This is a genomic window from Halomonas sp. FeN2 (assembly GCF_020595105.1).
Classification (GTDB): domain Bacteria; phylum Pseudomonadota; class Gammaproteobacteria; order Pseudomonadales; family Halomonadaceae; genus Vreelandella; species Vreelandella neptunia.
In genome coordinates this window covers 4545342-4660684 of record NZ_CP074200.1, presented here as the reverse complement: position 1 = coordinate 4660684, position 115343 = coordinate 4545342, and the positions used below count along the sequence as shown (strand labels likewise).

At 54.2% G+C, this 115343-nt stretch carries 119 protein-coding genes, 2 tRNA genes, 1 other RNA gene and 5 pseudogenes (1 of these 127 only partly in view); 62 read left to right on the top strand and 65 right to left on the bottom strand.

Annotated features, from left to right (window positions below; genetic code table 11):
• Nucleotides 1-32, bottom strand: partial view of a ComF family protein gene (locus KF947_RS21490; RefSeq protein WP_227405070.1) — the start only. It extends 673 nt beyond the left edge of the window; the window shows 32 of its 705 coding nt (coding positions 1-32); the start codon lies at nt 30-32; its stop codon lies beyond the left edge, outside the window.
• Between the two features lie 83 nt (nt 33-115).
• On the opposite strand from KF947_RS21490, the gene KF947_RS21485 reads away from it, so the two are divergent.
• Both KF947_RS21485 and KF947_RS21480 read left to right on the top strand, forming a co-directional pair.
• Nucleotides 116-200 (top strand) — tRNA-Leu (locus KF947_RS21485).
• A 177-nt stretch (nt 201-377) separates the two neighbouring features.
• The gene (locus KF947_RS21480; RefSeq protein ID WP_227405069.1) at nt 378-1262 is read left to right on the top strand and encodes an endonuclease; all 885 of its coding nucleotides are present in this window, start codon (nt 378-380) and stop codon (nt 1260-1262) included.
• Nucleotides 1263-1272: 10 nt separating this feature from the next.
• Here the strand turns inward: KF947_RS21480 and KF947_RS21475 are convergent, their stop codons facing one another.
• Nucleotides 1273-1929 carry an SOS response-associated peptidase gene (locus tag KF947_RS21475; RefSeq protein WP_227405068.1) on the bottom strand — a complete coding sequence of 219 codons (657 nt, stop codon included), beginning with the start codon at nt 1927-1929 and terminating at the stop codon, nt 1273-1275.
• Nucleotides 1930-2058: 129 nt separating this feature from the next.
• On the opposite strand from KF947_RS21475, the gene KF947_RS21470 reads away from it, so the two are divergent.
• The 4 genes from KF947_RS21470 to KF947_RS21455 are packed head-to-tail and all read left to right on the top strand — an operon-like array spanning nt 2059 to nt 4578.
• Nucleotides 2059-2289, top strand: coding sequence for a DUF1654 domain-containing protein (locus KF947_RS21470; protein WP_227405067.1), 231 nt, complete (start codon nt 2059-2061; stop codon nt 2287-2289).
• Complete coding sequence (locus KF947_RS21465) at nt 2286-2735, top strand: LexA family protein (RefSeq protein WP_227405066.1); 450 nt, start codon at nt 2286-2288, stop codon at nt 2733-2735. Before KF947_RS21470 ends, KF947_RS21465 begins: the two co-directional genes overlap by 4 nt.
• A complete protein-coding gene (locus KF947_RS21460; RefSeq protein ID WP_227405065.1) occupies nt 2732-4006 on the top strand; it encodes a Y-family DNA polymerase in 1275 nt (424 codons plus the stop codon). Before KF947_RS21465 ends, KF947_RS21460 begins: the two co-directional genes overlap by 4 nt.
• Nucleotides 4007-4008: 2 nt before the next feature.
• On the top strand, nt 4009-4578 hold the full coding sequence (locus KF947_RS21455; protein WP_227405064.1) for a hypothetical protein: 570 nt from the start codon (nt 4009-4011) through the stop codon (nt 4576-4578).
• A gap of 222 nt (nt 4579-4800) precedes the next feature.
• Here KF947_RS21455 and KF947_RS21450 read toward each other — a convergent pair whose 3' ends face one another.
• The 28 genes from KF947_RS21450 to KF947_RS21315 form a co-directional block, all read right to left on the bottom strand.
• Entirely contained in the window at nt 4801-5082 is a 282-nt protein-coding gene (locus KF947_RS21450) for a hypothetical protein (RefSeq protein WP_227405063.1), read from the bottom strand.
• Nucleotides 5082-7268, bottom strand: coding sequence for a hypothetical protein (locus tag KF947_RS21445; RefSeq protein WP_227405062.1), 2187 nt, complete (start codon nt 7266-7268; stop codon nt 5082-5084). Before KF947_RS21445 ends, KF947_RS21450 begins: the two co-directional genes overlap by 1 nt.
• A gap of 8 nt (nt 7269-7276) precedes the next feature.
• Nucleotides 7277-8110: a hypothetical protein gene (locus KF947_RS21440; protein ID WP_227405061.1), complete on the bottom strand. Its 834-nt coding sequence runs from the start codon at nt 8108-8110 to the stop codon at nt 7277-7279.
• Nucleotides 8107-9486: a hypothetical protein gene (locus tag KF947_RS21435; RefSeq protein WP_227405060.1), complete on the bottom strand. Its 1380-nt coding sequence runs from the start codon at nt 9484-9486 to the stop codon at nt 8107-8109. The genes KF947_RS21440 and KF947_RS21435 overlap by 4 nt, the downstream gene beginning before the upstream one ends.
• The gene (locus KF947_RS21430; protein WP_227405059.1) at nt 9483-14660 is read right to left on the bottom strand and encodes a hypothetical protein; all 5178 of its coding nucleotides are present in this window, start codon (nt 14658-14660) and stop codon (nt 9483-9485) included. The genes KF947_RS21435 and KF947_RS21430 overlap by 4 nt, the downstream gene beginning before the upstream one ends.
• Before the next feature lie 69 nt (nt 14661-14729).
• Nucleotides 14730-15341 (bottom strand): hypothetical protein, encoded by a 612-nt coding sequence (locus tag KF947_RS21425; protein WP_227405058.1) that lies wholly within the window; start codon nt 15339-15341, stop codon nt 14730-14732.
• A 66-nt stretch (nt 15342-15407) separates the two neighbouring features.
• Nucleotides 15408-15845: a DUF1799 domain-containing protein gene (locus tag KF947_RS21420; RefSeq protein ID WP_227405057.1), complete on the bottom strand. Its 438-nt coding sequence runs from the start codon at nt 15843-15845 to the stop codon at nt 15408-15410.
• Nucleotides 15846-15907: 62 nt separating this feature from the next.
• The gene (locus KF947_RS21415; RefSeq protein ID WP_227405056.1) at nt 15908-16246 is read right to left on the bottom strand and encodes a hypothetical protein; all 339 of its coding nucleotides are present in this window, start codon (nt 16244-16246) and stop codon (nt 15908-15910) included.
• 54 nt (nt 16247-16300) lie between these two features.
• Nucleotides 16301-17272 (bottom strand): phage tail tube protein, encoded by a 972-nt coding sequence (locus KF947_RS21410; protein ID WP_227405055.1) that lies wholly within the window; start codon nt 17270-17272, stop codon nt 16301-16303.
• Entirely contained in the window at nt 17265-17423 is a 159-nt protein-coding gene (locus KF947_RS21405; protein ID WP_227405054.1) for a hypothetical protein, read from the bottom strand. Before KF947_RS21405 ends, KF947_RS21410 begins: the two co-directional genes overlap by 8 nt.
• Nucleotides 17424-17478: 55 nt before the next feature.
• The gene (locus KF947_RS21400) at nt 17479-18210 is read right to left on the bottom strand and encodes a hypothetical protein (RefSeq protein ID WP_227405053.1); all 732 of its coding nucleotides are present in this window, start codon (nt 18208-18210) and stop codon (nt 17479-17481) included.
• The gene (locus tag KF947_RS21395) at nt 18207-18749 is read right to left on the bottom strand and encodes an HK97 gp10 family phage protein (protein WP_227405052.1); all 543 of its coding nucleotides are present in this window, start codon (nt 18747-18749) and stop codon (nt 18207-18209) included. Before KF947_RS21395 ends, KF947_RS21400 begins: the two co-directional genes overlap by 4 nt.
• On the bottom strand, nt 18736-19071 hold the full coding sequence (locus KF947_RS21390) for a phage head closure protein (protein ID WP_227405051.1): 336 nt from the start codon (nt 19069-19071) through the stop codon (nt 18736-18738). Before KF947_RS21390 ends, KF947_RS21395 begins: the two co-directional genes overlap by 14 nt.
• Nucleotides 19068-19598, bottom strand: coding sequence for a head-tail connector protein (locus KF947_RS21385; protein WP_227405050.1), 531 nt, complete (start codon nt 19596-19598; stop codon nt 19068-19070). The genes KF947_RS21390 and KF947_RS21385 overlap by 4 nt, the downstream gene beginning before the upstream one ends.
• On the bottom strand, nt 19595-20068 hold the full coding sequence (locus KF947_RS21380) for a hypothetical protein (protein ID WP_227405049.1): 474 nt from the start codon (nt 20066-20068) through the stop codon (nt 19595-19597). The genes KF947_RS21385 and KF947_RS21380 overlap by 4 nt, the downstream gene beginning before the upstream one ends.
• A 52-nt stretch (nt 20069-20120) precedes the next feature.
• Nucleotides 20121-21368, bottom strand: coding sequence for a phage major capsid protein (locus tag KF947_RS21375; protein WP_227405048.1), 1248 nt, complete (start codon nt 21366-21368; stop codon nt 20121-20123).
• 65 nt (nt 21369-21433) lie between these two features.
• Complete coding sequence (locus KF947_RS21370; RefSeq protein WP_227405047.1) at nt 21434-22144, bottom strand: head maturation protease, ClpP-related; 711 nt, start codon at nt 22142-22144, stop codon at nt 21434-21436.
• Entirely contained in the window at nt 22131-23408 is a 1278-nt protein-coding gene (locus KF947_RS21365) for a phage portal protein (RefSeq protein WP_227405046.1), read from the bottom strand. Before KF947_RS21365 ends, KF947_RS21370 begins: the two co-directional genes overlap by 14 nt.
• An 11-nt stretch (nt 23409-23419) precedes the next feature.
• Complete coding sequence (locus KF947_RS21360; RefSeq protein WP_227405045.1) at nt 23420-25141, bottom strand: terminase large subunit; 1722 nt, start codon at nt 25139-25141, stop codon at nt 23420-23422.
• Nucleotides 25104-25619, bottom strand: coding sequence for a phage terminase small subunit P27 family (locus KF947_RS21355; RefSeq protein WP_227405044.1), 516 nt, complete (start codon nt 25617-25619; stop codon nt 25104-25106). Before KF947_RS21355 ends, KF947_RS21360 begins: the two co-directional genes overlap by 38 nt.
• Nucleotides 25620-25835: 216 nt before the next feature.
• Nucleotides 25836-26156, bottom strand: a complete 321-nt coding sequence (locus tag KF947_RS21350) for an HNH endonuclease (protein ID WP_227405043.1) — start codon at nt 26154-26156, stop codon at nt 25836-25838.
• The gene (locus tag KF947_RS21345; RefSeq protein ID WP_227405042.1) at nt 26153-26332 is read right to left on the bottom strand and encodes a hypothetical protein; all 180 of its coding nucleotides are present in this window, start codon (nt 26330-26332) and stop codon (nt 26153-26155) included. The genes KF947_RS21350 and KF947_RS21345 overlap by 4 nt, the downstream gene beginning before the upstream one ends.
• Complete coding sequence (locus tag KF947_RS21340) at nt 26292-26723, bottom strand: hypothetical protein (RefSeq protein WP_227405041.1); 432 nt, start codon at nt 26721-26723, stop codon at nt 26292-26294. The genes KF947_RS21345 and KF947_RS21340 overlap by 41 nt, the downstream gene beginning before the upstream one ends.
• Complete coding sequence (locus KF947_RS21335) at nt 26720-27043, bottom strand: phage holin, lambda family (RefSeq protein WP_227405040.1); 324 nt, start codon at nt 27041-27043, stop codon at nt 26720-26722. Before KF947_RS21335 ends, KF947_RS21340 begins: the two co-directional genes overlap by 4 nt.
• A gap of 30 nt (nt 27044-27073) precedes the next feature.
• Entirely contained in the window at nt 27074-27652 is a 579-nt protein-coding gene (locus tag KF947_RS21330; RefSeq protein WP_227405039.1) for an N-acetylmuramoyl-L-alanine amidase, read from the bottom strand.
• A 253-nt stretch (nt 27653-27905) separates the two neighbouring features.
• Nucleotides 27906-28283: a hypothetical protein gene (locus KF947_RS21325; protein ID WP_227405038.1), complete on the bottom strand. Its 378-nt coding sequence runs from the start codon at nt 28281-28283 to the stop codon at nt 27906-27908.
• Nucleotides 28284-28521: 238 nt separating this feature from the next.
• Nucleotides 28522-29988 carry a primase-helicase family protein gene (locus KF947_RS21320; protein WP_227405037.1) on the bottom strand — a complete coding sequence of 489 codons (1467 nt, stop codon included), beginning with the start codon at nt 29986-29988 and terminating at the stop codon, nt 28522-28524.
• Nucleotides 29988-31022, bottom strand: coding sequence for a PriCT-2 domain-containing protein (locus tag KF947_RS21315; protein WP_227405036.1), 1035 nt, complete (start codon nt 31020-31022; stop codon nt 29988-29990). The genes KF947_RS21320 and KF947_RS21315 overlap by 1 nt, the downstream gene beginning before the upstream one ends.
• Before the next feature lie 247 nt (nt 31023-31269).
• Between KF947_RS21315 and KF947_RS21310 the strand changes: the two genes are divergently transcribed.
• On the top strand, nt 31270-31764 hold the full coding sequence (locus KF947_RS21310) for a hypothetical protein (protein WP_227405035.1): 495 nt from the start codon (nt 31270-31272) through the stop codon (nt 31762-31764).
• A 239-nt stretch (nt 31765-32003) separates the two neighbouring features.
• Here KF947_RS21310 and KF947_RS21305 read toward each other — a convergent pair whose 3' ends face one another.
• From KF947_RS21305 to KF947_RS21295, 3 genes are all read right to left on the bottom strand, one after another.
• Nucleotides 32004-32207: a TraR/DksA family transcriptional regulator gene (locus KF947_RS21305; RefSeq protein WP_227405034.1), complete on the bottom strand. Its 204-nt coding sequence runs from the start codon at nt 32205-32207 to the stop codon at nt 32004-32006.
• A complete protein-coding gene (locus tag KF947_RS21300; RefSeq protein WP_227405033.1) occupies nt 32200-32709 on the bottom strand; it encodes a phage regulatory CII family protein in 510 nt (169 codons plus the stop codon). Before KF947_RS21300 ends, KF947_RS21305 begins: the two co-directional genes overlap by 8 nt.
• A gap of 201 nt (nt 32710-32910) precedes the next feature.
• On the bottom strand, nt 32911-33162 hold the full coding sequence (locus KF947_RS21295) for a hypothetical protein (protein ID WP_227405032.1): 252 nt from the start codon (nt 33160-33162) through the stop codon (nt 32911-32913).
• 89 nt (nt 33163-33251) lie between these two features.
• Here KF947_RS21295 and KF947_RS21290 point away from each other — a divergent pair, with 89 nt between their 5' ends.
• The 16 genes from KF947_RS21290 (at nt 33252) to KF947_RS21215 (ending at nt 44261) form a co-directional block, all read left to right on the top strand.
• On the top strand, nt 33252-33884 hold the full coding sequence (locus KF947_RS21290; protein WP_227405031.1) for a LexA family protein: 633 nt from the start codon (nt 33252-33254) through the stop codon (nt 33882-33884).
• 9 nt (nt 33885-33893) lie between these two features.
• Nucleotides 33894-34901: a DUF4062 domain-containing protein gene (locus KF947_RS21285; RefSeq protein WP_227405030.1), complete on the top strand. Its 1008-nt coding sequence runs from the start codon at nt 33894-33896 to the stop codon at nt 34899-34901.
• Nucleotides 34902-34979: 78 nt separating this feature from the next.
• On the top strand, nt 34980-35171 hold the full coding sequence (locus KF947_RS21280) for a hypothetical protein (protein WP_227405029.1): 192 nt from the start codon (nt 34980-34982) through the stop codon (nt 35169-35171).
• A complete protein-coding gene (locus KF947_RS21275) occupies nt 35168-35497 on the top strand; it encodes a hypothetical protein (protein WP_227405028.1) in 330 nt (109 codons plus the stop codon). Before KF947_RS21280 ends, KF947_RS21275 begins: the two co-directional genes overlap by 4 nt.
• Nucleotides 35494-35814, top strand: a complete 321-nt coding sequence (locus KF947_RS21270; RefSeq protein WP_227405027.1) for a phage antirepressor KilAC domain-containing protein — start codon at nt 35494-35496, stop codon at nt 35812-35814. Before KF947_RS21275 ends, KF947_RS21270 begins: the two co-directional genes overlap by 4 nt.
• A complete protein-coding gene (locus tag KF947_RS21265; RefSeq protein ID WP_227405026.1) occupies nt 35807-36205 on the top strand; it encodes a pyocin activator PrtN family protein in 399 nt (132 codons plus the stop codon). Before KF947_RS21270 ends, KF947_RS21265 begins: the two co-directional genes overlap by 8 nt.
• 38 nt (nt 36206-36243) lie before the next feature.
• A complete protein-coding gene (locus KF947_RS21260) occupies nt 36244-36603 on the top strand; it encodes a hypothetical protein (RefSeq protein ID WP_227405025.1) in 360 nt (119 codons plus the stop codon).
• Nucleotides 36604-36661: 58 nt separating this feature from the next.
• Nucleotides 36662-37465, top strand: a complete 804-nt coding sequence (locus tag KF947_RS21255; RefSeq protein ID WP_227405024.1) for a DUF2303 family protein — start codon at nt 36662-36664, stop codon at nt 37463-37465.
• A gap of 70 nt (nt 37466-37535) precedes the next feature.
• Nucleotides 37536-38180, top strand: a complete 645-nt coding sequence (locus tag KF947_RS21250; RefSeq protein ID WP_227405023.1) for a hypothetical protein — start codon at nt 37536-37538, stop codon at nt 38178-38180.
• Complete coding sequence (locus tag KF947_RS21245; RefSeq protein WP_227405022.1) at nt 38177-38419, top strand: hypothetical protein; 243 nt, start codon at nt 38177-38179, stop codon at nt 38417-38419. Before KF947_RS21250 ends, KF947_RS21245 begins: the two co-directional genes overlap by 4 nt.
• A complete protein-coding gene (locus KF947_RS21240; RefSeq protein WP_227405021.1) occupies nt 38416-38907 on the top strand; it encodes a hypothetical protein in 492 nt (163 codons plus the stop codon). Before KF947_RS21245 ends, KF947_RS21240 begins: the two co-directional genes overlap by 4 nt.
• Nucleotides 38904-39164, top strand: coding sequence for a hypothetical protein (locus KF947_RS21235; protein ID WP_227405020.1), 261 nt, complete (start codon nt 38904-38906; stop codon nt 39162-39164). Before KF947_RS21240 ends, KF947_RS21235 begins: the two co-directional genes overlap by 4 nt.
• Nucleotides 39161-40783, top strand: coding sequence for a DNA cytosine methyltransferase (locus KF947_RS21230; RefSeq protein ID WP_227405019.1), 1623 nt, complete (start codon nt 39161-39163; stop codon nt 40781-40783). Before KF947_RS21235 ends, KF947_RS21230 begins: the two co-directional genes overlap by 4 nt.
• Before the next feature lie 245 nt (nt 40784-41028).
• Entirely contained in the window at nt 41029-42186 is a 1158-nt protein-coding gene (locus tag KF947_RS21225; protein WP_227405018.1) for a site-specific integrase, read from the top strand.
• A 392-nt stretch (nt 42187-42578) separates the two neighbouring features.
• Complete coding sequence (locus KF947_RS21220) at nt 42579-43223, top strand: hypothetical protein (RefSeq protein WP_227405017.1); 645 nt, start codon at nt 42579-42581, stop codon at nt 43221-43223.
• A 51-nt stretch (nt 43224-43274) separates the two neighbouring features.
• Nucleotides 43275-44261, top strand: a complete 987-nt coding sequence (locus KF947_RS21215; protein WP_227405016.1) for a hypothetical protein — start codon at nt 43275-43277, stop codon at nt 44259-44261.
• 110 nt (nt 44262-44371) lie between these two features.
• Here the strand turns inward: KF947_RS21215 and KF947_RS21210 are convergent, their stop codons facing one another.
• On the bottom strand, nt 44372-45133 hold the full coding sequence (locus KF947_RS21210) for an SDR family oxidoreductase (RefSeq protein WP_227405015.1): 762 nt from the start codon (nt 45131-45133) through the stop codon (nt 44372-44374).
• A 181-nt stretch (nt 45134-45314) separates the two neighbouring features.
• Here KF947_RS21210 and KF947_RS21205 point away from each other — a divergent pair, with 181 nt between their 5' ends.
• From KF947_RS21205 to KF947_RS21190, 4 genes are all read left to right on the top strand, one after another.
• Nucleotides 45315-45800, top strand: coding sequence for an FxsA family protein (locus KF947_RS21205; RefSeq protein WP_133730649.1), 486 nt, complete (start codon nt 45315-45317; stop codon nt 45798-45800).
• A gap of 234 nt (nt 45801-46034) precedes the next feature.
• Nucleotides 46035-46328: a co-chaperone GroES gene (locus tag KF947_RS21200; protein ID WP_022523671.1), complete on the top strand. Its 294-nt coding sequence runs from the start codon at nt 46035-46037 to the stop codon at nt 46326-46328.
• Between the two features lie 82 nt (nt 46329-46410).
• On the top strand, nt 46411-48054 hold the full coding sequence (gene groL, locus KF947_RS21195; protein WP_133730648.1) for a chaperonin GroEL: 1644 nt from the start codon (nt 46411-46413) through the stop codon (nt 48052-48054).
• A gap of 195 nt (nt 48055-48249) precedes the next feature.
• On the top strand, nt 48250-48984 hold the full coding sequence (locus KF947_RS21190; protein ID WP_227405014.1) for an RNA methyltransferase: 735 nt from the start codon (nt 48250-48252) through the stop codon (nt 48982-48984).
• 64 nt (nt 48985-49048) lie between these two features.
• Here KF947_RS21190 and KF947_RS21185 read toward each other — a convergent pair whose 3' ends face one another.
• Entirely contained in the window at nt 49049-50398 is a 1350-nt protein-coding gene (locus KF947_RS21185) for a Na+/H+ antiporter family protein (protein WP_133730646.1), read from the bottom strand.
• Nucleotides 50399-50604: 206 nt separating this feature from the next.
• On the opposite strand from KF947_RS21185, the pseudogene KF947_RS21180 reads away from it, so the two are divergent.
• From KF947_RS21180 to mntR, 7 genes and pseudogenes are all read left to right on the top strand, one after another.
• Nucleotides 50605-52002: pseudogene (locus KF947_RS21180) on the top strand (GntP family permease).
• A gap of 59 nt (nt 52003-52061) precedes the next feature.
• On the top strand, nt 52062-53270 hold the full coding sequence (locus tag KF947_RS21175) for an MFS transporter (protein WP_133730644.1): 1209 nt from the start codon (nt 52062-52064) through the stop codon (nt 53268-53270).
• On the top strand, nt 53267-53392 hold the full coding sequence (locus tag KF947_RS22165) for a hypothetical protein (RefSeq protein WP_264478618.1): 126 nt from the start codon (nt 53267-53269) through the stop codon (nt 53390-53392). Before KF947_RS21175 ends, KF947_RS22165 begins: the two co-directional genes overlap by 4 nt.
• A 26-nt stretch (nt 53393-53418) precedes the next feature.
• Nucleotides 53419-53868, top strand: coding sequence for a potassium channel family protein (locus KF947_RS21170; protein ID WP_133730643.1), 450 nt, complete (start codon nt 53419-53421; stop codon nt 53866-53868).
• 31 nt (nt 53869-53899) lie between these two features.
• A pseudogene (locus KF947_RS21165) lies at nt 53900-54907 on the top strand (cation:proton antiporter); the annotation flags it as partial.
• A 141-nt stretch (nt 54908-55048) separates the two neighbouring features.
• Nucleotides 55049-55441: an NAD-binding protein gene (locus KF947_RS22290; RefSeq protein WP_413614133.1), complete on the top strand. Its 393-nt coding sequence runs from the start codon at nt 55049-55051 to the stop codon at nt 55439-55441.
• 265 nt (nt 55442-55706) lie between these two features.
• Nucleotides 55707-56186: a manganese-binding transcriptional regulator MntR gene (gene mntR, locus KF947_RS21160; protein WP_133730641.1), complete on the top strand. Its 480-nt coding sequence runs from the start codon at nt 55707-55709 to the stop codon at nt 56184-56186.
• A 12-nt stretch (nt 56187-56198) separates the two neighbouring features.
• On the opposite strand, the gene KF947_RS21155 is transcribed toward mntR, so the two are convergent.
• The 6 genes from KF947_RS21155 to KF947_RS21135 form a co-directional block, all read right to left on the bottom strand.
• On the bottom strand, nt 56199-56408 hold the full coding sequence (locus KF947_RS21155; RefSeq protein ID WP_227406334.1) for an RES family NAD+ phosphorylase: 210 nt from the start codon (nt 56406-56408) through the stop codon (nt 56199-56201).
• On the bottom strand, nt 56374-56538 hold the full coding sequence (locus tag KF947_RS22285) for a hypothetical protein (RefSeq protein WP_338072934.1): 165 nt from the start codon (nt 56536-56538) through the stop codon (nt 56374-56376). The genes KF947_RS21155 and KF947_RS22285 overlap by 35 nt, the downstream gene beginning before the upstream one ends.
• Before the next feature lie 178 nt (nt 56539-56716).
• Nucleotides 56717-57475 carry a DUF3750 domain-containing protein gene (locus KF947_RS21150; RefSeq protein ID WP_227405013.1) on the bottom strand — a complete coding sequence of 253 codons (759 nt, stop codon included), beginning with the start codon at nt 57473-57475 and terminating at the stop codon, nt 56717-56719.
• A 148-nt stretch (nt 57476-57623) separates the two neighbouring features.
• Nucleotides 57624-57720: signal recognition particle sRNA small type (gene ffs, locus KF947_RS21145), an RNA gene on the bottom strand.
• A gap of 52 nt (nt 57721-57772) precedes the next feature.
• Nucleotides 57773-57849: transfer RNA gene (locus tag KF947_RS21140), tRNA-Met, on the bottom strand.
• Between the two features lie 87 nt (nt 57850-57936).
• On the bottom strand, nt 57937-58875 hold the full coding sequence (locus KF947_RS21135) for a choline ABC transporter substrate-binding protein (protein WP_227405012.1): 939 nt from the start codon (nt 58873-58875) through the stop codon (nt 57937-57939).
• A gap of 229 nt (nt 58876-59104) precedes the next feature.
• Here KF947_RS21135 and betI point away from each other — a divergent pair, with 229 nt between their 5' ends.
• From betI to KF947_RS21080, 11 genes are all read left to right on the top strand, one after another.
• The gene (betI, locus tag KF947_RS21130) at nt 59105-59725 is read left to right on the top strand and encodes a transcriptional regulator BetI (RefSeq protein WP_208862642.1); all 621 of its coding nucleotides are present in this window, start codon (nt 59105-59107) and stop codon (nt 59723-59725) included.
• A 28-nt stretch (nt 59726-59753) separates the two neighbouring features.
• Nucleotides 59754-61223 (top strand): betaine-aldehyde dehydrogenase, encoded by a 1470-nt coding sequence (betB, locus tag KF947_RS21125; RefSeq protein ID WP_227405011.1) that lies wholly within the window; start codon nt 59754-59756, stop codon nt 61221-61223.
• A gap of 212 nt (nt 61224-61435) precedes the next feature.
• The gene (betA, locus tag KF947_RS21120) at nt 61436-63109 is read left to right on the top strand and encodes a choline dehydrogenase (RefSeq protein WP_227405010.1); all 1674 of its coding nucleotides are present in this window, start codon (nt 61436-61438) and stop codon (nt 63107-63109) included.
• Between the two features lie 218 nt (nt 63110-63327).
• Entirely contained in the window at nt 63328-65814 is a 2487-nt protein-coding gene (locus KF947_RS21115; RefSeq protein WP_227405009.1) for an acyl-CoA dehydrogenase, read from the top strand.
• A gap of 236 nt (nt 65815-66050) precedes the next feature.
• Nucleotides 66051-67148: an ABC transporter ATP-binding protein gene (locus tag KF947_RS21110; RefSeq protein ID WP_227405008.1), complete on the top strand. Its 1098-nt coding sequence runs from the start codon at nt 66051-66053 to the stop codon at nt 67146-67148.
• On the top strand, nt 67141-68241 hold the full coding sequence (locus KF947_RS21105) for an ABC transporter ATP-binding protein (RefSeq protein WP_227405007.1): 1101 nt from the start codon (nt 67141-67143) through the stop codon (nt 68239-68241). The genes KF947_RS21110 and KF947_RS21105 overlap by 8 nt, the downstream gene beginning before the upstream one ends.
• The gene (locus KF947_RS21100) at nt 68234-69121 is read left to right on the top strand and encodes a carbohydrate ABC transporter permease (RefSeq protein ID WP_133730633.1); all 888 of its coding nucleotides are present in this window, start codon (nt 68234-68236) and stop codon (nt 69119-69121) included. Before KF947_RS21105 ends, KF947_RS21100 begins: the two co-directional genes overlap by 8 nt.
• A 1-nt stretch (nt 69122) precedes the next feature.
• A complete protein-coding gene (locus KF947_RS21095) occupies nt 69123-70019 on the top strand; it encodes a carbohydrate ABC transporter permease (protein ID WP_133730632.1) in 897 nt (298 codons plus the stop codon).
• 12 nt (nt 70020-70031) lie between these two features.
• Entirely contained in the window at nt 70032-70304 is a 273-nt protein-coding gene (locus tag KF947_RS21090) for a DUF2160 domain-containing protein (protein ID WP_133730631.1), read from the top strand.
• Nucleotides 70305-70412: 108 nt separating this feature from the next.
• On the top strand, nt 70413-72179 hold the full coding sequence (locus KF947_RS21085) for an ABC transporter substrate-binding protein (RefSeq protein ID WP_133730630.1): 1767 nt from the start codon (nt 70413-70415) through the stop codon (nt 72177-72179).
• Nucleotides 72180-72302: 123 nt separating this feature from the next.
• Complete coding sequence (locus KF947_RS21080; RefSeq protein WP_133730629.1) at nt 72303-73946, top strand: glycerol-3-phosphate dehydrogenase/oxidase; 1644 nt, start codon at nt 72303-72305, stop codon at nt 73944-73946.
• Nucleotides 73947-74046: 100 nt separating this feature from the next.
• On the opposite strand, the gene glpK is transcribed toward KF947_RS21080, so the two are convergent.
• The 8 genes and pseudogenes from glpK to KF947_RS22265 form a co-directional block, all read right to left on the bottom strand.
• The gene (glpK, locus tag KF947_RS21075) at nt 74047-75531 is read right to left on the bottom strand and encodes a glycerol kinase GlpK (protein WP_133730628.1); all 1485 of its coding nucleotides are present in this window, start codon (nt 75529-75531) and stop codon (nt 74047-74049) included.
• A 110-nt stretch (nt 75532-75641) separates the two neighbouring features.
• Entirely contained in the window at nt 75642-76400 is a 759-nt protein-coding gene (locus KF947_RS21070; RefSeq protein WP_133730627.1) for a DeoR/GlpR family transcriptional regulator, read from the bottom strand.
• A 123-nt stretch (nt 76401-76523) separates the two neighbouring features.
• Nucleotides 76524-78482 carry an SLC13 family permease gene (locus tag KF947_RS21065; protein WP_133730626.1) on the bottom strand — a complete coding sequence of 653 codons (1959 nt, stop codon included), beginning with the start codon at nt 78480-78482 and terminating at the stop codon, nt 76524-76526.
• Between the two features lie 927 nt (nt 78483-79409).
• The gene (locus KF947_RS21060; RefSeq protein ID WP_133730625.1) at nt 79410-80075 is read right to left on the bottom strand and encodes a TetR/AcrR family transcriptional regulator; all 666 of its coding nucleotides are present in this window, start codon (nt 80073-80075) and stop codon (nt 79410-79412) included.
• A gap of 54 nt (nt 80076-80129) precedes the next feature.
• Nucleotides 80130-80315, bottom strand: a pseudogene (locus KF947_RS22280) (integrase core domain-containing protein); the annotation flags it as partial.
• A gap of 139 nt (nt 80316-80454) precedes the next feature.
• A complete protein-coding gene (locus KF947_RS22275; protein ID WP_413614116.1) occupies nt 80455-80607 on the bottom strand; it encodes a hypothetical protein in 153 nt (50 codons plus the stop codon).
• Between the two features lie 108 nt (nt 80608-80715).
• Nucleotides 80716-80940, bottom strand: coding sequence for a hypothetical protein (locus tag KF947_RS22270; protein WP_413614115.1), 225 nt, complete (start codon nt 80938-80940; stop codon nt 80716-80718).
• A pseudogene (locus KF947_RS22265) lies at nt 80934-81185 on the bottom strand (transposase); the annotation flags it as partial. The gene KF947_RS22270 and the pseudogene KF947_RS22265, both read right to left, overlap by 7 nt.
• Nucleotides 81186-81539: 354 nt before the next feature.
• On the opposite strand from KF947_RS22265, the gene KF947_RS21050 reads away from it, so the two are divergent.
• The 4 genes and pseudogenes from KF947_RS21050 to KF947_RS22260 all read left to right on the top strand — a co-directional run bounded on the left by KF947_RS21050 (nt 81540) and on the right by KF947_RS22260 (nt 84519).
• The gene (locus KF947_RS21050; protein WP_133730624.1) at nt 81540-82247 is read left to right on the top strand and encodes a type 1 glutamine amidotransferase; all 708 of its coding nucleotides are present in this window, start codon (nt 81540-81542) and stop codon (nt 82245-82247) included.
• Between the two features lie 135 nt (nt 82248-82382).
• The gene (locus tag KF947_RS21045; protein WP_227405006.1) at nt 82383-83843 is read left to right on the top strand and encodes an alanine/glycine:cation symporter family protein; all 1461 of its coding nucleotides are present in this window, start codon (nt 82383-82385) and stop codon (nt 83841-83843) included.
• 133 nt (nt 83844-83976) lie between these two features.
• Nucleotides 83977-84357 (top strand): annotated as a pseudogene (locus tag KF947_RS21040) (Tn3 family transposase); the annotation flags it as partial.
• A gap of 54 nt (nt 84358-84411) precedes the next feature.
• Entirely contained in the window at nt 84412-84519 is a 108-nt protein-coding gene (locus tag KF947_RS22260) for a Tn3 family transposase (RefSeq protein ID WP_133730622.1), read from the top strand.
• A 108-nt stretch (nt 84520-84627) separates the two neighbouring features.
• On the opposite strand, the gene KF947_RS21030 is transcribed toward KF947_RS22260, so the two are convergent.
• Nucleotides 84628-85605, bottom strand: coding sequence for an NADPH:quinone reductase (locus KF947_RS21030; protein ID WP_227405005.1), 978 nt, complete (start codon nt 85603-85605; stop codon nt 84628-84630).
• A gap of 226 nt (nt 85606-85831) precedes the next feature.
• On the opposite strand from KF947_RS21030, the gene KF947_RS21025 reads away from it, so the two are divergent.
• The 3 genes from KF947_RS21025 (at nt 85832) to KF947_RS21015 (ending at nt 89000) form a co-directional block, all read left to right on the top strand.
• Nucleotides 85832-86587 carry a glycerophosphodiester phosphodiesterase family protein gene (locus KF947_RS21025; RefSeq protein WP_227405004.1) on the top strand — a complete coding sequence of 252 codons (756 nt, stop codon included), beginning with the start codon at nt 85832-85834 and terminating at the stop codon, nt 86585-86587.
• 43 nt (nt 86588-86630) lie between these two features.
• A complete protein-coding gene (gene nfo / locus KF947_RS21020) occupies nt 86631-87473 on the top strand; it encodes a deoxyribonuclease IV (RefSeq protein WP_227405003.1) in 843 nt (280 codons plus the stop codon).
• A gap of 111 nt (nt 87474-87584) precedes the next feature.
• Nucleotides 87585-89000 (top strand): amidase, encoded by a 1416-nt coding sequence (locus KF947_RS21015; RefSeq protein ID WP_227405002.1) that lies wholly within the window; start codon nt 87585-87587, stop codon nt 88998-89000.
• 69 nt (nt 89001-89069) lie between these two features.
• Here KF947_RS21015 and KF947_RS21010 read toward each other — a convergent pair whose 3' ends face one another.
• Nucleotides 89070-89504: a hypothetical protein gene (locus tag KF947_RS21010; RefSeq protein WP_088701638.1), complete on the bottom strand. Its 435-nt coding sequence runs from the start codon at nt 89502-89504 to the stop codon at nt 89070-89072.
• Nucleotides 89505-89758: 254 nt separating this feature from the next.
• On the opposite strand from KF947_RS21010, the gene KF947_RS21005 reads away from it, so the two are divergent.
• The 6 genes from KF947_RS21005 (at nt 89759) to KF947_RS20980 (ending at nt 96707) form a co-directional block, all read left to right on the top strand.
• A complete protein-coding gene (locus tag KF947_RS21005; protein WP_227405001.1) occupies nt 89759-91480 on the top strand; it encodes a proline--tRNA ligase in 1722 nt (573 codons plus the stop codon).
• Nucleotides 91461-92057, top strand: a complete 597-nt coding sequence (locus tag KF947_RS21000; RefSeq protein WP_413614114.1) for a transglycosylase SLT domain-containing protein — start codon at nt 91461-91463, stop codon at nt 92055-92057. Before KF947_RS21005 ends, KF947_RS21000 begins: the two co-directional genes overlap by 20 nt.
• 175 nt (nt 92058-92232) lie before the next feature.
• Nucleotides 92233-92922, top strand: coding sequence for a carboxypeptidase regulatory-like domain-containing protein (locus tag KF947_RS20995; protein ID WP_133730616.1), 690 nt, complete (start codon nt 92233-92235; stop codon nt 92920-92922).
• 50 nt (nt 92923-92972) lie between these two features.
• Nucleotides 92973-95342: an EAL domain-containing protein gene (locus KF947_RS20990; protein WP_223288851.1), complete on the top strand. Its 2370-nt coding sequence runs from the start codon at nt 92973-92975 to the stop codon at nt 95340-95342.
• Nucleotides 95339-96229, top strand: coding sequence for a DUF3034 family protein (locus KF947_RS20985; RefSeq protein WP_227405000.1), 891 nt, complete (start codon nt 95339-95341; stop codon nt 96227-96229). Before KF947_RS20990 ends, KF947_RS20985 begins: the two co-directional genes overlap by 4 nt.
• 10 nt (nt 96230-96239) lie before the next feature.
• Entirely contained in the window at nt 96240-96707 is a 468-nt protein-coding gene (locus KF947_RS20980) for a group I truncated hemoglobin (RefSeq protein WP_133730614.1), read from the top strand.
• On the opposite strand, the gene KF947_RS20975 is transcribed toward KF947_RS20980, so the two are convergent.
• The 4 genes from KF947_RS20975 to KF947_RS20960 form a co-directional block, all read right to left on the bottom strand.
• Nucleotides 96691-97803 carry a sensor domain-containing diguanylate cyclase gene (locus KF947_RS20975; RefSeq protein ID WP_133730613.1) on the bottom strand — a complete coding sequence of 371 codons (1113 nt, stop codon included), beginning with the start codon at nt 97801-97803 and terminating at the stop codon, nt 96691-96693. The genes KF947_RS20980 and KF947_RS20975 overlap by 17 nt on opposite strands.
• Nucleotides 97804-97835: 32 nt before the next feature.
• Entirely contained in the window at nt 97836-98336 is a 501-nt protein-coding gene (locus KF947_RS20970) for a hypothetical protein (protein WP_227404999.1), read from the bottom strand.
• A 203-nt stretch (nt 98337-98539) separates the two neighbouring features.
• On the bottom strand, nt 98540-98695 hold the full coding sequence (gene ccoM, locus KF947_RS20965) for a cytochrome c oxidase subunit CcoM (protein WP_166650326.1): 156 nt from the start codon (nt 98693-98695) through the stop codon (nt 98540-98542).
• A gap of 272 nt (nt 98696-98967) precedes the next feature.
• On the bottom strand, nt 98968-99486 hold the full coding sequence (locus KF947_RS20960; RefSeq protein WP_133730612.1) for an FKBP-type peptidyl-prolyl cis-trans isomerase: 519 nt from the start codon (nt 99484-99486) through the stop codon (nt 98968-98970).
• Nucleotides 99487-99626: 140 nt separating this feature from the next.
• Here KF947_RS20960 and KF947_RS20955 point away from each other — a divergent pair, with 140 nt between their 5' ends.
• On the top strand, nt 99627-100988 hold the full coding sequence (locus KF947_RS20955) for an AmpG family muropeptide MFS transporter (RefSeq protein WP_133730611.1): 1362 nt from the start codon (nt 99627-99629) through the stop codon (nt 100986-100988).
• Nucleotides 100989-101023: 35 nt separating this feature from the next.
• Here the strand turns inward: KF947_RS20955 and KF947_RS20950 are convergent, their stop codons facing one another.
• The gene (locus KF947_RS20950) at nt 101024-102841 is read right to left on the bottom strand and encodes an SEC-C domain-containing protein (RefSeq protein ID WP_227406332.1); all 1818 of its coding nucleotides are present in this window, start codon (nt 102839-102841) and stop codon (nt 101024-101026) included.
• A gap of 144 nt (nt 102842-102985) precedes the next feature.
• Between KF947_RS20950 and KF947_RS20945 the strand changes: the two genes are divergently transcribed.
• The gene (locus tag KF947_RS20945; RefSeq protein ID WP_133730610.1) at nt 102986-103579 is read left to right on the top strand and encodes a GNAT family N-acetyltransferase; all 594 of its coding nucleotides are present in this window, start codon (nt 102986-102988) and stop codon (nt 103577-103579) included.
• Between the two features lie 12 nt (nt 103580-103591).
• Here KF947_RS20945 and KF947_RS20940 read toward each other — a convergent pair whose 3' ends face one another.
• On the bottom strand, nt 103592-104830 hold the full coding sequence (locus KF947_RS20940) for an ABC1 kinase family protein (protein WP_133730609.1): 1239 nt from the start codon (nt 104828-104830) through the stop codon (nt 103592-103594).
• Between the two features lie 189 nt (nt 104831-105019).
• Between KF947_RS20940 and KF947_RS20935 the strand changes: the two genes are divergently transcribed.
• Complete coding sequence (locus KF947_RS20935; protein ID WP_227404998.1) at nt 105020-106945, top strand: DNA topoisomerase III; 1926 nt, start codon at nt 105020-105022, stop codon at nt 106943-106945.
• A gap of 105 nt (nt 106946-107050) precedes the next feature.
• Here the strand turns inward: KF947_RS20935 and KF947_RS20930 are convergent, their stop codons facing one another.
• Both KF947_RS20930 and KF947_RS20925 read right to left on the bottom strand, forming a co-directional pair.
• Nucleotides 107051-107566 carry an MgtC/SapB family protein gene (locus KF947_RS20930; RefSeq protein ID WP_133730607.1) on the bottom strand — a complete coding sequence of 172 codons (516 nt, stop codon included), beginning with the start codon at nt 107564-107566 and terminating at the stop codon, nt 107051-107053.
• 164 nt (nt 107567-107730) lie between these two features.
• Nucleotides 107731-108636 (bottom strand): LysR substrate-binding domain-containing protein, encoded by a 906-nt coding sequence (locus tag KF947_RS20925; RefSeq protein ID WP_133730606.1) that lies wholly within the window; start codon nt 108634-108636, stop codon nt 107731-107733.
• 119 nt (nt 108637-108755) lie between these two features.
• Here KF947_RS20925 and KF947_RS20920 point away from each other — a divergent pair, with 119 nt between their 5' ends.
• Complete coding sequence (locus KF947_RS20920) at nt 108756-109457, top strand: FMN-dependent NADH-azoreductase (RefSeq protein ID WP_133730605.1); 702 nt, start codon at nt 108756-108758, stop codon at nt 109455-109457.
• 68 nt (nt 109458-109525) lie between these two features.
• On the opposite strand, the gene KF947_RS20915 is transcribed toward KF947_RS20920, so the two are convergent.
• The 6 genes from KF947_RS20915 to KF947_RS20890 all read right to left on the bottom strand — a co-directional run bounded on the left by KF947_RS20915 (nt 109526) and on the right by KF947_RS20890 (nt 114802).
• Nucleotides 109526-110161: a LysE family translocator gene (locus tag KF947_RS20915; protein ID WP_133730604.1), complete on the bottom strand. Its 636-nt coding sequence runs from the start codon at nt 110159-110161 to the stop codon at nt 109526-109528.
• A gap of 19 nt (nt 110162-110180) precedes the next feature.
• Nucleotides 110181-110729 (bottom strand): GrpB family protein, encoded by a 549-nt coding sequence (locus KF947_RS20910; protein ID WP_133730603.1) that lies wholly within the window; start codon nt 110727-110729, stop codon nt 110181-110183.
• Between the two features lie 32 nt (nt 110730-110761).
• A complete protein-coding gene (locus tag KF947_RS20905; RefSeq protein WP_227404996.1) occupies nt 110762-112741 on the bottom strand; it encodes a M48 family metallopeptidase in 1980 nt (659 codons plus the stop codon).
• 18 nt (nt 112742-112759) lie between these two features.
• Nucleotides 112760-113356, bottom strand: coding sequence for a LemA family protein (locus KF947_RS20900; RefSeq protein WP_208862648.1), 597 nt, complete (start codon nt 113354-113356; stop codon nt 112760-112762).
• A gap of 115 nt (nt 113357-113471) precedes the next feature.
• On the bottom strand, nt 113472-114170 hold the full coding sequence (locus KF947_RS20895; protein WP_227404995.1) for a DUF3592 domain-containing protein: 699 nt from the start codon (nt 114168-114170) through the stop codon (nt 113472-113474).
• A 164-nt stretch (nt 114171-114334) separates the two neighbouring features.
• On the bottom strand, nt 114335-114802 hold the full coding sequence (locus tag KF947_RS20890; protein WP_227404994.1) for a DUF2071 domain-containing protein: 468 nt from the start codon (nt 114800-114802) through the stop codon (nt 114335-114337).
• Between the last annotated feature and the right edge of the window lie 541 nt (nt 114803-115343).

Sequence of the window (115343 nt, the reverse complement as noted above, 5' to 3'; positions counted from 1 at the left end):
CCTCCCCACTGTAGCCATCCCTTTAATGCCATGCCGTCTCCTGACTGATGTATAGATTAATATCAAATTATTGATTGACTTCTATCACAAAGTTGATAATATACGCCTCGTCTTAGCGGATGTGGTGGAATTGGTAGACACGCTAGATTTAGGTTCTAGTGCCGTAAGGTGTGGGAGTTCGAGTCTCCCCATCCGCACCAATTACTTGTTAGTTTTCAAGCAGTTAGTTTTATCCCCTTCTCTTGTTTAATCACCATATAGCCAGTTTTGGGCATAGTATGGTCAGCTTTTTAGTCAGTTTTACCCCTCCTCAATCTTGATCCGCAGCCTCATAACGATGAACGTCTAGCACGTATTATCAATTGAGCGCCTTCCTTATGAAGCTTTTCCTATTGCTTTTCTTTTTGTCATTTTTTATTGGCAATTCCTCTTTATTATTCGCAGCACCACCCACCTCCTTTAGCTCAGCCAAGCGCATTGCAGAGCAGCAGGTCTATCACGACCAATCTGAGTCGTTCTACTGCGGATGTACGTTTGATTTTGATGCGGGCCCTAATCTTGAAAGCTGTGGCTATGAGGTTCGCAAACAGCCTGTACGAGCCAATCGCATAGAGTGGGAGCATGTGATGCCCGCTTATGACATCGGGCGGCAGAGACAGTGCTGGGCTGACGGTGGCCGTGATAACTGTCGGCGCACAGATCCAGTGTTCCGATCAGCCGAAGCCGATCTTCATAATCTTGTACCAGCAGTCGGAGAGGTAAACGGCGACCGATCCAATATGCGGTTTGGAATGGTCAATTCACCCCTTCATGGATACGGTGCATGTGACGTCTCGGTATCGTTTGAAGAGCGCACTTTCCAACCACCTCCCAATCGTCGCGGCGATATTGCCCGCACGTACTGGTACATGCGTGACACTTATGGCATCTCAATTAGTCGCCAGCAACAGCAACTGTTTGAAGCTTGGAATCGTATGGATGCGATCGATGATTGGGAGCGTGAACGCAACCGCCGCATTGCTTCTATTCAAGGTTCGGGTAACGCGCATATAGCGGCCATAAGCGAGAGCAATGAAATCATCACTCAGACATCGGTACCGATATTTGAGCCCACTTTCTCAGAGGGCTTTAATTGCGATGAGCGAAAAACGTGCGGTCAGATGAGCTCTTGCGATGAAGCTCTTTATCACTTGCAGCAGTGCGGAAACGGCCGGTTAGACGGTGATAGTGATGGTGTGCCGTGCGAGTCAATCTGCCGATGATTCGATAACATTAAGCCGGATTAATCAGCTCCTCCCCCTGCCCTTCCGCCGGTTTGTTGACCGCAGTACTCACAGCCCAATGTTCAATTAACCCAGCATCAATGTGATGAACCAGGCTACGAATAGTCTCCCGATCCGTCACGTCAGGTGCTAACCAGTGCTTGAGACTGTCGTCATCCAGTATCAACGGCATTCGATCATGCACCTCTGCAGCACTACCCCGCCCGGGTTCAGTGACGATCGCACAGCCCATGCTGCCATCTTCACGCTCAGCGAATATGCCGGCGAAGAACAGCGGCTCTCGATCGACGCGGCAAATGTAATGCGGCTGTTTAGGTTTTGAGTTCTTGATCCATTCGTACCAGCCATCAGCGGGGATCAAACACCGATGCTTAGCAAAGGCATTTTTGAAGTAAGCATTGGTGGCCACCGTTTCTACCCGGGCATTGATCGGTTGATTGCCGTTGCCTTTCGCCCACTTCGGGCGGTAACCCCACCACATCTCATCAAATATAGGTGCTTCGTCCTCTGCACCCTGACGCACAGCTGCAATCCAGGTGCCGGGCGCGACGTTGTAGCGAGGCCTGGCGTTGTGCTCAGGCACAGCTGTACCGACCAGGTTGGCCAGTCGATCTAACGGGCTGAATAAAGCGAATCGTCCACACATGAGCGAAGCATAGTCGATATAACTCGCTTCGCAGCCGCCCTTCCATATGAGTACTTGCAGTCAACGATGCTCTTCGCTTATCGTCTGCCCTATATACTGTATACATAACCAGCATTTTAGGAGGCGCTTATGTCTAAATCATACGAGCAGCTAGTCAAGCGAGTGCAGAAACAGATCGGTAGTCCTAAAGCGCAATCTGAGCACTGCGTTGAACTGCGACGCCAGCCCGATGACGCTCCGGAAGATTGGGCGCGCATGCTTGAAGACCTGGGGACTGTCGAGAACGTGACCATGATCCCTCTGGATGACGCTGCAGAGCACATCCGCTTGCGCTGGAACCCAGAGGAGTCGATGGCATGAGCATGCACCTCTCGATACTCGGGCGCGTCGATACCACCGCCCCACCGCTTAAGCTGCCCCTAGCGGCAGGCGAAGTGCGCACCGGCTTTCCCTCTCCTGCTGATGACTATTTGGAAACTGAGCTGGATCTAGTCGCCCACCTAATCCAGCACCCCAGCGCAACGTACTATCTACGGGCAAAAGGGACATCGATGACCGGCGCGGGGATCTATGACGGTGACCTGCTGATTGTCGATCGCTCACTTGAGCCTAAGTCTGGCCATATCGTCATAATGAGCGTTGACGGTGAGCTCACGTGTAAAAAGCTGGGCGCAATCGGCCACCGCCCTTACCTCTTTGCCGCCAACCCTGAGTTTCCGCCAATGCCGTTAGAGGGCCGAGAGTGCCAGGTATGGGGCGTCGTCACACACAACATCCACTCGCTGGCCCCAGGGTTCGCTGTATGATTGCGCTGGTCGACTGCAATAATTTCTACGTCAGCTGCGAGCGGGTATTCAATCCCAGGCTGGAAGGCAAGCCGGTTGGGGTGATGTCGAATAATGATGGCTGCGTGGTCGCAAGATCCGCTGAAATAAAGCAGCTGGGCGTAGCCATGGGCATGCCCGCGCACCAGATCGACCCGCACATTCGCCGCCAGTGCATTCTGCTGAGCTCAAACTACGCGCTATATGGCGATATGAGCCGACGCGTCACTGACGTTCTCAGCCAGCACACCCCACACGTTGACGTTTACTCGATCGATGAATCATTTTTGAGCTTTGAAGGCTTCGAACCTGAAACGCTGACTGACCGGTGCCAGGCAATGCGGCACCAGGTGCGCCGCGATACGGGGATCCCTGTCAGTGTCGGGCTGAGCACATCTAAAACGCTGGCGAAGATCGCTAACCACCGAGCCAAGAAAGAACCTGGCTTCGACGGCGTGGCCACCATGCATCCAGATAGCGACGATACCCGGGCTTTCCTCGAGCAGCTGCCAGTCACAGAGATCTGGGGCGTGGCTGGGCGCAGCGCCGTCCGCCTGCGCACGCTGGGCATTGAAAACGCCTGGCAGTTGCGCGAGTCATCGCCTAAGCACCTGCGCAAGCACTTCAGCGTAGTGATGGAACGCATTGTTTGGGAGCTGCGCGGCGTCGACTGCATCCATCTGGACGACATGACCCAGCCCAAAAAGCAGATAATGGTCTCCCGCTCATTTGGGCGCCTCACCAACAACAAAGCGGATCTTCATGAAGCCATCCGCGTGCACACTTCTCGCGCCGGCGAGAAGCTACGGAAGCAAGCCGGTTTGGCTCAAGCGATTATGGTTCTCGTGCGCACGAATAGATTTAGGCAGGATCTGCCCAGCTACAGTAAAAGCCTAGTGATACCGCTGCCCCACCCGACCGATGACAGTCGGGTGTTAGTAAGAGCCGCTATCGCAGGGCTGGAGAGGATATTCAAACCGGGCATAATGTATCAAAAATGCGGCGTGATGCTGATGGATCTCTGCGACCACCACAATGAGCAACTGGGCCTGCTGGCTGAGCCAGTGAGTGATGAGAAGCGGGCCAAAAATGAAAAGCTGATGGCCACGCTGGATAAATTGAATAGGGAGCACGGCAAAAATACGGTGCGGCTCGGGATTCCGAGGAAAAAGAACGCATGGGAATTACGTTGTGAGCATCGCACGTCTAGGTATACTACGAGATGGGATGAGCTTGCTAATGTAAAGGTGTGAGAATGGATACTTTAATTTTTTTTAAAAGCTATGAGTACTTGGCACCTTGGCTGCAAGCAATTGGGGCATTAATCGCTATATTGATTGCTATATTAGTACCCGCTTACCAGAACACCAGAGAAAGACGGAATAAAGAAAAAGCAGAATTGGATTATTTATCTTCTATCTTAACATTATCAGAAGAAGTATATTTATTATCAGAGTACCTGCACACTTGCAACGCGATACTAGGAGACAACATAGTTTCTTTAAGAAAAAAACAATTTAATAGTTACTTATCTTCTCTTGAGTCTATTTCTTTCCAGGACATTCCTATCAAGAAGGCATACATACATCTAGATGACTTCAGAATAAACATGGGCAACATACTATATTCTGTAAATAGAGCGTGGGAGAACCAACACCAAGATGATGATTATATAGAAATCATTAGGGCCTCGGTTGAGACATCTGCAGGCTCATTAAAAGAACTTGGAAGAGAGATAAACTCTAGCACATTAATAAAAAATAAATGGAAGTTTCCTACTTACAATAAATTTACTGAAACTAATATTATTAATATAAATAGCTAGATTAAACGCCATCCTTGGCAATACTGAGTCCCTTCTGCACCAACTGCACATCCCTGTCGTGACGCATCCTACGTGCTATAAGCGGCGTTCCTGGCGTCACGCGCTCACAATAGCAGTGTTTCCACGCCCATTATGTAAGAGATCACTGACAGTTTTTGTAAGAGATCTCTTACAAAAGGCAAAAAAAACCGCTTCCGCGGCGATGGTGCTGGCTATCAACTGCTATCCCTGAGATGGAGCGAGAATAATCGCGGTTCGCTCGACGCCGAATACCGATTCCATCTGCTGCTTTAACATACCGTAATACTCGCTTGAATGCTCAACGCTCAACGAGTCATCCCACATGCGACGCTGTTTAGGTGGGGCCTGTTTTAGCTGCTCGTCTAGCGTTTCGGCCTCGGTGTCTGTGACACGTTGCCAGATGTCGGTTTTAAACGTGAATTGATACCGAGCGTTATGCTCTGCAATCGCGGCCTGCAGCTCTTCCGGTGTTCTCTTAGCCATTACACGACCCTCACTTTGAGATTATTTGCTTTCAGCGCTTTGATACGCACTGTTGAATTATCCGGCTGATCCCACTCGTAGTCTGTCCCGTTGATAGCGCCCTGGTTTAATACGTTGGCATCGTAATTAAGCGTTACCCCTTGTGAGATTGGGATTTGTGTCGCGTTGTTAGTGTAGAGGATGATGGCCAGGTCTAGCTCGTTGCCTAGAGCAGGAAAGTCGGCGTCGGTGGCTGCGGATAGCAGAGCTGAGGGCATGGTGTTTGCCGTAATATCCATAGCCTCACTCAACGCACCCCACACATCCTGTTTTGTCGCCACCGCCCATGTCTCGCCTGCATACGTCGCGTTAGTGTTAATCTCCCACGCTCCCGCGTTATCTCGCGCGATGTTACGGGCGCCTTCACTAGCTTTGACGACTTTGAACGTCATGCGTCCATCGGTGCTGAATGCGTAGTTAATGGTCTGACTGTTCGGTGTATCCGTGGCAAATGAGGAGTTAATGTCCGTCCAGAATGTGCTGTCGATTTGACCACCAGCCTTGGTGATGGCGGGGAGGTGTTGGTCTGTGATGGCGTAATATGTTTCGCTCATCAAATACTCAAATACGTTTCCGTAGCTAGTTACAAAAAGTTTTTCACCATCTGCACTTAACCAAATTCCAACAGGATTAGAGGTGAGACCAATATTTAAACTAACATTATCGTAAGATGCCGTACTAAGATCAAAACCTATTGTTAGAGTGTATTGGTATACGACCTTGCCATTCAACCCTCCGGTATATAATTTCCTACCATTCAAGCCAAAAGCCATGTAGCAGGGGGAGCTCATACCTCTATCATTCAGGTCAAGGAAAACATTATCGTAAGATGCCGTACTAAGATCAAAACCTGTTGTTAGAGTGTATTGGTATACATCTCCGCCCGCAATGTCGCTAAGCAAAAACATCTTAGTCCCACTTTTATTAAAACGTACAACCTTTATATCACTGGTCTGAGGACAATCAAAGCTAATATTATCGTAAGATACCGTATTAAGATTAAAACCTGTTATTAGAGTGTATTGGAATATAAAACCACCCCCGGCTACGTACATTTTGGTTCCATTATTATTAAAATCTAAGGAATCAGCCGCGCTAGTTTGAGAGCTTACAGAATAGGTAGATATAAGAGAAGATAACGTACTGATATTAAAAGGTTCTGAAAGATTAAATTGGTTTATGACGTTACTATTGTTAACAACAAATAAATTTAACCCATCTGAACTAAAGCACATACCTTGATTGGTGCCAACGGCAGTAGACCTTTGGGTAACATATGATGCCTCATTAACGTCACCAAAACCAAGCGCTATATTACTTACTTCGTAGCTATTATCTGAAAATTTTAACCCCTCCATTTTCCAAGCGCCGGATGGGATGGGTGATACGTCATTAAACTCCTTGCGAATAAAACACTCTCCACTGGAAAGTATTAGAACAGCTTCCCCCCCATTCCCATAAATAACCTTACCCACATCAGTAGAAGCAAACGAACCGGAGTCAAGAACCAGTTTTGCGAATCCACTTACATCGTCAGGCGTCAGGCTGGTGGCATACGCAGTATTTTCAACGTCATAACCAGTGCCGTTAGCATTCAAATTCCACTGATTGCTTGTCACGCTAGTTTGCGGCACTTCTTTTATCACTGAAACGACAGCGGAATCTGTAAGTGGCGTAGTCAGAACAACTCTCTCTTGCTGGCCTTCGAAGAATGATTGGGTTAGCGTTCCTTTAGTGCCTCTAGCTTTAATCTCGGCGCTGATTTTTTCAGATGACCACGTAGTCACCAAGCCCATTTGTTCATCAACAATATACCCATCAGAAACGGCCTGCATGGCCTCATTGCGATACTGAAGCGCCTCTGCAGCAGAGTTGGCTGATTCACCCGCTTTTGTCGTTGCCGTAGCTGCAGCTGAGACGGCAGTGTTTTTAATAGCGGTGGTATCAGTGATCGCCTGCTGCCGGGTTTCCTCAGCGGCTTGCAGGGCATCATCAAGCGCCTGGGCGATGCTGGCCACCATCGGGTTAAGCTGGGCACTGAACGTTTCTAACGCGCTCTGGGTGTTCGTGAACTTGGTAATAAACTCGCGGTCGTCGCCGGTCACGATGCGGTAGAGCGTTAAATTAATTTCATCAGGCGTGGTCATGGCCATGGTCATACCTCAATAAACGATAATTTGGTTTTGCGGTGCAGGGGTATGTAATGACTGTCGCCATAGCCCTCCGTCATGCGCGCCAGGAACGCGCCGTTCAGGCGCTCGATGCCGGTGCTTTCGGGGTAGAGATCCACAAACACGTCGGCAATCATGCCGCGCTGCCCCAGCTCGACCACGAGCCGCGAACGGTCAGCGTCTACCAGCCAATTCAGTTCGATGGTGGCCGTGCGACGGGTGTTGCCACCGTTGATCGTGCGCAGCGTCTGCCCGGCGCTATATTCGTGCTGGGCCCTGTCTTGGTTGGCAATGGGCAGGTCATAGCTAGCGTTAAACTCCGGCACCCAGTCTTGACCCAACACGATGCGGCCTATCTCAATCGCGCCGTCACTGTTACCGGGGTCGTTTATCGTGATGCGGTAACCCGTGATGGGCGTAATCGGAAACCGAAACATCGTCGCTGGGTTGCGTAGCTGCTCGTTATAGGTCGCGCCCCATGGGTCGATGCCCGCCCGCCAGATCCCGGCAGGGATAATCTCGCCGGTGGATTGTTCGCCGCTGTCCCACGGCTCGTTCTCACCTTCCAGCAGGGTTAAGCGCACGGTGCCCGCTGCACTCAGGTTGTGCCCCAACAGGTTCAGGCTATCGACAAACGCCCCGGCGGGCAGCGTGCCTACTATCACTAGCTCGGTTAGATCCGCGCTGCGGAATATTTCGGCGCGGTCGTTAATCTGAGTGTTTTCAATCGGCGTGCCGCTCGCCGCGCTGCTGGCCGTTAGCGTGGCGGTGTCGTGTTCGTTGTACAGCACTAGCCGTAGGTTTTTGGTTTTGCTCACAGAATGATCTCCAGCTCCGCTTTACCGCCCACTTTCTCCAGCCGCACGGCAGAGACGCGCCCGACCCGGCCTACTATGGGCGGCACATTCACCGTGATGGTTTGGTATATCTGAACCGTGGGCAGGTACGTAATCAGCCGCCAGCGCTCCCGGCGTACCGCGTGATAGCCCAAGCGGCGGTCGCGTTCGGCGACCGCTTCGGCGCTTAGCTGCATTAACGAATTAACGTTCTCAGGGGTAGCCAAGGGGTGATTCGGCAGCGCCTGTTCTGCCGTGCTTTCCCGCCACTCCTGTTTAAAGCGTGCCGCCAAAGTGGGGTCGGTATCATCGATCACCCCGGCAACGGTGCGCAGCGGGGCGTCATTGCGCCCCCATCGAAACGTTAGGCCCGACCACGGCGGCTCTACGCTAGCTAGCTGCAGGCTGTTTTCCTGCACGTTGTCGGCGCTGAGCGTTATATCCGGCGTGACACCGGGGGAAGCGCTCACGCCTTCAAACACGCGCACATCGAGACGGTCGAACGCGTCAATGTGCCAGCCCGCGCCCAACGATTCACATAGCGCGTCCAGCACCTGGGCGCCGGTGGTTTCCGCGCTGCTGTAAAACCCCACCGCCACATCGGGCAATACCGTGCTGGGTGATACGGTTTTGCCATAGTAGTCCGCTACCCACTGCACCATGCTCATCGGTGTATCGTGCTGTTCATGGGCGGCGGCGGTAATCTCGCTACCGCTACCGGGGCCGTTGTCCAGCGTAAAGGCACCATCGGTTAGGTGTGCCGTATGGGGCGCATCATTGCCAATATCACGCGGGGTAACGCTCAACAGCGGCAGAAAGCTTACCCGGTAACGCAGCGTTGCGGTGTCAGTGCGAAACGCAGGCACGTTGAAGCGCTGCCCCAGCAGCAAAGGCACCGGGCCACCGTCGTCGGGCAGTTGCCCGGTGTCGATCGGTTCGTTTAGCTGCTCGCTGGAATCGATCACGCTCAGCGTTATCTCGCCGGTTTTGTACGATTCCAGCCCGCCGTTGGTGGCTAACGCAATGGGCCGAAAATCCGCCCGTGGCCACGTTTGATCCCCCAAAAACAACCGCACAGGCCAACCGCGCCACTGGTAATCCAGCCACTCGGTAATGCGCCCATCGTTGCGCAGCTGGATTTTTCCAATCTCGATTAACCCATCGACCCGCGTCGAGATCCCCGACGCGATAATCAATAGGTCATTCCAGACCGGGTTCGCCAGCGCTTCAAACGCCGGGGCAACGTAGGGTTTGTCGGCTACCTGCACCGTGCCGCCCGCGTGTTCCAGCTCCGCCAGCATCACGCGGTTTTCATTGGGGCTTTCTAACCAGCGCTTGAATTGAGCATCACTGATCATGCGGGGTTCCTTATTTTCAAACGGCTATTGCGCTCGGTTTCTTCCGTTGCCGTGGCGGTGCGCCGGGTAGGCTCCACCATTTCCCACGTATTGCCTGCAATCGCCGCCAACTGCTCTTCCAGCTGCCCCACGCGCTCTAACAGTCGTGCGTTGTCGTCGCGCATACCCGCAAACGCCCGCAGCAACGCGGCGTTGTTATCGGCCTGGGGGTTGGTTTGAGATTGCATGGGCATGGGGGGCATGTTCGGCATAGGCAAGGCACGCTGAATGTTGCCCAGCTCGCCCATTAGCTCACGCTGATAGTCACCGGCGGCATAGGCGCGGAATTCATCAGCGATACCCTCACGCGATGGCACCACCATTTCACGGTCGTGGATCATTGCCAGCTGGTCACCGGGAATAGACCACGCGCCGGTGGCGTAGGGCGTTACGCCCTCGTTTTTACCGATAGCGTTATAGTGAGCTTCAACTGATCCGTAATCGCGGATGATGGCGTCTAACACCTGCTGCTGCGTCCAGCTAGAGTTGCCGCCCTGGCCATTCGCGTTGACCTGGCTGGTTTTGTTAGCCAGGTACGCGGCTTGATCAAACACCGTGCTGCCAGACCCGCCGCCACTGGAACCGCCCACACTTGCCGGGGCCGTGTCCGCATCGTAGTAGGGCTGAATACCTTCACCTCGCCCAACGGCGGCGTAGTGCGCTTGTATAGAGCCATAGTCGCGGATAATCGCGTCTAACACCTGCTGCTGCGTCCAGTCTGTGCGCCCACCCTGCCCGGTCGCGTTGACCTGCGCGGTTTTGTTAGCCAGATAAGCCGCTTCGTCAAAGCCACCCCCACCCCCGCTATTGTCGGCAAATTCGGGCATGATCGAGCTAATAGCCGATGCTAGCGAGCTGGGTAGCAGGTCGATAAGATCCGCAATAGAGCCCAGCAAATCGCTCTGCCGTACCTCTTCACTGAGCGACGAAGACAACATTTCACGGGCGCGCTGCTGCTCGCGCAGCATCTGCCGTTCGATGCTCTCAATCGTGCCCAGCGTCGCTACCGATTCGCCGAAAATGTCCTCCAAGCTGCGAACCGAACTGGTGACATCGTCGTAAATCTCAGCGTACTGGCTAGACGATTGGCCGTAGTAGTTAGCCGCTTCTGCTAGGTACGCGTTAGACGCTCCCTGCAGCTGGCTGGCAGCCTCGGTATCGCCGTTCTCTGCCCGTACCTGCAGCTCCGCAAACTGGCGTTGCGCCTCTTGCAGCCGCTGGGCGGGGTCTAAAATCGATTGATCCGATAGCGCCAGCGAATCCAGAAAATTACCCAGCTGCTGGATAGCATTCAGCTCGTCACGCAGCTGCTGTTCACGCTGCCGCGCCACTTCGCTGGCCAGCGACATTTGCTCGTTATAGGCATCCAGCGCATCATCAACGCCGCCCACAATGCCGCTGCTGTACAGGCTCGTGCGGTTGAGTAGATCAACTCGCTCAGCCGCCCGCGCTGCGGCCAGCTCATTCTCTGCGGTGGTCGCGTCAAGTGTCGCTTGCCGCTGCTCTTCCATCGCCGCGATGTACTGAGAAAGCGGTTGATTGAGCTGTAGAACGGTCGCTAACTGCTCTTGCCCCGCTGAGCCCATCAACTGCAGCCCCTCAACTAGCTCACGCACGCCCTCGCGGGTAGTCGGCAGCTCGCGGCCCATGTCGGCAAACGTGCCCGATAAGTCGCTAGCCAGGTTGTCGAATTTCTCCTGCTCGGTGTAGAAGGCGTCGTAATAGCCTGATAGCAGGCTGTTCAGGCTGTCGGTGCCGCCCACTAGTGAGGCGAGGTTCCCAGCCGCATCCAGCGCGCCCGCTGCAGTGGCGTCGAACTGAAGCCCTAGCCGATCAACAGCACCACCCAGCGTTTGCACAGCCTGAGCGCTGGATAGGATCGACTGCGTAGCGGCTTGAATATCTGATCCACTGCCCAGGGCTTCGCGAAACTCAGCGTTCATATCGGCGGCAACCGCGGCGGCCATTTCGCCGCCGACGTTCTCAATCTGCAGGCCACCCACCAAGCCCTGCACTAGGGCTTCACCTTCGAACTGGCTTAGCGCCTCTTCAAAGATGCTGTCTGTGGCATCCAGCACGGCGCTTAAACGCTCGTCTACAATGCCGCCGATGTTCTCGGTGCGGCTAGATTCCCAGCCGTCCAACGCTGTGCGGGTTTGCTCCAATTGCGCGGCAGTCATCACGCTGGCTAGCGTGTTGTCGATCTCGACAAACGCGCCGACCATTTCGATTAGCGCTGAATCGTCAGTTTTTTGCTTTTTCGTGACGCCGATCGTGCCCAGCGCGCTATCCTGCGCCCAGCCGATGCTCCGATCATTCCGGTCGTAGCGGTAAACGCCATCGCCTGCTGTATCGTCTCCGCCGATTTGGGAGCCTATCTGGCCGTAGGATTTGCGGTCAGAGCCAAAAAGCCCGCTGATACCGCTAACGATACCGTCAACGATGCCAAGGCCAAGTACCTCATCGATGACCATACCACCGGCCAACCAGGGCGCAGCGGCACTAGCAGCACCCATAAAGCCGCCGCCCGCACTTGCTGCGCCTGAAGCCGCACTGCCTGCCCAGCCACCGTAAGCGCCGGTAGCTGATCCCAGCGCGCCGCCGTAGCCAGCGGCGGCGGTTGAGGCGCCGCCGCCAAACAGTGAACTACCAGCCTTCAACAAATTGCGGCCAGCGCTTATCGTGTTGCCAAAATCCAAGCCACCGCCGGACTGCTGATTACCGGCACCCAGCCCTAACATGCCTTGCAAATCAGCGGTTAAGCCCACTGTTAATGGGCGTGTGATGAGCGCGTGAGCGACTTCCGCCACGCCATCCAGCACAATGCCTTTAAACTGGTCTACCGCATTGCCGGTGCCATCCAGCCAGCCGCGCCAAAAGTCTTTTCCCGCATCATCCATGCGCTCAACGCTGCGATCAAACGCAGTGGCCATCGCAGCAAAGGTGCCTTCAGACTCCAACGCTAGTCGATACTGAGCCTCTTCCACTTCGGCCATCATGCGGGCGTATTGCTGCGCGCTAATGGCGTTGCTATCGAAGGCTCGCTGAATCGCCTGTTCGTCGGTAGCGAGCTGCTGGGCTTTCTGGCGTTGACGGTCGTACTGCCCTACCAGGGCTTTCAGCTCTTTTTCGTACTGTTCGGCGCCGGTGGCAGAACGCTTGTACTGTTCGGCGCTCCAACGCAGCGCTGCGCCGTAGCGCTCTTCGGTAATCGTGCCTTCCGCCAGTGCCCTATCGAGGGTTTCCAGCCGCCCAAGGTAGGTTTCATAATCTTTCAGCAGGGGATCTATTTCCTGCTGTAGCGCTTGAAGGGAGTTCGCTTGCTGTTCCGCTGCTTTAGCCGCGGACTTTGATGCCTCATCGTTATTTCTGAGGATAGGTGGAACGGTTATGGCAGAAGCACCCAACGACTCGTACTGGGTTTCTAGGTTGGCCAACGCTTCCTCATGCGCTTTAATCTCAGCCAGCGTTTCAGGGCTATGGATTCCCTGAACCATGCCATCTTGTGCACTTTGAATGGCGCGCGCCTGGCGGCCTAATTCGCCCGCTGCAATTCCTAGAACGCCGCTACCGCTGATCATCCCGCTATCAGCAGCGGTACCGACTTCAGTGACTTCGATGAAAGAGGTCTTTAGCGTTTGCAGATCCGCCGTCAAATCTGCAATACGGTTTTGAACAACCGCCCGGCTCATGGCGTCCAGGCTTCCGGTCAGTTCAGCAACACGATCCGCTGACGCTTCAATCTCAGGCTGTACTAATCCCAGCTCTTCACGGAAGTAGTAGATAGCCCCGCCTGCAAGCATTGCAGCACCTAACGGGCCACCCACCAATGCAAGCGCGCCCGCACCTGCACGCGAGGCAGCGGCCATCCCTTGCGCCGCGACTGTTCCACGGGCCATAGCGGCACTGTTGGCATTAACTGCGGCTGTATGTGCAGCTTCGGCTCCAATCGCCCGCTGGTTGGCAGCGGCTAGTTGCGTAATAGCTTTAGTACGTAGGGTTGTATTGCCAGTGGCCGCCGCGGTGGCCCTGGCATTTTCGTAGGCGCGCTTTGCCGCGGCTTGCTCTGAAACCGCAACACGCAGGGTTTCCGCTGTTTTAGCCCGCGCCGCTGTCGTAGCCGTTACATCGGCTTGCGTTTGGGCAACCGTTGCCGCGGTGTGAGTCCCAATACTTAAGGCAGAACTGGCAAAGGCACCGGCATAACGCCCCGCCATTACAGCAGCCGTCAGCATCGCTACGTCTTGAACATCATCCAGCACGGCAGCAGCACCGCCCGCCTCCTGGATAAAATCAGTGAGCCCACTCACAGCAGTCGCCAGGCCCGGGCCAAGATCCGCCGCTAGTTGGTTTTTAAAACCATCCATGGTGCCGGTTAGTTTCGCCATGGCGCGATCAGCTTGAATCGCGTTGTCGATATCGACTTGATCCATGGCGACGCCCAGCGAGCGAGCCTCTGTCGTTAGAGCACGAAGACCTTCCGCATTATTCTCAAGTAACGGCAATAGACGCGTGGCATCATTTCCTAGACGCTCCAAGTAGCTGATTTGCTCGCCACGGCCCAGGCCGCTAATGGCCTCACCAATTTTGAGCAACTGCTGATCAGGTGATAAGTTGCGGAGTTCTTTTATCTCAAGGTTCAGGTTTTCAAATAACGCCGCCGCTTCGCCAGTGCCTTCTGCAGAAAACTCACCAATTCGCTCAGCTACATCTTTTAAAATATCGCCAATGGCCCCGCCACTTAGCTTTACCTGCTGAGCAGCATAATCCCAAGCCTGCAGCTCAGTGGTGCCCATACCAATACTTTTGGCGAGTGCATCCATATCAGCAATAACACCCGCCTGGCTGATAATGCTGCCAGCACCAAACGCCGTTGCCATCGCCGCCGCGATCCCTGCCACATTGGTGCGCAGCACGTCTAAGCCACGACCGGCAGCCACCGCACCGTCATCAATATGGTGGAGTTGCCGCCCGGCCTGCGTAACATCGGCGCCAAAACGCTTTGATTGGCTAGCGCTACGCTGAAAGCGCTGTTCTAACTCATTTAACTCTTTACCCGTTTTCTGGATGGCACGAATGCCACCGCTGGCATCGCCTGTGATGACAATGCCCGCTTGATAGTTATTTCTGGCCATGGGATTACCTCAACAAACGGGCACAAAAAAGCCCGCTCAATGGCGGGCCTGCAGCACTAGTATATGTAACTAAGTATCGAATTTAATATGGAGAGGAGCGGGCTTCATCATAACGAGATGCATCTTTCTTTCACCGTCATTATTGATAAATAAGATCTTATTTTCACCTTTCACCACCGCTTTTGCCGCCTCCATCTCTGTATATACAGGATGGCCGTTAACCGCCACCAGGTGATCGCCTGGCTGCAAACGACCATACAGTTGAGACGCCGTATGAATATCTTTAACTTTCAAACCAGCATTGTCTGGAAAAGCATCCTCAGCATTAATATCGATTGCGTTCTGGGCTTCCCTTACATCGCTTACAGCCTGACTACTCTCCGATTTTGTAAACGAGACGCCAGCAAGCTGATCGCATGAGTTCTGATAAATACTATTAATCATGCTGAAAATAGCCGCCAACATAGCGGCGCTAACAGCCTGTCCAACAGCAATGGCCCAAACAAACACATTGGGTTCTCTCACGGTTTCAACGCGACCAAAGCTATTCTGGCGAGGAATTTCAACATATCCGGCCGTCGAAATTATGATGATGCCACCAATGATTGCCAACACTACCAGCAACCACGCAAGCGCAACCCACCCTGTCCAGCGATCTCTATTCGGCAAGTTCTGGCTCATAAACTATCCCCATTAAGTAACCTCAACAGGGAACGTACCTCACTCAGTTAAATTTGGCTAGCAAGGCTATGCTATTAATATCCCCGCCCTTAACAGCGCCTGTTCCGCTTGCTGTGCGCTATGCCAATCGTTGACCCACTGCGTTTGCTGTAGGCGGTGTTCTAACTGAAGTGCAACCTCATAGCTGACGCGATCACTAATGTAGTCATCAGCACTGTTCGCCTGCTTCGTATCATTGAGCACACACAAGGCACCGGCTTCTATGTACTGCACCTGATGTAGCCGCTCATCCTGTTCGTCAAAGCTTAACCGGGCAAACGCGGGGTGGCCGTAAAGAGCGGTATATTCCAGCCCTTGATACTCTTTACCCCCGAACCCAGCGATCACGCGCCATTGTGTCCGCAAGCTTAGAAACTGTTCGAGCGCGGGCCAGTGCTCCCGCCACACCGCGTAGGTCAGGGGAGCCGGGGGTTCGTCAGTTTCGGGCAGCTCAATGCCTAGCACCTTGGCATCGTCTGCCCGGTTATCCTCTACGCTATCCCCCGCCCAGAACCGGCCCGCGCCAATTAGTTTTTTGCAGCGGCCTGTTGCCGGCCTTCCTGGGCGGCGAACCAGCTCAGCAGCAAGGGACGGCGAACATAGGTTTTTTTCAGCACGGCCTTTAAAAGGTCATCGGTATATTCCAGCTGCTTACCTTTTTCGTCTTTAACGCCGCCCAAGCTGATCAAATCTTTCAATACATCATCATCACTGAGCTTACCTTCACGAAGTTCATCCGCTTTTTTTCGGTATTCATCCCAGTCATGAAGCTTCCACGTGGCTTGCAGTGAGCTGGCTTTCTTCTCGCCGGGCACTTGTACCGGCACATCTACGGTGATGTCGGGAATGTCTTTTAGCGTAAACATTAGGCACTTCCTTTAAGCATTCAGTTGAGGTCTTAGTGATTCGGAATTGATGGCTTACGGGGCGGGGGTGGCCCTAAAGACGAGACGAAAATCGTCGTCGTTAGCAGGGCTGGGTATGAAGCTTAGCCCCAGGTCGTAGTGAATCTTGCTTTGATTGTCGGTAGGCGTGATCGTGTTCACCTGTACCTGGTCGCCTTCAATAACCACTTCTTGCTCCGCGGCATCTTTGTGGGTGAGCGAAAACGCCACGAGCGTGACACCGTTGTGGCTTTCCACCATGGCGAAGTAGTCTTTTGTCGCAATATCCGGCGCTTCGATATTGGTTGAGCCGGTCACGTCACGATTATTGATATCTACCGATACGTGGTTCACCAGATCGGTATGGTCGACTTGGTTGCCCACATTGATGGAAAACGAGCTCATCCGCGCCAAGTGGCTATCAATGCTGGCAAGCGTGTTTTGCTTATTCACCGGCAGCTCTTTGGCCTGCGGGCCTCGCGTTGCCAAACTGGCATCACCACCGTTGACGGTCTTCTTATACAAGCCGGTTAAGCTGAACTCGATATGCGGTAGATTCTGCGCATCGGTGGTAATGGTGAAAGTACCCCGAACTCCTGGGGAGTGCTGCAGCTGACCATCTTCAACCCACCACAACTCAATACTTTCGTGGTTGTCACTGACCGGTTGATAGGTGACCGATTCGCTTCCAACGGTAGTGGTATCGACTGTTTGGGATAGCCCACAGGCACGAAGCAGGATGCCGTAAGAAGGTGGCTCACCAGCGGTTCCCGAACCTGCCAGCGGCACACGGAAAGTGCGCTCAACATATGGGCTGGTATTCACTTGCTCAAAGCCGCCTAAACCATCGCGCACCCTTTCACGGGCTACTGTGTTGCCTGCATAGGGGTTGCCACCATCCAAGCTTTTGACTTCTAGCAAGGTGGCACCGGTCATGTCAGCGCTACCTGCGCCGTAGGTATCTTCGATTTTGGCGACCACTAGCCGCTTACGCCATTTTTTAGCCATGGTTACTGTCCTTTACGGGTTTGGTGATAGCGGCCTCGGCTTTTGATTGGGGCTGCTGCTTTACACGCGGTTTGGTTTCCGAGGGTTCTTTGGTGCGATGCACCAGTACGCGCTTGCCATCGCGCATTTCATAACTGCCACCTTTAGCCATCGTTTCCTCCTGGCGTAAAAAAGCCCGCAGGTGCGGGCGCTGGGTTGTGAGAGGGCTAGTCGCTGTGGATCAGCCGTTGATAGCGGTAAACCTCTCGCCAATACACATAGCGACCAGAACTAGCCACCGGATCGCCACGCTCATATTCCAATGGCGAAACCGCCTCGGAACCCAACTCCAACCCTAAGAGCGCTGTACTGATCACTTGGCGTTGGGTATCTATTTCGCTTTGCGAGGCAACCAGTACAATGGCGACTTGCTCAGTAACGGTTTGAGAGACCTCAAACGTTGCCAACGAATTAGGGGCAGCGAGGCTAGTGACACGATGCACAAAAGACGCCGGTGTTGTGATGTGGCTACTGGCTAACGTGGCACACTGCAGTTCGAAATGTGCCCGATACTGGCGTTGATCAAATTCGTAATCCGTTGCCGCATCGGTGATTTCCCAACTCTCATTACCGGCATGGTCGGCCACTCGGTCTATCAAAGCGGTGGTCATCAAGCGAAGTGGGTCAAAGTCTTTGGCACGCAAGCTGAGCACATAGGTGTCAACACGGCCCAGCCGGTAACCATCCACTTCCACGCTAGACCACCCTGCTAGCTGGTAAACGCCGTTGGTCTCTGGAGCGTCCGCCGGCAGATTGAGCGGCCATAATTGACCGCTCACCACCGGGTCTACCAACGCCACCAGGAAGGGAGCCGTGTCAGCACGGCTGGGATCGGCCTCGCTGGATTCGCTCGCGTGAATACCTGCAGCTCCGAGGGCACTGACGATCGTGCTGATCATGAGATAGCTCCACGCTGGCGTTGCTTATCTAAGAAATTACCCAAGCCTTTGTAAAAGCGTGTCGTCACCCCACTGGAGTGCCGGGCCAACGCTGGCTTCATAAAGGGTTGAGCTTTGATGCCAGGGGATTCATAGCTGTAAAACACGTAGCGGCCATCCTGGCGACGCGCACGGTGCCCTTTCAAATTTCGCTTTACGCTGCGATATCCAGGGTCAACGCCGTGTTCTACTAAGCGCGCTATATAGTCCTGCGAGTAGCCGTTTACTTTCCTCACCGCACCCAGAAACACGCCCTGCTCTTGAGCAGGAATGCCGTACAGGTTCTTTAAGCGCTTACTGAGAACACGCCTACCCAGCGACTGCTTGAGATCACCCGTTAGCACCGCGACGTTGGCTTTCATGTCCGGCACGATCGGCTTGGCAACTTCCTGCAGCCCAGCGCGCAATGCGCGGTTTTTCAGCCCTTCCTCTAACAGCTTGAGCTCTTCCTGCACGGCCTTCAGCTGTGAAGGCGAAAGCGAAACATCAAACCCACTCATGGCACATCAGCTCCAGTTCGCGCCGGCGGCCACCTAGATCAATCGGGCGCCCTTCCAGTTGGTAGGTAACACCGCCATGGCGAAGGCGCAGGGTTTTGCCTGTAGCAGCGGCAATGTCTGCCCTGTACCTGATGCGAATACGGGCAGTGGTTTCGGCGTTGGCCTCTTGGGCTGCGAATAGGGTGCGACCGCGTAGCTGTTCAACATCAGCCCATACCTCCTGACCTACTTGCCAGGCGGTTGGGGTAGCCCCTGAGGCTGTACGCTCACCTTCTGCCCACCACTCAAGCGTAACGCGGTGTCTTAATCGTCCGGCTCTCATACTGGCTGCACCACGTAGTAATCTAACAAACCATCAAGAAACTCTAACTTCGCCACAATGGTGCCGGTGACGACTCGTTCACGATGTTCATAGAGAGATGCTGCAGTGGCTACAATCCATTGCCGTATAGGCGCTGGCACCGCTTCTGGCTCAATGCCATAGCCTGCCTTGTAAACCACGGTCACCACGCCTTCAAAGCGATCGACAGGATCAACGCATGGTGACTCACCCAGCTGAGCTATCCATTCACTTTCTAGCAACACGCCACGGTCATCGCTAACACTTACCACTTCCAGTGCAGGCCAGCGGCGCAGCTCTACTGCGCCGCCTTGGGGATTTCCCCGTTGCCGCCAGGTTTGGGTGATCAGTGCGCGACCTGTGATTTGCTCGGCTTCCTGCCGCGCGGCCATGATGAGCCGCGACACCATGTCGTCATGCTCATCATGTTCGATTACGGCCTGCACCTTGGCCTCAGCCACACTGACCGGCTCGACCGATGGCGGCTCAACCAGTGTGGAGCGCATCATTCGATCACCGCTTCTTCTTTGGCCGAACCGTTGCGCGCCTTACGAGCGGCGGCGATGGCCTTGGGGTTGATGTCGCCTGCCTTGCGGGCTAACAGCGCCGCGACCTCTGTCCCCGGCAACTTAGGGGTTTGGCCCGGTCGGTAGTCTTTACCGCCAATAGTTTCATCCCGCAGGATTAATACCGTTTGGTCGGGCAAGGGCTCATCGTCGGCAGGTGGCTCGGGCATTGCTTGGGTGGTACCGGCATCGGCCGTTGTTGAAGTTCCTGCGCCGGTGCTGGTTAACTCGGAGGCGGTACCATCATCGGCAGGTGCCGGTGGTTCGGGCGTTGCTGAGGTGGTACCGGCATCGGCCGCTGTTGCGGTTTCGGCGGCAGTGCTGGTTGATTCGGGGGTGGCCCCTTCATCTTTAGATGTTTCATCAGCATGGCTCTTTACCTCCGCAGTCTGAGTGGTTTTCTTCGTAGACATGATGTGCTCCTAGCAGTGACAGGTCAGCGGGGCGCGGGGCCCCGCGATGGGTTTAGGAGGCAGCGCACTGGAAGTGCTTAACCGCTCCGCCAATATCCATCAAACGGCCACCAGCCCGCATAAAGGCGAGGAAACCGACCTGGCCTTTTTCGGTGTACTTGGAGTCCGTCATGCGGAACAGCTGAACCTGCATTACGTCGCGGATGATGTACTTCTGGAAGTCACCAAACAGCAGCGGCTTATTGCCCGCGCCCAACTTGGGCATGTTCTGATTGATGGCATAACCATAACCCGCCAACGTATCCGGCTCTTTAGTGGCCACACCGGGTACCCAGATCGGGCGGTCATCCGCGTCTTTAAGCTTCTTCAAATCGCGAAGCGTGTGGTCGTGGAACATCCAGCGGCAAGTAGACATACGGTAAGCCGGGTCTACGCTGTGCTCAGTGTCCACCAGGTCGTCATAGGTAATGGCCGATGTTTGACCGGTTGGCGCAATCTTTCCGCTTTGTGAACCGGTCAGAACGCCGTGAGGCTGGCCGACGCCGGAACCCACCGTAAACATCCGATTGGTAATACGGCCTAGGCGTTGGTTCAGCAAATTACGGATGTGCGCTTCAATATCGATCTGGCTGTCTTGCAATAGCTCAAACGGGATAGCGATTGACTTGGAACTGAACTTGTAGGTGTTATGCGGAAGCGTACCGAAGCTAGTATCACTTGAAGTGACCTGCTGGTTTTCGCCGACGATCTCACCCTCTTCCGTGGTGGCATCGGTGGTGGGCCAGTTGATCCCCACGCCGCTAGCGGTCTGGATGACCTGAGACACTTCACGCATACCGCCAAAGGCTTTCAGCGCCTGCAGTAGCTCGCCACTAAACTGATCGGGCGCAAGGTAACCACCTTCGCTACCGGTACCGGTGCTCATGGCGTTTTGTATCATCTTCTGGCGAAGCTGGTGAACGTGCTGCCGTTCTTCATCATCTAGGCCATCAACGCCATTGCGCATCCAGTTACGGAAAATCTTTTGCTCTTTCTGTTTTACGTGATTGGCTTCATCGGTTGAGATGCCGTCACGGTTAGCACGATCTTCAATGCGGTGCTTATCTTCCGCTTCACGATCCAGCAAGGTTTCGTGCCGCTTGATCTCAGCATCGTAGTTATCGATGTTGCCAACCAGGTTGTCGTACTTTTGCTGCTGGTCATCACCCCACTTGTCGCCAGGGTGCTTATCCAACAGTTCGCGGCACTCTTTAGCCGCTTTGGTGCGCTGCTCCCGCAGGTCTTGAATGCTCTTGGGCATGGTGTTTCTCCTAGGAAAAAAATACCGCCCGTAGGCGGTTTGGTGAATTGGCTAGCGGGAGCCCGCTATTGCCGTTCTAACAGTGCCAGGCGACGCTCCGCCTGTTCACGGTTATAGTGATCTTCAACTGTCGGTGGCTTGGTCAGCGCTGCCGGTGCGTTGGCATAGGCCGCTAGGTTCCAGGCGGCACGGTTCGATTTGCGGTCGGTCTCAGTGATGGAATCTACGAAACCGTTCTCTTTGGCTTCCTCAGCAGTGAACCAGGTTTCAGCTTCCATCCAGGCAATTAGCTGCTCACGGCTTGCCCCGGTGCGTTTTTCGTAATCGGCCAGAATGCTGTCATCCACTTTGGCCAGTAAGTCGATCTGCTTTTGGTGATCACCTTTATTGCCCATGGTGAGCGTCCAGGCTTCGTGAACCATGAAGAAGCCGCCAGGGGTGATCTCTACTTCATCGCAGGCACCGGCGACGTAAGTGGCGGCGGAAGCGGCAAGCCCCTCGATATGGCAAATGGTTTTTGCTTTCACCTGGGTTAACGCGGTGGCCATGGCGCGACCTTCAAAGACATCCCCGCCTGGGCAGTTCATCCGCAGGTGAATAGTGCTGACATCAAGCCCGCGTAGCTCTTGCACGAACTGGGCAGCGCTCACGCCGTACCAATCGCCTATGGCGTCGTAGAGATAGATCTCGGCTTCATCGCCATCCACAGCCACTTTGAAGTCACGGGGGCGATTAACGTTATCTATAAACAGCTGTAACAGCTTAGGCATCGGCATTGGTTTTCCCCTCGGGATTGTAGAGCTTGTCGCCACCCTCGATCGGTGGCAGGTTCTCTTTTGCCCGTACTTCGTTTTGCGTCATAAAGCCGGGGTTTTGTGTTCCACCTAGCGCGCCCTTGTAGTACTCAGAGCGAGTCTTAGCGTCACCACGCAACAAGGCAGCCACGTTAAACTCGGCAAAGTGGCGGCGATCACGGAACAGCTTTCGATTGAGTTCCTGCACAGCTCGCGTTAAGTGGGGCTGAAGGGTGTAGATGATGAACCCCAAGCCCATCTGCTCCAGGCCACTGCCCCAACTGGTGGACTTCTCATTGGCGTTAATCATCCAACCCGGCAAGCCAAAAGCGCGGGCGATATCCGTCACCTGGAATTGCCGTGCCTCCATCAATTGCGCATCCTCTGTACTCATGGTGATTTGATGCACCTGGGCGCCGCCTACCAACATGCCGGGTAAATGCGCATTGGCTGTACCGGTGTGGCGCTTCAGCCAGTTGTCACGGATACGGTCGATCTGTTCTTGAGTCGGCGTCTTATCCATCGTAATCACGTGGTCAGGCCGTGCTCCGTTCGAAAAGAACCGGGCGCTATACTCTTCCGCCGCCAGTGCAAGGCCTATGCCCTGCTTAGCGGCTAAGCCAATCACAGAGGGGCTGCAAATGCCGTTAAAGCCAACGTTAGGTAGGTGGAACACATCGTCTTGATCCAGCCCTTTGTAGCCAGGCCCTGCTGATGACGTGGTATCGAGTTGGGCGTGGTAGCGCAGCCGACCATCTCTTTTCTCAATGATGGTTTGGTTGCGGGCTAACGGCTCGATCTCTACCACTTCACCTAATCGATTACGCTTGAACCAACCCAGGCCATCGCCACGCAATAGCATTGAGGCTATGAGGAATTCCCACATTGACGCTGATGTAAAACCAGGGCCTGCCTCTTGGTTTAGTATCCACCAGAGGTCGTGATCAATACGGCGCTTACCGGTAGCGGTTCGCTCATAGATATGCACCGGCATGGTGCCCACCGCACCGGCTAACATGCGGACGCTGGCGTAAACCGCCGTCACTCGCATGGCGGTTTCAGGCGTAACCGCTGGGCCTGCAAAGCTGGGGTTAACTTGAAACAGCTCCATCATGCCGTTGTAGTCGGAGCTGCTAACGTTAGATTGGCCCTCGGTTGCGTTGTTGAATGCCGGCGTGACGGTTGGCTCTTCGCGCACCGCCGGCCCGGCGTTATTGCCTGTCAGTCGGTTTAGTAAGTTGCGCACGGCATCTCCAGTCACAGCAAAATAAAGTCAGGGTCGCCACCGTCGTCATCGATTTCGCCTAGCGTTAGCGATGTCGCCATCACGGCAGCAACGATGCCGTCCACGCGGCCGGTGGATTTACGTTTATCAACTTTGCGGTTGCCCGCAGGGTCTTCCTGATACACCGCGTTAGCCGCGCACCAGGTCAGCACCGGATGCCCGGTGTGCCGCATCTCGACGTTGATTAACCGCCGCTCGAATTCATCCACCGCCGGCGCCATGGTTTGGAAGCCTTGGCCGCAGCTGACCAGCGGCGGCAGCGTGACGCCTTCGTCATCAATCAGTGAGTTGAGGTCTTCGATTCGCCAGCGGTCGTAGCCAATGCCTTGCAGGTCGTACATCGCCGCGATCTCTGACAGCTGATGCAGCACGTGCCGCTTGTTGATCGCCTTGCCTGGTGTCGTGAGCAAGTGGCCCCGCTCTTGCCAGAGCGTGTAAGGAACGCGGTCTTTTTCCGCTTTGCGCACCAAGCCTTCTTCCGGCAGCCAGAAGTAAGGGATCATCCGCCATACCGGGTCATCCGGTACCGGCTCAAACAACAGCACTAGCGCGGTTAAATCCTGGGTACTCGATAGGTCTAGGCCCGCGTAGCAGCGGCGGCCTAGCAGGCTATCGTGATCAAACTCTTTGTCTTGAGTGGCAAGCCAAGCATCGCGACTGATCGCCGGGTTGTCTGCCTGCACCCACATGCAGAAGTTGAGGCGCTTAACAGTGGCTTCTTTGCTGGGCATGCCCCGCGCCTGGGTCACCTGCTCGCGCAGATACTTCAGGCCGGGGATGCCGTAAGCCAGTGACGGGTTGGCCTTGTACCAGCACTCTTCGTTATCAAAGGGGTCGTCTGTTTCATCCAGGCAGCAGACGAAGCCAAAGAACGAATCGTCTTCCAAGCCACCACTGGCGACCTTGAGCGCGTAGTCGTGGTAGTCCCAGCAAACTGAAAGCCGGTCGGTACCGGAGTTGGTGATCATGAAGATCAACGCTTGCTCGCGGCTCTTGGTACCGGCCCGCATCATCTCAACAACTAGCGGGGTTTTGTGTTCGTGGATTTCATCCAGCAGCGCGACGTGTGGCCGGGGGCCTGATTGCCCATCGTCAGCTGCCACCGTGCGAAAGAAGCTGCTCGTTTTGTGGAAGGCTAGGTTGTACTCCTTGCCCACCGCGCCTGACTTGACGATACGCGTGGCGAGCAGTGGAGACTGATCGACCATGGCCACCGCGTCGCGGAACAGGATTTGCGCCTGGTCTTTCTTCGTCGCCGCTGCATAGACTTCGGCGCGCTCTTCACCATCAGCCACTAAGCCATAGAGGCCAACGCCTGCAGCAAGTGGCGACTTACCAGAGCCCTTTGCCGTTTCCACGTAAGCAACGCGGAAACGACGCCAGCCATCTTCCGATTTCCAGCCGTAAAGGCTACCGACGATGAACGCCTGCCAGGGCAAAAGGTGAAACGGCTCGCCTTCGAAGCGCCCACCGTTGAGGCGCAGCACATCTTCAAAGAATCCGATAGCGTGGTTGGCCGCCTCAAGATCCCAATACAGCCCGCGGGCTTCGCCTTCTTCTAGATCGCGCAGGTGCCGAGCGCAGGCATTGCGAACTTGGGGCCCCGCAATCAGCTCCTCATCAACTACCGCTTGAGCAAATGCCGTCGCACGATCTTCACAGACCGTATTTGGCGGCGGTTTCTTTTTGCTCATTGGGGAACAACTCTCCTTGATTCACTTGTCCGGTACCGAGTTTGGCCCGGGCGCTGGGGTTCAAGCCGAACGAATCGCCTGCTTTTCGCATGCGTTCCTCAGCCCGGTTGGCCAACTGCATCCAGGCGCTCATCTGCTTGTAGCCACTGGGGGTCACTTCGACCATGCCGCGGTCTTCCATCTCGGTGATTTTTTCCCGAGCTACCTTCCAATCGCCCCACGCCTGGCAGTAAACAGCCAGTTCAGCGCGGTCGACCTTGGTGATGAGCCCCAGGATTTCGAGGTCTTTCACGATGCGGCGCCACTCTGCCTTGGCATCTTTAGTCAAAAACGCGGGGCACGGCGGCGCTTCAACTTTCAACTGGAGCGCATTGCCACCGTCTTGCAGATCGTGCGCGCCTTTCTTACTCGGGTTGCCGCGTAACATGTGGACGTTCCCTGGCAGCGGGCGGCGTCCGGAGTTCTTATTGCCAGCCATGGGAACCTCCAGAAATTGAAATTGGTCGGCATTAAACCGATGAAATGATAGGCTTCAGGTAACCCCACACCGATATACCCCCCTCCCATTTTTCCCGCTTGCACAAGAAAAGGGGGCTGATCGGTCTAGAAGCGAAAAGCCCTGAACTTTTACCTCCCCCCACCTAGAAAATGATAAAAACTCTCATTTACAGCCAAAACAGGCAAAAATGCGGCTTTAAGCCCAGTGATGATGCGGGTCGGCGGGCAATCCATCAGCATCGCAGCCAGGCAGCGCGCCGCCCTTCTCAAGCCGTTGCTTGTCGATGTCGTGGCACGGCTTACAAAGCCCTTGCCAGTTCGACCGTCGCCAGAACAGCTTCAGGTCGCCTTTATGGGGCTTGATATGATCGACAACCGTAGCGGCCGTAACCCTTCCCCGGCGTTGGCAGAACACACAAAGCGGGTTCTCACGAAGGTACTCTTCACGCGCCTTCTGCCACTTGTAGCCATAGCCACGTTGAGTCGATGAGCCACGCTGCTTGTCGTAGTTACTCACTGCTCGCCTGCCGAACCCGGCTTAAGCAACAGCTGATAGACTGATTCACGGTCAGCATTCGCCCGCCGGCGCAGTGATTCATAGTCGGCCAGCAACTGAAGTAGGTCGCGGTTGTGCGACACACGGCGCTGTGGCTCACTCAGTGGCGTCAGCAGGTGCGGCGGCACTTCCGGCATCACGAGCACCGGTACTGTCACCATCTTCGGGGAGGTCGAGCACCCAGCTGCTAACAGCATCAGGCACAGGCTGCCCAGCCCAATCGCTAGTCGTCGCATCGTCTCTCTCCAGTTGCCGTGCCGTGTGGCGCATCATGTCCACCAGTTCATTGTCTCGCTGCAGCTGCTTGTCACGCGTGGCGAGCACAGCGCTCAACGTCTCCATCTGCTCACGCTGCCAGCGCTGGTGTTCCTGCAGGATCTCTACTTGATCGTGTGCACGCGCTAATCGGCTTTCAGTCACCGATAACTGCATGGCATAGTCACGCGCCTGCATGCCTGCAAAGATCGTGATGCCTAACAAGCCAGCAATAGCCCAGCCAGATAGGTTGCCCAGAATCCGCTTAATCATTTCAGCCACCGCCCGAGGATCTTCTCGTAGAGTTCATCCGCTCGATTGCCAAACCACTCAGTCCCCTTGAACGCCACTACCGCGCCAAGGGCGGCAGCAAGATCAACCGGCAGGCCGAAGTAGTGCAGCACTGGGAAAGCGGCCAAGGTTAAGCAGCCACACAACATGGCTTCCAGCCAGCTCTTGCTGACGCGATTGCCCGCGTGCAGGCTGCGTAGCATGCCCACTAAGAAAGCCAGACCTGCCGCGTAAAGCTGAGGCCAAGCGGTGGCGACATACGCAAGCAACGCCTGCCATAAGTTAGGGTCACGTCCCGGCATTGGATGACTCATTGTTTGATGAATTTAGGGTCACGCCGCCCGCGCCGCGTCCGCGATCACGTCCGCCACCGCCTCAACCAGTTCGTTGTAATGCCGCTTGAACTGGTAGAGATCGTTAGCGTTCGAGAGAAAGAACAACTCAAAGATGATGCCGCCGCCACCGCTCACAAAAGCGAGTCGCTCGTGGTACCCCGCGTTCTCAGGCTTAGCACCACGATTAGCAATGCCCAACAGGTCAGCGGTCACACGGCAAAGCTCAGCGCCCAGCGGCTTGTTATGAGCGCGGGATAATGTCTCAACGCCAGTAGCACCAGGGCCACCACCGTTGGTATGGAATTCAATCGCGATCTCGAAACCCTTAGCGATCTGCACTGCCTCACGTAACGGCAGGTTCTCACCCGGCTCGCCGTCCAGGGCATGCTGAATGCCTAGGTGCTTCAGCCGATCGCTAACGTCATCGCGGAACAGTTGAACGATGTCCGCTTCCTTGTAGCCGTTAGCAACGATCCCCGGCACCGTGTCGCTATGCCCAGCAGAGAGCATTACCGTTGTGCGCTGAGGTGGCCGTTGGGGCACCGCGTTAACGTGATCAATCCACCGCATGCCCATTGGCCTACCTCCAAAATTAAAATGCCCCGCATAACCGAAGCTATGCGAGGCACCGCCCACCACGGACGGGAGCACTGGTTGTCAAGCGCCCAAAAAAAAGCCCCAGCGGTTAGGCTGGGGCTTCTAGGTGGAGACGCATCTATCAGACGGTAGCTGAATAATGGGCCTCCACTCCGGTGGCATCAAGGGGTCGGTAATGCCAAACCTTCAATGTAACGGGTTCATCCTGGCGTCATACAGACATAAGTGGGTGTCAGGCCCGTTTATATCGCTTGTGACTCTCCCTTAGAGCTTGCTTAAGCTCGTAGTGCATGCGATGCAGGCGATCGTAGTAGGTGCTTTCAGCAAGCCCAAGGCGCTCGCCTTTCGCATCGTTATACCCATTCCAGAGGTAATGCTCATGGGCCAGCACCTGATACTCAGCGCTCAAACTATTCACGGCCTTCTGCATTTCCCAAGCCGCATCATCCATATCACCCAAGCCAAGCAGATCACGCGAGCCCTTAGGGCCACCGCTAGGCATCACACCGCCAAACTCGGCAAGGCGTCCCAGAGGTGAGCATTGACGCATTCCCCGCCCTTTCAGTTGATCCGCCCAATGCTGCAGCAATTCGTCTATTTCCTTGATCATCATGCCCCCTGTCTGACTGTCTGATTACCTGTCTGAATATCTGTCTGATAGTTTTTATCTTGCTTATTAACTACTTACTTCATTCTTCAGACATTCAGACAGTAATATATAAAGGTTGTCATGTGCGTACGCGCGCGCATGGGCTATCCGGTAAAAGTCTGTCGGACTGTCGGAAACCGCATAGCGGCGGGATTCCTGCGTCTGAAAGTCTGTCTGATAGTCTGTCTGACTGTCTGACTCATAACCCAGTATCCTCATGCTTCACTTCCACCTTGAAACGGAACGCCCGCGCCTGCTCGCTAGCCAGGTCAGGCCAGCCCGGCTTGCCAACCTTGTCCACATATTCAGGGGGCACAAACAACCTGGTCGTTTTGAATGGGCCAGAGCTAGCCGGATAACGTATATCGCGCCGATCCCTCAGCATGTCCCTAGCCACTTCATCACAGAACCACCGCTGCTTGGTCTTAAACTCATTCGTGTTCTCGCACCATCGTAAGAAGGCCTTCCAAAGGTCGGGCACCGCCACCACCCCATACGGCAAATCTAGATCACCATTCCGCCACTCATGGATGAAGAACCGGGCCGGCGAAAGGCTGGAATCTATTAACCGTTGCTTAGCATCGGATAGCGGCGGCTTGGTGTGCGCCTTGAAGTCAGCCAACGGCAGGTTCAGCAGGTAGTGATAGAAAGACTCGACACCACCGTTGGCGATCTCCTCAGACAAGGCCTCAAAGTATTCAGGCGGTGGCACATCTTCCACATGCAGCACGAAGTAGCGTCGATCGCCCAGGTCGAGCTCCAACGGTACCGTCGAGTTAGAGAGAAAAACGAAGTTTACATGGTTGCGCTCACTGCGCAGCGGCATGTTCTTTTCATTGATCTGGAGTTCATCACCGGTCACTACATGCTTGAGAACGCCCTTGTAATGCGCCTTCTCAGCCCTGCTCACGACCTCCTCAGCCAGCGCGAACAACCGCCGCGACTGCCACCCGGTGAACTGGCTTTCCAGCTGGGCCTGCCCGATCGTCACGCCGTACTCACCATAGATCCGCTTCAAGATGCCCTCAAACAGCAACGACTTACCCGTACCTTCCGCACCGTGAACCAACACGGCGCTGGCCATCTTGGTACCCGGCTGCTGCAACGGCAATGCCATCCACTTCAGCAACCACCAGAACTCAGCATCACGTTTGCCACATAGGCGGTAGATATGCGCCCTGATTAGCTTGCAACCTTCATCACTTCTCGGGTCAGGCTCCATCTTGAAACCGTCATAAAGGTTCACGCTCAAACGCGGGTCGACCTCCTCGGTAGGATCGAACACCACCTCCTCGGCAATCATCCGCCACGGGTGATCCTGCCACTCTTTGAACGTCTCCCGGCCAACTGCCTCACGAACATGAGGTACGCGTATCAGCTTGCCGCGCATACCATCCCAGACCAAATCCGTGCCATAGATCAGCCGGAAGTGATTGAGCATGTCATCTTTGCGAATGCGAACGCCGTAAGGGTTCTCCTCCTGCCCCTCCTGTGGGTGAGTGGGCGCGATTTCCTGCCCTTGATCTTTTTCACTGGTACCGCACTCCAGAGAGGGGGCGATGGGGAGAGGTTGACGACTATCGTTCGCCGCCTCAACCGCAGCAAACAACTGTTGCCTAACAGCATCCAAGCCCTCAGCAACATGCAAGTCATTCCAATCTGCCATTACGCGGCCTCCTGACTCAGCTGGGGAAACACCGCCACGGCATGCATGGCTTGCGCGATCTCCTCGGCTTTCTTACGGCCGGGGTTATCCTTCACTTGCGGGTCATCATCGCCACACACCACCAGCGTCGCCCCCTGATACAGCTGGCCTAGCAGCGGTACCACACGCTGTAGGTTGCCAGCATCCATCGCCACGGCCACCGGCCAACCGGTGGCCATGTGAATGCTAGCCGCTGTCGCGTAACCCTCAGCTACCGCCACTATCTGCGATTCACTACCGGCGCCGATCCGATGCCAGGTACCCGACTTGCGACCATATTTAGGAAAAAGCTTGGTACCGTTAGGCTTAATCACCTGAATCGAAACCACCTTACCGTTTACGTCGCGCAGTGGTACCACCACATCGCCTTGCTGAATTCGCATAAAGGAAATGTGATCCGGCCTTGGCTGGGGTAAATCATCAAAAAACCGCTTCACTTCCATACCCGGCCAAACGTCCGCCCTTTGAGCCTGGTCATCGATACTAATCACCACCGAGCAACGCGGGAACCACACGCCGAACGCCTCCACCTGCTTGGCATCCAGGTAAGCGGATTTGCCCTCACGTTGGCAATGCTTCTTGATGAAGTGGCGGCACGCCATGGCCACCGTTTCACGCATCGCCTCACGGCGCTTTTCATCGGCCTCGATCTCAGCTTGGCGAGCCTTGCGCCTTTCCTCTTGCTCAGCCTTCATTCGCTTCCGATCGTCAGCGCTCATCTCCTTACGCTCACGCTTCCAGCCATGCTGACCCGCTAGCTTGATGATGGTACCCAAGCGCACGTGACCCGCTTGCAGGCTTTTCCAAACACTCTGAGCATCCTTCGCGTTATAGCTATCGCCGCCTTGGCTCCATTCATCCCACGCAAAAAAACCGTCATCACCGTATTCGGTTTTGACGGCATTGCCGATGTTCACCCAGGTATCACGGTCATCGGCGGGGATATGCGTTAACGCCAGGCGCAGTTCATCCATCGTTAAAAGATCATGCTGCATGGGGCACCTCCCCAGCAACGCAACCATTAAAGGGTGGGCACTCATAATGGTCATGAAGTAAGCTTTGAGTTGCGAACACCAAGCCCACTACACAAACCAAGGAGTGCCCATGACAACTGAACGTCGTGATCCACCACAACGGCCGGTTTATACACCACCGCCCGATACTGGCCGGGGTAAAGCGCAGGTACCAACTTCCAAGCGCCCGCAACCCAAAGGTCAATAATAAATCGCCTGAGGAGGCAAAATGGATACAGAGCAAAGCATTCCACGTACGCGAGACGACATGGAATGGGAACTTAGATTCGCCATTTGCCTTCTCAGCCGATACCGTAATCTGGCACGAAATGCTGATTTGGCATTGACTTTGATAACTCTGATTGGCCTGACCAGTGCAGCTAGTTCTCTTATAAATAGTGACAGCAGTGCCTTGCTTGCTAGCATCGCTGGTGGACTGCTGACCATGACCAGCATATTGCAAATTGTTTATAAACCGGCAGAAGCTAAGGTACACGCAGCAGTCAGCCGAAAAATGTATACCGACTTGTGGAGCGAGACATATCACATCACGCATGATGAGTTCGATAGACAACTCATCAAGCTCCATGGAGAGGATATTGGTGTGGTAGAAGGCTTGAGGCTTGTTGCTGAGATCGATACCGCTCGTCAGCTGGGCCTTAAAGATAAAAAGCTTATCAAGCAACTCACGCGCTGGAACAAATTTCTGCGATTTTGTAGCTAAGGCAGCCACATGAAAAAGAAATCTTCTAAAAAAAGATATAGACAGATAATCGTTACAGCAAAGGCCGTTAAAAGACGGGCTACTGCTAAAAAAGCAAAACGCCAGATGCCCGGTGGCAAAAGACCTGGCCCCAGAAAATGAATCTGATGAGAGAGTCATAAATGATTGCTTTAAAGTGCACGCAGGCATGTTCAAGCACTCATTCGGGCGCCCATAATTATGAGTTTTTGTGATTAACATCACCGCCCCTCCATCGCTGTCTGACACTCAACACAAAACTGCACCCCCGGCAGCGCCTCACGCCGCGCCGCTGGGATCGGCTCATCACACTGCTTGCAAACCGCACGGCTAGAAAGCGAAGAAGGCGCGCACTGCTGGCGAGCCTTCATTGCCTGCTCTAACCGCCACTCAATGTAATCGTTCGCGATATCGGCCTTATCCATCGTTAGCATCCCCATCAAACCGCTGAGCGCTCACCAGCAGCCCCTGCAGGGCACTAATCAACTGACCTTTCAGCTTCTTAAGCTCCGAGACTTCGCTAGCGGTATACACACCGTCTTTACGATGCTCGCTAATGCGGCTCAACAGGTCAGAGACACGGCTCGACATATCCGCCACTGCCTCCATTAACTGCTGTTCGCTGCTGTCGTTCGTCGCTTCTTGGTACTCGAACCAATGGGCACCAGGTACCAACGAAAGCAATGAATCAAGAATGCGCGGGTCTCTGGTCGCTTCCAGCACGTATTCCAGATCATCAAGCGACAGCTTGTGCGACTCAGCATTGGGATTAAGGCTGTGCTGCAGCGTGGTGGCAGGCACCCCATAAATTGCGGCAATCGCCTTGCCGCCACCGGGGTAATCACGCGCCGCATGATAGAGGGATAAATTAAGGGGCAGGATTTCGCGCTCAGCGCGATCCTTTGAGGTGGGCCAACGTTTAGACATGGCATTACTCCCGTTCCTATGCCATGCGCAACAGCTCCCCAGTGGTGTATGATGGGAACTGTAGCGCAAGGGGCTTTATTGGTTTGCTCTCTTGCGTTGCAACAAGTCCAGTGAGGGATCGGTCTGTGGTGGGCAGACCCTCATTGGCATCCGCTGGGTAAGTTGCTTTCGAGCAGCTTATCCAGCACCTCTAGCGAATCGCTAGGCGGCCTTACTTATCAATTCTTCTTCAGTGACGCCGTAGTGCATTAGCACCTCCAGCAATGAAACTTTCCCATCACTTGCATCAGCTAACTTGCGCATGTAACGCAAAGAAGCGGCCTTGCGAGCTTTCAGCACATGCACCCTAAGGTAGCCGGCAGATGTACCTACTCGTTTAGCATATGCTTCGATCGGTCTTTCACCTTCGATACTCGCCTGATCCAGCTCACGAAGATAATCATATAGCGTCATAACGACCTCGATACTACCCATATGGTATTGGACTATCAATACCTCAATGCTCGTTTACCTTTAAGGTAATGTCAAGGAAACTTGGAGGTATGGACATCAAAACTACGCGCCGCATGCGCGTCCAAAGCCTGATTAAAGAGCGTGACCTAACATTGAAGGCTTTTGCCGATAGAATCGACAGAAGCCAAGGTCAAGTAAGCGCGATTGCTGGAGCCTCTGCCCATAAGGGTATTGGTGACGCTTTAGCACGTCATATAGAAAATTGCTTACATCTGCCTCATGGATATCTAGATCAGCCATTCACAGATAACAATGCTTCAGTAATCACTACAACCACCTCACGCCAGCTACCTGTGCTTGGTCTAGCATCGGCCGGGAGGCTCATGGAAAACATTCAGGATGCCAGCGTAAGTGAATATGTCGTTGCGCCAGGCCCTACTGGCCCGCACGCATTTGCATTGAGAATTGAAGGGATCAGCATGGAGCCACGCTTCCAGGAAGGTGACAAGATCGTTATCGATCCTGACCTTGAGTGGAAAAATGGTGATTTCGTTTACGCTATGCGTATTTCAGATAATCACGGCACTTTTAAGCAGCTTCGTTGTGAAGATGAAGAAATGTACCTCTGTGCGACTAACCCTAGCTTTGAGCCTCGTTACACCCGTATGGATGGGGAATGGACTATTTTAGGTAAGGCCCGCTGGCGTGTAGAAGACCTATAAGGAATAACAATGGCTCGTCCAAGAGTATTTATTAGCTCCACCTATTTTGATTTAAAAAACGTACGCTCAGACCTAGAACGGTTCATTAAGGAAATAGGCTATGATCCAGTACTTAATGAACGGGGGAACATACCATACGGCAACCAATCAGAGCTTGAACAGTACTGTTATAAAGAAATCAATAATTGCGATATATTGATTTCAATAGTTGGAAGCAGGTATGGAACTGGATCGCGTCTTCATGATGCATCAATATCTAACCAAGAACTAAAACAAGCAATTGATTTAGGAAAGCAAGTATATATATTCATTGACAAAACAGTTCATGCAGAATTCAGGACGTACGAAAAAAACAAAAAAAATGAGAACATACAGTATGCTGCAGTTGACAACCCGAAGATATACAAGTTCATAGAGGAAATTAGCAGTTTACCAATAAACAACAATATCGCTGGCTTCGAAACCTCAAGTGACATAATTTTTTACTTGAGAGAACAATGGTCAGGCCTGTTTCAAAGACTTCTTAGCGAGGAAGCAAAGAAAAAAGAACTACAAGCAATTGAAGATATTAAATCAGCAGCTAAAACTCTAGAGCAACTAGTAACATTCCTAACTAATGAACGAAAAGAAACTGACTCAACAATTAAAGAAATACTTCTTTCAAACCACCCAGCATTCTTGTCTATAAAACAGAAATTATTGATTCCATTTAGAGTATATTTCACAAACCTTGCTGAGCTTAACGAATTATTGTCTGACAGGGGATTTGTAGACATAAATATTCCGGGAATAGGGGAAGAAACAGATTCGCTCGAATGGTGCGATTTTGGATCAAATAAACTGATGACAGTAAAAATTAGCAATGATTTATTTGATAGCCAAATGAAACTAAATATTATCACTCCTGAAGAATGGGATGACAGCTGGGTGCAGGTACATGTACAGACACCTAGACGCCTAAGAGATGTTTCTGCCAAAACAATTACATCAGATTTTGATGACGAAATACCTTTCTAAATACCCAAAAGGTATTTACATAACACCTTTATGGTACTAGTCTAGCTCCTACACGCCCACCACGTGTAGGAGAAAGCTATGCAAACCAATACCCAACCATGCCGGGTGTACATGCACCCGGCAGCAGGTAACAGCCACATCGCCATTCAGGCCATGCAATACGTCACAGGGCGCGTTGCCGCCCGCCTGGCTGGTAACAAATCCCGCACGATCTATCTGCTCACCCCTGAAGAAGCGGCCCGCTATCGCCGTCAGGGCGGTGCAGCATGAGCACTATCGCCCACCTCCCCGCTACCAGCGTGCTCACCCAAGCGCACCGCGACGCCATGGCCTACATCCAAGAGCTGGCGATCACGATCAGCCAGCAAGGCACCTATGCCGTTCATGCGTACTACTCAGGCATTGCCCACGAGTTCACGGTACACGTACTGCTATTCAGCGAGATAGAAAAGGGTAACTTCAAAGCGCCCACAGTCATCAACGTATACCTACCGGGGCGCTGCTCTTGGATGGGGGCTCACGCGCTTCAAGAGCTGCAGGCAACGGCACGCGTACTGGAAGGTTTCCTAACCCCAACAACAGGAGACGCCGCATGAACGCCCCCCAACACCCACAGGCTGTCCGCGTACTCGGCAAGCGCTACACGCTCAAAGAAGCCGCCGCGCTACTCGGTACCGGCCATATCACCCTGTGCAAGAAGCTACGCGAGCTAGGCATGCTGGACGCCAACAACATAGGCACCCGCCCTCACACCAGCAGCGGGCGCCTATGCGTTGAACTTAAAACCTTTGAGCACAGCGGCTTGGGTACTGAAAAGCCTTACGGCAAAACCTTGGTAACAGAGCGTGGCCTGCTCTACATCGCCAATCGCCTCAACATCAAGATCCAGCGCGAGGCGGCCAACGATGAGTGAGCCGATGCCCGAGTGGGGAGAAGCCCTACCCGACACCAGCACCGTGGGGCTGCTATATCAACAGTTCGAGCGCGTCCTAATCCCGCTGGACGATGTGCGCGTGGCCTACTTCCGCAACCTCAACTACGAGACGTTCAGGCGGGCACTGCGCAGCTACCGCGTACCGCTGCCGGTGGTCACGCTAGACGACTCGGAAAAGGCGACGCCCTACATCTGCATTTACCAGCTAGCCGCACTGATCGAACAGCGCGCCATTGCATCCGCACGGCAGCGGCGAGTGATCTTCACCACCACTAGCGTTGATGCGCAGCTGCGCCAAAGCATGATCGACGCGGTACCCATTACCCAGTTTCGCGATGTGGCAGAGGCCACGCCGAAAAACCAGGCCTAACGGCCAACACCACCACGCAATAATAGAGGAAACCAATCATGTCGACTCAATCCACAAGCACCGACATCAACGCCCTGCTGGACGACCTAGACGCGGGCATCTTCCGCGAAAAGCTAGCCCGCGCTTTGAGTGATGCCGCCGCAGGCTGTGTTCAGCACGGCAAAGCCGCTGACGTCACCATCAAGTTCAGCCTGAAACAGATCGCGGACAGCTCCCAGGTCGATTGCGCCCACAAGCTCAGCTATGTGGTACCCACCGCCAAGGGCAAGCGCTCTGAAGAGAACACCACCAAAACGCCGCTGTATGTCGGCAAAGGCGGCAAGCTCACGCTGTTCCCCGAGAACCAGGGCAAGTTCGACTTCCAGCCGGAAGGCCAAGGCACCACCCAGCGCGCCTAACCAGCGTACTGGCACACCCAAAACCCACCAACGCAAACCAATGCAATAAGGAATCCCCATGGATCACCAAGCAATCGACAAAATCCAGCAGCTAGTCCACGCCGCCATGATCGGCGCACCAGGCACCGACGTGCCCACGCTGCTGGTACCGGATGGCTATACGCTGGCGTCGTTAGAGCAATATCAAGAAACGCCCTTCCGCTTCCGCGGCGCTTTCGCTACTAGCTCGATCGAAGACTATGGCCACTACGTTAACGCCGAAGATGAATCCCGCGTGTTCGTGGATATCGACGCCATGCGCGCCAAGGCGTTCTTTGACCTAGGCAACCCAGCAACACCAGGCCATGGCGAGCACACCGCCAGCCTACGCCTAGAGAAAACCGGTGCCTATGAAGCCTGCCTACAAGCTAACGGCTCAAGCTTTGCGCAAAAGGAATTGGCCCACTGGATCGAGGACTGGCACCACTGCATCACAGGGATCGACAGCAACGGCGAAGACCTCACCGCCAAACAGCTCGCCAACGCCGTGCGCAAAATCGAGATCAAAGCGACCTCCGAGCGCAGTCATGAAGATGGCGACTGGAACACCAAGCGCTCAGGTATGGACGCACTGGATGCCAGCGCAGGCGATGCCACGCCAGATATCATCCGCTTCCACTGCGTGCCTTATGAGGGCCTAGCCTTCCGCACGTTTGAAATGCGCGTTTCGATCCTGACCGATGACATCAAACCCAAGCTAAAGCTGCGCATCATTGGCTTGGAAACCGCCCAGGAAGAAATGGCGAAAGAGTTTAAGCAAGTGCTGACTGATGAGCTTGAAGAAAACGCCACGCTCTTGTTGGGCTCATTTAGCAAGCAATAACCACACCCGCACGACCACCCCCGCCGCTACCCACCACTAGCGGCGGGGTTCCACCACTAGGAGCAAACCAATGCATCAACTACTCGCACACCCGTTGTTTGAGGAACGCCCCGCTAGTGACATTCTGGAGCCGTTCGGCTTTGACGTGAATGTCCGCAGCACTGAGCTACCGAACGAAGATGACGAACCGGAAGATTTTGCCCGGTTCACTGAGAATTACGAAGCCTACATCGAAGCGCTCGAACATACCCCACCCGGAGGCTTCACAGAGATCGCCCGGTTTGAAACCGAAGATGGCGATATCGTCTTCGTCTCCGTTCGCGCCAAGACGTTCTTTGCGCAAAGACTATTAGGCTCTGATCCCGACTACTCAGAGCTTGTTAATCCGCAAGCACGAGCAGGGCAAGCGATTTATGAAGAGCGCACCCGACAAATGCAAATGGAAGGCTTTACTCTTGAGCAGGATGATCACTGGTCAAAAGGCGAACTGGCCAGAGCAGCGGGCGCTTACGCCTCGATTGCAGGCAACGCCATTGAACGTGGTGCATCAGATACCAGCAACATGCTTACAACCGATTGGCCGTTTGATCGCACCTGGTGGAAACCCACCACTCCACGCCGCGACCTGATAAAAGCAGGTGCCCTGATCCTCGCCGAAATCGAACGCCTAGACCGCGCCACTGCCTATGCTAAAGCTGGGGAGGACGCCGCATGAGCACACAACAGCAGCCCCATGCAGGCCCACAATACCCACAATTCAAACTGGTCGAGTTTAACAAAGTGCGCCAAATGCGAGGCGCCGAAGCGGCCCGCATTGAAATTATCTATGGCGAAGGCGACCACGATTGGCTCTGGATGTCCGCCGGCGATCTTCACGGCAACATCCGCCAGTTCGGCGAACACGAAGCGCTCACCGAAGCCCTGAAAGCCTACGGGCAAGGGGGCCGGGGATGAACTACGAAGCCTGGCGTATCAGTTTTCAAGACAGCGAGCAGGCCGCGAAAGCGGCCTTTCAAGATGCCCAGCGCAATCATGAAATGCTGCTCAACACTCTCACCCGCTGCAACGAACTGGACGCCAACCTGCAGCGCATCATTGCGGCTGCTACCGCTGAGGGCCCAGGGCCACTGACTCAGGCGGCTATAAAAGAGATGCCAGCAGCAAGCCTGACACTTTTCCTTGCTGATGCATTTGAGAAAGCCGAAGTAGAGAGCTCAATGAAAGTGGAATGCATTGGTGAGTTCTCAATTGAGGTAGATCACGCCTGCACAAGCTGTCATGAAAATGGCAGTGATGAAGAGTGTGAATTCTGCGAAGGCGAAGGCTCATGGGAACAGAAGCACATGATTGAGTGGACGATGACTAAGGACATCTTCAAGGCCATGTGCATCGCTAAGGCCCGCCACCTTAGAAACTCGGTGAAGCTGGAGGTGATCCAGTGAAATTCTCAATGAACGGCTTCCGCAGCCAGCTTAGCGGCGATATCCAAGAGCTACGCTACCTCGTCAACAACGTCATTAACGATGAGTGGTATAGCAAAGAAGACCTAGCCGACGCTTTGAACGCTGTAATCCGGCACAGCAACTGTCTGAACTGCGTCTACTCCGCCGACGATCCTGACTTCACGGATATGGGTGATCTAGAAGTTGAGCCCCTTGAGCTGGATGAAGAACACCAGGATGAGGGGGAAGCCCAATGAAACGACAGCCTCCCCACTGGCGCACCCAATACGCCCTCGACTACGAAGGTGAAATAAACGTCGATCTATTCGCCGGCGGCGGCGGTGCCAGCACCGGCTTAGAGATGGGTCTAAAGCGCCCCGTGCACGTCGCGATCAACCACGATCCCGACGCCATCAGCATGCACACCGCCAACCACCCCGGCTGCGAACACTACCAAAGCGATGTCTACGAAGTAGATCCGATCGCCGCCACCCGTGGCCGCCCGGTGGGCTGGCTACACGCCAGCCCCGACTGCACCCATCACAGCCAAGCCCGGGGCGGGCAGCCACGCAAACGCGCTATCCGCTCGCTTAGCTGGGTAGTCCACAAATGGGCAGGCCTGGTGCGCCCCCGCGTCATCTCGCTGGAAAACGTCGAGCAGATTTTGCAGTGGGGCCCACTCGTCGCCAAGCGCTGCAAAGAAACTGGCCGTGTTAATAAAATCGACGGTACCGTAGCCGCTCCAGGCGAGCACACGCCGATCAATGAACAGTTCTTGGTACCGGACAAGAAACGCCGCAGCCAAAACTGGCGGCACTTCATCGGCGGCCTACGTGCGCTAGGGTACGAAGTAGAGTGGCGCACGCTCCCCGCATGTGACTTTGGCGCCCCCACAACACGCAAGCGTTTATATCTGATCGCCCGCCGGGATGGCCAACCCATCGTATGGCCTGCACCTACTCACGCCCGCAAACCCGCCAAGGGCCAAAAGCGCTATGCATCGGCGGCATCCTGCATTGACTGGTCGGATCTCGGTAAGAGCATTTTCAACCGCCCCCGCCCACTAGCAGAGAACACGCTCAAGCGCATCGCCAAGGGCATTGATAAGTTTGTGATCGGCGCGCCTCAGCCGTTCATCGTGCCGAACAACACCAACAATACCGCCAAAATCGTAGCGGAACCGGTACCCACCATCACAACTGGCGGCCGCTTGCTACTTTGCAGCCCAACATTGGTTCAGCTAGCCCATGGCCAGGGCAAGCCAGGTGGCGTCCAGCGCTGGGGCATCGGCAGCCGCGATATTGAAGAACCGATGAATACCATCACGGCCAGCAGTGGAATGGCGGTGGCCACCGCCTACATGGCGCAAATGAACGGCGGCTTCTACGAAGGCGCAGGCCGCGCCGCCGATGACCCGCTAAGCACCATCACCGGCCGCGGCACCCAGCAACAGATTGTCACCGCCCACGGCCTGGTGCACTGCACGCTGTCTCAACAGGTAGAAGAAAGTGCCCTGCAGGTAGCCGCCTTCCTAATGCGCTACCACAGCACCGGCGGCCAATGGGCAGACCTCAATGAGCCGATGACCACGGTAACGACGAAAGACCGCTTGGCGTTAGTGACCGTCTACATCAAAGGCACGCCCTACGTCATCGTGGATATCTGCCTGCGCATGCTCAAACCCCGCGAGCTTTACCGCGCCCAGGGCTTTCCAGATACCTACATCATCGATCGCGGGCACGATGGCAAACCGTTCACAATCACCGCGCAAACCCGCATGTGCGGCAACAGCGTCAGCCCGCTGCCCATGGCAGCACTCGCCGCGGCTAACGATCACCAGGTAGTAGAGCTCAATCACATGGAGGGCGTGGCATGAAGACACTTAGAGTTGGCATTAAGCCTGCAACGATGCCAAGCCAAACCACCCCCGCAACCTGCACACTTCCAGGAGGCGACCATGCTACCGATTGATCACGTCACGATTGAGCGATTCAGCGAGCTGACCGGCTACAGCGAGTTTGCGATCAGATCGAAGATCAAGCGCGGGGATTGGCGGCAAAACGAACAGTTCTTTAAAGCGCCTGATGGGCGGATTTTAATGTCATTGGAGGGATATGCGCAGTGGGTAACCAAGGGAGCAACCAAGAAGGCGTCCGCGCTGCGTCCAGCAGTAGCATCGAAATCGACTTCTACTACCAGGGCACGCGCTGCCGCGAACGACTCAAGCTCCAGCCCAGCCCCGCTAACCTGAAAAAAGCGGCGCAACATCGCGCCGCTGTTATTTCATCAATCGATGCCGGCACGTTTGATTATCAAATTACCTTCCCTCGCAGCAAGAATGCACGCAAGTTCATGCGTCAGGATCGGCTGGATAACTACCTGCGGCAATGGCTCAATTCGAAGAGGCCTAGCCTAAAGGCATCAACGATAAAGACCTACGAAACCATCATCGAGCGCCTACTGATTCCAGAAATGGGGCATTTGCTATTGGGCGAAGTTACGCGGCCGCAAGTGCGCAACTGGCTGGCATCGCTAAGCTGCGGGAATAAGCGTCTCTCCAACATACTCATGGTGCTACGTTCTGCGCTCAGTGATGCCATGCATGATGAGCTGCTCGATGCCAACCCACTGCAGGGCTGGCACTATCGTTTGAAAGAAACTCCAGGCCCACGGAAAGGCCCGGATCCTTTCACGCGTGAAGAACAGGCGGCGATCCTTGCGGCTGCCCGTGACAACATACGCCCACTATTTCAGTTCGCGTTCTGGACGGGTCTACGGCCAAGTGAATATATCGCCCTGGAATGGGGAGACATTGACTGGCACCGAATGGAAATAACGGTTAACAAATCCATAACGGCGGCAGCGAGGGGCGAAGCGGAAGACACCAAAACCACGGCAGGCAGGCGCACCGTCGCCCTACTGCCCCCCGCAGCCCAAGCATTAAAGGCGCAAATGCAATACACCAGGCTTCACCCCAGCGGCAGAATCTTTCTGTGGCCACGCAGCCAGAAGTCTCTTAGCGGCGACAACGATATAAGAGAAAAACTATGGCGCCCGGTTGTGATCCGTTCAGGCGTTCGGTACCGCACGCTCTATCAAACGCGCCATACTTTTGGCTCTATGATGCTTTCAGCGGGGGAACCCTTAGCATGGGTTAGCAAACAAATGGGCCATCGTGATGTAGTATTCACCGCTAGAACCTATGCGCAGTGGATACCGAACACATCACCTGAACTAGGTTTAAGAGCAGTCGAGATGTTTGGGAGTGGTCAGCTTTGAGTCAGGATTAAGGGTTAAGCTATTGATTTGGTGCGGTTTCTAGGATGTTCGAGTCTCCCCATCCGCACCAATTACTTGTTAGTCTTCAAGCAGTTAGCATTTCCTCTCCTGTATCAAACAGTTTCCATATTATTCTATATAAGCGACGTATGGATGGCTTTTTGAACATCGTCATATGTAAATCCCTTCTTCATCGTTTGAAAATAATGAATGGCTAAATGCCATTTTTTGCATATCTGGGATTTACTCCTAGCAACAGCCGATTTGGCTGACTCGCCTCTGCTTTTCCGCTAGTCTCTATGTTCAAGAGCACTAAAAAATTCCCTCGATAGCTATCACTCAATGCCATATTCGGGGATGATTGCTAATAAAGATGAGAAGGATCTCACAAAATGGAATGGCTCAACGATAACGCCCAAGCAATCTCGGCTGTAGCGAGCATTTGCACACTCTTCGTGTGGGTATTTTATGCCCAGCTGCTCTATAACGGCTATGTCCGGCAGCGTCGCCCCCGCGTCATTATTAATCGCGGCAAGGGCATCGGCGTGGACTCCATCTGTTTAATCAGCAATATGAGCAGCGAAGCTATTTATGTTCAGCACCTTGTAGCGGTACTGTATACCCAAAAAGGCAGTTACTCTCTGGACGTGGTGGAATACCAGCAACACAGGGGTGAGCAACATACGGGTGAGCAACAAGCAACCAGCTATCGCACCCACCAAGGCCCGCTAGCTTCCGGGGATTACCTAAACATTCAATCGTTTGGCGACATTGTGAATCAGGTTAAAGATTATTGGGAAATCGATGATAATCTACTGCATGAGAAGAATATCCAGCTTGAAATTCGCGTCATTGCCATATATGGATCCGAGGATATGCCGACAGGCGCCTCGCGAACCTTTAACCTCGATCTAAACGCTTCACCCAATCACCAGCTTATCCCGGCAAGCGTCGATACAGATCGACTCAACAGCCGTGGCCAACGTAAGCGTGTGCTGGAGTGGGCAAAAGAGATCGAGACCCATAAAGCACGCTGAATCAACGCTATTGCAAAGCCGCGACGCGCCCCATTACCGAGACTAACGACGATGCATAAACTTTTGACTCTCTGCTGGCTTGGCATAATTACGATAGTGTCGACCGACGTCTATGCCGAAGAGGAAGATAGTGATTTACCCGAGTGGGCGGAAGAGCGCATTGAGCCGTTTCGCGAAAGCGTAGGCAACTGGGTAGATAACACGTCGCGCCGCATTGATGGGTTCTTTGGCACTGACGACCATATGCAGGTCAACAACGAATCCTATCTACGTTTCGGTCAAGAGATTGATTGGATGGAGGGCGACGGCACTCGCGGCGATACGACCCTTCGCTACCGTATTGACCTACCTACCTCAGAAGATCGCCTGCGACTGGTCATCGAGAGTGACCCGGAAGAGTCGCAAGGCACCCTAGAAGAGCAAGGCTCTGGACGCCTTGCCAACGACCAGCGTGACCGTCGCAGCTCTACGCTCGGCCTGGATTGGCTAGAAAGCCGCGATAAACGCGAAAACTGGAGTAATCGAATCGGTGCAGGTGTTCGCCTGCGTCTCCCTCTTGACCCCTACGTGCGCTTTACCAGCGAGCGGCTGTGGCAACTGGGTGAAGGGCCATGGCAGTTGGAGTCGAATAACCGCGTTTCATGGTTCAACAATGAAGGCTACTCAGCGCGCACACGTTGGGATATCGGCCGACCGTTGAGTGAACGCCGCCACTTACGCTTTATCACTACCGTGCAGTGGCGCGAGGAAGAAGATAAACTCGAGTACAGTGAAATTGCCGAAATCAATCACCGCATCAACCGCCGCAGTGCACTGCGCTACTCGGCTATCGCCATCGGCGAAAGCGCGTCCAATCCTCGCATGACCAATTACTATCTTCAGACGCGCTACCGCCGCGATCTTCATAAAGGTATTTTATTCGCCGATGTGATTCCGGAGCTACATTTCCAGCGCGATGTCAGCTACGACCCACGCTGGGCGATGACCCTGCGCCTTGAGATGTATTTTCAGCGCAAAATTAACCGCGACTACTTTTAAGCTTTAAGTACACGAGCCCAACTAGAAACGCACCGCGGGCGGCCTTTTGAGCCGCCCGCCTATGCAATACACCTTTGTGCAATACACCTTTGTATTACCACGGCAAATAACTACAGCCGCAAACCGCCGTCACACTCAATGATGCGCCCCGTGAAGTAGTCGTTCTCCATAATAAAGGCGACGCTTTGGGCAATATTATCAGGCTCTCCCAAACGCTTTAACGGCACGCTTGACGAGATACGTTCCAACATATCGGGGCGCATTGCAGCGGTCATTTCGGTAGCCACAAACCCAGGCGCTACGGTGCCGGTACGAATGCCATAGCGCGCCAACTCCTGACTCCAAGTGACTGTCAGTGCATGTACGCCCGCTTTTGCGGCAGCGTAGTTGCTTTGCCCCATATTGCCCGCCCGGGAAATGCTGGAGATATTGACGATCACGCCTTCATGGCCGGCTTCGATCATCTGGGTGGCGGCTTCGCGACCACATAAGAAAACACCGGTTAAATTGACATTGATAACGTTTTGCCAAGCCTCTAAAGACATGCGCTTTTCCACCTGCCCCTCTTTGGCCTTTACCAGCAGCGCATCCTGGGTAATACCCGCATTATTAACACAAGCACTGATCGGGCCCATGTGTTGCGCGATATCGGCAAACGCCTGAGTCACGGAGGCTTCTTCGGCGACATTCACCACAAACGCCTGGGCATCGACACCTTCAGCGGAAAGCCGTGATACGGCCTGATCAAGCGCTTCAACGCTCATATCCAAGAGCGCCATGCGTGCGCCTTGCTGGCCTAAACGCAGCGCCATGGCATAACCCAACCCTCGCGCCCCACCCGTGACTGCAATTACTTTATCGGTCAGTACCATTCGTGACTCCTCACAACAGATTAACCCAGCTTCATTGTGCATTGCAGCATAGAAGATTTATTGACATAAATCGAGCTACATCACCGCTGGAATACGCCATGTTAGCTGCTTGCTATTTATATTTATGTCACCATATTACGCAATTACGATTGTCATCGAGTCGCTTTTTCTGGAGTTAATTATGCCTATTCTTATTTTTATATCGCTCTTCACTCTACTGGATTTTGTGGTTCTGTTCTCGATTGGTAGCCAGATCGGCCTACTCACTACCCTACTTTTAGTGCTCGGCACAGGTTTTGCCGGGCTACACTTGATTCGCAAAGAGGGTGTATCCACTTTTGCGCGGGCGCGCCAGCGCATGCAGGCCGGTGAAATCCCCTCCAGCGAGCTATTAACTGGCGCTGCACTTATCTTCGGCGGTGCCTTATTAATGGCCCCAGGCTTTTTGTCTGATGCACTAGGCTTGGCATGCTTGATCCCCAGCGCTCGGCAGCTGATGTTCAAGGCACTGACCTGGCTGGGGCTTAAAAAGGTTGCCGGACAACAGCAAGGCCCCAGCGCCTCATCAGCTCGGCCGAATGAATATCAAAACAGGCAGTCTTCACAACAGGATGGCCCTATTGAGGGTGATTTTATTAGTCGAGATGAGCCCCCGCGCCGTCGTTGAGGTTTCCTTCGGAAGAATTTTAGCGGAAAAGCAATTTTTTATTCCTCCCCCCCTTGAAAGGCTACCCGCAGCCCCCATTTTTCATCCAGCACACAAATTCGGCAGCGATCTAGACGGTAGCTGCCATTAACAAGGAAGACCGTGAGGTCTTCACTTCTCGCGGGTTACTCCCTCGAGAACACTTTTAAGCTAACCGCCCTCACCAGGGCTTCAACCATACTCAGGAGAACGTGAATGAATATCCGTCCTTTGCACGATCGTGTCATCGTCCGTCGCGTTGAAGAAGAGCAAAAAACTGCTGGCGGCATCGTGCTTCCGGGCAATGCACAAGAAAAGCCGACACGTGGTGAAATCCTCGCCGTCGGTAATGGTCGCATTCTGGAAAATGGTGATGTCCGCCCGTTAGACGTCAAGGTTGGCGATAACGTGATCTTTAAAGATGGCTACGGCGTTGAGAAGCAAAAAATCGACGGCGAAGAAGTCTTGATCATGAGCGAAGCCGATATTCTTGCCGTTGTTGAAGGCTAACAATCGTTGTTGCTCACAATTTTTAGTGGGCGCCTCGAATCATTACTTCACGTTTTTGCATTCAATTTAGGAAGTAGCAGATATGTCAGCGAAACAAGTTAAGTTCTCAGATGATGCCCGTAAACGTATGGCCCGCGGTGTTGACGTTCTGGCCAACGCAGTAAAAGTTACCCTCGGCCCGAAAGGCCGTAACGTAGTACTGGAAAAATCTTTCGGCTCCCCCACCGTTACTAAAGACGGTGTTTCTGTCGCCAAAGAGATCGAACTGAAAGACAAGTTCGAGAACATGGGCGCCCAGATGGTTAAAGAAGTCGCTTCACAGACCTCTGACGCTGCTGGTGACGGCACCACTACCGCTACCGTTCTGGCCCAGGCCATTATCGCTGAAGGTTTGAAAGGCGTGACAGCGGGCATGAACCCGATGGATCTGAAGCGCGGCATCGACCAAGCGGTCAACGCAGCGGTTAAAGAAATCAAGGCAATGTCCGTACCTTGCACCGACACCAAGTCGATTGCTCAGGTAGGTACTATCTCTGCAAACGGCGACAAGCGCATTGGTGAAATCATCGCCGAAGCGATGGAAAAAGTTGGCAAAGAAGGCGTCATCACCGTTGATGAAGGCCGTGGCTTTGAAGACGAGCTGGAAGTCGTTGAAGGTATGCAGTTTGACCGCGGCTACCTCTCGCCCTACTTCGTTACCAACCAGGACACCATGACGGTTGAACTGGAAGATCCCTACATCCTGCTAGTGGATAAAAAGATCTCCAACATCCGTGAGCTGCTGCCGGTGCTAGAAGCCGTTGCCAAGCAAGGCAAGCCGCTGGCCATCATCGCTGAAGATATCGAAGGCGAAGCCCTGGCAACGCTGGTTGTTAACAACATGCGCGGTATCGTTAAAGTAGCCGCTGCCAAAGCGCCTGGCTTCGGCGACCGTCGTAAGTCCATGCTACAGGATATCGCTATCCTGACTAACGGCACGGTCATCTCTGAAGAAGTCGGCCTGACGCTTGAGCAAGCGAACCTGGATCACCTGGGTACAGCTAAGCGCATGACCATGTCGAAAGAGAACACCACCATCATCGATGGCGCTGGTGCAGAAGGCGATATCGAAGCACGCGTTAATCAGATCCGCGCGCAAATCGAAGACACCTCTTCTGACTACGACAAAGAGAAGCTGCAAGAGCGCGTTGCCAAACTGGCAGGCGGTGTTGCCGTTATCCGCGTCGGTGCTGCCACCGAAGTGGAAATGAAAGAGAAGAAAGCCCGCGTTGAAGACGCCCTGCACTCTACCCGTGCAGCCGTTGAAGAAGGCGTGGTGCCTGGTGGCGGTACTGCACTGGTTCGCGTAATGGCCAAAGTACAAGGCCTGACTGGCGATAACGAAGACCAGAATCACGGTATCAACATGGCGCTACGCGCTATGCAGTCACCGCTGCGTCAAATCGTTTCCAACGCTGGTGAAGAGCCCGCTGTGGTTATCAACCGCGTGAAAGATGGCGAAGGAAACTTCGGCTATAACGCACAAACCGGTGAGTACGGCGACCTGTTCGAAATGGGCGTCCTGGATCCAGCTAAAGTAACCCGTACTGCACTGCAGTCCGCTGGTTCTGTTGCTGGCCTGATGATCACCACTGAGTGCATGATCGCAGAAGACCCGGAAGAGAAAGACTCTGCACCTGATATGGGTGGCATGGGCGGAATGGGTGGTATGGGCGGCATGATGTAATGCAACCCTGAGCCCTCTGCTCAAGACTGCCAGCTATTACTAGCTGCAAAGCAGTCACCAACGACCCCGCTTCGTGCGGGGTTGTTGCGTTTTAAAAGATCACTAGATTCATTGCAACCCAATATCTCCTTGCCCCATCGCGTAGAGCGAACGTGGTACTATCAGCGCGGATTTTTATAAGGCTATAGGGCAAGCATGTTGCAGCATATCCGTATCGTACTCGTTCAGACTTTCCACCCCGGCAATATCGGCGCGGCGGCACGGGCCATGAAAACCATGGGCCTAACCGAGCTGGTACTGGTTAATCCCCGCCTATTTCCCGATGAAGAAGCCACTCGCCTCTCCGCAGGGGCGACCGATGTCCTGGGCAGTGCACGGATAGTGACAACGCTTGATGAGGCGGTTAACGACTGCGTTCAGGTCGTTGGTGCCAGTGCGCGCTTACGCAGCCTACCCTTGCCTCACTTCGACGAACCCGATGAGATGGCGGCAGATGTCATTCAGAGTGCGCAAACGGCGCCAGTGGCGCTGGTTTTTGGGCGTGAACGTTCGGGGCTGACTAACGATGAGATTCGCTGCTGCACGCATCAGGTCAGCATTCCGGCTAATCCTGATTACGGCATCCTGAACTTATCTCAAGCGGTACAGATACTCGCTTATGAAGTGCATCGAGCCTGGCGTAAAGGTGAGGAGAGCGGCTTTGCTTATCAGCGCCCGTTGGAGGCAACGCCGCCCAGCCGTGAGCAGTTCTTACACTTTCAGGCCCATCTGGGACGTTTAATGCAGGAGAGCGGCTTTTTAACCCAGCCACATGCCCGCACTGAAGAGCAGATTCAAGCCCTCTTCGCTCGCGCCCAACCCAGCCGCAAAGAGCTTTCGCTTCTGCGTGGGCTGTTAAGCGCTTTTGAAAGCTATCTGCCTAAAAAGTGATAGAGATTAAGCAACTAAAAAGGGACAACCAAGTTGTCCCTTTTTAGTTTGGAGATAGGGGCTTTTAGAGCATCATTGCCGCTAGCCAGCCAAAGCCCACTAACGGAATGTTGTAGTGAAGAAACGTCGGCACCACGCTGTCCCACATATGATCGTGCTGACGATCAACGTTAAGGCCTGAAGTGGGCCCCAGGGTCGAGTCAGAGGCAGGCGAGCCAGCATCACCCAATGCCGCAGCCGTACCCACCAGCACCACCGTGGCCATAGGGGAAAAGCCAAACTGTACCGCCAAGGGCACAAAAATCGCGGCAATGATCGGTATCGTGGAGAACGACGAGCCGATACCCAGGGTAATGAATAGCCCTACCAGCAGCATCACCAGTGCCGCTAAGCCTCGGTTATCGCCAAATAGTGAAAAAGCCCCCGACACCAGCGCATCAATTTCACCGGTGGTTTTCATGACTTCAGCAAAGCCCGCCGCGGAGATCATGATAAAACCGATCAACGCCATCATGCGCATACCACTGGTAAATAGATCGTCTGCTTCTCGCCACTTAAAGATGCCGCCCATTGAAAGCAGGCCAATCCCTACCAAGCCCCCCAGAATCATCGAGCCGCTATAAAGTTGGAGACCGAGTGCTGCGACAATAGCTATTCCAGACATCACAAGCCCTAGCATATGCGGTGCGGCGGGCGTATGACCTTCACTAACGTTGGCGTTAGCGATATCTTCGGCTTGATACTCACGCGCGCGGCGGTAACTCCAAAATAGCGCAACGATTAGCCCCAACGCCATGCCCCCTACCGGCACTGCCATAGCCATAGGCACCATGCCACGGGTAATCTCTAAACCTAGCGGTTCCCCAGCGCTATTTAAGTTGGCCAAAAGAATATCGTTTAGAAAAATCGCCCCAAACCCTACCGGAAGCAGCATATAAGGCGCCGTTAAACCAAACGTAAGCGCACATGCTACTGCGCGTCGATCCAGCTTTAAGCGGTTCATCACGGTTAACAGTGGCGGAATCAACACCGGTATAAAGGCAATATGTACCGGGATCGCGTTCTGAGAAGAGATAGCCACCAACAGCACTGCCGTTAGCAACAGCATTTTGACCCGCGTCTGTTGCGCAACGGTGGCCTCTTCTTTACCCAATAACGTAATCAAACGATTAGCCAACATATCCGGTAGGCCAGAGCGGGAGATCGCCACCGCAAAGGCCCCCAAGGTGGCGTAGGCCAGCGCCACCTGAGCACCACCGCCCACGCCTGTATTAAAGGCATCCAGCGTTTGTTCTAGTGACAACCCGCCCACTAAACCGCCGACTAAAGCGCCCACCACTAAAGCAAATACCACCGAGACACGCGCCAGCGATAGCGCCACCATCACCAGCACCGCAAGAATTACTGCATTCATGAAAATTCCTAGAGCAATTGAAAGGTCATTAACGGCGAAGGGGGCGGATTTTAGCAGATTAAATATCTAAACCTAAGGCCACGATGCATGCTGAACGCATTGCCACTTTAGTCTCAACGCCATTGCTGCGATGCACCATACTACCTACCATCTCTCTTTCGATTAATTTCAGCGTCGGCTACTTTACTATTTTCTTAGGAGCTCGCATGAGCATACTTGCGATTGTCATTTCGCTACTTTTATTAATGTTCCTCGCTTATCGAGGCATCTCGGTGCTGCTGCTGGCTCCTCTTATGGCATGTTTAGCGGTGTTGCTCTCTGGAGATGCCGCCTTTTTATTGCCGATCTACACCGATACCTTTATGAGCGCGCTGGGCAACTACGTCATCCAGTTCTTCCCGCTGTTTCTGTTGGGCGCTCTGTTTGGGCAGTTGATGGCCGATTCCGGTGCCGCCCAATCGATTGCCAACGGGATTGTCAAAAAGCTTGGTACCCACCATGTCGTGCTTACCGTGGTCATGGCCTGCGCGGTGCTCACCTATGGCGGCGTATCGCTGTTTGTGGTTGCTTTTGCCATTTACCCGATCAGCCGCGAACTGTTTCGCAGCGCCAATGTGCCCAAACGGCTAATTCCAGCTTCTATTGCGCTAGGCTCTTTCACCTTCAACATGACAGCCCTGCCAGGGACACCTTCGATACAGAACGCGATTCCCATTCCTTATTATGAAACCAACAGCTTTGCGGCACCCGGTCTCGGTATTATCGCCGGGCTGATTATGCTTGGGCTGGGGACTTTCTATCTTCAATCACGGGTAAAAAAAGCCGCATCAAAGGGTGAAGGATACGGCCACCATACTGAGCGCGAAGCAGTTGCCAATGAGGAGCAAGAACAAGCACCCACTAGCCTTCCGCTGTGGCTGGCACTGATACCCATCATTATGGTGATTGGTTTGAACGCACTGTTTACCTACGGTGTGTTTCCCGCCCTTGATTTAAGGTTTATCAGCGACGAGTTTGAAAATGTATCGCCATCAGGTCAGAGCGGGCTTTGGGCCATTCTGATCGCCCTGCTCAGTGCATCTGCATGGCTGATTATTACCCGCTGGAAGCACTGACTGGATCTTAAAGAGAGTGTCAATAAAGGCTGCTTGGGCTCACTGCTACCAATTTTCAACACGGCTTCAGAGGTAGGCTACGGTGCCGTCATTGCCAGCTTGGCAGGCTTTGCCATTATCCGCGATGCCGTGCTTACTGCTTCACCTGGCAACCCACTGATTTCAGAAGCCATGGCAATGAGCGTGTTAGCGGGGATCACTGGCTCCTCTTCCGGCGGGCTCTCAATTGCGCTAGAAACTCTGGGCAGCGAATACTTGGCCATGGCCCAACAAGCAGGTATTAGCCCTGAACTCATGCACCGCGTAGCAACGCTGGCTGCAGGTGGCATGGATACGCTTCCCCACTCAGGGGCGGTTATCACCCTGCTGGCTATCTGCGGCCTTACCCATCGCCAATCGTATGGCAACGTTGCCATGGTAACCATCGCTCTGCCGATCTTTGCACTAATCAGCGTAATTACCTTGGGTACACTTTTTGGCAGCTTCTAAAAGCGCACAACGCATGCGATAGTGAGCCTAACTGTTAGCCCGCCAATAAAGAGAACATGATGGCCTTCGTTCTTCGCCACTCGATGCTGCTGATTATATTGGGAAGCCTGGTTCTTTCTACAGCCATGGGCTTACGCCATGGTTTTGGCCTCTTTATGGAGCCACTCAGCAGCGAACTAGGCTGGGGGCGTGGCGTGTTTGCCTTTGCATTAGCCTTACAAAACCTGGTTTGGGGCTTATCGCAACCCTTTACCGGGGCACTCGCGGATCGCTTCGGCGCGGCCAGAATTATCGTTGTAGGCGGCTTGCTATATGCCTTGGGGCTGCTGTTTATGAGCCTCTCTACGTCTGAACTAGGCATGACAGTCAGCGCCGGACTGTTGATTGGACTTGGCCTCTCAGGCACCACATTCTCAGTCATTTTAGGTGCCGTGGGCCGCGCAGTAGCGCCTGAAAAACGCAGTATGGCCATGGGGATCGTTAGCGCAGCGGGCTCGTTCGGGCAATTTGCCATGCTGCCCGGCACTCTTGGTTTGCTCGAATGGCTCGGCTGGGCTGCAGCGCTGATGGCGATGGCGGCTATCGCAACCATCATCATTCCCCTGGGGGCAATGCTGCGCGATAAGCCCTCGGCCAAAACGGCAACCGATTTAAGCCTGAAAGATGCGCTCAACGAAGCAGCTAGCCAAAAAGGCTTCTGGCTACTCTGTTTAGGTTTTTTTGTCTGCGGCTTTCAGGTGGTGTTCATTGCCGTGCACCTTCCCGGCTACTTATTCGATAACGGCCTGGCGGTACAGGTGGGCACGACGGTACTGGCCTTAGTGGGACTGTTCAATATTGTTGGCACTTATACCGCGGGTTGGATGGGCGGCATCTGGTCAAAACCTAAGCTGCTAACCTGGCTCTACTTGATTCGCGGCGTGGTGATTACGGCGTTTGTTTATTTGCCGTTAAGCCCCGTCAGCGCTTACCTATTTGGTATCGTCATGGGACTTCTATGGCTCTCTACCGTGCCGTTAACCAACGGCATTGTGGCTTCCGTGTTTGGTGTTCGCCACCTCTCCATGCTGGGCGGCATCGTATTTCTCTTTCACCAATTAGGCTCTTTTATGGGGGTATGGCTAGGTGGCTATTTTTATGACCTTACTGGCAACTATAATACGGTCTGGCAAATTGCTATTGTGCTCTCGGTCGTCGCTGCTGCACTGCATTGGTTTATCAATGAAAAGCCGCTTGAGCGCTCGCAATCAACAACGGTGACTCCATGACAATCAATAACTCACTCAAGGCCATGGTAGCAATTCTGCTGCTAACCTGCTTAATGCTCGCATGGTGGGGCTGGCAGCATATGGATGCTGCCTTGTTACTGATGGGAACCCGGTTATGCTAACGAGCAAAGGTTGACTACTTGTTAAGATGACTATTCCCTACCCTGAACATGTCGCCGTGGTGGTAACCACTTTTGTTACCGTTGTCATTGCAGTACTGCTTCACTATGAAGCCCTGTGGCTTATCTCGCGCCAAATAGAAAAGTCTCGACGGCCCCACCGGCAACGCATCCTGGCGATGGCGTTTGGCGTATTAATGACACACATTGCTGAAATTTGGCTGTTCGGGATTACGGGCTGGTGGTTAACCGACCAGTTAAGCATCGGGGCTTTACGAGGGTACGACAGCTTCAACGTCCTTGATTATATCTTCTTCTCTGCGGTGACCTATACCACCGTGGGCTATGGCGATATTTATGCCATTGGGCCGATACGCTTTCTGTACGGTACGTTGGCCTTGACAGGCTTCGTTTTGATCACTTGGTCAGCATCGTTCACTTTTATAGAAATGCAAAAGCACTGGCGGGTTGGCAGATAGTCAGCACCGTTTCGCGCTCTAGGGATCCGGCATGTTTGAAGTAGTTATTCTATCGGTAGCATTTGTTTTTGGCATCGCAGCGCGGCAGCTAAGTTTACCTCCCCTTGTAGGGTTCTTAGCAGCAGGGTTTGCCCTCAATGCTTTTGGCCCCAATATTGGCCTACCAGCGGATGCGGGCCCACTACTTGAGCACCTTGCCCATCTGGGGGTGCTGCTACTGCTGTTTACCATTGGTCTTAAACTCAATATACGCAGTTTGGCTGAACCCGTTGTACTGGGAAGCGCCTTTATACACTTGACGATTACCTGCGTGTTGTTTACAGCAGGTTTTGTCATTTTCCTATCGCTGCCTCTTGATAAAGCAATACTACTTGCCATTGCGCTGTCTTTTTCAAGCACGGTGTTAGCGGCCAAAGTACTCGAAAGCAAACGCGAATTACGCGCCCTGCACGGCCGAATCGCTATTGGCATATTAATCATTCAGGACCTAGTTGCCTTAGTGGTTCTTAGCGTTTATGGCGGTGACTCCCCCAGCCCCTGGGCTGTGCTGGTTTTCCTACTGCCACTGTTAAGGCCGGTACTTTATTGGCTTATGAATGCCGCACAGCACGATGAGCTGCTGGTGCTGCTAGGCGCCGTGTTAGCCATTGCCGTTGGCGGCATGGGCTTTGAAGCCGTTGGTTTAAGCTCTGAAGTAGGCGCTTTGGTGATGGGGCTTCTGCTTGCCAAGCACCCCCGTGCACAGGAGTTATCTAAGGCGCTGTGGGGAGTGAAAGAAGTGCTATTAGTCAGCTTCTTTCTGCAGATTGGCATGGCAGGATTACCCGATAAAGAAGCACTTGTCTTTGCGGTAATCCTGGCTGTTCTGCTTCCATTTAAAGGGGTGTTGTTTTTTGCCCTGCTCATTGCCTTCCGTATCAGAGCGCGCAACGCCTTTCTGGGTGGCTTGAGCCTAACGGCCTATAGTGAGTTTGGTCTGATTGTCGCTGCGAGCATTTTGCCAGAGTGGCTGGTTCCGCTGGCTATTACCGTTGCCCTATCCTTTGTTATCGCTGCACCGCTTAACCGCATTGCCCATCAACTTTTTGATCGTTGGGAGAATAGGCTGCTCCGTTTTGAGCGGCACGCCCGACACCCTGACGAGCAGCCGGTAGATTTAGGTAGCGCCACCATTCTGGTATTGGGCATGGGTAGAACAGGTAACGCCGCCTACGATTTTTTTACCGACAAGGGCTTGTCGGCAGTGGGCATTGATTCAGATCCCAATAAAATAAGTACTCAACGACATGTTTTTTATGGTGATATCGAGGATGTGGGCTTTTGGCACCACCTTGATATTGCGCAAATAACTGCTGTTACGCTAGCCACTCCGGAACTTGAGAGCAAGCTTATTGCCACCCGCGAACTACGCGAAGCGGGCTTCACTGGCCACATTATTGCGGGCATCCACTTCCAGGATGAAGCCGACCCGCTGCATGCCGCTGGAGTAGATCAAACGTATTTGCTGATGACCGGTGCGGGCATCGGTATTGCCGAGAAAACTTGGGAATGCCTGCAGTCGCCGCCGTTGTAGACGCTTGAGAAAGTGGTGTTAACCAATGTGACGATTGCCGCCAAAAAACGGAACAGCAGCGCCATAAGGACCAACAGGGCCATACCTAAATTGTGCTTACTCGTTGCCTCTCACTTTTTGTTCATGACCGATACGTGGACTTTAGCTCAGCAAGAAAGCTTTGTGCAAACAGTTTAGCCTTGGCTAACAATATTGCACAAAAATACGTTAATATCCTCCCCGACTATCCAATGATTGTTTCCACTGCTTCCGATATAATTTACCAATGACTGATTCTAATCCAAACGCCTCATTGACTACCCCAAGCATTCCTGGAGATGCGCTGCCCCCCGTGGAGCAGCATGCCCAGCAGTATGCAACGGTGCGAAATGCGCACGAAACCGAACTGATCGAAGACTATGTCGAGCTAATTGGCGACCTGCTGGCTCACCGCGGCGAGGCGCGTGCGGCGGACATTGCCAACCGTATGGCGGTCAGCCAAGCGACGGTTTCAAAAATGATTCGGCGTTTAAATGAGCTGGAGCTGGTCACTAGTAAGCCATATCGCTCGCTGTTTCTAACCGAAGCGGGTCAAAAAATGGCAGAAACGTCACGCGCCCGCCACGATATCGTGCTGCACTTCTTACGTGCTCTTGGGGTAAGAGATGCGACTGCGCGTATTGACGCTGAAGGCATGGAGCACCACGTTAGCGACGAAACCCTCGCCATCATGCAGCGCTTTACCGAGCAGCAGCACAACAGTTAAACCCGCTGCTCGTCATCGGTGTGAAAATCGCAGATGATTCACCTGGGTAATCGCGCCGTTCCAAATCATTTCCAGGTCAGTGGTTTGGATAATGTCAGCCACACAGCTTGGTGTCATCAGCGCCCAGCATTTTGCATTAAGTTTGCGAACGGAGTGGTAGCGAAGCCCACCCCCACACCGTCGTATTTCAGCGCCAAAGGGTTGCGATATTGAATATATCATCGGGCGTATAAATAGCATGCTCAATAGGTAAAACGAGCGCATCGTAACACCCACCCTGATCAAAAGTGGCTTTTAAACCACGAAAAACAAACCGTTCGTAGTGCAATCCTGACACATTTTGCCAATACACCTGCTGGTGGTGCTTTACTTCGGCAATCGCCGTTTCAAGCGTATCGCCGCTGCTCTGTTTTGGAAAATATCGTGTGCCGTCTGCATAGTATTACCTTGCCGTCACATGCTGTCTACAGACAATAGTTTAACAAAAAAGTATCCGCAAATACTCATTCAAACTTTCATCTACTTATCAATTAGCTTTTTGACACTTTGGCAGGCATCCCCAGCCGCCCTATGCCTGGCAACTTCAAAGCAGGTCGCATGACATCAATACCAAAACTCAAGCCAAGAAAGTTGAGTTCAAGCCCCTCTTCCAGTGCCAGCATAATGCCGAACACCCCACCCAATGACAGCTGGTAACCGCTGCCGCTGGGCGCAGGAGCCAAAACGCCATTGAAAATATAATCTTTGCCAATGGCCGTGACGGGCAGCGTCACCTCAAAGCCTGGCACTTCGCGGATAACCCAAGCAATAAAGCTATTGCTGTTCGGACCAGGCCACACTCGATAAAGCTCCGCCTGGGGATAGTCAGCGGCGGCGGCCTCTATCTGCGGTATCATTAGCGTAGCCGCATCGCCGCGATAGTCAGCTAACAGCGTCGGAGGATTGCCAAACCAGGCTCGATCGGGCGTATCGATTGAAGACACTACAGTAGGACGGCGCCAGCTCAAGACTTGATGGAGTCGATAGCTATCGGCGTTCTCCGTCTTGGTCGCAATCCAGATATGTTCGCCAAACGCCCCGCGCCAGTTGTAAGCACGAGCAGAATAAACCTGAACCACGGCTTCAACGGTTTCCGCTGGGTCAGGCGCTATACCAGCTGAGGATCGATCCAACGACGACCAATGGGCATCAATCTCCACCTGGTTACTCGCCAGTATCCACACAGGCCCCGCCAACAGCAGCGCTAAAAGCACCACTAGACTGAACAACCAACGCAGTAGCATTTTCATTGCTTTATCCGTAACTGAAAATAATCTGCTTAGTACCGCGATAGCACGTTGGGCGCAAGTATGTAACTAAACGATTAAGGAAGTGGCAGCATTCAAGAAAGGGGATTGAAAGGGTAATAAGATTAACGAGGACTGGAAATGGAGGCGGCCCCAAAAGCCACATCCCGGCACACGCAGCCACCACTACCGTTGCTCCCTTCCGGGCCTGGCGGGGTTCGCAGTTTAGCGTTGCGGGAGGACCTAAGGGGCCACCATAACGGCACACAATGTTATCTCTTAAGTGTGCTTAGGCTGATGTGGTGGCTACGCCCTGATTTGAACAGGGGACCCCATCATTATGAGTGATGTGCTCTAACCAGCTGAGCTACGTAGCCTTTCCCTCATCAACGGGTGCAGATTATGCCTACCTTAATGACGAAAGGCAAGCCGGATTCCGGCTTGCCACCATCACCGAAATTCGCTTACTGAATAGCAGTACGTACAGCCTCTACGCCTGGCTCGCCGTCACGTGTTGTAACACCCTCTAGCCATTCGTCCAGTACGCTATCATTAGCCTTCAAGTAGTCACGCGCCGCATCACGGGGGTCTTCGCCATCATCCATGATCGCGCTCATTAGCTGATTTTCCATCTCCAGCGTAAAGGTCATATTGCGCAGCAAGGCACCAACGTTCGGGCACTCATCCACAAACCCCGCACGGGTATTGGTGTGCACGGTGGCGCCGCCCAAATCTGGGCCAAAATAGTCGTCGGCATCAGAAAGATAAGCCATATCGAAGTTAGAGTTCATGGGGTGCGGCTCCCAGCCCAAAAACACCATCCACTGCTCATTGGGAACCCGGGCGCGCAGTTCCGCAAGCATTCCCGCTTCGCTGGAATCGATCACCTGCCAATCGCCTAACCCATACGCATCGTCATCGATCATCTGCTCAATTAACTCGTTGCCGTCGTTACCCGCTTCGATGCCGTGCACGCTATGCTCGAACTGCTCCGCATGTTCCGCTAAATCGTTAACCGAGGTTACACCCGCATCGTAAACATATTGGGGAACCGCCAGGGTGTACTTTGCCCCTTCCAGGTTGGTTGCCAAGCGCTCAACTTCACCGCGCTCGATATAGGGATCACTAATCGAGGCCATCGAAGGCATCCAGTTACCCAGGAAAACATCGAAATCATTGTTACGCATACCGGCATAGGCAATCGGAACGGAAACGGTATCGACACTTGGCTCATAGCCAAGCCCTTCGAGGACTTCGCTAGCGAGCGCAGTAGTAGCGGTAATATCCGTCCAGCCCACTTCGGCAAAGCGCACGCTGCTGCACTCGTTTGCATAGGCTGCCGTGGGCAGACCCGCTGCCAGCAATAAAACACCTGCATAGCGTGAAGAAGTTCTGCTCATCATCGTTGTCCCCTTTTATAAACTGATTGCCAATAAGTGTTGCCAAAACGTATTGCCAAAACATGGATACGAACACTCAGTTACTGCCGTGGTCGCAGTGCGTAGAAATCATCGGCGTCTTTTTATTGATTGAACGTTCAATAAAAAAATGCCATCATTGCTAGGTAATCATGTCTACGCTCGGGTTTCAAGCAACGACCCTGTTAGGCATTCAACGAATTAGGAGAACGTCGTGCCAAAGGTGGGAATGGAACCGATACGCCGCCAGCAGTTAATCAACGCGACCATGGCAGCCATTGATGAGGTCGGCTTAGCCGAAACTACCGTGATGCGCATTGCCCGCCATGCGGGCGTTTCAGCAGGCATCATCAGCCACTACTTTGGCGGTAAAGATGGCTTGCTGGAAGCGACGATGCGGCAAATCCTGACCGACCTGTCTGGAGCCGTTGCGGTGCGTCGCAATGCGTTGGAAGACGACTCTCCCCGCGCCTATATCGGTGCCATTATTGAGGGTAACTTTGACCGCACCCAGGTCACCGGCCCCGCCGCCAAGACATGGTTAGCGTTCTGGGCCAGCAGCATGCATAAGCCTATGCTGCAGCGGCTGCAAAACGTCAATGATCGCCGACTTTACAGCAATTTATGTCACCAGTTCCGACGTGTTATGCCCCGTGCAGAAGCCCGCAACGCAGCACGCGGCTTAGCCGCCATGATTGATGGCCTATGGCTGCGCGGCGCGCTAACGCCCGAAGGCCTCGATGCTGCAGAAGCACGCTTTCTTGCTCACACCTATCTCGATCAACTTTTTGCTCACTATGGATGCCCAAAGGCCGCATCCAACACTTACAGCTAATTTTATTACCTTACTGGAGGAGACCTACATGGCCGCTCAAGACGTACAGCCACTTTATATTGATGGTCGCCAGGTAAACGCCACTTCAGGCGATACTTTTACCGTTACCAACCCCTTCGATGGTAGCCTGCTGGCCACTATCGGCCAAGCCAGCCAAGCGGATGTTGACAGCGCGGTTGCTGCAGCCCAGCGCGGCCAACGCGAGTGGGCCGCGATGAGCGGCATGGAGCGTTCACGTATAATGCTGCGCGCCGTCGCGCTGTTAAGAGAGCGCAACGACGAGCTTGCCGAGCTTGAAACCCGCAATACCGGCAAGCCGATCAGCGAAACGGCCAGTGTCGATATCGTTACCGGCGCAGATGCGCTGGAGTACTACGCGGGCCTAGCGCCGGCTATTGAAGGCAGCCAGATCCCCTTGCGTGATAGCTCATTTGTGTACACCCGCCGCGAACCGCTGGGTGTCATTGGCGCCATTGGCGCCTGGAACTACCCGATCCAAATTGCTTGCTGGAAAGCCGCACCGGCGCTGGCGGCAGGCAACGCCGTGGTATTCAAGCCCAGCGAAGTAACCCCGCTGACCGTAATGAAACTGGCGGAAATCTTCACCGAGGCAGGCCTGCCCAACGGCGTCTTTAACGTGGTGCAGGGCGACGGCCGCGTGGGCGCCATGCTTACCGAACATCCGGGCATCGCCAAAGTCTCGTTCACTGGCGAAGCCGGCACCGGCAAAAAAGTCATGGCCGCCGCCGCAAGCTCTACGCTCAAAGACGTCACCATGGAACTGGGCGGCAAATCTCCGCTGTTGGTCTTTGCAGATGCCAATCTTGATCGCGCTGCGGATGCCGCCATGATGGCCAACTTCTACTCCAGCGGCCAAATCTGCACCAACGGCACACGGGTATTTGTTGAACGCAGCGTTAAAGAGGCCTTTGAAGCCAAGCTGGTAGAGCGCGTTAAGCGCATCAAAGCAGGCGACCCAATGGATCCCAGCGTCAACTTTGGCCCCCTGGTCAGCTTTGAGCATCAGGAGAAAGTGCTCTCCTATATTGCCCTGGGCAAAGAGCAAGGCGCCCGTCTGCTCGTGGGTGGCGACGACTGGAACACTGGTAGCTTTGCAGATGGCGCCTGGGCCGCCCCCACCGTGTTCACCGACTGCACTGATGAGATGCGTATCGTGCGCGAAGAGATCTTTGGCCCAGTGATGTCTGTACTCGCCTTTGATGACGAAGCAGAAGTCATTCGCCGCGCCAATGACACTACCTACGGCCTTGCCGCCGGTGTCTTCAGCGAAAGCCTGAACCGCGCCCACCGAGTGATTCACCAGTTAGAAGCGGGTATTTGCTGGATAAACACCTGGGGCGAGTCACCTTCGGAGATGCCAGTAGGCGGCTATAAAGAGTCAGGTATTGGTCGCGAAAATGGTGTTGAGACGCTCAATCACTACACCCAGACCAAGTCGGTACAAATCGAGATGGGGCCGTTTGAGTCAGTGTTTTAATCCCTGAATTAACACTCTCAAACACTGCGGCACAGGTAGGCATGGAAGTGAAACGTCTTTTTCAGGGCCGGAAAGAGCTCCATGCAATTCCGGCATTCCCGCCATCCATGGCGGTCAGATGAAAAAGCCGAGCGCCCATGGATGGGTTCACAGCGTTTTCGTGTCATGCCTACCTGTGCTAACTCATTACCATCTTGATGAGGGAAGCACTGATGTCTCAACCACGCGAATTTGATTACATCATTATCGGCGCAGGCTCTGCGGGCAACGTGCTCGCTACCCGCCTCACCGAAGACAGCAGCGTCAGCGTACTGCTGTTAGAAGCGGGCGGGCCGGACTATCGTTTCGATTTCCGCACCCAAATGCCCGCCGCCTTGGCTTACCCACTACAGGGCAAGCGCTACAACTGGGCGTTTGAAACCGACCCCGAGCCGCATATGGATGGTCGCCGCATGGAGTGTGGTCGTGGCAAAGGGCTGGGCGGCTCCTCGCTGATTAACGGCATGTGCTATATCCGCGGTAACGCACTCGATTATGACAACTGGGCCAAGCAGCCCGGCCTTGAAGATTGGGACTACCTAAGCTGCCTGCCCTACTTCAAAAAGTGCGAAGCCCGCGACATTGGGCCCAACAGCTACCACGGCGGCGACGGCCCGGTCAGCGTGACCACGCCCAAAGCGGATAATAACCCGCTATACCGCACCTTTATTGAAGCCGGTAAGCAGGCTGGCTACCCGGAAACCGAAGACGTTAACGGCTACCAGCAAGAGGGCTTCGGCCCTATGGATCGCTTCGTTACGCCCAAAGGCCGCCGTGCATCAACGGCCCGAGGCTACCTGGATACCGCCAAACAGCGCCACAACCTCACCATCGAAACCCACGCCGTTACCGACATTATTGAGTTTGAAGGTAAACGCGCAGTGGGTGTGCGCTATGAGCAGAAAGGCGAAAAACAGCAGGCCTACGCCCGCCGTGAAGTACTCCTGTGCGGTGGCGCCATCGCTTCTCCGCAAATTCTTCAGCGCTCAGGCATCGGCAACCCTGAACTGCTGAAGGAGCTGGGTATCGAGACGGTACACGCTCTGCCCGGCGTAGGTGAAAACCTCCAGGACCACCTGGAGATGTACATCCAATACGAGTGTAAAGAACCTATTTCGCTCTACCCCGCGCTTAAGTGGTACAACCAGCCCAAAATTGGCGCCGAATGGCTGTTTAAGGGCACCGGCGTGGGGGCCAGTAACCAGTTTGAATCCTGTGGTTTTATCCGCAGCCGCGATGAAGAGGAGTGGCCCAATCTGCAATACCACTTCCTGCCCATTGCCATTAGCTACAACGGCAAAAGCGCGGTACAGGCCCATGGCTTCCAGGCCCACGTTGGCTCCATGCGCTCAGAAAGCCGCGGGCGTATCCGACTGACGTCAAAGGATCCAAACGCGGCGCCTAGCATCCTGTTCAACTACATGGCCAAAGAGAAAGATTGGCAAGAGTTCCGCGACGCCATTCGCCTCACCCGCGATATCATCGCCCAGCCAGCGTTTGATAAATACCGCGGTCGCGAGATAGCGCCAGGCCCCGACGTGCAGTCGGATGACGAACTCGACGCCTTTGTAAAACAGCACGCCGAAACCGCCTACCACCCTTGCGGTAGCTGCCGCATGGGCGAGGGTGAAATGGCCGTCACCGACGGCCAGGGTCGCGTCCATGGGATTGAAGGCCTTCGCGTCGTAGATGCTTCACTATTCCCGGTGATTCCCACCGGCAACCTGAACGCACCCACCATTATGCTGGCCGAAAAAATCGCCGACCGTATCAAAGGTCACCAGCCGCTCCCCCGCGCCAGCGTTGACTATTACGTCGCCAACGGCGCACCGGCCAAACGCGCCTGAACATTTAGTCGGTTTTTTACTCCAAACGCCATGGCCTGCCGCCATGGCGTTTTTTTGCTTTGCGCTTCGCATTTAAAGCGCCAAACATGCCTAAATACTTGCGCGAGGCGGCTTTCATCTGCCAATATTCAAACAAGTGTTCGATTAAGCGTTTTCACTAACTATTTTCACTAACAACAGCAGGCTGAACGACAAAGCCTGAAACAGAGAGAGAGTCTATGCTCACCCTACTCCTTATCGTGCTCGCCATTGCTGGCTTACTCGTCGTAATGCGTCGCGAAGCAGGTGCCCCAGCGGCACTAGCGGTGCTTGGCGTATTGGGCCTTGTTGGCCTGCTGTTTGACGCGGAAGTCATTGGCGTACTGCTGCTGATTGGCGCAGCGGCCGTGGCAGTAGCCGGCCTGCCAGCGCTGCGTCGCAAATGGCTTACACCGCGCCTCTTCGCCACCTTTAAAAAAGTCGCCCCCAAAGTTTCCGCCACCGAGCGCACGGCCCTGGAAGCAGGTAGCGTTTCCTGGGACGGCGAGCTATTTTCAGGCAAACCCCAGTGGGAAAAGCTGCTCGCCTTTAAAGACGACGGCCTACGCGACGATGAAAAAGCCTTCTTGGCCAATCAATGCGCCAAAGCCGCTGGCATGTGTAACGCCTGGGATATCGCCCAAGAGCGCGCTGACCTGCCCCAGCAGCTGTGGGACTTCCTGAAAGCAGAAGGCTTCTTCGGCATGATTATTCCGAAGGAGTACGGCGGCCTTGGCTTCTCAGCTAAAGCGCAGTCCATGGTATTGCAGAAGCTCTCCGCCAATGAAACCCTGATGGTGACCGTGGGCGTGCCTAACTCTCTAGGCCCTGGCGAGTTGCTGCTTAAATACGGCACCCAAGAACAGAAAGACCACTACCTGCCGCGCCTATCCGATGGCCGTGAGATCCCCTGCTTTGGCCTCACCGGCCCCCGCGCAGGTTCTGACGCCACTTCGCTGCCCGATACCGGCGTAGTGTGCAAGCAAACCATTAATGGCGAAGAAGTGCTTGGCCTGCGCCTTAACTTCGAAAAACGCTGGATCACCCTAGCGCCTATCGCCACTGTGGTCGGCCTTGCCTTCCGTCTGTTTGACCCGGAAAAATTGCTCGGTGACGAAGAAGATCGCGGCATTACCCTGGCGTTGATCCCACGCGATACCGACGGCATGGAAATTGGCCGCCGCCACCACCCCATCGGCAGCCCGTTTATGAACGGCCCGATCATTGGTAAAGATGTCTTTGTACCGCTGGATACCATCATTGGTGGCCCTGACATGATCGGCCAAGGCTGGCGGATGCTGGTCGAGTGTCTGTCTATCGGCCGTTGTATCACGCTGCCGTCAGGCGCGACCGGCACCGCACGCTACGCCCTAGGCTGGAGCGGCGGTTTCACCCGCGTTCGTCGCCAGTTCAACGTACCGGTGGCCGAGATGGAAGGTGTACAAGAGCCCCTCGCCCGCATGGCGGCGCTGGCGTATATCTCCCAGGCCACCGTGTATCAAACCGCCAATATGATCGATCACGGCGAAAAGCCCGCCGTACCCTCGGCGATCCTGAAAAGCCAGCTGACCGAGTTCCAGCGCGTACTGCTTAGCGACGCCATGGACGTTCACGGCGGCAAGGCGGTAACCCTCGGCCCACGCAACTACCTGGGTATCGGCTACAGCGCCAACCCGGTGGCAATCACCGTGGAAGGCGCCAACATCATGACCCGCAACCTGATGATCTTTGGTCAGGGTGCTATCCGCTGCCATCCCTACGTGCTGGACGAGCTGGCGGCAAAAGACGCCAACGATATCAAGGCGTTTGATAAAGCCTTCTTCGGCCACGCGGGCTTAATCTTTGGTAACGCTGCGCGCGCCTTTACTTTGGGCTTTGGCATCGGCAAAGCCAGCGTACCCTTCGATGGCCCCGCCGCCGCCTATGCCCAGGATATTGCCCGCCTCTCCGCTGGCTTTGGCCTGTGTGCCGACGCCGCCATGGCGAGTCTGGGTTCAGCACTTAAGAAACGTGAAATGATCTCCGCGCGGCTGGGGGACGTGCTGTCTAACCTCTATCTCGCCTCAATGGTGCTCAAACAGTGGCAAGCAGGCAGCAAGGTCGAAGGCGAAGAGGCGCTGCTGCACTACAGCTGCCGTTTCTTGCTACAGCGTGCCGAGCAGGCGTTTGTAGAGATTTTTGATAATTTACCCAACCGTGCGCTGGGCAAAACGCTCAACGCCGTAGTGATGCCCACCGGCCGCCGCTGGAACAAACCCCACGACGATCTGGCTCGCGATATCGCTAAGCGTGTGTCTACTCACAGTGCTCTACGCACCAAACTGCTGGAAAACACCTGGGACGCAGACGACGGCGAACAGCGCAACCCGCTGGCACGCTACAACGCCTTGCTGGTCGATTATGACCGCGCCGAGGCGATTTACCGGACGGTTAACAAGGCCTATGCCAAAGGCGAGCTACCGCAGACAGCTCTACATCCGGAAGCACGCGTTGAGGCTGGCCTGGAAAAAGGCCTGATCAGTGCTGAGGAAGCGGAGTTTATGCGCACCTTCGAGACCGAAGTATTGGAAATGCTCACCGTAGACGATTTCGCCTACGATGCCTTTGCCAAGAATAAGTCCACCTTGATCGATCACAACGGAAAACCTTCGCCAGCGCCGAAGCAGACCGAGGAAAACATTAAGTAATACCCTATTTTCAATGTATTACCTGTAAAATAGCCGACTCCTGCGTGCCAGGGGTCGGTTTTTTTGTGTTCACTTTCTACGCCTAAATGCGTAGTCCGATGAATCAAAAACGCGTTGCAAGTTCGCAAACGATCAACTAGCCTTTCGTAAACGAAAGCGACTAGTCCTATAAAGTCGCATTTAAATAGCGCTCTCCAACCGCTATTTCCAATAACAATGACGCTAGCGAGATCGGCATGTCCTTACATTTACAAAATATCGATCACATCGTTAACGGTGTGCCGCATATCAGTGGAGTTGATCTAGCCCTTGAGCCAGGCTCCTTCAACGTGCTGCTTGGGCGAACGCTTGCTGGAAAAACCACCTTGATGCGCCTAATGGCAGGGCTTGAACCGCCTACTCGGGGCAAAATTATTATGGATGGCAAAGACGTCACGAACGTCTCTGTGCGTAAACGCAACGTCTCCATGGTGTACCAGCAGTTTATCAACTACCCCAGCCTCACCGTTTACGACAACATTGCGTCCCCGCTTAAACTGGCCAAGCAGCCAAAAAGCGAAATTGATAAGCGGGTTGGCGAAATTGCTGAGATGCTGCATATCGAACATCTGCTAAAACGCTACCCTCAGGAACTCTCCGGCGGCCAGCAGCAGCGTACCGCCATGGGTCGCGCACTGATCAAAGATGCCGACTTAATTCTGTTTGATGAGCCGCTGGTCAATCTGGATTACAAGCTCCGCGAAGAGCTACGCGATGAGTTGCGTGACCTGTTTAAAGCGCGCAACTGTATTGCGGTATACGCCACCACCGAGCCCAATGAAGCGTTGGCGCTGGGCGGTAACACGGCGGTACTTCACGAAGGCAGGCTTCTCCAATACGGCCCTACCGAGCAGGTCTATCGCGAGCCCAATGGCCGCTTTAGCGCAGAAATGTTCTCCGAACCCCCAATCAATATCGTTCCCGGCCAATTGACCGACAGCGAGATCACCTTCGACCAAACGCTTCACTTTCCCTGCGATGACAAGCTAAAGCGTCTTGAACCGGGTGATTACGACTTTGGCGTGCGAGCTTCGCATCTCACTCTACAACCCCAGCAGGCCGATGACCTGGCCCTGGATGTCCATGTGGACGTAGCGGAAATTAGCGGCTCTGAAACCTTCCTGCATGTTCGCCACGAACGCTTCCCCTTAGTGCTGCACTTAGCGGGGATTCAACAGTTTAGTGTTAATGAACCCCTGAAAGTGTACTTCCCCATTCATCAACTTTACGCCTTCGACAAACAGGGTCACACGGTACATATTCCTGCGCGTCAGGGAGGAGCTGCCCATGGCTGAGATCACACTAAAAGGCTTGGCGCACTCCTACGAAAAAACGCCCCAAGGTTCGGCGGATTACGCCATCCGACAGATGGATCACGTATGGCACCAGGGCGGCGCCTATGCCCTATTGGGCCCATCAGGGTGCGGTAAATCGACCCTACTGAACATTATTTCGGGCCTGCTTGAACCTTCAGAGGGCGACGTACTTTTCGACGGCCAGCGGGTCAATGAGCTGCCCCCTGAAGAGCGCAATATTGCCCAGGTGTTCCAGTTTCCGGTGATCTACGACACCATGACGGTGTTCGATAATCTTGCCTTTCCCCTGCGCAACATGAATACCCCCGAGTACCGGGTGAAACCCAAGGTGCTCGAAGTCGCCGATATCCTTGAGCTGACCCCTTTGCTGGATCGTAAAGCCAAAAACCTGACCGCCGACGAGAAGCAGAAGGTTTCCATGGGCCGTGGGCTGGTGCGCGATGACGTAACGGCGATTCTGTTTGATGAGCCGCTCACCGTTATCGACCCGCAGCTAAAGTGGAAACTGCGCCGCAAACTCAAGGAGATTCACGAGCGCTTCAATATCACCATGATCTACGTGACCCACGATCAGCTCGAGGCCTCTACTTTCGCGGATAAAATTGCCGTGATGTATGAGGGCCAGGTGGTGCAATTCGGCACCCCACGTGAGCTGTTCGAGCGCCCTGCGCATACCTTTGTGGGTTACTTTATTGGCAGCCCGGGCATGAATTTTATGGCCGTGGAATATCGCGACGATCAGGTAATGTTCGGCACACAGCCACTGCCGGTTAGCGAACAGATGAAACACGCAGTCGCCAATGCTAACTCTACCAACATTAAGCTGGGCATACGCCCCGAGTTTATCGCCATTTCCTCAAGCGAAGTGACCAATAGCGTGCCGATTCAGGTGACCAGCGTGCAAGATCTGGGCACCTACTCCCTGCTGACCTTCAAACTCAACGAACAAACGTTTAAGGCACGCCTACCTGAAGGCCATCCGCCGGTCAGTGAAGCGGCGTTTGCGCACTTCGACGAGGCGCACGTTGCGCTGTATATCGATGAATACCTGGTGGAGGCTGGCCATGAATAACAAAGTACCCAATAACAGAGCCTGGCTACTGGTGCTCCCCATGCTGGTATTGGTGGCGTTCTCGGCCATCATTCCGCTCATGACCGTGGTCAACTACTCGGTACAGGACGTGCTTGGCCCCAATGCGAGCTTTTTTACTGGCACCGAGTGGTTTAAAAGCATACTCAACGACGACGCACTGCAGGCAGCGTTTCTGCGCCAAATTTCGTTTTCGCTGATTATTCTCGCCATTCAGATTCCGCTCGGGATTGGCATCGCACTCATTATGCCCAAACGAGGTTGGCAAGCCTCGGCGGTGCTAATCCTGATTACTCTTCCGTTGCTGATTCCCTGGAACGTAGTGGGCAGTATCTGGCAAATCTTTACCCGTGGCGATATCGGCCTAATGGGCTGGGGGCTTCGCGAACTGGGCATCGAATACAACATTACCCGCAATGCCGGCGACGCCTGGGTAACCATCATTTTAATGGACGTGTGGCACTGGACGCCGCTGGTGGCCATGCTGTGCTATAGCGGTCTCCGCTCGATTCCTGAAGCCTACTACCAGGCTGCACGTATTGACCGTGCCTCTAAGTGGGCGGTGTTCCGCTACATTCAGCTCCCCAAGCTAACCAACGTGCTGGTCATCGCCGTGCTGCTGCGCTTTATGCACTCTTTTATGATCTATGCCGAACCCTTTGTACTGACGGGCGGCGGGCCGGGCAGCGCCACCACTTTCTTAAGTCAATCGCTAACCACTATGGCTGTCGGCCAACAGGATTTAGGCCCTTCTGCAGCTTTCTCGCTGATCTACTTCCTGGTCATTCTGCTGGTGAGCTGGGTGTTCTACACCACCATTATGAATATGCAGAAAGACAAACCGCCGCACGGAGGTGCCTAACATGAGCTATCAACTCGAAAACACTCAGCGCGGTGAAAAGTACAACACCATTTTTAGCAAGGTTTCACCGGCCAAGCGGCGTAACCGTACTGCCCGTGCGCACTGGCGTTCACGTCTCCTGCTTGGTCTTTATCTCGCGCTAATGATTCTGCCCATTTACTGGCTGATCAATATGTCGCTCCAGACCAATAGCGAAATTCTGGGATCCATGACGATGTGGCCCCAGAACCTCACCTTTGACAACTATATCGGCATTTTCACCAACTCAAGCTGGTACATGGGTTACGTCAATTCGATAATCTATGTGGCGATGAACATGCTGATTACCATCTGCGTGGCGCTACCGGCCGCTTACGCCTTCAGCCGCTACACCTTTATTGGCGACAAGCATCTGTTTTTCTGGCTACTGACCAACCTAATGGCCCCGCCTGCAGTATTTCTGCTGCCTTACTTCCAGCTCTACTACTCGGTTGGCCTGTTCGATACCCACATCGCCGTCGCGCTGGCTCACTGCCTGTTCAATATCCCCCTCGCTATCTGGATTTTGGAAGGCTTTATGAGCAGCGTGCCTAAGGAGATCGACGAAACCGCCTACATCGACGGCTATAGCTTTCCGCGCTTCTTCGTCAAGATTTTTATCCCCATGATCCGCTCAGGCATTGGCGTCACACTGTTCTTCCTGTTCATGTTCTCCTGGGTAGAGCTGTTGCTGGCCCGCACGTTGACAGCCACTGATGCCCAGCCCATTGGCATGATCATGACACGCACATCGACTGCTTCGGGGATTGACTGGGGCACCCTGGCCGCTGCAGGGGTGCTCACCATTATCCCCGGCATTCTGGTGGTCTACTTCGTTCGTAACCATATCGCCAAGGGCTTTGCCCTGGGCCGTACCTGAGGAGATCTCGCTATGTCTTGGATGGTATGGACTGTGCCCACCGCCATATTCTTTTCATCAATTGCGGCCATGCTGGCAGGCATGACGATATGGGAGATTATGTCGCCCACTATTGAGCGCAAAGGGTTTCTACCCATTGCCACCACTCGCGGGGATCGGCTGTTTATCGGTCTGCTCTCCGCCGCCTTTATCCATTTGGGCGTGATCGGCTTTACGTCACTCTCCATTTGGATAGCACTAGCGGTATCAGCCCTATGGCTGCTGGTTTTAATGCGCTGGGGATAGCCCTTGAGACTAGCTCTTGAGACTAGCCCTTGGGAAATGCCATCAGCGTTTAATCGGTATCAAGGACGGCCAAGCCATCAAGGAAGAACACAACAAAACGAGGTCAATATGCAAAAGCACTACAACAAGTCCAGACTGACTAAGTTCAAGCTGACAACCCTCGCCGCCGGCTTGTTACTGGCATCGGGTACACTGTCAGCACAGGAACAGGACGCCCGCGCCATTGCTGAACGCTTGGTCGACGAGCACTTTCAGAACTCGACACTAAGTCGTGAAGAGCAGATCGAAGAGCTGTTATGGTTTGCCAAGGCAGCAGAACCTTTTCGCGGTATGGACATCCAGACCGTCGCCGAAGGTTTAACCACTCACGTCTATGAAAGTGAAGTGCTCGCGGAAGCCTTCAGCGAGCTGACCGGCATTAACCTGACCCACAACATCATCGGTGAAGGTGATGTGGTGGACACCATGCAGAACCAGATGCAGTCGGGCAACAGCATCTACGACGGTTTCGTCAATGACACCGACGCTATCGGCACGCATATTCGTTATGGCACCACCATCAACCTGTCGGAAGCCATGGAGAACGAGTGGGCGGACTATACGTTGCCCACACTGGATTTAGACGACTTCATTGGGCTGCAGTACGGCACCGGGCCTGATGGCAGCCTCTATCAACTACCTACCCAGCAATTCGCGAACCTTTACTGGTTCCGCTATGACTGGTTCCAGCGTGAAGACCTTCAGGAACAATTCCGCGATATTTACGGCTATGACTTAGGCGTGCCCACCAACTGGACAGCTTATCAAGACATTGCCGAGTTCTTCACCGAGCACGTGGGTGAAATAGACGGAACCAAGGTATATGGCCATATGGATTACGGCCGCCGTGATCCGTCACTGGGCTGGCGTTTCCACGACTCCTGGCTCTCCATGGCAGGCATGGGCAGCCCTGGCGTTCCTTCCGGCAACCCAGTAGATGACTGGGGTATTCGCGTTAATGAAGATAGCCAGCCAGTTGGTGCAAGTGTTAGTCGCGGTGGTGCAACTAACTCACCGGCCTCGGTGTTTGCCATGCAAAAAGCCGTCGATTGGCTACGTGACTTCGCCCCACCCGAAGCGCAGGGGATGACCTTTGGTGAAGCGGGCCCAGTACCTGCGCAGGGGCACATCGCCCAGCAGATTTTCTGGTATACCGCCTTTACTGCCGACATGACCGATCCTGCGGTCGCGGTGACTGATGATGAGGGCAACCCGCTTTGGCGCATGGCACCTTCGCCTACTGGCCCGTACTGGGAAGAAGGCATGAAGGTGGGTTATCAGGATGTGGGCGCATGGACGTTCTTCGATTCAACGCCAGAAGATCGTCGCACCGCGGCGTGGCTGTTCGGCCAGTTCACCGTGTCTAAAACGGTGTCGCTGGAAAAACTCATGCACGGTCTAACGCCGATTCGTGAATCCGACATCTTCTCTGAGCAGATGACCGAGATGGCGCCCAAGCTGGGTGGCCTGGTGGAGTTCTACCGCAGCCCCAACGAGTCGAACTGGACGCCTACCGGTACCAACGTGCCTGATTACCCGCGTATGGCTCCGCTGTGGTGGCAAAACCTGGCACCCGTCATGAGTGGTGAAGTCACGCCTCAGGAAGGTCTCGATAAACTGGCGGCGGATATGGACAGCACGATGAACCGCCTGGCTCGGGCCAACGTCTTCGACAGCTATGCGCCCGTGCTCAACGAAGAGCAGGATCCGCAATACTGGTTGGATCAAGAAGGCTCACCCAAACCCAAGCTAGATAATGAAATGCCCCAAGGCACCACCGTTCCTTATGACGAAATGATGGAAGCCTGGATGGCAGCCGGTACGCGCCAAGAGTAACCACGCGTAACGCTTGCAGGGTGGGCAGCCGCCCGCCCTGCAAGGGTTTCATTGGCGGCAGGCCATAGCACAAGAGAAAACACCCACTGCAATAGGGCTATTTATTTGTTAATTGGATCCGCTATGAAACTGCGAAATCGAAATATCGAAAAATTACCTACCGAGACCTTTGATGCCCTGATTATCGGGGGCGGCATTAATGGCGCGGCCACTGCGGCGGCGCTGGCGGGTAAAGGAGCCAAAGTCGCGTTGATTGATCGCGGCGACTTCGCTGGCAGCACCAGCATGCACTCCTCCAACTTAGTATGGGGAGGCATTAAGTACATGGAAAGCAAGGATTTTGCGCTGGTTCGCAAACTGTGCAAAAGCCGCAATCACTTAATAAAGAGTTACCCCTCCACCGTGCAGGAGATTCGTTTCCTGACCACTATTTCGAAAGGTTTCCGCCACTCACCACGCTACCTGTGGGCGGGCACCTGGCTTTACTGGCTGATGGGCAACGGCTTTACCAAACTGCCGCGCCTGCTCTCGCCGAACAAGATTAAGCAGCAAGAGCCCATTATTGATGTTGAGGGCGCTGTAGGAGGCTTCGAATACTCCGACGCCTACCTCCACGACAACGACGCACGGTTTGTTTTCAACTTTGTGCGCCATGCGCTTAACTACGGGGCAATTGCCGCCAACTACGTAGAGTCCCTCGGCGCTGAGCGTGACGGCGACCTATGGGTGACCAAAGCACGCAACGTGATGGATGGCAACACCTTCGACATCCGTGCCAAAGTGCTGATCAACGCCGCAGGCCCCTGGGTAGATCAGCATAACGAGCTGACCGGTCAGAAAACCACCCATCATCACCTCTACTCCAAGGGCATTCACCTCATCGTTCCGCAGCTAACCGACTCTCAGCGGGTGCTGGCATTTTTTGCCGACGATGGCAGGCTGTTTTTTGTCATACCCATGGGTAATCGCACCTGTATCGGCACTACCGATACCCATATGGAGCACCCTGAGGTAGACGTTACCGCTGACGATATCGCCTTCGTGCTGGAAAATATCAATAAGCGACTCACTTTAGATAAACCGCTCACCCAGGACGACATTATCTCAACGCGCTGCGGCGTACGACCGTTAGCCATCAAAGACAATCAGGGCAATGATCGCGATTTTTTACAGCTCTCTCGCAAACACGTAGTCGATACCAATGCTGAGAGTTCCCATATCAGCATCTTTGGCGGCAAGCTTACCGATTGTTTGAACGTGGGCGATGAAATTGCCGAAGAGATGAGCCGCCTGGGCGTTTCCCTGTCAGACCCAGACTTTCAGTGGTATGGGGAACCGCCGAAACCCGTGAAACAGCAGTTTATGGATCAAGCAAAGCGTATGAACCTGGATGCCATGACCGCCTCTACGTCATCGGAGTTGCTCTCTACTCGGTTGTGGCGGCGCTATGCCGACCAGGCTATCCAGATGCTTGAGAAAATTCGTCAGGATCCCGCTCAGGGCGAAATTTTAATTGAAGGCACTGAGTACATTCGCTGTGAGATCGAGCATGCCCGCGACCATGAGATGATCACCCAGCTTGAGGATTTCCTGCGCCGTCGTGCCAAAGTCTCTCTAGTGGTACCTCACGAGCAACTGCGCCAATCCACAGGCTTAAAAGAGGCGTGCCGCGTGCTATTTGGCGACGACGCTGACGAGCGTTTTAACCACTATTTTGAGCAGAACCGCGATACTGCGCTGCCGCCTACTTCTTCATCTGTGGTTTAACATATTCAGAGATTAAACAAAAAAGCCCCCTCATCTAAATGAGGGGGCTTTAGCGTGGTTAAATCAAAATAGTAATTAAACGTCGGCTACTAATCCTTATCTAGCTAGAGCGCACACGCGAAACGGCATCCAACCATCCCTGATAGAGCTCCTCGCGGGTGGACTCCTCCATCTCAGGCAGAAAGCTCTTCTCGCAGCGCCACAGCTGCTCGATCTCTTCCAGAGTTTGATACCAGCCTAGACGCAGCCCAGCCAAGTAAGCCGCTCCCAGGGCGGTAGTTTCCAGAATGGTGGGACGATCTACCTGGACACCCAGCATATCGGCAAGAAACTGCATCACCCAGCTGTTCTTTACCATGCCGCCGTCGACGCGAAGAGTGCCCGGAGGGGCCTCCATGTCGTCGTTCATACAGTGCTGCAAATCGCGGGTTTGATAGCACACCGCCTGCAAGCCAGCGGCGACTATTTCGGCGATGCCCGTATCGCGGGTTAACCCAAAAATAGCGCCACGCGCTTTGGGATCCCAGTGTGGAGCGCCCAAGCCGGTAAAGGCGGGTACCAGATAAACGCTGTGGCCGCTGCGGGTCTCCTGGGCCAAGGCTTCAGTCTCTGATGCGTCGGCAAACAGGTTCAAGCCGTCACGCAACCACTGCACCGTTGCCCCCGCCACGAAAATACTGCCCTCCATGGCGTAGGTTGGCTTGCCGTTAAGCCGGTAGCCAATGGTGGTCAATAGACGATTGCGCGACAGCGACGGCGTTTCTCCGGTATTCACAATCATAAAACAGCCGGTGCCGTAGGTGCTTTTACCCATTCCCGGTTGAAAGCACGCCTGCCCCACCAGCGCCGCCTGTTGATCCCCTGCTACCCCAGCAATCGGCAGTGAGGCGCCCAGCCAGTGCGCTTCGGTGGTGCCAAAATCATCGCTAGAGTCTTTTACTTCGGGCAATAAATTGGCGGGAATATTAAACAGCGTCAGCAGCTCTTCATCCCACTCCTGGGTATGGATATTAAACAGCGCCGTGCGTGAAGCATTGGTGGCATCGGTCACATGCTGCTGGCCACCGGTAAGCCGCCAGATTAAGAAACTATCTACCGTTCCAAACGCCAGCTCACCCTGCTCAGCGCGCTCCCGAGCGCCCTCAACGTTATCCAGTATCCAACCAAGCTTGGTGGCTGAAAAGTAGGGGTCAATCAACAGGCCTGTTTTAGCTTGGACGACATCGGTGTGCCCTTTATCGCGCAGCGACTGACACAGATCCGAGGTGCGGCGATCCTGCCAAACGATGGCGTTATAGAGTGGTTTGCCCGTTTTCCGATCCCACAGAATAGTGGTTTCCCGCTGATTGGTAATACCGATACCATCGATTTGGTCAGCGGAGATATCAGCGTTGCGCATTACGTCCCGGCAGGTGGCCACGACTGTTTCCCAAATGTCTTCAGGGTTGTGCTCAATCCAGCCGTCGTGGGGAAAGTGCTGAGCGAATTCTTGCTGGGCAACAGCGGCCACCTGCCCTTGGCGGTCAAACAGAATGGCGCGGGAGCTGGTGGTACCTTGATCAATGGCGAGTATAAAAGAGGACATATCGAGTTCGCTTTGTTGTATTGTCTTTCGATTTTGTATATTTACTTTCGTTTTATTATCATCCAAGGCTACTCTAGCCGCCCAAAATGCTCAAGGCTGAAACTACCTCATTATGCAATGTAGAGCGCCACATCGTGTTGCGTCAGCAAACGCTGAATCGCTTCTGGGGGTTTGCGATCCGTAAATAGCGCATCCAGCTGTTCCAGATTACCTTGCCGTACGACCGGATTACGATGAAACTTAGAGTAGTCCGCCGCCAAATAGATGCGCCGCGAATTGGCGATAATCGCCTGAGCAACGCGCACTTCCTGATAGTCAAATTCCAGCAGTGAGCCATCTTCATCGATACCACTGATGCCGATAATGCCGTAGTCCACTTTGAACTGATTGATGAAGTCGATAGTGGCTTCACCGATGATGCCGCCGTCCCTGGAGCGCACCTGACCACCCGCGATAATGACGGTAAAATCCTCTTTATGCTGCAGTATGGCGGCCACGTTAAGATTATTGGTAATGATCTCAAGGCCCTGGTGCTCTAACAACGCTTGAGCAATCACTTCGTTGCTGGTGCCGATATTAATAAACAGTGAGGAGTGGTTAGGGATGTGTTGGGCTAGACAGCGCGCAATGCGCTCCTTCTCTTCCAGATGGAGCGTCTTGCGCGTGCTGTAGGCGGTATTCACCGTACTCGACTCTATTCCCACCCCGCCATGCACCCGCCGAACCCGACCTTCATCCGCCAGGGTGTTCAAATCACGACGGATGGTTTGTGGCGTCACGGCAAAATGATCGGTGAGCTGCTCGATACTCATATAGCCGTGCTGACGAACCAGCTCGACAATGGCATCCTGACGAAATTGTTGATTCATAAGCCCGGCCTGTTCGATTTTTATTGATATCTGAACATAATTTAGCAAAATTTTCGAAATCTAATAGCACTCTTCAAACAATTCGGCAGGTGCCAAACCGACAGACCGAGCGTTTATTTCACATCATAGCGGCCACACCAAAAGAATCATGGGCATGGCCACAATCAGTACCACCAGTGAAAGCGGCAGGCCCAGTTTCCAATAGTCGCCAAAGCGGTAGCCGCCAGGCCCTAACACCAGCGTATTGGATTGGTGACCAATAGGGGTTAAAAACGCACAGGAAGCGCTGACAGCCACCACCATCAAGAACGGGTCGAGAGACACATCAAAGCCATTGGCTAAGCTCACCGCAATCGGTGCCATCAGCAGTGCAGCCGCCGCATTGTTGACCACGTTGGATAGCAGCATAGAGAGTAAAAACAGACCCACCATAGTGACGACCACCGGCCAATCGCTGCCAAAGCTGAGCAGCGCGTTAGCAATCAAATCCGCACCACCGCTGGTTTCTAATGCTTCACCCACGGGTATCATCGCCGCTAGCAGCACGATCACCGGGCCATCAATCGCTTGATACCCTTCGCGTAACGGTAACACGCCAATCAGCAGCGAAATCAGTGCTGCAGTGCTCATGGCCACTGCGGCCGGAAGTAGGTCAAACAGCATGGCCATAATCGCCAAAGCAAAAATGGCAATCGACACGGCAAGCTTGCGCGGCTGCCCCAGGTGCAACTCGCGGCTAGCCAGGGGTAGGCAGCCCAGCGAGGCCAAGCTGTCAGAGATTTCATTTTCACTGCCCTGCAACAGCAAAACGTCGCCGTTCTTAAAGCGGATATCCCGTAGCCGCTGCTTCAAGCGCCCGCCATCCCGGGCGACGGCCACCAAGTGCAGCCCAAATTGGTGGTTTAAACGTAGCTCTCGCACGCTGCGGTTAATCATCATAGAGTCATTGCGCACCACGGCCTCGATCAACTGCAGGCCTTCGGTATCCACGCGTTGTTGATCCTGGGCAGCGTCTTTGTTTTTAGCCTTATCTGCCTCTTTGTTACTGGCTGGATGCTCAGCGTCTTCCACTTCTGAATCTGCTTCGGCCTCTTCATCCAGCTCAGCAATCGCGCTAAGCCCCACTTTGTCTTCCAGCATTTGGAGTTCATCAGGCCCTGCTTCTAATAGCAGAATATCCCCCTCTTCCAAGGCGCCGTGGAAGTTATACCCCGCCCGGCGGTTGTCATCGCGCACCACTGCTAACACGGGAATGGTTTCGTCCAGCTCGTCGCGCAGCTGCTGTAGCGTTAGGCCTTTAGCTTTCGACTCTTCGCCTACTTTCAATTCGACTAAATAGTTGGCGGTATCGAACATTTCATCCGTAGAGGCCTGGCCGCTACGCTTGGGCGTCAAGCGCCAGCCCACCAGAACAATAAAGGCCAGACCCGCCAGCGCAACCAAGATGCCGACAGGCGAGAAGCTAAACATACTAAATGCTTCGTCCGTCACCTCTCGGCGATAACTGGAAATAATGATATTGGGTGGGGTGCCAATTAACGTTGTCAGGCCGCCGAGTAAAGAGCCGAACGCCAGCGGCATAAGCAGTAAGGAAGGCGAGGTGTTGTGTTCGCGGGCAAGCCGCATAGCTACCGGTAGTAGCAGTGCCAGGGCGCCCACGTTATTCATAATGCCCGACAACAAAACAATTGTACCCACCAGCACCAGGAGTTGGAGCAACAGGTTCTCCCCCACCTTGAGCACTTGATTGGCAATAATATCCACCACGCCCGAGCGCTCAAACCCTCGGCTAAGCACCAATACAGCGGCTACGGTAATCACCGCCGGGTGGCCAAAACCGGCAAAAGCGCTTTCGGCCGGCACAAGCCCCAGCATGACCGAACCCAGCAACGCCGCCAGCGCCACTAAGTCATAGCGAAAGCGGCCCCAGATAAACGCAGCGAGCGTTAGCCCAAGTACGATAAACACCAGTGTGCTAGGTGTAAGCGTTAACCCGCCAAGATCCAATGCTTCAATATTAACGTTTTCAATACCGGAGCCCTCAGCGCTTGAGCCCTCAACACTTATGTCCTCAGCCGACATCCTTTTCCCACTCCCTTGCAGGCATTTGAAAGTTCACCACGCGATCGATGCACGCCACGCTCTAACATGGCTATTTCTTCTGCACATTAGACGTTTACTATACAGAGGTATAGACCCTGCATATACCAAGCCTATAAACACTTAGCCAAAAGGTAAAAAAGCTCGGCAAAGCCGAGCTTCATAGCGATAGTGTAATGAAGGGTAAAACGGGCTAATAAAAGCGCTTACTTTTGTAATCAACAATACTGCGAGCATCAACTATCTTATAGCGATCCGTGCAGACTTCGAGGTACAGGGCACTTCCTGGCCTAGTGTAGATTCAGTAGGGGGAGCATCGTATCATAAGGCGGTCTGTCGGTTCCGTTTCACGATTTCTGATACGGTATTTTGGAAATGCTGAGATCGCAGGCAATCCATCGGTATGACTTGCCTTCGGCAACGGCCTAGATCACCTTAGGTACGAGTTTATCTGATTTCGGGCGTTGATCCGGTTACCGCCCGAGTTTCTTTCCTCGCGCCCGCACAGCGGCAAGGCCGGATTTTACGCGCACGTTGAGCAGGCCGCGTTCAAACTGGGCGATGCGAGCATGGTGGCCATCATACGGCCGTGCGGGCTGCCCAACTCGAAGCTCGGCCCAGCTGGATCGAGCGTGCATATTTGAGCGTTATGAAGAAAAACCAGGGAACTTGGAAAGCAGCTTCCGCTCGCTTCAACTGACCGAAAAATCAGAGCACGAACCCATCATGAAAGAGGCCTTTCTCGCCAAGTCAGTAGTCGCCGAGGTAAAGACAGTATGCGCTGACGCTATGCAGACGTTCGGTGTTGTCTGGTTTTCAAACCTGGCTGCCCTGGTCATGAGTCGTATGAATTCCGGCCAAGAGAGCCCCGTTCCAGTTGTCAGCACGGGCGCAAAACAATCGAGAGCCCTATGTAGCCTTCACAACTCTTTTCTTCACGTTGGGTTCTATTCGAGCATTGAGATAGCCGAATACGGCCTCTTTGGCCTCATCAAAATATTGCGGCCGGATTTCGCCGTATAGAGAAATACTCCGCGACAGGGCGGCGTCAAAGACATTCACCGAAATCGCCAGAGGCTCACGCATTCCACGGAGGTCGGTGACGATGAATCTGCTTTCCAGTTCCTCACAGAACCATTCGGCGAACCGGGTCAGACGGGAGGCTGCGCCAAGCCGCACGATAATCGCAGCATCCATCCCCAAAAAGAGACGGGCGTTAACCGGATCGTCCCTGTAAAATTCACAAGTAGCTTTTGCAACAATCTCGTACATCTGCCACCAGTTGTCGAAATCCCTGCCGGCAAATTCTTTCTTCAGGTGTTCTATCATGTCCGATGCACGCTGTTCTGCCAACACCTCAAAAATCATCTCTGGTTTCGGAAAATACTGATAGACCGAAGATGCCGGTAGGTTAGCCCGCTCTGCAATCTTGTGAGCGGTTGCGCCGGTAGTGCCGGTCTCTGAAATGATCTGAACCGCCGCAGAAAGGATCTCACTGCGGCGCTTGATGCCTCGTTCCTGCACGGGTTTTCGCGTTTTTTGAGTTGACAAAATCTGTTCTTTTCTCTTGGCCATTGCTGTTGCTTGTAAGGTAATCCCCCCATTTTAAGAGGGCTTCAAGAATAGAGTTCAGGCCGCCATGGCCAGTTTCTGTTGAGGAGTAATGCCTCCGAGGGCCATGTTGGGTCGTTCGTTATTGTAAGTCCATAGCCACTGCGTTGCATATTCCTGAACGTCCTCAAGGGAGTGGAACAGGTAGTGGGCCAGCCAGTCGTAGCGCACAGTTCGATTGTAGCGCTCGATATACTCACCTGCTGCGGGTTGCCGGGCTGGATAAAGACCAAGGTAATACCCTGTTGCTCAGCCCGGGCAGCACTCATGTATTCTGAACCGTTGTCACAGCGAATCTGGGCAGGTTTTCCACGCTACTCGATGATCTGATCCAGTGCTCGCATTACCCGCTCAGAGGGTAAAGACAGATCCACTCAATGCCCAGGCCTTCCCGGTTGTAATCATCGATCACATTGAATAGCCGGTAACTACGTCCAGCTTCTAGCTGGTCAGGCTTGAAATCCATGGTCAAACTGGCGTTGATGACCTTGGGCACTACCAGCGGCTCGGGCTTTTCACGTATCAGCCGCTTGCGGGGCTTGCATGTTCAGCTCCAGCTCCCGATAAATTCGGTAAACGCGTTTGTAGTTCCAGGGATAGCCCCTCACGTTGCGCAGATACAGAAACATAGGCCAAAGCCCCAGTTGCGCTGGTGATGGGTCAATCGCACCAGCAGGTCGGCAATCTCGGCGTTTTCAGAGTTGAGCTTGCCTAGGTAGCGATAGCAGGACTCGCTGACGCTGAAGGTGACGCAAGCCAGGCGAATGCTACAACGGACATGCGCTACCGCTTTTTGCGCCATCTCACGGCGGAGAGATGGCTTTACCACTTTCCCTCAAGGGCTTCCTTACGCAGTTCGGACTTGAGACGCTCTTCGGCGTACATTTTTTTCAAACGCCGATTTTCATCTTCAAGCTCTTTCATACGCTTGATCATAGAGGTATCTATGCCGCCGAATTTGGCTCGCCACTTATAAAGACTAGCACTGCTCATGCCGTGTTCATGGCAGAGCTCAGGCACCGGCACTCCGCTCTTGGCTTGCTTCAGGATCGCCATGATTTGGCTGTGGGAAAAGCGTGATTTTTTTCATGCAGAACCTACCTGCGTTTAGCTTACGGAAAATTCTACTTTTGAGCACCCTGGTTTTTCGGGTGGATTACCGTGTGCGTCCCGTGACTGTCGAACCCTGCCCCCTGCGGACAAAGTACACAACATGTTTCCTGTAAACAGTGCTGTGGTTTCTTCTGCGCCGCAGTCTCGGCATCGCGCCCGCGACCGCGCCCCGGAAAAGCGACCGAATAAAGTGAAATTGCTTCCCATCTCGATCACGCAGTACCCGCAAAGCATCCCTTGACAGAATCTTTATATGACAATTATCATCTTTTTAACAACAAAAGTCGCTTTTGGCTGCCAAAATGAGGATGAGCTGTGAAAAAGATACTGGTCGTTCAGAACGATCTATACGCGCCGAGTGGTCACTTCGGGGCTTCTCTGGAAAAGGCCGGGGCAGAGCTTGAGACGCTGCTAGTCTATGAAGGGCAAACGTTCTCGCCGATCGACGCCAAGGGATACTACGGATTGGTTGTACTTGGCGGCAGGGCTAACGGGTTCGACGACGAGACCAACCCGTTCTTGCCCCACGTGCTCGAGATCATAGAGGAATTTCGCACGTCGCAGAAACCGATCTTCGGCATTTGCCTGGGCGCGCAGCTCCTGGCGCGATCAATGGGCACCGAGAACGAGTCCAATGATGGTTGGGAGATCGCGTTCACCGATTTGCAGTCGACGCAGGCCGCCAAGGACGACCCTGTCTTCTCGGTGGTTCCCGAAAGATCACGCTTCTACGAACTGCACGAGGATCGCTTTCAACTGCCGCAAGGCGCCGACTTACTGCTGACCGGGGACAATCTTACAAATCAGGCTTATCGCGTCGGCAAACACTGCTATGGCGTGCAGTTTCACCCGGAACTGACCGTGGAAGAAGTGAAGAATTTGGCAAAGGTGGTCGCCGATAGGGTCGACGAAAACGGTGAAATGATCAGCAAAAGGATGCTCAACTTCACCATCGAAGATTTTAAGCGTCAGTCTCAACTATGCACACAAATGGCCGAACGCTGGCTTAACTTATCTCCGTGAACTCAAGCCCAACAGGTCACTGCAGATGGCCAACAGGGATAATTTCTGTCGCAGGAATGAAACCTAAAACCCACCTGAAGATTGGGTTGTTCCGTCGAATAACCCATCCGAAATAATAATAAGGTCAGCGAGAAAATGGAAACGATCGTCAACACTATCAACGAGTATCTATGGTTATACGTTCTGACGTATGGCCTTCTGGCTGCAGGCCTGTACCTTACTTTCAAACTCGGGTTCATCCAGTTTCGACATGTCAGGGAGATGATCAGGACTATCTCCGCCTCGGGAGAGCGTGAAATCGGCAGTATCTCGCCATTTCAGGCACTGACAATCAGCCTAGCTTCGCGTGTTGGAACCGGGAACATCGTAGGGGTGGCCATTGCGCTTTTTTATGGAGGGCCGGGTGCCATATTCTGGATGTGGCTCGTCGCACTTCTGGGCATGGCCACGGCCTTTTCGGAAAGCACGCTGGCGCAGTTGTACAAGGCCCGTACTGAAGACGGCAGCATTCGCGGAGGCCCCGAGTTCTATATCGCCAGAGGTTTGAAACTCCCCTGGCTCGGCACTGTGTTCGCGGTTCTTTTTGCCATCGCCGGGCTGGTTTTTGCTTCCGTTCAGTCCAACTCTATCGCCGGAGCCATGAATGGAGCCTTTAATTTCCCCACCTGGATGACCGGGGCTGTGGTGAGCATTTTGATCGGTGTGGTGATCCATGGCGGTATTTCCAGAATTGCCTCTGTCGCCGAAGTCATCGTGCCGTTCATGGCCGCCGCATATGTTTTTATTGCACTGGTTGTCATGGCGATCAACATCACCGAGGTACCGGACGTCATCGGTACGATCTTCGCCAGCGCTTTTGGCTGGCAGGAAGCCGCAGGCGGTGCCGCGGGCGGTGTTTTCGCGGCAATGCTGAATGGCGTACAACGCGGTTTGTTTTCCAACGAAGCGGGTATGGGCACCGTGCCGCATATCGCTGCATCGGCCACGCCGAACCCGCACCACCCAGTTGCGCAGGGGTTCGTTCAAGCGCTAAGCGTCTTCATCGACACCATCGTGATCTGCACAGCGACCGCGATCTTGATCCTGACGTCCGGTGTGATGGGCTCCGATTCCACTCTCAAAGGGATCGAGTTAACCCAAGCCGCTCTCAGCGCGCATATTGGCGGTGCCGGAAGCTATTTCCTTGCCATTGCCGTACTGTTCTTCGCGTTCACTACTATTATGGGGATATACTCTTTTACTGAAAACGCAATCTCGATCGTTTTCGGCAGCAACGCAGTGGTGCAGACAATGCTGAAAGCAGTGTTGCTGGCGGCAACGTTCTGGGGATCCCTCCAGACGGTTACCCTGGTGTTCAACATGGCGGACGCGATCATGGGAATACTTGCAACAATCAACCTGGTTGTCATCCTGTTGCTTTCGGGCACCGTCAGGAAACTCACCACCGATTACATCGCACAACGGCGAACCGGTGAGCCGGAATTTGATATTGCCAGCTTCCCGGAACTTCAGGATCGTGTTGAACCGGGCATCTGGAGCAAGGAGGCGGCATCAACGTCTGAGGCTGCCAAACCTGCCGCAAAGCACGCCAAATAACAAAACAACCGCTCTCCCCCGTCGGCGGAGAGCGAACCCCATTCTTGCACGATGAGCATCGCGTTCGAACTGAGTGAAGCCTGCGAGCATGGTGGTCATCATTAGACCGTGCGAACTGTCCAACTCGAAAGTCATTGAAAATAGCGTGCTCAAGATTGACCGGCTAAGTTCAGCGGTGCCAAAGGAAGCTGTCGAATTGGTGCTCGACCTCTATGGCCGTCTGCCTGCCGCTCGCATTACCTACCTTTTACAGGAAGTCGATGACGAAACCGGCTTCACGGACGCCTTCACACAACTGCGCACCGGCTCGCTCTGCAAGGATAGCGTAGGATTGCTGAATGTATTGCTGGCCGAGGGGTTGAACCTCGGCCTGAGCAAGATGGCCGAGGCAACCAACACACATAACTTCTTCCAACTCTCGCGCTTGTCCGGTTGGCACGTGGAAAGCGACGCGATCAAACGCGCCCTAGCCATGATGGTCAAAGCCCAATCAGACCTGCCCATGGCCCAGCTCTGAGGAGGCGGCATTACGGCCTCTAGCGATGACCAGTTCTTCCCGGCGGCGGGAATGGACTACACACCTGAACTCCTGGCGCATATCTCGCCACTCGGATGGGCTCATATCTTGCTCACAGGCGAATACAGGTGGAAAAACCAAGCCCGGAGGGCCTTATGATACGATCCTGCCCCTACCGGAATCTCCCCCTAGCCTGATGAAAGCCACCGCTTTAGGTTGAACTCTGCTCCTCCTCTCAAAGCTCTATCGTCGGCTAAAGTGAACTCGCTACGGTAAAAGAATAGTAGACCCGGTGGTTTTGCGGCTTTGTAGCGCGTCTTGTGCTTTGCCCGCTTCGGCAAGTGGGTAGCGGTTGGCGATATCGATCTTGACCTTACCGCTTTCAATCATGGCGAAAAACTCTTCGCACATCTTCTCAAAACGCTCGCGGGTGTCGGCGTAGCCATTGAGGCTGGGACGGGTAACGTAAAGCGCGCCCTTCTGGTTAAGGATACCGATATTGACGCCATCCACCGGGCCAGAAGCGTTGCCAAAGCTTACCATCAGCCCACGGGGCTTTAGGCAATCCAGTGACATTTCCCAGGTGTCTTTACCCACCGAGTCGTACACCACATCGCACATGTCGCCGTTGGTAAGCTCGCGTACGCGATCCACCACGTTCTCTTCGCTGTAATTAATCGTCGCCCAGGCGCCGTTGGCCATGGCTAGATCCGCTTTTTCCTGAGAACTGACTGTGCCGATCAGCTTAACGCCTAACGACTTCGCCCACTGGCAGGCAATCGAACCTACCCCGCCCGCTGCGGCGTGAAACAGAATGGTTTCGCCACCTTGTAGTTCATAGGTTTGGCGCAGCAGATACTGCACGGTAAGGCCTTTGAGCATACTCGCCGCTGCGGTTTCGAAATCAACGAAGTCGGGGAGTTTGACCACTTTAGCCGCTGGCAGCACATGCAGCTCTGCATAGGCGCCCAACGGGCCTTGGGCATAGGCCACGCGATCGCCAACGTTAAGATGTGTGACCCCTTCGCCAACCGCATCGACCACACCTGCACCTTCGGTGCCTAGGCCAGAAGGCATGGAAGGGGCTGGATAGAGCCCGGTACGAAAATAGATGTCGATAAAATTAAGGCCAACGGCTTTATTGGCAACACGCACTTCACCCTGACCAGGTTCAGCAGGGGTAACGTCGACCAGTTCAAGTACCTCAGAACCGCCGGTGCGGGCAAACTGAATACGCTGAGACATTAGGACTCCTTCTTGTGTAATTTGCTAATTATTCGGTTGAGACGCCATCTCTGAATAATGCTAAGCATGGCAACAGGTGCTGCTATACAAGCGCGTCGCGGCGTTTAAATCAAGCTAGCACGCTAGCGTATTTTTACCCATTAGAACGCAAGGCAATGCAATCCTGCTGTCATGCGCCCATGCTAGTATTAGCGCTTCTTTATCGTCTAAGGCTTAGAGATTTGTCATGACGCATCCCGCTATTCAACTCCCTGCGCTGATTGCTCACCGCGGCTACTCCGCCGCTGCCCCTGAAAACACCCTAGCTGCGGTGCACGCCGCTCATGAAGCGGGAGCCACATGGGTAGAGCTGGATGTGCAGCTACTGGGTGATGGCACCCCAGTGATCTGGCACGACGGCGATGTAGCGCGCTGCTCAAACGGACGGGGCGGACTCGCCTCCATGAGCTGGGCCAAGGCGCAAACCCTGGATGCCGGGGGGTGGTTTGACGATCGTTTTGCAGGTGAGAAGATGCCTAGCCTCAGCGAAATGTTGGCACTGCTTAACGAGCTGGAAATGGGCGTCAATATGGAAATCAAGGTCAATAAAGGCCGCGACCCCATCGCGCTGGTGGAACGCGCGCTACCGGAGATGCTCGACACTCTCCCCCCCGAGCGCTTGATAATCTCCTCCTTCAATGCCGCTGCTCTTGGCCACTGCCGTCAATTTGCCAGCAAAGAGCGGCTTGCTCTGGGCGTACTGTTCGGAAGCGTGCCCAAAAGCTGGCGTGAGCAGTGCGAGGCCATTGAGGCGTTTAGCGTGCACCCCCACTGGCCGCGTTTGAAGCGCGCCCAAGCCGACGCTATACAGCGCGATGGCTATCAAATATTGTGCTATACCGCCAATGACCCCAGCGCTTTCCATAGCCGCTGGGAGTGGGGTATCGGCAGTGTCATCACTGATGAACCCGCCGCGTTCAAACGTTTTTTAGACAGCCATTGACCAGTAACGCGTGATACGTTCAAACACTGACAAGGAGTCCACCGTGAAGTACCTAGGAGCACACGTGAGCGCCGCGGGCGGCGCAGACCAAGCCGTGCAGCGAGCGGTGGAAATTGGTGCGGATGCGTTTGCGCTATTCACCAAAAATCAGCGTCAATGGAAAGGTAAACCGCTCACCGATGAGGCCATTCAAGCCTTTCGCAACGCCTGCTCCGAGCATAATTTTGCCCCTGAACAGATTTTGCCCCACGACAGCTATCTGATTAACCTCGGCCACCCCGAGCAGGAAGGCCTAAGCAAATCCCGGGATGCCTTTCTGGACGAGATGCAGCGCTGCGAGCAGCTGGGACTGACGCTGCTTAATTTCCACCCTGGCAGCCATTTGAACAAAATCAGCGAAAGCGACTGCTTAAAGCGTATTGCTGAATCCGTTAACGAAGCGCTAACGCATACTCAGGGCGTTACGGCGGTGATTGAAAATACCGCTGGCCAAGGCACTAACCTGGGCTGGCGCTTTGAACATTTGGCCGAAATCATTGCCCACGTGGACGACAAAACTCGCGTGGGAGTGTGCATTGACACCTGCCACGCCTTTGCGGCGGGCTATGATTTACGTACGACAGAGGCCACCCAATCAACGCTCGATGAGCTAGGCAGCGTGGTGGGCTTTGAGTATCTGCGCGGCATGCATTTAAACGATGCCAAAAGCAACCTTGCCAGCCGCGTAGATCGCCACCATAGCCTGGGCAAAGGCAACATCGGCCTGCCCGCCTTTACCGCTATCATGCAGGAACCACGGATAAACGCTATTCCCATGATCCTGGAGACTATAGAACCCGAGATATGGGCCGATGAAATAGCTTGGCTACGCGCGCAAGCCTTCTGAACAGTGGATACAAAGAGTCAGCCTACGATGCAGCGGTTTTTGCACGCCCGGTAATGCTTGCCTACGCTTAAACTCCTTTACCCAAGCCCCAGCCTACGTAAGGAGTGTGCAATGAGCGATACCGATCTCGGCAGTTTAGATGCCCAGACCCTAGCTCACTTGTTTGAAAGCCGAGAGGCCTCCCCGCTAGAAGCGACTCGTGCCGCTCTTGAGCGAATCGAGCGCTTCAACCCAGACGTTAACGCCTATGTATATGTAGATGCTGAAGGCGCAGAATCGGCGGCCAAAGCCTCGGCACGGCGCTGGGGGCAAGGCAAGCCGCTAAGCCCCATCGACGGGGTGCCGGTATCGCTTAAAGACCTGACCCAAGTGGCGGGCATGCCCTGCCGGGAAGGCTCGCTAACCTCTTCTAAAGCATTATGCGACACCGATGCGCCTCCCGCACGCATGCTGCGTGAAGCGGGCGCTATCCTGCTAGGCAAAACCAACACGCCCGAATTTGGCTGGAAAGCCGTGACCGATAACCGCGTCTTTGGCGCCACGGCCAACCCCTGGGATACGCGGTTAACCCCCGGCGGCTCTTCCGGCGGGGCCGCTGCGGCCGCCGCGCTCAATATGGGTGTGCTGCACCAGGGCGGCGACTCAGGCGGTTCCATACGTATCCCCGCGGCGTTCACCGGTGTCTTTGGCTTCAAACCCACATTTGGCTGGACGCCCCAATGGCCACCGGCTAAAGAGCCCAGCCTATCGCACCTGGGGCCGTTAACGCGCACCGTGCGGGATGCGGTCAGCATGCTCAATGTGATAGGCCGCTACGACTACCGTGACCCTTACGCCACCCGCGGGCAGCCCGAGTGCTGGGGGATGGATTTGGATAAATGTTTAACCGGACTACGGATTGGCTACTCGGCTGATCTTGGCTACGCCAAAGTAGATCCACAGGTTGCCGAACGCGTGAGAGAAGCAGCCGGCAGACTGGAGGCGTTGGGCGCTGAGATCGTCGAAGTACATCCCGGCTTTTCGTCACCGCTGGATACCTTCCGCAAGCTTTGGTTTACCGCCTCTTTAGAGCAGTGGTCACAAATGGATGATCACCAGCGTACGCTGCTGGATCCCGGCATGGTGGCCAATGCCCGTGAGGCCGAACCCTGGAAAGCCGTTGAGCTGTTCCGTGCCTTGGCAGACCGTGCAGAGTTAACCCAGCGCCTGGAGCACTTTAACCAAGAGTACCACCTGCTAATGACACCCTCGGTGGCGATACCGCCGTTTGAAATAAACCAGGAAGTCCCCCCCGGCAGCGACATGCGGGACTGGGAGGAGTGGGCTCCATTTAGCTATCCTTTCAACCTTAGCCAGCAGCCCGCCGCCTCGGTGCCCTGCGGATTTACCGATAAAGGATTGCCGGTAGGTTTTCAGCTAGCAGGAGGCAAATATGATGATGCCCGCGTTCTGCGCGCCTGCCATGCCTACATGGAAGCGCATCCGCCGCGCTTTCCCAGCGTACCCAACCCTGCCCAGTATGCTTAAACTTGTACCACATGAAAAAACCCAGCCAAGTGTAATGCCTGGCTGGGTTTTAACGGTCAATAGCGAACGTTACATCGCCGAGAGTTTCTCTTGGTCTAACACGCCCGACATGCGCACCATAGCCAGCGCTTCATCCAAGTTGCTCATCTCTTCAATCATGACCAACTCGCTCTCTAAGCTCACCGGCTGACCGGCTGTTTCAGAAAGCAATTTTTCCAGAGAAGCTACATCCATAGCGTCGTCTAAGTGGTGAACATCTACTGAGGCGCTGTTGCGGCCCGGCAAATAGATGGTGCCATTAGAGAAATCCACGGCGTAGGCAATCACTCCGGGTACAATAAAAAACAGCAAACCGACCCCGTTGGCGACAGCAATTACCGGGTCAATATCACCGCTCAATTGCCCTTTACGCTCAGGGTGAAAAAGCGTACCACAACCACTCAACGACACGATGGAAACGCCAACCACGGCGCCAGTCAACCAGCGACGAACTGCTTGATGCATGAAGGTTCCCTCAAACAAAAAAGTAACGATAGTCGATATAGTGTATTGCGCTTTCATTTTTGCCGACTATCGCGCCATAAAACTCGATTAGTTTAGCACAGCCATCCAAAAGCATAGATCATTTGAACATGAGCACTATTTTGCCGCTTTAACCGCTAGGCCGTACAATGTTCCCATTCAACGCTTCCCAGCACTTTTTTCAAGAATCCAGTTTTCAAAAACCTGTTTTCAAAACTTAAGGAATGCTCACGCCCATGCGCGCCAGCCAATTACTGATTGCCACTCTCAAAGAAACCCCGGCTGACGCCGAAGTCATTAGCCACCAGCTAATGCTCCGTGCCGGGATGATTCGCCGCTTAACCTCTGGCCTTTACACCTGGCTGCCCCTTGGCCTGCGTACCCTGCGCAAAGTGGAAGCCATTGTGCGCGAAGAGATGAACCGCGCCGGTGCTCAAGAGGTACTGATGCCCGCCGTGCAGCCTGCTGAGCTTTGGCAGGAGTCTGGCCGTTGGGAACAGTACGGCCCTGAGCTATTACGCCTAAAAGATCGCCACGACCGCGACTACTGCGTTGGCCCGACCCACGAAGAAGTGATTACCGATCTGGTGCGTAAAGAGATCGCCAGCTACAAACAGCTGCCGGTCAATTTCTACCAGATTCAGACCAAGTTCCGTGACGAGATTCGCCCACGCTTTGGGGTAATGCGCTCCCGCGAGTTCATCATGAAGGACGCTTACTCCTTCCACCTGGATGAAGACTCGCTGAAGCAGACCTACCAGGATATGTACGACGCTTACACACGCATTTTCACGCGCCTGGGCCTCGACTTCCGCCCGGTGATCGCCGACAACGGTTCTATTGGCGGTACCGGCTCTCACGAATTCCACGTGCTGGCCGAGTCTGGCGAAGACGACATCGTCTTTTCCAACTCTTCCGACTACGCCGCAAACATGGAAAAGGCCGAAGCCTTGCCTGCTCCCCTGGGCAGCAACATACAGCGCGAAGCGCCTACCCAAGAGATGCACCTGGTAGATACGCCTAACGCCAAAACTATTGCCGCCCTGGTTGAGCAGTTTGATCTGCCGATCGAGAAAACGGTCAAGACCCTCATCGTACGTGCCGCCGAAGGCGGCCTGATTGCCCTATTGGTGCGCGGCGATCATGAGCTGAACGAGGTAAAAGCTGAGAACCTTCCCCAAGTGGCGGCCCCGCTGACCATGGGCAGCGAAGAGGAAATTCGCGCAGCAGCCGGCGCAGGCTTTGGCTCGCTTGGCCCGGTGAACCTTGATATGCCCATTATTGCCGACCGCAGCGTTGCCCTGATGAGCGACTTTGGCGCGGGTGCCAATATTGAAGGCAAACACTATTTCGGCATTAACTGGGAGCGTGATGTGGCCCTGCCCGAGGTAGCCGACCTGCGCAATGTGGTGGAAGGCGACCCCTCTCCTGATGGCCACGGCACGCTCTCTATCAAGCGTGGCATCGAGGTGGGTCACGTCTTCCAGCTTGGCCAAAAGTACTCCCAGGCCATGAACGCCAATGTGCTGGGCGACAACGGTAAAACCAGCCATCCTTGGATGGGTTGCTACGGCATCGGCGTGACCCGCGTGGTCGCCGCCGCCATTGAGCAGAACCACGACGAATCCGGCATTATCTGGCCCAACGCTATTGCGCCCTTCCAGGTGGCACTGGTGCCGATGAATGCACACAAATCCCAGCGTGTTCGCGAAGAGTCTGAACGTCTTTACCAAGCGCTCACCGCCGCTGGCTTAGACGTCTTGCTGGATGACCGCGACACCCGGCCCGGCGTTAAGTTTGCCGATTTGGAACTGATGGGCGTTCCTCATCGCCTGGTGATCGGCGACCGCGGCCTGGACAACGGTGAGCTGGAGTATAAAGGTCGCCGAGATAGCGAAGCCACCATGGTGCCTGCTGATCAAATCATCGACTTTTTGCGTGAGAAAGCGAGCAGTTAAGGTAGCAACGCTTTGCGGAGTCTTGCTGAGCGGCGCCGGGCTTGTAGCGACAAGCCCAGTAGCGGCTCAGCCGCTGCCTCAAACCCTGCGCCCTACCCTTGAGTCTGCCAATCAGCAGCATCAAACGGCTCAACAGCAGTGGGCAGCGCGTCAGTGGCGTGAGCGTATGGACACGCCGCTAGCGCGTTTTATTGATGATGCCGTACAGCGCCAGACACTGCTCACGCGTATCTACCAAGAGGCCAGGCTGGCAGGCTTACCGCCAGAGTTAGTGTTAGCTTTGATTCAGGTGGAGAGCGCCTTTAAAGCCGAGGCTATCTCCTCAGCAGGCGCCGTTGGCTTGATGCAAATCATGCCGTTTTGGGTCAGCGAACTTGGGCTGCCGATTGATGACTTAACCTATCCGCCGCGCAACCTGCGCTATGGATGTACCATTTTGGCGCATTACCTCGCTATCGAGAACGGCGACTTTACCCGCGCGCTAGCCCGCTACAATGGCAGCCTGGGCGAAACCTGGTACCCGGAGCGGGTCATGCGCGCCTGGCGGGATACCTGGCGCCAGCCAACATTGCCCTAAACGCCTCGCATCCTATCTCATCGGTACCAGCTAACCTGATCGCCAACGCCCGCATTTAGTAAAAGTAAAAGCAATAGTGTTGGCTTATCGTTAAGCCAAACGCATGACTTTCCTGCACAATCCATTCACTATTATGGTAAACACTTTGCCAGCTTAATGCGGGATGCCAACCTCAATGCCAAAGCCAACACTACGACGTCGCCCTTTTAGCGGGTTTATCAATGCATACGCAGCCCCGCTATTGGCACTGGCAGTAATCACCCTGCTTGCCCCCAACGTTAACGCTGCGCAAATAACCATAAGCAGTGCTGATGGCCAACCGCTTGAGAACGCAGTGGTTGAGATTTACTATACTTCGGAGGCGAGCAACCCTCCCCAAGAAGAGAGCATCTTTCAGCGTGATGCAGCCTTCCACCCCAAAGTACTAACCGTTCCTACCGGCAGCCATGTGGCATTTCCCAACCAAGACACAACCCGTCATCACGTCTACTCTTTTTCACCGGCCAAAACCTTTGATTTAAATCTCTACCTGCAAGAAACGCCGCCACCGGTTCACTTCGACCAATCCGGCATTGTCGTTTTAGGATGCAATATTCACGATCACATGCAGGCTTTTATTGTTGTTAGCGACGCCCCCTACTCGGCGAAAACGGGCGCCGAAGGCGTACTTACCCTGCCTGAGCTGCCATCAGGTGAGCATCGTGTGCGCGTTTGGCACCCGCTGCTTGATGACAGCCAGCAAGTCTGGTGGGAAGGCGTCATTACCGATAACGACCAACTAAACGTCAGCTTGAAACTCAATGCGCTGCCACCCCCAGCGCCAACCCTCTCTCCCCTTCAGCAGCGATTCAAAGATGCCACTTAAGCCCCTATCAGTGTTCAGGAGATGGCGATCAGCCACTTAGTGAGGTTGCTATGCGCTTTAGAACGCGCCTGATGCTCGTACTACTGACAGTGGTGATTGTCTCGCAGCTCGCCACCGGTTTGGCGTTTCTTCGTGCGACCCAAAACGACGTCGTTGCAAAAGGCTCCCAACGTTTAGAAGTGGGTGCCAATGTATTGGATCAACTGCTGGACACACGTGGTGAGCAGTTAGTTAATAACGTCGCCATCCTCGCCGATGACTTCGGTTTTAAAAGCGCCGTTTCCACCCAGGACACCGAAACGCTCTACTCCGTATTGGCCAACCACGGTGATCGAGCCAAGGCGGATATAGTGTTACTTAGCGGCCTGGACGGACGTATTTTGGCAAGCAGCCATCACGCGCAAAATAGCCCAATGCCTTTCCCACAGCTGTTTGATCGGGCTAGCCAAGAAGGGGAAGCTGTTAGCGTCGTCATCGCCGAAGGGCAGCCGTACGAGTTTGCCCTGCTGCCAGTGCGTGCCCCCAACCTGATTGGCTGGGTGGGTATGGGCTTTTTAATCAATGAAGCGGTCACGGAAGAGATTAATGCACTAACGGGGTTGGACATTAGCGTAGTCAACTATCGCGATAACGGCGAGATCAGCTATCTTGCCAGCTCTCATCCCGAGCAACTGGCCCAGAAGTTAATGAGCGGGCGTGACGATGAGCTAATCGAAGGCGAATATGCCTTACACAGCCAGATGACGCCGGATGCCGAGTACCTGACCTACGCGACTCAGCTCTATTCCGATGACCTCAACCAGACCTACGCATTGTTACAACTCTCCCGCAACGAGTTGCTTGGCGCTTACCGCTCGCTGCAGTGGCAACTGCTGGGGATCATTGCCCTGATTCTGCTGTTTACCGTGCTCATAGCCATGTGGAGCGCGCGGAGCATGAGCAAACCGCTAATGGAACTGGCGAAGGCGGCTCAGCGCATTGGGCGCGGAGAGCGTTTCACTGAGTTACCGATCGGTACAGAGCGAAGCGAAACCGGGCTTTTAGCGTCGACACTACTGGCCATGCAGGAGGGTATCGCTCAGCGTGAGTCCACTCTTCATCATCAGTCCCGTCACGACTTACTTACCGACCTGCCCAATCGCATCAGCGCCCAGGAAGATATCAGCCTTTTGATCAAACGCGGCGAGCCGTTTACCCTTCTGCGCCTGGCGATTAACAACTTTCGCGACATTAATGACACCTTCGGCTATGCGCTGGGGGATCACGTGCTGGTCACCCTGGCCAAACGCTTGCAGCACTTTGATGGCTCGGAGAGTACTGCCTACCGGATTGATGGTGATGAGCTACTACTGCTCGCCAAGCAGTCAAGAAGCGACTTTGCCTGGCGTACCCGACTGTTCACTACGCTGCACCACCCTATCGATCTTGATAAATCACCCATCACACCCTCACTTTCAGCAGGGGAAACCAACTACCCCGACCATGGCGACAGCCCACAACTGCTGCTGCGGCGATCCGATATAGCACTGGATATGGCACGCCGTCACCGACACCACCACCAGCGCTACCTGGAAGGTCAGGATGAGCATCATTTGCGCCAGCTCACCCTGATTCGGGATTTACAGGATGCGGTGGGCAACGGTGAACTGTGGATGGCCTACCAACCCAAAGTAGACAGCCGTAACGGCCGTGTCGATCAGTGCGAAGCGTTGATGCGCTGGCGCCACCCCTCATTAGGTTTTGTACCCCCCGATGAGTTTATTAGCCTGGCCGAGCGCTCGGGAAGTATCAGCATGCTTAGCCACTGGATGTTGGCCAATGTCTGCGCTCAGCTGCATACCTGGCAGCAACGTGGTTATCATTTATCCGTAGCGGTTAATCTCTCCGCCAGTGATGTCATGGATCGCCAACTAGCTACTTATTTGGCCAGCCTACTTGAACGCTATCGCCTTGCCCCTGCCCGCCTGAGTATCGAGGTCACTGAAAGTGCCGTTATGCAGGATGTTGATGCCGCTATGGCCACGTTGATGGAGCTCAACCAACTAGGGCTGCGTATTGCGATAGATGATTACGGCACTGGCTACTCTTCCCTCGCGCAAATCAAACGTCTACCCGTGGATGAACTCAAGATCGATAAGTCTTTCGTGCTGGCGATTGACTCCCAAAAAGATGACTTAACCATTGTCAGCTCGACCATCGAAATGGGCCATAGTTTAGGACTGCGCTTAGTCGCCGAAGGCGTTGAGAACCGCGCCAGCGCCGAGCTGTTAAGCAAGCTTGGCTGTGACTATTTACAGGGGTACTGGATTGCTAAACCAATGCCAGCGGATGAACTTCCTGCTTGGCTGGATAATTTTACGCCGCTGTCATTGCCCCACCCGATGTCTTCCATACTCAAGTCGTTCCAGAGAAAGCCATGATGTTATTTCAATCTATGTTTTCGCCGCCAACCGCCTCCTTTCGGCACTCCCTTTCCGGCTACCTTGCACCCTGCATCGCGGTCTGTTTAGCGCTTGCCGCTGCACCCTCCTCTGCCGGTAGCCGTATTGTAGGTACCGGTGGGGTAAGTGCCATTGAAGGAGCTGCAGGGGGCGGTTTATCGCCTTGGGCAGTGCTGACCAGCACCGCCAGCGAACAGGAAATTGGCGTCACTGCCGCCGCTACCCGCGCCTGGGTGGACGATTATCGGCTAACGGTGACCGGCGCTAGCCTGAATGTTTATGACCGTGTTGAACTCTCAGTAGCGCGTCAAACGCTTGACCTAGATACCCTGGGTGGCGAGCTAGGCCAGGATATTTACGGTGCCAAGGTGCGCTTGCTCGGCGATGTGCTCTATCACCCTTGGGGTATTTGGAGTGTTGGGATGCAGCATAAACGACTGGTTGATGGCACCATTCCCACCGCCCTCGGCGCCGATGAGGCAAGCGGTACCGATGTTTATCTCAGCGCCAGCAAGCTGCTGTTTAGCGCTGTTGCCGGGCGCAATGTGCTGCTCAACGCCACCCTGCGCAATACCGATGCCAACCAGGGCGGCCTAATCGGCTTCGGCGGTGATCAGGGTGGCCGCTCGTGGATGGCTGAGGGGAGCGTGGGCGTTTTTATTACCCCACAATGGGTTGTCGGCGCGGAGTATCGCCAGAAACCCGATAACCTAAGCGTGGCTGAAGAGGATGATTGGCAAAGTCTCTACAGCGCCTATTTCTTCAATAAGCACGTATCACTCACAGGCGCCTGGTTAGACTTAGGCGATATTGCCGGCCTACCCTCTCAACGCGGCGGCTATCTTTCACTTCAAGCAGCTTTTTAAGCGGGGCGCTATGAGCTTTCCACGCAAACACTACCGTACACGCCGTTGTTTAATAGCGCTTACCTTTATGGCGGTGGCGTTTTCACTCGCAGGCTGTACTCATCAGTCAGCCACTCAATCGACGACGCTTTACGAACGGCTTGGCGGGCAGGACACTATCGATACGGTAGTGGAGAACCTCTTATACCGAATTGCCGATGACCCAGAAGTAGTGGTGTTTTTTGCTAACACCAATATCGATTTATTTGCTAAATCCCTGGCCAGCCAGCTATGCGATGTAAGCGATGGCCCCTGCCGCTATGAAGGCCCGCCGATGGATCGTGCTCATCAACATATGGGGCTAACAGACGTGCACTTTAATCGCTTGGTGGAACATCTCGATGCGGCTATGCAGGAGGAAGGTATTGCCCTTGGCGCGCGTAATGAACTGCTGGGCAGACTCGCCCCCATGTACGCAGGCGTTATGCGTCTTCAGTAACCTGCCAGCCGTCACGACCCATCGTTTTTACCCGGTATAGTGCTTTGTCAGCGGCTTCGTAAGCGTAGGGAAACGTTGCTTCATCGGCCACAAAACAGCTGCCGCCTACGCTTAACGTCACGCCTTTTTTATCCGGATGGGCGGGATGCATAAAGTCAGCTTCACGCAGCCCTTCAATTAACTGATGGCAGTAGCTCTTTAGCGTATCAATGTCTGGGCAATGGAGTAGTGCCGCGAACTCATCGCCTCCCAAGCGGTAGAGCTGCGCTTTATCATTCAGCGTTTTACCAATCAATGCAGCCAACTGACGCAAGAGAGTATCGCCTTGCGGGTGCCCGTAGGCATCGTTGTACTGTTTAAAGAAGTCGATATCGACCAGAATCAGTCCCAACGATTGATGCTGCTTCGCCAACACATCCTGGTGCAAAGCGCTGCGATTGCCTATCCCGGTGAGCGGGTCGCGCATGGCACGCTGCATCCACTCGAAGGTCTCCTGGGTGGCGCGATCAGTGCGCCGTAACTGGCGCTCGTGAAGCCACCAAAACAACAACCCCATGACAAAGATCAATAAACTGGAGTAAGTCAGCACTAGGCTATGCTGACGGGTACTTTCTGAAAAATCATTAATCGCCGCCCCCCGGCGATCAAGCTGATCCATCTCAATGTGGGTTAAACATTGAATCGGTGCGAACAACGCCATCGCCGCCGCGATACGGTCAATGTCGCGCGCCGCTAACAAAGCCGCCAGCCGATCTAACTCCGTCAAACTAGGCTCGGCACAGGCATATTCACGCCGATATATATGCATATCGGCTAAACCGTAAGCCAAGTCAATATCCATGGTGGCAGCCTCCAGCGCCTCTTGCTCTGGCTGATCGCTCAACAGCTCGGACTGGGCATCTTGTAGGTAGACGCGTGCCCGAGTAGAGAGCTGCTGGCCTGTAAGGCTCCCCGTTTGGCTAAAGTACGCCTGTATTTCGGGATAGACCCAGCGCGATTCATAAACTATCAGCACCATAAGCGCCAAAAAGCTCATCAAGCTCAGCGACAACCACGTAATGTAGCGATGCTGGCGAGCTAAAGGCCGTGGTTGCATCGTTGGCTGCGCAGCTAGCTTGGGTTTGGATGTCACCACTTCGCCTCTATGCTACGAATCATCCAGATCCAGTCGTTAAACTCACGCAGGTTTTCTACGTCGCGATCACCATAGTCACGCTCTACTAGCCGCACAGGGCCTCGCGTACGGATGGTGAGCGGATCGCCATCCTCAGAGCTAACCAGGTACCAGTTAGGGTCATCCCACCCTTCTAGGGTAACCTCGTAGTCATCCCAGGCGGTAAAGTGAAGCGCCGGGGGTACTTCGCCAAACTGTTCAATCAGAAAGGCGCGAAACTCTACGCCCTGCATCTCTACTTCACGCCCCTGATAGGGGTCATAAAGCGTAAACGTCGTATCGGACATGGCGTGCAAGTCACTTAAAGCGACCTTTTGAGTGACATCTCCGTTGATCATATTCAATGCCTGGGCAAAGGCAGTCGCGGGAAGTGTTATGCCTACGACAATTAATGCGCACGCCAATCGATCACGTACACGCCCCCATGGGCTGCGGTGTAAGGCAACTACGTTCATGGCAAAGCTTCCTGGTGTGTTAATTCTTTTAAAGAACTTTACCAGAGCAAGCTTTACATTGCTCTTAAACGCACGCTACGTGCTTTCAACCCAGTCGATTTTGAGATTTCAAAAAAAAAGCCAGCCCATAATGGGCTGGCAACAGGAGGCTTGCTACGTTAGCAAACCCCCTCCCCTGACAAGGTTTACATGAACCGGGAAAGCTACTTCTTGCGTCCACCTTTACGAAGATGATCGCGAATCACGAAGCCCACCCAACCCACCATAAATGCGATTACTAACGCGACGGTGGCTAAGCCGAAGATAATTGTGTCATCCCAATACATGGTGAATCCTCCCGCCGTGATGTATGTGTTCATACTAGTCACTCAATGGCGGAAGAATGCTGACCTGGGTCAAGTTACGGCAGGCGGGAGAAGGCAGTTAAACAGGAAATTGATACCGATCAATATTTGGGCGTGATGAGCCTAGCAGCCTGTCGGGCTTGGCCGATCGTAGCGAGAAGCACGGATTTTGAGCCAAATTTATCGATCGATTGAGGCGAATAGCGCGCTATTTAACGAAATCGATCGAATAAAGTTGGCCAAAATACCGGGATTCGCAGTAGATCAGTGTTAAGTCCGACAGGCTGCTAGAGCACCTTGCGGTCTTCGACTTTGCTGTGCTCGGTACCTGGCGGTAACGGGTGGCCTTTGGCTAACTCTGCACGGGTAGCTTCGCGTACGTCTAAAATGGTCACTTTATAGTTCAGCGTGCGCCCGGCCAGGGGGTGGTTGGTATCGACAGTGACGCGGTCGCCATCGACTTCGAGTACCGTGACAATTTGCGGCCCGGCTTCGCCTTCGGTTTGAAAGCGGCTGCCTGGCTCCAACTCAGCGTTACCAAAAGAGCCGCGGCTGACTTCTTGCACCAGGGCCTCGTTGCGCACACCGTAGGCATCCGCGGGCATTAGCTGAACGCTTAGCTCGGCGCCAGCTGTTTGGCCTGCTAGTGCCCTTTCCAACCCAGGCACGATATTGTCGTGACCATGCAAGTACTCTAACGGCTTATTGCGCGCCTGGGAGTCGTCCAATACCTGCTTGCTGCCATCGTTGAGCACGTCGCTAAGAACATAGTGCAAGGTAACTACCTGATGCGCCGTAATCGACATGAAAAACTCCTCTCCGGTAAGCTGTCGGTTTTGTGATAGAACTTTGTGATAGAACTTTGTGATAGAACTTTGTAATAGAAACACTGCTTCAGTTTATCACTTGGCCGTTGCCAGCGTCTTTCCACCAGGAGTAGCGTTTAATGTTAAGCCCCACCCCCCAACGCAGTTGGCTTGCTGCGCTGGCTGTTTATTTTCGTGCGCCCGTTATCACCATGCTGTTTTTGGGGTTTTCCGCAGGCCTGCCCTTTTTGCTGGTGTTTTCAACACTCTCCGCCTGGCTGCGCAGCGACGGCGTGGAGGTAGCTGCAATTGGCTTTTTTGCCTGGATTGGCATGCTCTACTCGATCAAGTTTTTCTGGGCGCCCGTGGTGGATCGTTTAGCGCTCCCGATATTGACCCGCGCATTCGGCCAGCGTCGCGGCTGGATGCTGTTAGCCCAGGGGTTGATCGTTGCAGGGTTAGTGGGGCTAGCCGGTTTGAGCCCGGTGGGTAATCTCGGCTGGGTGGCTCTCTTTGCACTGCTAGTAGCGTTTGGCTCAGCGACGCAAGATATCGCTATCGACGCCTATCGTATTGAGTCCGCCGACGACAATGTTCAGGCCGCCATGGCCTCGACCTATATTATTGGCTATCGCGGTGGCTTACTTGCCGCCGGTGCCGGCGCGCTGTATATCGCAGCGTCGGCCTCTTGGGATGTGGCGTATATGAGCATGGCGGCGCTGATGAGCATTGGCGTACTTACCGTGCTGCTACGCCCTGAGCCAAAGCGCGCCTCCCTCTCTATTCAACTTATCCACGAACCTAAGGTGCGGGCGTTTATTCGCGCCAGCCGGGGCAAACCCAAACTGTTACGCCGCCTGGGTGCCTGGAGCATTGGCGCGCTGGTCTGCCCCTTTACCGATTTCTTTAGCCGCTATGGGGTGAAAGCGCTGTGGATTTTGGTATTTATTGCCGTATTTAGAATCAGCGATTTAGCCATGGCCTCCATGGCCAATCCGCTGTATATCGACCTGGGCTTTTCGCTGGCAGAGATTGCCAACGTGACCAATATATTTGGCATTGCGATGAGCATTACTGGCGGGATGTTAGGCGGGCTTTTCGTGGCCCGCTACGGCATCGGCCCGCTGCTGATCTTCGGCGCGGGGTTGGTAATGGTAACGAACTTGCTGTTTGCGGTGCTTGCCGTGGTGGGTAACCAGCTGCCCATGCTGGTGGTCACGATTATCGGCGATAACCTTGCCAACGGCTTAGCGAGCGCGGTGTTTATCGCCTTTCTCTCCAGTCTCACATCCCGCGCCTACACCGCCACGCAGTACGCGCTGTTCTCGTCATTAATGACACTGCCAGGGAAATTTTTAAGCGGTTTTGGCGGGCTGGTAGTCACTGCTCAGGGCTACCCTAGCTTTTTTGTAATCGCCACACTGCTAGGCATACCGGCGATTGTATTGGCGATCTGGATCAGCCGAGACAAACAATTAGTGCCCACCCCCAAGCCTGCTTGATCAGGCTTGAAGGATTAGCCGAGTGAAGGTTTAGACTAGCGGTGGGCTTCCAACCAGTCCAACGCCCCTGGTGTAGTGCGCCACTGATCGCGCATCAAGGTGCGGTACTGCCATGCTTCCGCCCGGGTGCCGGGGTCAACCTGGCCATCCGGGTGAGGCATGGACGGCCGAGGATTTTCGGCACAAATCAGCTCTAACGCGTAGCGGTTATGGCCAAGCACATCGCCTAGCGCCGCTTCTGCCGCTTCATGCTGCTCTAATCGATAGAGCGCCAGGGTTTTGCCCATCAGCAGCCCGAGCACCAGCGAGCTGTCGTCGTCGCTCTCTTCCGCAAGCGCCAACGCCTCCTCGTTGCGATCATCACGCAGCAGTTGATCAAGCACCAACTCGCGCAGGCCCAGGCTATCCTCCTGGTCAATCAGCAGTAGCTCCTCGGCGAGCTCCCTGGAGTGCTGTCGCGCCCCGCGCTCCATACCGACCACCAACGCTAGCCCCGTGCGTAGCAACATGGCGTTGTTGGCATCGTCCCAGCAAAGGTTGCCGTCGCCTTCGGCGCGGGCTTGTTCCAACCACCTCGATAGGCGCAGCGCCAGTGGTTCCAGCAGGCTTGGGGCCATCCACGGCAGACTGCCAAAGCGGCTGGTGAGCGCCAACGTTAAGTCTTGCACTACCTGGGGGGCGTCCAGCCACTCGGGATGTGCACAGAGTGCCGACATCCACTCAATGGCGTTGCCCCAAGGGTCATCGCGGAAGCCCAGCGCTACGTCTTCATCCACCAGCACCTGAAACTGCTCGTGCCAGGCGGCAAACAGCGTCGCTTCACGTGCACTGGTGTTGTAAAGCAATCGGCCACTTTCAGGGTCGGCGCTCACATCAATTTTGGGGGCAGTGGGCAGCGAGGCTAACAATGCCTGAAGCGCCACCAGCGGTGTGGCCAGATCCTCTTCCGCACTCAGCAGTTGATCGGCAAGCGTCGCGCCGGGGTTTTCCGCCAACGCGGCTAAGAAATCCAGCTGATCTTCATCCAGATCACCCTGGCGAACCAGTCGGCGATACCAGAAGTTGGCGCGCTCTTTGGCTTCCTGTTCGTGGCCTTCATGCAGTAACAGCATGGCTTCAATGTAGGCCAGCGTTGGCGAATCGGGCAGCGCCTGCTGGGCCTTTACAAAGGCACCGCGGGCACTATCCAGGTCATCGTTATCCAGGTGCATCAAACATAAACGCTCAAGAGCCACGCCGCGTAAGAACAGCGGCCCCCGCTCCATCACGTCATCAAGCAGGTCGGCGCGTTTACGGCTAAAGCCGCGCTCTTGGTAAATATCCAGCAGGATTTCAAAGGCGGGTTCGGCCTGTTCGGGCAGCCGTGACCAATCGCTGCCATCGAACAGCGATTCAAGGATTTGCATAGCGCGGCCCGTCTGGCCACTTTCAGCGGCAATCAGCCCGGCTTCCAGGAGCGCTTGAGCCGGTGCCTGTTGGCTTTCCAGCGCGGCCTTCAGGGTGGCGCCCTTCCATTCGCGTAGCGAGAGCATCCACATCATCTGATCGGGAATCTCGGTAGGAAACTCGATCTGGTAGCAACACTGTTTGAATTTGCGCCCGGAGTCGCACCAGCAAGGTTCATTACGCCCTGGCGTGGCGAGGGGCTCACAGGCAAAGTCGAGCCGCTCCAGCGGGGTTTGCGACCATAGCACCGGCGCCAGCGCCTGGGCCATAGCCACATCGCCTTCAAAAGAATCCGCGCCTTTGGCGCGCACCCAGGTCATAAAATCCGGATAGTGTTCTTGTTGCCTGATTGCCGAGAGTGCCCCGGAGGCAAATCCCAGCAGCTGATCGACCCATACCGCCAGCATTGCCGTCTCCACTGTGTTAAAAGCGGCATAGTTTAGCATGACCCTTAGGGTTCCCGCAGAGAGGATTGGCGACGACCGTAAGGGCTGCTAAAGTGCAGCGATTTGAGCGAACCATGCAGCGTTTGAATCGGCTGGAGCGATGCAATGAGCGAAGTGACAGTTATTCTCTGCCAAGGTCAGGCGATATCCCCCCATTTGCCAGCGCTTGCCCGTCTTCGCATTCGGGTATTTCGCGATTTCCCCTACCTCTACGATGGCGAACTCAGCTACGAAGCGGAGTATTTAGGTCGCTATGCAGAGAACCCGAATAGCTTATTCGTACTGGCCTTCGACGGAGAAGAACTGGTGGGGGCCGCCACCGGACAGCCTCTGCAGGATGAAGTCGACGAATTCCGCCAGCCGTTTGAGACCAACGGTATCAAGCCCGAGCGCGTCTTCTATTATGGAGAATCCGTGTTGCTTCACAGCTACCGGGGCAGCGGAACGGGTAAGCGCTTTTTGGCCGAACGAGAAGCCCACGCAAAACAACAGGGCTTTGATTTAGCGGCTTTTTGTGCGGTAGAGCGGCCAATTGATCATCCCTATAAGCCTGCCGACTACCAACCGCTTCACGGTTTCTGGAACGCCCATGGCTACCAGCGCCACGGCGAGCTAGCCACCACCTTCGCTTGGCGAGATATTGGCGAGCAGACGGAAAGCCATAAGCCAATGGTGTTTTGGCTAAAGCCTCTTAGTTAGGCAATTACTCGTTTATGCCCACTCAAGCAATGGTCGGGTTCGCTCATGCATATCCAACCGCGCCCCTAAGCGCACTAAATTCCAGTAGTGGCCGTTCAGCGCCCGGGAGAGCAGCAGCGTATCTGCAGGGGGCTGCAGGCGATCCATCGCCGCCCACACCTTAGGGGTTAGCTCGCGTAAGCGGCGGTGCACCCTAACATCGCTGAAATCCTGCTCCCCCGGCTCAAACAGTGGCGCGATACATTCGGCGGACTCTCGATACAGTGCTAGCGGCGCCCCCTGCCCCTGGCGTCCGCCCATCTGCATCAAGGCTTCGTCCATGCCCATCGCATCATGTTTCAACGTGGCATCAAGCAGTTGCATCATTGCTTTCAAGCGCGCATCTGGCACGGCAATCACCGCACCTAAATCGTAAATCACCAGCCGTCCCTGACCATCAGCAGCGAAATTGCCCGCATGGGGGTCTGCGTGTAGTTCGCCGTAAGTAAACAGTTCTTGGGTAATCCAATCGGCCAGCGTTTGGGCAATACCCTGGCGCGTCGCGTCATCTGCATCGGTTAATTCGCGCAATGGCGTCCCTTCCACATAGCGCATCGCCAGCACATGGGGGCCAGAGAGCGCTGGCAAAGGCTCGGGAATCACAAGCCGCGGATCATCCTTATAGCGCTCACGATAGCGGGCCAGGGCATCGGCTTCGGCGTAGTAATCCAGTTCCCCACGCAGGCTCTCGGCGAGCTCTTCAAACAGGGCGTCCAAGCGCGCCTGGGGTACTTTAAACCAGCGGCCTAAACGCATAATGCGCCGCACCTGGATTAAATCGCTCTCCAACACTTCAGCAAGGCCAGGATACTGAACCTTGAGCACCACCGTTTCGCCCTCGTGGGTGGTCGCGCGGTGAACCTGCCCCATGGAGGCGCTGGCAAAGGGGCGCTCCTCGACTTCGCTAAAATAGTGGTCAATGTCGCCATATTGCTGAATCAGCGCTTCATGAATACGTGGCCAGGGCATGGGTTCCGCCTGCCGCTGCAAGCGGGCAAGCTCCTCGGCGAGATCAGGAGGCAACAGGTCATCCCACTGGGACATAATTTGAGCCAGCTTCATGGCCGGGCCTTTTAGCTCTGAAAGCCCCTCAAACAGCGCTTCGCCCAGGGCACGCCAATCCGCTTGACCGCCTAAACGAGTTTTCAGCAACGCCCCACCGGTGCGTGCGCCCAATCCCATTAAACGCCGTGTTCTGCCTCGATCACGCATTTGCTGTATCTCCTGGTTACTCAACTCGCCACTTAACTAAGCCTAACTATTTATACAAGATATATACATCTAAAAATCTTTGGAAATATTTAGCATCACTATACATCCCCCTACGACTCCTTGCTCTATATAGATCAATGTGTCTGCTACCATAGGCACATCAAAGGATACGATGAAGGCTTCGCTGCTATGCGCCTGATAATTGCCGAAAAACCCAGCCTCGCCCAAGCCATTGCCGAGGCGTTACCGGGCTATAGCAAACGCCAGGATGGCGCGATGGTGTGTGGCGATACCACGGTCACTTGGTGCCTTGGGCACTTATTAGAGCAAGCGCCGCCGGAAGCCTACGACCCCGCAGATAAACAGTGGCGACTTGACCGTCTACCCATTGTGCCGCAGCAGTGGAAACTGATGCCGCGCCCCAAAGCGCGGGGCCAACTGGCAGTAATTCGCAAGCTGATCAAACAAGCCACCGATGTGGTTCACGCCGGCGACCCCGACCGAGAGGGCCAGTTGCTAGTGCAGGAAGTCATCGAGTACATGAAGTATCGCGGCCCGGTACAGCGGCTGTTAATCAGTGACTTGAACAAGCCTGCAGTAAGCCGAGCCCTTGCCAAGCTTCGCTCCAACGCCGACTACCAGCCACTGTTCCAGGCAGCCCAGGCCCGCTCCCGCGCGGACTGGCTGTACGGCATTAACCTAACCCGCGCCTGGACACTTACCGGCCGACAAGCAGGCCACGACGGCGTGCTTTCTGTCGGCCGCGTGCAGACCCCGGTACTAGGATTAATCGTGCGCCGCGATAACGCCATTCGTGACTTTGTGCCCCATCCGTTTTATCCGCTATGGGTAGATCTTAAGGTTGCCCAGGGTCAACTGCGGGCCTGGTGGGCTCCCAAAGAGCACCAACCTCTCGATGACCAAGGCCGTTTGATTGACCGCAGCTCCGCCGACGCCCTCGCGGCGCAGTTGCCCGGCGCTTCAGGGCAACTCACCAAGCTCGACCAGCAGGAGAAACGCCAGGCGCCCCCGCTGCCCTACTCGCTATCGGCCCTTCAGGTAGACGCCGCACGCCGTCATGGGCTTTCCGCGCAGATGGTGCTGGATATTTGCCAGCGGCTTTATGAGCGCCACAAGCTGATTACCTACCCCCGCTCGGACTGCCGCTACCTACCCGAAGAGCATCTTCAGCTTGCCCAGCGCAGCCTCACCGGTGCCTGCCAAAACGATGCAGCACTCCAGCAGTGGCTGAATGGAGCAGACTTCACGCTGCGCTCAAAGGCATGGAACGATAAACAGGTCGGCGCCCACCACGCGATCGCCCCTACCGGAAAACCCGCTGATTTCAGCCAGCTCTCCGCTACCGAAGGCCATGTGTTTCGGTTGATCGTACGCAACGTCATGGCCCAGTTCTACCGCCCGCTGCGCACCTTCGAAGTCAAAGCCGAGTTTACGCTCCTTAATGAAGCCTTCCGCGCCCGCGGGCAAAGCATTCTCGACCCCGGCTGGAAACCGCTATTTACTACCCGCGATGAAACCCCACCGCTGCCGCCGCTGACCCAAGGCGAGCCCTGCCAGGCACTCGGCGCAGGCGTTGAAGAGAAAGAAACCCGACCGCCGGAGCCTTTCACCGACGCCAGCCTTATCAAGGCGATGATGAACATCGGCCGCTACGTGGACGACCCGGAGGTACGCCGCACCCTGCGCGACACCGATGGCCTGGGCACCGAAGCCACCCGCGCCGGCATTATCGAAACCCTGGTACAGCGCGGCTACTTAGTACGCCAGCAAAAAGCCCTGCGTGCCACCAAGCTGGGAAGCGCACTAATCGCCGCCCTGCCCAGCGCCGTAAGCACGCCTGAACGCACCGCCCTTTGGGAGCAGCGACTGCGAGCAATTTCCGAACAGCAGGACGACCCAGGCGCGTTTCAGCAGGCGCTATTGGATGATTTACGCGGCTTGCTCACTCACAGCGATGCGGCCAAGCTTAGGCAGAGCCTGCAAAGCGCCCAGGGTGAGGCAGGCGGCCCGACAAAGCGTACGAGTAAGACAAGAAAGAGTTATAGCAAGACAAAAAGCAGTGGGGGAAGAAGGAAAACATCCAACCAAAAATGAGCGGCTTCCACTTGGCCGCATAACTGTCGCCGAAAAGACTACTTTCCCAGTAAATCGAACGCTTCACTCAGCCGGGCCAATGAGTGCTTTGCAGTTCGGATCTCATCAAATTCTCGGATTATCTTCCCCAGTTTCTGAACGTACTGGTTTTTTCTTACTAATTGAACGTGAAAAGAAAGGCACCACATAAAGCACTATCCAGGCCAGAAGCGTGCACAACACCGCTGTTTGCTCGCGCCCCAATCCAACGGCTATGCCAATGGCAGCCGTAAACCAAATACCTGCCGCTGTGGTTAGCCCTGTAGCACCTTGTTTATCATTGCCGGTCATAATGGTACCGGCGCAAAGAAAACCAATACCCGCAATGACGCCTTGAATAACCCGGCTCATCTCCGAGTCTGAAATACCGGCTTGTTGAGGGATTAAGATAAATAACGCCGCGCCCATACACACCAGCATATGGGTGCGTATACCGGCAGGTTTACCGCTCTGTTCGCGTTCGAGACCAAGTAGCCCACCCAGGAGGGCCGCTATCAATAACCGAACTACCACAACAACAAATTCGCTCAAGTCATTAAAATCCGAAAACTCGGAGACGATGATATCGCTGATCACTTCCATTGAATCGTTCCTGTAGGTGGCTAATTAATAGTAACCGCTGGCCACGACTGGACAGCTTTCCTTGCTTTGATCACTATTTTGCCAACATGAGCTGGCTAGGGGCACAAGAATCACCCAGTCCATGATGACAAATAAGATAACGGTATAAATCTATTTACGTTTTGTTAATGAGATAACGTACATAGCCCGCCTGGCACTGCCAACACCCAATCGCGTATAGCCAGAATTGTCGGATCATGCCGTCGACTTTCTGGGTAGACCAGAAAGAACGGTTTGCCTTCGAACTCCGGGCCAAAGGGCTGTACCAAACGCCCCTCTTCCAACTCATCCTGAATCAACTGGCGGCTCATTAGTGCTACACCCTGCTCCCCGACGGCAGCCGAAATAGCGTGGGTCTCATCAGAAAAGACCAACCCGGCACTCACGTCTAACCCAGGCACCTTGGCTTGCCTTTGCCATGAAGCCCAGTTTATAGGTGCAGTTACGGATTCCTGCGGGTGAAAGTGAATCAGTGAGTGTGACCTTAGCTGGTTTACCTCATGCAATCCAAGTTGAGGACTGCAGGTAGGGATGAAGGTGTTATCAAACAGTTTCTCAGCCATTAGCCCCGGCCAGCGGCCATCGCCATAGCGAATGGCAATGTCTGCCGTTACCCCGTCCAGCGCTACCGGCTCATGAGAAGCATGAATACGTAGATCAATACCCGGATGAGAGTCACGTAGAATACACACCCAGGGCAGCAACCAGCGTACCGCAACAGCTGGCGTTGTAGAGAGTGTAACGGTTTGGCGAACAGGTACAGCGCTTAGCCGCTCGACGACACTGCTGATGCTATCAAAGGCTGTTTCCAAAACCTGCTGTAGCTCCCGGCCCTGAGGTGTTAGCTCCAATTGACGGGGTTTACGCAAAAACAGCGAAACGCCCAGCGCCTCTTCGAGTCCTCGGACTTGGTGGCTAATGGCCGTGGCAGTCACCGACAGTTCCTGTGCGGCCTGCTTGGCGCTTTCATGGCGGGCAGCCGCTTCAAAAGCGCGAAGTGACGAAAGTGAGGGTAATCGTCGATGGTTCATGAATGAGTTTTGCTCATCTATAGCGGCAAGAAAAGATCGTTTGTTCAGGCTGAAAGGCACAGCCTAAGCTAAGCCTGTTGTTAATCATAGATGAGTTCAACTTAGATTAGGAGGCCACCATGACACACATCCTGCATATAGATGCTAGCGCCCGCCCCGGCATTGCTGGGACAGATAACCACGGTTCGCATAGCCGCCATCTGACTTATCAGTTTGTCAGCCAGTGGCAATCAGGCCGGCCGCAAGACACGGTTACCTATCGCGATATAGGTCAAAACCCGCCGTCGATTATCAACCACGACTGGATTGCGTCTGCTTTCACACCCGAGTTTAATCTAGAACCCTGGATGAAGGACGCGCTTGCAGAAAGCAATCAGCTAGTTGATGAGTTAATTGCTGCTGATATTGTGGTAATCGGAACACCGCTATACAACTTCGGTATGCCTGCCGCCCTCAAGGCGTGGGTCGACCAAGTAGTGCGCGCCGGCCGAACAGTGGATATTGATGAGAGCAACCCGACCGATCCTTACATTCCAAAACTGGATGATCGGCCAAGGCATGCGATTATTCTTACAGCCAGAGGCGGCATAGGCTTTGACCCCGGTGGAGAGATGGCACATATGAATCACTTGGAGCCAAATCTGGCCACAGCGCTTGGTTTTATCGGTATTACCCGCTTTCATTCCATTGCGATCGAAGGCCAGGAAGTAGGCGGTGAGTTACTGGCCGCGTCCGTTGCCGAGGCAGTAGATAAAGTCGAAGCGCTGGTTAATGAATTGCAGGTGGCGTTTCGGGACGCTTCGATTCCCGAACCAGCCTAGAGGCTATGTGAACAATCCGCATTTAAGGTACGGAAATCGCTGACTCAGGAAATCCGTACCTTGCGTATCTACCTAGCACTAGCCGCCAGCCGTGCGCCTAAAGCCACAAACAGTGCCCCTAGGCCTCTATCCATCCATACACCAACGCGCGGTTTTCTCTTTAGAAAAGCCCCCAGTTTCGCCCCCGCGATTACCAGAGGGGGCTCTATGACAGCGGCGACCGCAATAATCAGGCTGCCATGCAATAAAAGCTGTGCCTCGGCTGGGCCAGCGCCTTCCACAATAAATTGCGGCAGGAAAGCCAGGAAGAAGATAGCGACTTTGGGGTTTAGCGCTGATACCAGCATGCCCTGCCAATAAACAGCAGAGAGGTCCTTGTTGCCCGGCTTTTCTGCAGCGACAAACTGATCCCCTCGAGACAGTAACATTTTAACGCCAAGCCAAATTAGATAAGCAGCCCCTACCCACTTCACAATTGAAAACGCCAATGCGGAGGTGGCTAAAATAGCCGAAAGACCAACTGTGGCCATTACTACATGCAGCGCTGCTCCTGTCCAAATCCCAAACATAGCGGCAAACCCTTGCCGTCGCCCACTACGTAATGTTTGCCCCAATATGTAGGCAATATCTGGCCCCGGCGATAGGTTCAAAAGCACGGCAGCAGATAGAAACGTCATCCAGTGAAACAGCGAGTAATCCAACACCGTCATTTTCCTTAACTATTTAGCTGTTAAAAACGCTATCTTTCAACGCCTTGTTAATAAAGTCCCCTTTCGCCGCCGTATAGGCTTCTCGGTCTGACGAGAACTCCGCCGCCCACAGGCGCTTCTTTTTCTCATACCGCTGCGCCAGTTCAGTATCAACGCGCAATCTATTGCGAAAAGCCAATCGCCGATGCCACTCTTCACCGTCATACACCATAAGATGCAGATGATGCGTCCTACGTCCTTCAGCCCATCGCATTAACCAACGCCGCCCAACCAAAGAAGCGTTGTACTCCATTGATGTCGCATATTTGGCACGGCACAACGGCTCCAGTAAGTCATCAGCCCGGTGCATTGACTCTACGCCTGCCAGGATATCGATGATTGGCTTGGCCGATAGACCAGGTACAGCGGTACTTCCGATGTGCTCAATGGCTAGGAACTCATCTGGAAATAAATCTAGCAGCCTGTCTCGCTCCTGCTTAAATAGAGTTGGCCAAGCCGCATCATAGGGAAACAGCGCGACCTCCTCTTGGATGGCTCGATTTAAAGATTCCGTTTCATCCATGGTTGAGGTTCCCCTGTAGCGCGAATTGTTGGCTATGCCTCATCTGATAACAGTGGCGGCATGGGGCAATCGAGAATATCGGCCATAGCACGGAACAGCTCGGCTTCGGCAGGCAAAATACGTCCGCTGTGCTCTATACAGCGCGCCATCGCTTGCAACAGCGCAGGCTTATGCAAAGGCCTTAAACGCCGCAAACGCTCAACGGCCAGACTAAGCGCACGCATATCACTTATATCGTCAGTGACCCTCAATGAGAACGGCAACTCACTCTCAGCGGCGTTGAGTGCGGCGCTTATCTCAACCGGGTCATCTTGCCCGGCGGTGGCAAGCACCGTCAGTAGCATCTGACACTCCCGCTGCAGGTCGTTTATCTTGAGGTGTGCAGGCCCACTGCCTTGCTTGCTGATGTTATTCAACACCAACTGATATAGCGTCCACTCCAACAGACTGACCTGACCATCCGCCTCGATCAGCCTTTCCATACAGAGGCGAAAATGCTGGGCCTGCTCCATCGAGAGCGAGCGTAACGCTGGCAGCGCCAGTTCAATCAGTGGCAAGCGTAACTGTACATCCAGCCTCAACATTTCAGGGCCATAATCCATCAGCGCTCGGTAAACATCTGGCAGTGCAACTTGATGCAACGCCTTAAGCTGATGCTTACGCATTGTCTTATCCTGGCTGAGTAGCAGTGAATAGATCAAAGCGCGAGCAGCATGGGGCTCATGGGCGGCGATTTTAATCCGCTCAGGCAGCGCATCTAGTGTCGCTCTAGCCTGGTGAAGATGGCGCTGGTCAGGCTGGCCCATGGTGTTAATGGCAGTTTGAGCAGAGGCACCGGTTAACACAGCCGCCATTACCCCCGTTCCCGTCGCTGTTCCCGAGCCGAATCTGGGCTCCGCTTCAGAACGCTCACCGTTGCCTTCAATTTCAGGTGCGTGATTCTCGGTTTGCTGGGTGGGCCAGTTCTGATGGCCATTGACAGTGGCTTCGAAGCGGCCATTCCAGTCCGGCATGACCCGCTTTATACGATCTTTAAGTGGCGGATGGGTGGCCATCATTTGGCTAAAGCCCTGCCGCACGCCTTGACCGAAGAACAGGTGGCTGAATTCCGCCGCCTGTGTCGCTTGCAGTTGAGAACCCTGGCTGTGCGAGCCGATTTTAACCAGCGCATTACCAATCCCCTTAGGGTTACGGGTAAACTGCACCGCAGAGGCATCCGCCAGATATTCACGCTGCCGACTGACCGCCGACTTGATCAAGTTACCAAAAAAGGTACCTGCGTAACCGATCAGCATTAGCGCCGCCCCCAGCGCTAAAACGACAGCGCCTGAGTTGTCGCGTTTTCCACCGCCGACCCGCCGAAAGCGCATACTACGCAGCAGTGTACCGCCCAATAAGCCAATGATTAGGATGCCATGCAGTATGCTGATCAGGCGCATATTTAGCCGCATGTCACCATGCAGAATATGGCTAAACTCGTGAGCTACGACGCCCTGCAGTTCATCCCTTGTAAGGTTGCGGATCGTGCCGCGAGTTATCCCGATCACCGCATCGTTGGTTTGATAACCGGCGGCGAAGGCATTGATACTCTCCTCCTCAAGCACATAAACGGAGGGCACTGGCGTACCAGAGGCAATCGCCATCTCTTCGACCACATTGAGAATGCGTCGCTCATCGGCATCGCGGGTATTAAGGTTGATTTCGCGTCCACCTAGGGCTTCTGCCACTACCCGGCCACCTCGCCGTAGTTGACTGCGTTTGAATAAACCGCCCAGCACCACGACGGCCAACACCGCAATAGCAACGCCAATGACAAGCTCAATCGAGAGTGCTGACCACATCCCCTGAGCAGCAAGATTGGTTTGTGTAGCGGATTGTTCCCCCATTAGATGCAGCGCGATGGCAATTGCCAGCGTGGTAACAACAATCAGGGCGAGTACTGCCAGTACCATCAAAACAACCAGACGCCCGGTTTTACGCCGGGCGTGATCCTGAGCGGTAAAGAAATCCATGTCGCGTTTTCCCTGAGCTTAGAACGACACCGTCGGCGCCACTTGAATCTGGGCGCTGTCTTCAAACTCTAACAACGAGGCATCCTGTCCATGGCCGAACATGCCAGCCACTGCTACCGGCGGGAAGCTCTGCCGATAGGTGTTGTAGTGCATCACCGCATCATTAAATGACTGCCGCGCAAAGGCCACCTTGTTTTCAGTGCTGGTTAGCTCTTCTGACAATTGCTGCATATTTTGCGAGGCTTTTAAATCCGGATAGGCTTCCATGACTACATTGAGCCGCCCCATCGCCTGTGTCAGAGCGCCCTCTGCGCCTCCAAGGTCTGCCATGGCTTTGGCACTACCTGGGTTTGCCGCAGCCGCTTTTAGCCCAGCGGCGGCTGTATTACGAGCCTCGATCACGGACTGCAGCGTTTCCCGCTCATGACTGAGATAGCCTTTGGCAGTTTCAACGAGGTTAGGAATCAGGTCATGCCGACGCTTAAGTTGCACTTCAATTTGTGCAAAGGCGTTCTCAAAGCGATTTTTCAACGAAACGAGTCGGTTGTAGATACCGATGACGTAAAACCCGATAACGGCGATGATCGCTACGGTGATGATGATAGTGAGCACTATGGTTCTTCCTTATAGTAGGTATTCGTCAGTAAAAGCCGGTCTATGAAAAGCTAGTCCTTGAAAAGCTAGCCAGTGAAAAAAATAGCACACCTGTTCAATATCAGGCGTTAACACGTCACTTTGCAAGCTTAGGGAGGAAGGAAATGTCGACATAGTATTCACTAAGATCATCTTTCTCACAAAATACTGTAATCGTGTCAGTATGAATGTAGCTCGATGGATCAAACCAAATATTATTGCTTTTAAACACATGCACTTCAGAGGTTGCAGGATTTTGCCATTGAGTTATTACCTGGAATGGATGCCTGCCATTCACTGAGAAGCGTGTATTTAACTCTACCCCCTGGTAGTGGGTATCGATAGGCACACCATTTTGCTTTAAAGATTCGCCTTTGCGATGCCTAAACTCAGGCACGAACATAAGAATAACGCCTGCCAGCAAGAACACGATGCCGATACCGGCAAGAATCGCCTCTGCGCCCCATAGTGAAAAAAAGCTATTGATTCGGGGACTGTTTCGCTCGCCGGGCTGGTATAAAACCTCCACCTGCTGTCCTGGTGAGTAGCTCGGCGGATTGCTACTTGTTGATGATGCAAAATTCACCACCTGTCCGCTCTCATTTTGAAATTGAACCAAAGGGCGATAAGTGATCGAATCACTTGAGCGAGACTCAACCAGCTCAAGCACCGTACCTTCGGTGATAACGGCCTCTGAAAGAAAGTCTCTTGTATTAAGCAATAGAAATACAGAAGCGACTAGCAAGGCAATACCAACCACTAACGACGTTAGCTTTACAAAGAAAAGTGTTTTCACTTCCACTCCTTGGAGAAATTCAGGTCGGCTTCGTAGCCTAGAGCTAGGGCAGCCTTATATAGACTAACCGGTTTATTAGCTTGAGCTTAAAAAAAACCCACACGCACGTCAAATGGGAAACGCTCTCAGTCACAACGCTTAATAGATACATGCAAGGAGAAAAATCAGCCGATTACGGCAGGCGGCAAGTATATGGTGAACTCGTTGATAGGCTCAATTAATACGCTGTACGGGGAGCTTTGCTCAGCTGCATGAACAATACCCAGGTCAGATAATAATTTAAATTGAGCGGATTTTAACGTAGCAGGCTTCACCGCCAACTCTTTATGCCAAACACGATAGCTACCTAACTTGCCGTCGCGTCGATAGTAAAAACCGGCAAGCGTATGGGTAAGATAAACCAATGCTGATTCAGTATCGGGAAACCCAGGAAAGTTACAATTTGACTCAGATGATTGCGCAAGCTCAACGGAAGCTTCAGCCCATTTAGACGCCGTTTCCATACGATAATGGCTATACAGACCGGTTGTCTCATCATACTTGCAATCGAAAAAGACTTTGCCTGCATGCCAGGGTAAATTCCAAAGATATCTGGGAACAACCAACGTCCATGAATCTAAAGTCGTACCCAAAACTTTCGCGATGCCTGCACTAAATCTTCCTTATTTAAATAGGCTGTTTTGCCACCAATCAAGATAGATTGCGGGTACCCTACCTTCATCATCGCACCCACTCACGATAACTTACCAGTAATGCCCTGTTTCAAAGCGGCTAACGTCGGCAGCTGTTCATTTTTACCCTTTAAGGACGCCCAGTCGCTGACATCACCACTGCTGTAAGCTCCCTTACCAAAAATAGAAACTACGTTTGAGAAATCCACAATTGTTTGCCAGTACGTTCCTTGCTAGCTTGAATTCAAATAAGAATAGCAAGGCATTATCAGTAAGATGCCGCAAGGTGAGACCACGCCCCCAGTTTTCCCGTTAACCCCCTAACGCATGGCACTACTTGTCAATGCATGTATGGGTGAGCTTTATCAATAACAAAGGTCATTATAGAGATGACAATCCGCCTATTTTCCACTGCCAATGGCAGCTGCCTCCCTCGAAAAGTGACATTAACGCTGCGGAAAGAACCTCACTTAATTTAAAAATAACTTCTTACAGCGGAGAT

Coding starts and splice junctions, on each gene's coding strand:
- KF947_RS20960 (WP_133730612.1), bottom strand. CDS start 99,486: ATGTCGATTACGGCGCATCAGGTAGTTACCTTGCACTATGTTCTTAGC.
- KF947_RS21320 (WP_227405037.1), bottom strand. CDS start 29,988: ATGGCAGATTGGAATGACTTGCATGTTGCTGAGGGCTTGGATGCTGTT.
- KF947_RS21185 (WP_133730646.1), bottom strand. CDS start 50,398: ATGAATGCAGTAATTCTTGCGGTGCTGGTGATGGTGGCGCTATCGCTG.
- KF947_RS21280 (WP_227405029.1), top strand. CDS start 34,980: ATGCAAACCAATACCCAACCATGCCGGGTGTACATGCACCCGGCAGCA.
- KF947_RS21325 (WP_227405038.1), bottom strand. CDS start 28,283: ATGATCAAGGAAATAGACGAATTGCTGCAGCATTGGGCGGATCAACTG.
- KF947_RS21110 (WP_227405008.1), top strand. CDS start 66,051: ATGTCCTTACATTTACAAAATATCGATCACATCGTTAACGGTGTGCCG.
- KF947_RS21310 (WP_227405035.1), top strand. CDS start 31,270: ATGGATACAGAGCAAAGCATTCCACGTACGCGAGACGACATGGAATGG.
- KF947_RS21360 (WP_227405045.1), bottom strand. CDS start 25,141: ATGAGCAAAAAGAAACCGCCGCCAAATACGGTCTGTGAAGATCGTGCG.
- KF947_RS20930 (WP_133730607.1), bottom strand. CDS start 107,566: ATGGAAGTGATCAGCGATATCATCGTCTCCGAGTTTTCGGATTTTAAT.
- KF947_RS21345 (WP_227405042.1), bottom strand. CDS start 26,332: ATGCCGGAAGTGCCGCCGCACCTGCTGACGCCACTGAGTGAGCCACAG.
- KF947_RS21190 (WP_227405014.1), top strand. CDS start 48,250: ATGTTGCAGCATATCCGTATCGTACTCGTTCAGACTTTCCACCCCGGC.
- KF947_RS21205 (WP_133730649.1), top strand. CDS start 45,315: ATGCCTATTCTTATTTTTATATCGCTCTTCACTCTACTGGATTTTGTG.
- KF947_RS20945 (WP_133730610.1), top strand. CDS start 102,986: ATGAGCGAAGTGACAGTTATTCTCTGCCAAGGTCAGGCGATATCCCCC.
- KF947_RS20925 (WP_133730606.1), bottom strand. CDS start 108,636: ATGAACCATCGACGATTACCCTCACTTTCGTCACTTCGCGCTTTTGAA.
- KF947_RS21400 (WP_227405053.1), bottom strand. CDS start 18,210: ATGATCAGCACGATCGTCAGTGCCCTCGGAGCTGCAGGTATTCACGCG.
- KF947_RS21170 (WP_133730643.1), top strand. CDS start 53,419: ATGACTATTCCCTACCCTGAACATGTCGCCGTGGTGGTAACCACTTTT.
- KF947_RS21305 (WP_227405034.1), bottom strand. CDS start 32,207: ATGGATAAGGCCGATATCGCGAACGATTACATTGAGTGGCGGTTAGAG.
- KF947_RS21460 (WP_227405065.1), top strand. CDS start 2,732: ATGATTGCGCTGGTCGACTGCAATAATTTCTACGTCAGCTGCGAGCGG.
- KF947_RS21090 (WP_133730631.1), top strand. CDS start 70,032: ATGTCTTGGATGGTATGGACTGTGCCCACCGCCATATTCTTTTCATCA.
- KF947_RS21405 (WP_227405054.1), bottom strand. CDS start 17,423: ATGGCTAAAGGTGGCAGTTATGAAATGCGCGATGGCAAGCGCGTACTG.
- KF947_RS21270 (WP_227405027.1), top strand. CDS start 35,494: ATGAACGCCCCCCAACACCCACAGGCTGTCCGCGTACTCGGCAAGCGC.
- KF947_RS21105 (WP_227405007.1), top strand. CDS start 67,141: ATGGCTGAGATCACACTAAAAGGCTTGGCGCACTCCTACGAAAAAACG.
- KF947_RS21175 (WP_133730644.1), top strand. CDS start 52,062: ATGGCCTTCGTTCTTCGCCACTCGATGCTGCTGATTATATTGGGAAGC.
- glpK (WP_133730628.1), bottom strand. CDS start 75,531: ATGTCCTCTTTTATACTCGCCATTGATCAAGGTACCACCAGCTCCCGC.
- KF947_RS21080 (WP_133730629.1), top strand. CDS start 72,303: ATGAAACTGCGAAATCGAAATATCGAAAAATTACCTACCGAGACCTTT.
- KF947_RS21455 (WP_227405064.1), top strand. CDS start 4,009: ATGGATACTTTAATTTTTTTTAAAAGCTATGAGTACTTGGCACCTTGG.
- KF947_RS21375 (WP_227405048.1), bottom strand. CDS start 21,368: ATGCCCAAGAGCATTCAAGACCTGCGGGAGCAGCGCACCAAAGCGGCT.
- KF947_RS21415 (WP_227405056.1), bottom strand. CDS start 16,246: ATGTTTACGCTAAAAGACATTCCCGACATCACCGTAGATGTGCCGGTA.
- KF947_RS21470 (WP_227405067.1), top strand. CDS start 2,059: ATGTCTAAATCATACGAGCAGCTAGTCAAGCGAGTGCAGAAACAGATC.
- KF947_RS21390 (WP_227405051.1), bottom strand. CDS start 19,071: ATGAGAGCCGGACGATTAAGACACCGCGTTACGCTTGAGTGGTGGGCA.
- KF947_RS21410 (WP_227405055.1), bottom strand. CDS start 17,272: ATGGCTAAAAAATGGCGTAAGCGGCTAGTGGTCGCCAAAATCGAAGAT.
- KF947_RS21230 (WP_227405019.1), top strand. CDS start 39,161: ATGAAACGACAGCCTCCCCACTGGCGCACCCAATACGCCCTCGACTAC.
- KF947_RS21200 (WP_022523671.1), top strand. CDS start 46,035: ATGAATATCCGTCCTTTGCACGATCGTGTCATCGTCCGTCGCGTTGAA.
- KF947_RS21355 (WP_227405044.1), bottom strand. CDS start 25,619: ATGGCTGGCAATAAGAACTCCGGACGCCGCCCGCTGCCAGGGAACGTC.
- KF947_RS22165 (WP_264478618.1), top strand. CDS start 53,267: ATGACAATCAATAACTCACTCAAGGCCATGGTAGCAATTCTGCTGCTA.
- KF947_RS21300 (WP_227405033.1), bottom strand. CDS start 32,709: ATGTCTAAACGTTGGCCCACCTCAAAGGATCGCGCTGAGCGCGAAATC.
- KF947_RS21085 (WP_133730630.1), top strand. CDS start 70,413: ATGCAAAAGCACTACAACAAGTCCAGACTGACTAAGTTCAAGCTGACA.
- KF947_RS21115 (WP_227405009.1), top strand. CDS start 63,328: ATGCTCACCCTACTCCTTATCGTGCTCGCCATTGCTGGCTTACTCGTC.
- KF947_RS20990 (WP_223288851.1), top strand. CDS start 92,973: ATGCGCTTTAGAACGCGCCTGATGCTCGTACTACTGACAGTGGTGATT.
- KF947_RS21015 (WP_227405002.1), top strand. CDS start 87,585: ATGAGCGATACCGATCTCGGCAGTTTAGATGCCCAGACCCTAGCTCAC.
- KF947_RS21315 (WP_227405036.1), bottom strand. CDS start 31,022: ATGCAGCATGATCTTTTAACGATGGATGAACTGCGCCTGGCGTTAACG.
- KF947_RS21275 (WP_227405028.1), top strand. CDS start 35,168: ATGAGCACTATCGCCCACCTCCCCGCTACCAGCGTGCTCACCCAAGCG.
- KF947_RS21335 (WP_227405040.1), bottom strand. CDS start 27,043: ATGCCGGGACGTGACCCTAACTTATGGCAGGCGTTGCTTGCGTATGTC.
- KF947_RS21135 (WP_227405012.1), bottom strand. CDS start 58,875: ATGATGAGCAGAACTTCTTCACGCTATGCAGGTGTTTTATTGCTGGCA.
- KF947_RS21265 (WP_227405026.1), top strand. CDS start 35,807: ATGAGTGAGCCGATGCCCGAGTGGGGAGAAGCCCTACCCGACACCAGC.
- KF947_RS21030 (WP_227405005.1), bottom strand. CDS start 85,605: ATGTCTCAGCGTATTCAGTTTGCCCGCACCGGCGGTTCTGAGGTACTT.
- KF947_RS20920 (WP_133730605.1), top strand. CDS start 108,756: ATGACACACATCCTGCATATAGATGCTAGCGCCCGCCCCGGCATTGCT.
- KF947_RS21475 (WP_227405068.1), bottom strand. CDS start 1,929: ATGTGTGGACGATTCGCTTTATTCAGCCCGTTAGATCGACTGGCCAAC.
- KF947_RS20980 (WP_133730614.1), top strand. CDS start 96,240: ATGAGCTTTCCACGCAAACACTACCGTACACGCCGTTGTTTAATAGCG.
- KF947_RS20975 (WP_133730613.1), bottom strand. CDS start 97,803: ATGCAACCACGGCCTTTAGCTCGCCAGCATCGCTACATTACGTGGTTG.
- KF947_RS21240 (WP_227405021.1), top strand. CDS start 38,416: ATGAACTACGAAGCCTGGCGTATCAGTTTTCAAGACAGCGAGCAGGCC.
- KF947_RS21155 (WP_227406334.1), bottom strand. CDS start 56,408: ATGATATATTCAATATCGCAACCCTTTGGCGCTGAAATACGACGGTGT.
- KF947_RS21215 (WP_227405016.1), top strand. CDS start 43,275: ATGCATAAACTTTTGACTCTCTGCTGGCTTGGCATAATTACGATAGTG.
- KF947_RS21210 (WP_227405015.1), bottom strand. CDS start 45,133: ATGGTACTGACCGATAAAGTAATTGCAGTCACGGGTGGGGCGCGAGGG.
- KF947_RS21100 (WP_133730633.1), top strand. CDS start 68,234: ATGAATAACAAAGTACCCAATAACAGAGCCTGGCTACTGGTGCTCCCC.
- KF947_RS20995 (WP_133730616.1), top strand. CDS start 92,233: ATGCCAAAGCCAACACTACGACGTCGCCCTTTTAGCGGGTTTATCAAT.
- KF947_RS21330 (WP_227405039.1), bottom strand. CDS start 27,652: ATGGGCATGCGGTGGATTGATCACGTTAACGCGGTGCCCCAACGGCCA.
- KF947_RS21260 (WP_227405025.1), top strand. CDS start 36,244: ATGTCGACTCAATCCACAAGCACCGACATCAACGCCCTGCTGGACGAC.
- KF947_RS21380 (WP_227405049.1), bottom strand. CDS start 20,068: ATGTCTACGAAGAAAACCACTCAGACTGCGGAGGTAAAGAGCCATGCT.
- groL (WP_133730648.1), top strand. CDS start 46,411: ATGTCAGCGAAACAAGTTAAGTTCTCAGATGATGCCCGTAAACGTATG.
- KF947_RS21150 (WP_227405013.1), bottom strand. CDS start 57,475: ATGAAAATGCTACTGCGTTGGTTGTTCAGTCTAGTGGTGCTTTTAGCG.
- KF947_RS21430 (WP_227405059.1), bottom strand. CDS start 14,660: ATGGCCAGAAATAACTATCAAGCGGGCATTGTCATCACAGGCGATGCC.
- KF947_RS21250 (WP_227405023.1), top strand. CDS start 37,536: ATGCATCAACTACTCGCACACCCGTTGTTTGAGGAACGCCCCGCTAGT.
- KF947_RS21255 (WP_227405024.1), top strand. CDS start 36,662: ATGGATCACCAAGCAATCGACAAAATCCAGCAGCTAGTCCACGCCGCC.
- KF947_RS21425 (WP_227405058.1), bottom strand. CDS start 15,341: ATGAGCCAGAACTTGCCGAATAGAGATCGCTGGACAGGGTGGGTTGCG.
- KF947_RS20905 (WP_227404996.1), bottom strand. CDS start 112,741: ATGGATTTCTTTACCGCTCAGGATCACGCCCGGCGTAAAACCGGGCGT.
- KF947_RS21395 (WP_227405052.1), bottom strand. CDS start 18,749: ATGAGTGGGTTTGATGTTTCGCTTTCGCCTTCACAGCTGAAGGCCGTG.
- KF947_RS21385 (WP_227405050.1), bottom strand. CDS start 19,598: ATGATGCGCTCCACACTGGTTGAGCCGCCATCGGTCGAGCCGGTCAGT.
- KF947_RS21070 (WP_133730627.1), bottom strand. CDS start 76,400: ATGAATCAACAATTTCGTCAGGATGCCATTGTCGAGCTGGTTCGTCAG.
- KF947_RS21245 (WP_227405022.1), top strand. CDS start 38,177: ATGAGCACACAACAGCAGCCCCATGCAGGCCCACAATACCCACAATTC.
- KF947_RS21370 (WP_227405047.1), bottom strand. CDS start 22,144: ATGCCGATGCCTAAGCTGTTACAGCTGTTTATAGATAACGTTAATCGC.
- KF947_RS20970 (WP_227404999.1), bottom strand. CDS start 98,336: ATGAACGTAGTTGCCTTACACCGCAGCCCATGGGGGCGTGTACGTGAT.
- KF947_RS21285 (WP_227405030.1), top strand. CDS start 33,894: ATGGCTCGTCCAAGAGTATTTATTAGCTCCACCTATTTTGATTTAAAA.
- KF947_RS21065 (WP_133730626.1), bottom strand. CDS start 78,482: ATGTCGGCTGAGGACATAAGTGTTGAGGGCTCAAGCGCTGAGGGCTCC.
- KF947_RS21290 (WP_227405031.1), top strand. CDS start 33,252: ATGGACATCAAAACTACGCGCCGCATGCGCGTCCAAAGCCTGATTAAA.
- KF947_RS20910 (WP_133730603.1), bottom strand. CDS start 110,729: ATGGATGAAACGGAATCTTTAAATCGAGCCATCCAAGAGGAGGTCGCG.
- KF947_RS20940 (WP_133730609.1), bottom strand. CDS start 104,830: ATGCGTGATCGAGGCAGAACACGGCGTTTAATGGGATTGGGCGCACGC.
- KF947_RS20985 (WP_227405000.1), top strand. CDS start 95,339: ATGATGTTATTTCAATCTATGTTTTCGCCGCCAACCGCCTCCTTTCGG.
- KF947_RS22260 (WP_133730622.1), top strand. CDS start 84,412: ATGGACTACACACCTGAACTCCTGGCGCATATCTCGCCACTCGGATGG.
- betB (WP_227405011.1), top strand. CDS start 59,754: ATGGCCGCTCAAGACGTACAGCCACTTTATATTGATGGTCGCCAGGTA.
- KF947_RS21045 (WP_227405006.1), top strand. CDS start 82,383: ATGGAAACGATCGTCAACACTATCAACGAGTATCTATGGTTATACGTT.
- KF947_RS20950 (WP_227406332.1), bottom strand. CDS start 102,841: ATGCTGGCGGTATGGGTCGATCAGCTGCTGGGATTTGCCTCCGGGGCA.
- KF947_RS21010 (WP_088701638.1), bottom strand. CDS start 89,504: ATGCATCAAGCAGTTCGTCGCTGGTTGACTGGCGCCGTGGTTGGCGTT.
- KF947_RS21465 (WP_227405066.1), top strand. CDS start 2,286: ATGAGCATGCACCTCTCGATACTCGGGCGCGTCGATACCACCGCCCCA.
- KF947_RS20955 (WP_133730611.1), top strand. CDS start 99,627: ATGTTAAGCCCCACCCCCCAACGCAGTTGGCTTGCTGCGCTGGCTGTT.
- KF947_RS21060 (WP_133730625.1), bottom strand. CDS start 80,075: ATGGCCAAGAGAAAAGAACAGATTTTGTCAACTCAAAAAACGCGAAAA.
- KF947_RS21295 (WP_227405032.1), bottom strand. CDS start 33,162: ATGACGCTATATGATTATCTTCGTGAGCTGGATCAGGCGAGTATCGAA.
- KF947_RS21340 (WP_227405041.1), bottom strand. CDS start 26,723: ATGATTAAGCGGATTCTGGGCAACCTATCTGGCTGGGCTATTGCTGGC.
- KF947_RS21005 (WP_227405001.1), top strand. CDS start 89,759: ATGCGCGCCAGCCAATTACTGATTGCCACTCTCAAAGAAACCCCGGCT.
- mntR (WP_133730641.1), top strand. CDS start 55,707: ATGACTGATTCTAATCCAAACGCCTCATTGACTACCCCAAGCATTCCT.
- KF947_RS21450 (WP_227405063.1), bottom strand. CDS start 5,082: ATGGCTAAGAGAACACCGGAAGAGCTGCAGGCCGCGATTGCAGAGCAT.
- KF947_RS21025 (WP_227405004.1), top strand. CDS start 85,832: ATGACGCATCCCGCTATTCAACTCCCTGCGCTGATTGCTCACCGCGGC.
- KF947_RS21220 (WP_227405017.1), top strand. CDS start 42,579: ATGGAATGGCTCAACGATAACGCCCAAGCAATCTCGGCTGTAGCGAGC.
- KF947_RS21445 (WP_227405062.1), bottom strand. CDS start 7,268: ATGACCACGCCTGATGAAATTAATTTAACGCTCTACCGCATCGTGACC.
- KF947_RS21480 (WP_227405069.1), top strand. CDS start 378: ATGAAGCTTTTCCTATTGCTTTTCTTTTTGTCATTTTTTATTGGCAAT.
- KF947_RS21095 (WP_133730632.1), top strand. CDS start 69,123: ATGAGCTATCAACTCGAAAACACTCAGCGCGGTGAAAAGTACAACACC.
- betA (WP_227405010.1), top strand. CDS start 61,436: ATGTCTCAACCACGCGAATTTGATTACATCATTATCGGCGCAGGCTCT.
- KF947_RS20935 (WP_227404998.1), top strand. CDS start 105,020: ATGCGCCTGATAATTGCCGAAAAACCCAGCCTCGCCCAAGCCATTGCC.
- KF947_RS21435 (WP_227405060.1), bottom strand. CDS start 9,486: ATGATCAGTGATGCTCAATTCAAGCGCTGGTTAGAAAGCCCCAATGAA.
- ccoM (WP_166650326.1), bottom strand. CDS start 98,695: ATGAACACATACATCACGGCGGGAGGATTCACCATGTATTGGGATGAC.